The organism is Gimesia chilikensis, from assembly GCF_007744075.1.
Lineage (GTDB): Bacteria > Planctomycetota > Planctomycetia > Planctomycetales > Planctomycetaceae > Gimesia > Gimesia chilikensis_A.
On the sequence record NZ_CP036266.1, the window covers coordinates 1,647,056 to 1,762,398 of the forward strand.

At 53.9% G+C, this 115,343-nt stretch carries 81 protein-coding genes and 2 tRNA genes (2 of these 83 running past the window's edge); 49 read left to right on the forward strand and 34 right to left on the reverse strand.

Annotated elements, in window-relative coordinates:
* Positions 1 to 247: the 5' portion of an ArsR/SmtB family transcription factor gene (locus tag HG66A1_RS06365; RefSeq protein WP_145037667.1), read on the reverse strand. The gene continues 149 nt to the left of window position 1, outside the view; the window shows 247 of its 396 coding nt (coding positions 1–247); its start codon is at positions 245 to 247; its stop codon lies off the left edge, out of view.
* 438 nt (positions 248 to 685) lie between these two features.
* Between HG66A1_RS06365 and HG66A1_RS06370 the strand changes: the two genes are divergently transcribed.
* Positions 686 to 1,456: an SDR family NAD(P)-dependent oxidoreductase gene (locus HG66A1_RS06370; protein WP_197997002.1), complete on the forward strand. Its 771-nt coding sequence runs from the start codon at positions 686 to 688 to the stop codon at positions 1,454 to 1,456.
* Positions 1,457 to 1,463: 7 nt separating this feature from the next.
* Here the strand turns inward: HG66A1_RS06370 and HG66A1_RS06375 are convergent, their stop codons facing one another.
* On the reverse strand, positions 1,464 to 4,427 hold the full coding sequence (locus HG66A1_RS06375) for a PVC-type heme-binding CxxCH protein (RefSeq protein ID WP_145181360.1): 2,964 nt from the start codon (positions 4,425 to 4,427) through the stop codon (positions 1,464 to 1,466).
* A gap of 56 nt (positions 4,428 to 4,483) precedes the next feature.
* On the reverse strand, positions 4,484 to 5,413 hold the full coding sequence (locus HG66A1_RS06380) for an alpha/beta hydrolase (RefSeq protein ID WP_145181361.1): 930 nt from the start codon (positions 5,411 to 5,413) through the stop codon (positions 4,484 to 4,486).
* Positions 5,414 to 5,534: 121 nt separating this feature from the next.
* On the opposite strand from HG66A1_RS06380, the gene HG66A1_RS06385 reads away from it, so the two are divergent.
* Complete coding sequence (locus HG66A1_RS06385; protein WP_232106766.1) at positions 5,535 to 6,332, forward strand: sialate O-acetylesterase; 798 nt, start codon at positions 5,535 to 5,537, stop codon at positions 6,330 to 6,332.
* A gap of 77 nt (positions 6,333 to 6,409) precedes the next feature.
* Here the strand turns inward: HG66A1_RS06385 and HG66A1_RS06390 are convergent, their stop codons facing one another.
* Together HG66A1_RS06390 and HG66A1_RS06395 are read right to left on the reverse strand one after the other, a co-directional pair.
* The gene (locus tag HG66A1_RS06390; protein WP_145181362.1) at positions 6,410 to 7,885 is read right to left on the reverse strand and encodes a DUF1501 domain-containing protein; all 1,476 of its coding nucleotides are present in this window, start codon (positions 7,883 to 7,885) and stop codon (positions 6,410 to 6,412) included.
* Between the two features lie 87 nt (positions 7,886 to 7,972).
* On the reverse strand, positions 7,973 to 11,182 hold the full coding sequence (locus HG66A1_RS06395) for a DUF1553 domain-containing protein (protein WP_145181363.1): 3,210 nt from the start codon (positions 11,180 to 11,182) through the stop codon (positions 7,973 to 7,975).
* 664 nt (positions 11,183 to 11,846) lie between these two features.
* Here HG66A1_RS06395 and HG66A1_RS06400 point away from each other — a divergent pair.
* Complete coding sequence (locus tag HG66A1_RS06400; RefSeq protein ID WP_145181364.1) at positions 11,847 to 13,238, forward strand: RtcB family protein; 1,392 nt, start codon at positions 11,847 to 11,849, stop codon at positions 13,236 to 13,238.
* Positions 13,239 to 13,307: 69 nt separating this feature from the next.
* On the opposite strand, the gene HG66A1_RS06405 is transcribed toward HG66A1_RS06400, so the two are convergent.
* Positions 13,308 to 15,749 (reverse strand): glycoside hydrolase family 10 protein, encoded by a 2,442-nt coding sequence (locus HG66A1_RS06405; protein ID WP_145181365.1) that lies wholly within the window; start codon positions 15,747 to 15,749, stop codon positions 13,308 to 13,310.
* Between the two features lie 245 nt (positions 15,750 to 15,994).
* Here HG66A1_RS06405 and HG66A1_RS06410 point away from each other — a divergent pair, with 245 nt between their 5' ends.
* Positions 15,995 to 17,536: an aspartate:alanine exchanger family transporter gene (locus HG66A1_RS06410; RefSeq protein WP_197997003.1), complete on the forward strand. Its 1,542-nt coding sequence runs from the start codon at positions 15,995 to 15,997 to the stop codon at positions 17,534 to 17,536.
* A 90-nt stretch (positions 17,537 to 17,626) separates the two neighbouring features.
* Here HG66A1_RS06410 and HG66A1_RS06415 read toward each other — a convergent pair whose 3' ends face one another.
* The 3 genes from HG66A1_RS06415 to HG66A1_RS06425 are packed head-to-tail and all read right to left on the reverse strand — an operon-like array spanning position 17,627 to position 21,537.
* Positions 17,627 to 18,628: a sialidase family protein gene (locus HG66A1_RS06415; RefSeq protein WP_145181367.1), complete on the reverse strand. Its 1,002-nt coding sequence runs from the start codon at positions 18,626 to 18,628 to the stop codon at positions 17,627 to 17,629.
* Positions 18,629 to 18,658: 30 nt separating this feature from the next.
* Positions 18,659 to 20,341, reverse strand: coding sequence for a M14 family zinc carboxypeptidase (locus tag HG66A1_RS06420; RefSeq protein WP_145181368.1), 1,683 nt, complete (start codon positions 20,339 to 20,341; stop codon positions 18,659 to 18,661).
* A 35-nt stretch (positions 20,342 to 20,376) separates the two neighbouring features.
* A complete protein-coding gene (locus tag HG66A1_RS06425) occupies positions 20,377 to 21,537 on the reverse strand; it encodes a GntR family transcriptional regulator (protein WP_145181369.1) in 1,161 nt (386 codons plus the stop codon).
* A 190-nt stretch (positions 21,538 to 21,727) separates the two neighbouring features.
* Between HG66A1_RS06425 and HG66A1_RS06430 the strand changes: the two genes are divergently transcribed.
* The 4 genes from HG66A1_RS06430 (at position 21,728) to HG66A1_RS06445 (ending at position 27,063) form a co-directional block, all read left to right on the forward strand.
* The gene (locus HG66A1_RS06430; RefSeq protein WP_145181370.1) at positions 21,728 to 23,200 is read left to right on the forward strand and encodes a hypothetical protein; all 1,473 of its coding nucleotides are present in this window, start codon (positions 21,728 to 21,730) and stop codon (positions 23,198 to 23,200) included.
* Between the two features lie 189 nt (positions 23,201 to 23,389).
* Entirely contained in the window at positions 23,390 to 24,403 is a 1,014-nt protein-coding gene (locus HG66A1_RS06435) for a Gfo/Idh/MocA family protein (protein WP_145181371.1), read from the forward strand.
* 28 nt (positions 24,404 to 24,431) lie between these two features.
* The gene (locus HG66A1_RS06440; protein WP_145181372.1) at positions 24,432 to 25,235 is read left to right on the forward strand and encodes an SDR family NAD(P)-dependent oxidoreductase; all 804 of its coding nucleotides are present in this window, start codon (positions 24,432 to 24,434) and stop codon (positions 25,233 to 25,235) included.
* A gap of 112 nt (positions 25,236 to 25,347) precedes the next feature.
* Positions 25,348 to 27,063 (forward strand): Na/Pi cotransporter family protein, encoded by a 1,716-nt coding sequence (locus HG66A1_RS06445; RefSeq protein WP_145181373.1) that lies wholly within the window; start codon positions 25,348 to 25,350, stop codon positions 27,061 to 27,063.
* A 17-nt stretch (positions 27,064 to 27,080) separates the two neighbouring features.
* Here the strand turns inward: HG66A1_RS06445 and HG66A1_RS06450 are convergent, their stop codons facing one another.
* From HG66A1_RS06450 to HG66A1_RS06465, 4 genes are all read right to left on the reverse strand, one after another.
* Complete coding sequence (locus HG66A1_RS06450; RefSeq protein WP_145181374.1) at positions 27,081 to 27,545, reverse strand: Ig-like domain-containing protein; 465 nt, start codon at positions 27,543 to 27,545, stop codon at positions 27,081 to 27,083.
* 97 nt (positions 27,546 to 27,642) lie between these two features.
* Entirely contained in the window at positions 27,643 to 28,668 is a 1,026-nt protein-coding gene (locus HG66A1_RS06455) for a DUF1559 domain-containing protein (protein ID WP_145181375.1), read from the reverse strand.
* 57 nt (positions 28,669 to 28,725) lie between these two features.
* Complete coding sequence (locus HG66A1_RS06460) at positions 28,726 to 30,354, reverse strand: FecR domain-containing protein (RefSeq protein ID WP_145181376.1); 1,629 nt, start codon at positions 30,352 to 30,354, stop codon at positions 28,726 to 28,728.
* On the reverse strand, positions 30,354 to 30,884 hold the full coding sequence (locus HG66A1_RS06465) for a sigma-70 family RNA polymerase sigma factor (RefSeq protein WP_145181377.1): 531 nt from the start codon (positions 30,882 to 30,884) through the stop codon (positions 30,354 to 30,356). The genes HG66A1_RS06460 and HG66A1_RS06465 overlap by 1 nt, the downstream gene beginning before the upstream one ends.
* Positions 30,885 to 31,098: 214 nt before the next feature.
* On the opposite strand from HG66A1_RS06465, the gene HG66A1_RS06470 reads away from it, so the two are divergent.
* Positions 31,099 to 31,536 carry a GNAT family N-acetyltransferase gene (locus tag HG66A1_RS06470; RefSeq protein ID WP_145181378.1) on the forward strand — a complete coding sequence of 146 codons (438 nt, stop codon included), beginning with the start codon at positions 31,099 to 31,101 and terminating at the stop codon, positions 31,534 to 31,536.
* 9 nt (positions 31,537 to 31,545) lie between these two features.
* On the opposite strand, the gene HG66A1_RS06475 is transcribed toward HG66A1_RS06470, so the two are convergent.
* Positions 31,546 to 32,967, reverse strand: coding sequence for a DUF1501 domain-containing protein (locus HG66A1_RS06475; protein ID WP_145181379.1), 1,422 nt, complete (start codon positions 32,965 to 32,967; stop codon positions 31,546 to 31,548).
* A gap of 7 nt (positions 32,968 to 32,974) precedes the next feature.
* On the reverse strand, positions 32,975 to 35,788 hold the full coding sequence (locus HG66A1_RS06480; protein WP_197997004.1) for a PSD1 and planctomycete cytochrome C domain-containing protein: 2,814 nt from the start codon (positions 35,786 to 35,788) through the stop codon (positions 32,975 to 32,977).
* 269 nt (positions 35,789 to 36,057) lie between these two features.
* On the opposite strand from HG66A1_RS06480, the gene HG66A1_RS06485 reads away from it, so the two are divergent.
* The 3 genes from HG66A1_RS06485 (at position 36,058) to HG66A1_RS06495 (ending at position 42,662) form a co-directional block, all read left to right on the forward strand.
* The gene (locus tag HG66A1_RS06485) at positions 36,058 to 36,909 is read left to right on the forward strand and encodes a DUF1080 domain-containing protein (protein WP_197993845.1); all 852 of its coding nucleotides are present in this window, start codon (positions 36,058 to 36,060) and stop codon (positions 36,907 to 36,909) included.
* Between the two features lie 110 nt (positions 36,910 to 37,019).
* On the forward strand, positions 37,020 to 40,535 hold the full coding sequence (locus HG66A1_RS06490) for a PVC-type heme-binding CxxCH protein (protein ID WP_145181381.1): 3,516 nt from the start codon (positions 37,020 to 37,022) through the stop codon (positions 40,533 to 40,535).
* A gap of 57 nt (positions 40,536 to 40,592) precedes the next feature.
* Positions 40,593 to 42,662, forward strand: a complete 2,070-nt coding sequence (locus HG66A1_RS06495) for a CehA/McbA family metallohydrolase (protein WP_145181382.1) — start codon at positions 40,593 to 40,595, stop codon at positions 42,660 to 42,662.
* On the opposite strand, the gene HG66A1_RS06500 is transcribed toward HG66A1_RS06495, so the two are convergent.
* Positions 42,659 to 43,744: a sialidase family protein gene (locus HG66A1_RS06500; protein WP_197997005.1), complete on the reverse strand. Its 1,086-nt coding sequence runs from the start codon at positions 43,742 to 43,744 to the stop codon at positions 42,659 to 42,661. The genes HG66A1_RS06495 and HG66A1_RS06500 overlap by 4 nt on opposite strands.
* Before the next feature lie 272 nt (positions 43,745 to 44,016).
* Between HG66A1_RS06500 and HG66A1_RS06505 the strand changes: the two genes are divergently transcribed.
* The 3 genes from HG66A1_RS06505 to HG66A1_RS06515 all read left to right on the forward strand — a co-directional run bounded on the left by HG66A1_RS06505 (position 44,017) and on the right by HG66A1_RS06515 (position 46,110).
* A tRNA-Ile gene (locus HG66A1_RS06505) sits at positions 44,017 to 44,090 on the forward strand.
* A gap of 91 nt (positions 44,091 to 44,181) precedes the next feature.
* Complete coding sequence (locus HG66A1_RS32620) at positions 44,182 to 44,385, forward strand: YqaE/Pmp3 family membrane protein (RefSeq protein WP_145181383.1); 204 nt, start codon at positions 44,182 to 44,184, stop codon at positions 44,383 to 44,385.
* A 498-nt stretch (positions 44,386 to 44,883) separates the two neighbouring features.
* Positions 44,884 to 46,110 carry a GNAT family N-acetyltransferase gene (locus tag HG66A1_RS06515; RefSeq protein ID WP_145181384.1) on the forward strand — a complete coding sequence of 409 codons (1,227 nt, stop codon included), beginning with the start codon at positions 44,884 to 44,886 and terminating at the stop codon, positions 46,108 to 46,110.
* Positions 46,111 to 46,140: 30 nt separating this feature from the next.
* Here HG66A1_RS06515 and msrA read toward each other — a convergent pair whose 3' ends face one another.
* Together msrA and HG66A1_RS06525 are read right to left on the reverse strand one after the other, a co-directional pair.
* Positions 46,141 to 46,872 carry a peptide-methionine (S)-S-oxide reductase MsrA gene (msrA, locus tag HG66A1_RS06520; RefSeq protein ID WP_145181385.1) on the reverse strand — a complete coding sequence of 244 codons (732 nt, stop codon included), beginning with the start codon at positions 46,870 to 46,872 and terminating at the stop codon, positions 46,141 to 46,143.
* A gap of 111 nt (positions 46,873 to 46,983) precedes the next feature.
* The gene (locus tag HG66A1_RS06525; RefSeq protein ID WP_197997006.1) at positions 46,984 to 48,189 is read right to left on the reverse strand and encodes an acyltransferase family protein; all 1,206 of its coding nucleotides are present in this window, start codon (positions 48,187 to 48,189) and stop codon (positions 46,984 to 46,986) included.
* Positions 48,190 to 48,640: 451 nt separating this feature from the next.
* Here HG66A1_RS06525 and HG66A1_RS06530 point away from each other — a divergent pair, with 451 nt between their 5' ends.
* Together HG66A1_RS06530 and HG66A1_RS06535 are read left to right on the forward strand one after the other, a co-directional pair.
* Positions 48,641 to 49,663 carry a ferrochelatase gene (locus tag HG66A1_RS06530; RefSeq protein WP_145181387.1) on the forward strand — a complete coding sequence of 341 codons (1,023 nt, stop codon included), beginning with the start codon at positions 48,641 to 48,643 and terminating at the stop codon, positions 49,661 to 49,663.
* A gap of 256 nt (positions 49,664 to 49,919) precedes the next feature.
* Positions 49,920 to 50,849: a DUF1559 domain-containing protein gene (locus HG66A1_RS06535; RefSeq protein ID WP_145181388.1), complete on the forward strand. Its 930-nt coding sequence runs from the start codon at positions 49,920 to 49,922 to the stop codon at positions 50,847 to 50,849.
* Between the two features lie 119 nt (positions 50,850 to 50,968).
* Here HG66A1_RS06535 and HG66A1_RS06540 read toward each other — a convergent pair whose 3' ends face one another.
* The 4 genes from HG66A1_RS06540 to HG66A1_RS06555 all read right to left on the reverse strand — a co-directional run bounded on the left by HG66A1_RS06540 (position 50,969) and on the right by HG66A1_RS06555 (position 56,266).
* Positions 50,969 to 51,166, reverse strand: coding sequence for a cold-shock protein (locus HG66A1_RS06540; RefSeq protein ID WP_145181389.1), 198 nt, complete (start codon positions 51,164 to 51,166; stop codon positions 50,969 to 50,971).
* Positions 51,167 to 51,510: 344 nt separating this feature from the next.
* Positions 51,511 to 52,857 carry a DEAD/DEAH box helicase gene (locus tag HG66A1_RS06545; protein ID WP_145181390.1) on the reverse strand — a complete coding sequence of 449 codons (1,347 nt, stop codon included), beginning with the start codon at positions 52,855 to 52,857 and terminating at the stop codon, positions 51,511 to 51,513.
* A 674-nt stretch (positions 52,858 to 53,531) separates the two neighbouring features.
* Positions 53,532 to 54,380, reverse strand: a complete 849-nt coding sequence (locus tag HG66A1_RS06550; RefSeq protein WP_145181391.1) for a sterol desaturase family protein — start codon at positions 54,378 to 54,380, stop codon at positions 53,532 to 53,534.
* Positions 54,381 to 54,499: 119 nt separating this feature from the next.
* A complete protein-coding gene (locus HG66A1_RS06555) occupies positions 54,500 to 56,266 on the reverse strand; it encodes a flagellar basal body P-ring protein FlgI (RefSeq protein ID WP_145181392.1) in 1,767 nt (588 codons plus the stop codon).
* Positions 56,267 to 56,709: 443 nt separating this feature from the next.
* On the opposite strand from HG66A1_RS06555, the gene HG66A1_RS06560 reads away from it, so the two are divergent.
* Entirely contained in the window at positions 56,710 to 57,846 is a 1,137-nt protein-coding gene (locus HG66A1_RS06560) for an ArnT family glycosyltransferase (protein WP_197997007.1), read from the forward strand.
* Between the two features lie 32 nt (positions 57,847 to 57,878).
* Entirely contained in the window at positions 57,879 to 61,202 is a 3,324-nt protein-coding gene (locus HG66A1_RS06565; RefSeq protein WP_145181394.1) for a hypothetical protein, read from the forward strand.
* 11 nt (positions 61,203 to 61,213) lie between these two features.
* Here the strand turns inward: HG66A1_RS06565 and HG66A1_RS31865 are convergent, their stop codons facing one another.
* The gene (locus tag HG66A1_RS31865; RefSeq protein ID WP_197993850.1) at positions 61,214 to 61,390 is read right to left on the reverse strand and encodes a hypothetical protein; all 177 of its coding nucleotides are present in this window, start codon (positions 61,388 to 61,390) and stop codon (positions 61,214 to 61,216) included.
* Between the two features lie 78 nt (positions 61,391 to 61,468).
* Positions 61,469 to 62,023 carry a TadE/TadG family type IV pilus assembly protein gene (locus tag HG66A1_RS06570; protein WP_145181395.1) on the reverse strand — a complete coding sequence of 185 codons (555 nt, stop codon included), beginning with the start codon at positions 62,021 to 62,023 and terminating at the stop codon, positions 61,469 to 61,471.
* A gap of 283 nt (positions 62,024 to 62,306) precedes the next feature.
* Here HG66A1_RS06570 and HG66A1_RS06575 point away from each other — a divergent pair, with 283 nt between their 5' ends.
* Both HG66A1_RS06575 and HG66A1_RS06580 read left to right on the forward strand, forming a co-directional pair.
* Positions 62,307 to 62,864, forward strand: coding sequence for a TadE/TadG family type IV pilus assembly protein (locus HG66A1_RS06575; protein WP_145181396.1), 558 nt, complete (start codon positions 62,307 to 62,309; stop codon positions 62,862 to 62,864).
* Positions 62,865 to 62,923: 59 nt separating this feature from the next.
* Positions 62,924 to 64,111 (forward strand): TadE/TadG family type IV pilus assembly protein, encoded by a 1,188-nt coding sequence (locus HG66A1_RS06580; RefSeq protein ID WP_145181397.1) that lies wholly within the window; start codon positions 62,924 to 62,926, stop codon positions 64,109 to 64,111.
* Positions 64,112 to 64,469: 358 nt separating this feature from the next.
* Here HG66A1_RS06580 and HG66A1_RS06585 read toward each other — a convergent pair whose 3' ends face one another.
* A complete protein-coding gene (locus HG66A1_RS06585; RefSeq protein ID WP_145181398.1) occupies positions 64,470 to 65,951 on the reverse strand; it encodes an arylsulfatase in 1,482 nt (493 codons plus the stop codon).
* Positions 65,952 to 66,262: 311 nt separating this feature from the next.
* On the opposite strand from HG66A1_RS06585, the gene HG66A1_RS06590 reads away from it, so the two are divergent.
* Complete coding sequence (locus HG66A1_RS06590; RefSeq protein ID WP_145037754.1) at positions 66,263 to 67,039, forward strand: zinc-dependent peptidase; 777 nt, start codon at positions 66,263 to 66,265, stop codon at positions 67,037 to 67,039.
* A 514-nt stretch (positions 67,040 to 67,553) separates the two neighbouring features.
* Positions 67,554 to 68,423, forward strand: coding sequence for a tetratricopeptide repeat protein (locus tag HG66A1_RS06595; protein ID WP_197997008.1), 870 nt, complete (start codon positions 67,554 to 67,556; stop codon positions 68,421 to 68,423).
* Positions 68,424 to 68,555: 132 nt separating this feature from the next.
* Here the strand turns inward: HG66A1_RS06595 and HG66A1_RS06600 are convergent, their stop codons facing one another.
* Positions 68,556 to 69,002, reverse strand: a complete 447-nt coding sequence (locus tag HG66A1_RS06600; RefSeq protein ID WP_145181400.1) for a hypothetical protein — start codon at positions 69,000 to 69,002, stop codon at positions 68,556 to 68,558.
* Positions 69,003 to 69,520: 518 nt separating this feature from the next.
* Between HG66A1_RS06600 and HG66A1_RS06605 the strand changes: the two genes are divergently transcribed.
* The 3 genes from HG66A1_RS06605 (at position 69,521) to HG66A1_RS06615 (ending at position 85,088) form a co-directional block, all read left to right on the forward strand.
* The gene (locus HG66A1_RS06605) at positions 69,521 to 82,663 is read left to right on the forward strand and encodes a right-handed parallel beta-helix repeat-containing protein (protein ID WP_145181401.1); all 13,143 of its coding nucleotides are present in this window, start codon (positions 69,521 to 69,523) and stop codon (positions 82,661 to 82,663) included.
* Between the two features lie 218 nt (positions 82,664 to 82,881).
* Positions 82,882 to 83,646 (forward strand): class I SAM-dependent methyltransferase, encoded by a 765-nt coding sequence (locus HG66A1_RS06610; protein ID WP_145181402.1) that lies wholly within the window; start codon positions 82,882 to 82,884, stop codon positions 83,644 to 83,646.
* Positions 83,647 to 84,584: 938 nt separating this feature from the next.
* Complete coding sequence (locus HG66A1_RS06615; protein ID WP_145181403.1) at positions 84,585 to 85,088, forward strand: Flp family type IVb pilin; 504 nt, start codon at positions 84,585 to 84,587, stop codon at positions 85,086 to 85,088.
* A gap of 122 nt (positions 85,089 to 85,210) precedes the next feature.
* Here HG66A1_RS06615 and HG66A1_RS06620 read toward each other — a convergent pair whose 3' ends face one another.
* Both HG66A1_RS06620 and HG66A1_RS06625 read right to left on the reverse strand, forming a co-directional pair.
* The gene (locus HG66A1_RS06620; protein ID WP_145181404.1) at positions 85,211 to 85,858 is read right to left on the reverse strand and encodes a DUF1801 domain-containing protein; all 648 of its coding nucleotides are present in this window, start codon (positions 85,856 to 85,858) and stop codon (positions 85,211 to 85,213) included.
* 228 nt (positions 85,859 to 86,086) lie between these two features.
* A tRNA-Ala gene (locus tag HG66A1_RS06625) sits at positions 86,087 to 86,159 on the reverse strand.
* Between the two features lie 279 nt (positions 86,160 to 86,438).
* Here HG66A1_RS06625 and HG66A1_RS06630 point away from each other — a divergent pair.
* Positions 86,439 to 87,017, forward strand: a complete 579-nt coding sequence (locus HG66A1_RS06630; protein ID WP_145181405.1) for a DinB family protein — start codon at positions 86,439 to 86,441, stop codon at positions 87,015 to 87,017.
* Here the strand turns inward: HG66A1_RS06630 and lexA are convergent.
* The 3 genes from lexA to HG66A1_RS06645 all read right to left on the reverse strand — a co-directional run bounded on the left by lexA (position 87,014) and on the right by HG66A1_RS06645 (position 92,775).
* Complete coding sequence (lexA, locus tag HG66A1_RS06635; protein ID WP_145181406.1) at positions 87,014 to 87,619, reverse strand: transcriptional repressor LexA; 606 nt, start codon at positions 87,617 to 87,619, stop codon at positions 87,014 to 87,016. The genes HG66A1_RS06630 and lexA overlap by 4 nt on opposite strands.
* A gap of 360 nt (positions 87,620 to 87,979) precedes the next feature.
* The gene (locus HG66A1_RS06640; RefSeq protein ID WP_145181407.1) at positions 87,980 to 91,507 is read right to left on the reverse strand and encodes an acyl-[ACP]--phospholipid O-acyltransferase; all 3,528 of its coding nucleotides are present in this window, start codon (positions 91,505 to 91,507) and stop codon (positions 87,980 to 87,982) included.
* Positions 91,508 to 91,797: 290 nt separating this feature from the next.
* Entirely contained in the window at positions 91,798 to 92,775 is a 978-nt protein-coding gene (locus HG66A1_RS06645) for a vWA domain-containing protein (RefSeq protein ID WP_145181408.1), read from the reverse strand.
* A gap of 418 nt (positions 92,776 to 93,193) precedes the next feature.
* Here HG66A1_RS06645 and HG66A1_RS06650 point away from each other — a divergent pair, with 418 nt between their 5' ends.
* From HG66A1_RS06650 to HG66A1_RS06680, 7 genes are all read left to right on the forward strand, one after another.
* Entirely contained in the window at positions 93,194 to 93,595 is a 402-nt protein-coding gene (locus tag HG66A1_RS06650; protein ID WP_145037791.1) for a thiol-disulfide oxidoreductase DCC family protein, read from the forward strand.
* Between the two features lie 35 nt (positions 93,596 to 93,630).
* Positions 93,631 to 95,016 (forward strand): sulfatase, encoded by a 1,386-nt coding sequence (locus tag HG66A1_RS06655; protein WP_145181409.1) that lies wholly within the window; start codon positions 93,631 to 93,633, stop codon positions 95,014 to 95,016.
* Positions 95,017 to 95,110: 94 nt separating this feature from the next.
* Positions 95,111 to 95,392 (forward strand): hypothetical protein, encoded by a 282-nt coding sequence (locus HG66A1_RS06660; RefSeq protein ID WP_145181410.1) that lies wholly within the window; start codon positions 95,111 to 95,113, stop codon positions 95,390 to 95,392.
* Positions 95,370 to 97,103, forward strand: coding sequence for a PQQ-binding-like beta-propeller repeat protein (locus HG66A1_RS06665; protein WP_145181411.1), 1,734 nt, complete (start codon positions 95,370 to 95,372; stop codon positions 97,101 to 97,103). The genes HG66A1_RS06660 and HG66A1_RS06665 overlap by 23 nt, the downstream gene beginning before the upstream one ends.
* A 232-nt stretch (positions 97,104 to 97,335) precedes the next feature.
* Complete coding sequence (locus tag HG66A1_RS06670; RefSeq protein WP_145181412.1) at positions 97,336 to 99,072, forward strand: DUF1549 domain-containing protein; 1,737 nt, start codon at positions 97,336 to 97,338, stop codon at positions 99,070 to 99,072.
* A gap of 50 nt (positions 99,073 to 99,122) precedes the next feature.
* Positions 99,123 to 100,397 (forward strand): DUF1501 domain-containing protein, encoded by a 1,275-nt coding sequence (locus HG66A1_RS06675; RefSeq protein ID WP_145181413.1) that lies wholly within the window; start codon positions 99,123 to 99,125, stop codon positions 100,395 to 100,397.
* The gene (locus HG66A1_RS06680; RefSeq protein ID WP_145181414.1) at positions 100,394 to 102,046 is read left to right on the forward strand and encodes a hypothetical protein; all 1,653 of its coding nucleotides are present in this window, start codon (positions 100,394 to 100,396) and stop codon (positions 102,044 to 102,046) included. Before HG66A1_RS06675 ends, HG66A1_RS06680 begins: the two co-directional genes overlap by 4 nt.
* A 2-nt stretch (positions 102,047 to 102,048) precedes the next feature.
* Here the strand turns inward: HG66A1_RS06680 and HG66A1_RS06685 are convergent, their stop codons facing one another.
* On the reverse strand, positions 102,049 to 102,519 hold the full coding sequence (locus HG66A1_RS06685) for an SRPBCC family protein (protein ID WP_145181415.1): 471 nt from the start codon (positions 102,517 to 102,519) through the stop codon (positions 102,049 to 102,051).
* 73 nt (positions 102,520 to 102,592) lie between these two features.
* The gene (locus HG66A1_RS06690; RefSeq protein ID WP_197997009.1) at positions 102,593 to 103,357 is read right to left on the reverse strand and encodes a hypothetical protein; all 765 of its coding nucleotides are present in this window, start codon (positions 103,355 to 103,357) and stop codon (positions 102,593 to 102,595) included.
* 360 nt (positions 103,358 to 103,717) lie between these two features.
* Here HG66A1_RS06690 and HG66A1_RS06695 point away from each other — a divergent pair, with 360 nt between their 5' ends.
* The 15 genes from HG66A1_RS06695 to HG66A1_RS06765 all read left to right on the forward strand — a co-directional run bounded on the left by HG66A1_RS06695 (position 103,718) and on the right by HG66A1_RS06765 (position 115,218).
* The gene (locus tag HG66A1_RS06695) at positions 103,718 to 104,560 is read left to right on the forward strand and encodes an MlaE family ABC transporter permease (RefSeq protein ID WP_145037813.1); all 843 of its coding nucleotides are present in this window, start codon (positions 103,718 to 103,720) and stop codon (positions 104,558 to 104,560) included.
* A gap of 38 nt (positions 104,561 to 104,598) precedes the next feature.
* The gene (locus HG66A1_RS06700) at positions 104,599 to 105,414 is read left to right on the forward strand and encodes an ABC transporter ATP-binding protein (protein WP_145181416.1); all 816 of its coding nucleotides are present in this window, start codon (positions 104,599 to 104,601) and stop codon (positions 105,412 to 105,414) included.
* Between the two features lie 80 nt (positions 105,415 to 105,494).
* On the forward strand, positions 105,495 to 106,643 hold the full coding sequence (locus HG66A1_RS06705; RefSeq protein ID WP_145181417.1) for an MlaD family protein: 1,149 nt from the start codon (positions 105,495 to 105,497) through the stop codon (positions 106,641 to 106,643).
* A gap of 280 nt (positions 106,644 to 106,923) precedes the next feature.
* Entirely contained in the window at positions 106,924 to 108,294 is a 1,371-nt protein-coding gene (locus HG66A1_RS06710) for an alkaline phosphatase PhoX (protein ID WP_145181418.1), read from the forward strand.
* 237 nt (positions 108,295 to 108,531) lie between these two features.
* Positions 108,532 to 109,392 carry a GntR family transcriptional regulator gene (locus tag HG66A1_RS06715; protein WP_145181419.1) on the forward strand — a complete coding sequence of 287 codons (861 nt, stop codon included), beginning with the start codon at positions 108,532 to 108,534 and terminating at the stop codon, positions 109,390 to 109,392.
* Between the two features lie 119 nt (positions 109,393 to 109,511).
* A complete protein-coding gene (locus HG66A1_RS06720; RefSeq protein WP_145181420.1) occupies positions 109,512 to 110,783 on the forward strand; it encodes an RNA polymerase sigma factor in 1,272 nt (423 codons plus the stop codon).
* A gap of 227 nt (positions 110,784 to 111,010) precedes the next feature.
* The gene (locus HG66A1_RS06725) at positions 111,011 to 111,493 is read left to right on the forward strand and encodes a VOC family protein (RefSeq protein ID WP_145193716.1); all 483 of its coding nucleotides are present in this window, start codon (positions 111,011 to 111,013) and stop codon (positions 111,491 to 111,493) included.
* Positions 111,494 to 111,544: 51 nt separating this feature from the next.
* Positions 111,545 to 112,027, forward strand: coding sequence for a VOC family protein (locus tag HG66A1_RS06730; protein ID WP_145181421.1), 483 nt, complete (start codon positions 111,545 to 111,547; stop codon positions 112,025 to 112,027).
* A 63-nt stretch (positions 112,028 to 112,090) separates the two neighbouring features.
* Positions 112,091 to 112,477, forward strand: a complete 387-nt coding sequence (locus tag HG66A1_RS06735; RefSeq protein WP_145181422.1) for a YciI family protein — start codon at positions 112,091 to 112,093, stop codon at positions 112,475 to 112,477.
* Positions 112,478 to 112,543: 66 nt separating this feature from the next.
* Positions 112,544 to 113,023 carry a DUF1579 domain-containing protein gene (locus HG66A1_RS06740; protein WP_145181423.1) on the forward strand — a complete coding sequence of 160 codons (480 nt, stop codon included), beginning with the start codon at positions 112,544 to 112,546 and terminating at the stop codon, positions 113,021 to 113,023.
* A gap of 17 nt (positions 113,024 to 113,040) precedes the next feature.
* The gene (locus tag HG66A1_RS06745; protein WP_145181424.1) at positions 113,041 to 113,400 is read left to right on the forward strand and encodes a YciI family protein; all 360 of its coding nucleotides are present in this window, start codon (positions 113,041 to 113,043) and stop codon (positions 113,398 to 113,400) included.
* Between the two features lie 55 nt (positions 113,401 to 113,455).
* On the forward strand, positions 113,456 to 113,815 hold the full coding sequence (locus HG66A1_RS06750) for a YciI family protein (RefSeq protein WP_145181425.1): 360 nt from the start codon (positions 113,456 to 113,458) through the stop codon (positions 113,813 to 113,815).
* 53 nt (positions 113,816 to 113,868) lie between these two features.
* Complete coding sequence (locus HG66A1_RS06755) at positions 113,869 to 114,303, forward strand: YciI family protein (RefSeq protein ID WP_145037834.1); 435 nt, start codon at positions 113,869 to 113,871, stop codon at positions 114,301 to 114,303.
* 31 nt (positions 114,304 to 114,334) lie between these two features.
* The gene (locus tag HG66A1_RS06760; RefSeq protein ID WP_145181426.1) at positions 114,335 to 114,742 is read left to right on the forward strand and encodes a VOC family protein; all 408 of its coding nucleotides are present in this window, start codon (positions 114,335 to 114,337) and stop codon (positions 114,740 to 114,742) included.
* A 68-nt stretch (positions 114,743 to 114,810) separates the two neighbouring features.
* Positions 114,811 to 115,218, forward strand: a complete 408-nt coding sequence (locus HG66A1_RS06765; protein WP_145181427.1) for a DoxX family protein — start codon at positions 114,811 to 114,813, stop codon at positions 115,216 to 115,218.
* A 40-nt stretch (positions 115,219 to 115,258) separates the two neighbouring features.
* Here the strand turns inward: HG66A1_RS06765 and HG66A1_RS06770 are convergent, their stop codons facing one another.
* Positions 115,259 to 115,343, reverse strand: partial view of a transglutaminase-like domain-containing protein gene (locus HG66A1_RS06770; RefSeq protein ID WP_145181428.1) — the 3' portion only. It continues 1,079 nt past the right edge of the window; only the last 85 of its 1,164 coding nucleotides appear in the window; its start codon lies off the right edge, out of view; it ends in the stop codon at positions 115,259 to 115,261.

The following is a 115,343-nucleotide window of genomic DNA, read 5'->3' on the forward strand; positions in this document are numbered from 1 at the left end:
CAATTAAGCCTGCGTCGCGAAGGAGTGCGAGGTGGTGGCTCACAGCCGGCTGGCTCTGATTCAGCCTTTCACACAAGGCAGTTACGAATAATTCTTCTTCCTGGGCCAGATAAAGCATAATCCGCAGTCGCGTTTCATCGGACAGCAGTTTGAAAACTTTAACGAGGTTTTTCTCCAGATGATCTGGCAGCGTCGGAAAACGCTGGGTCGTTCCTTCCTGGGGCGGATCCACAAGATTTGTGGCCATATCACTAGTTTCCTTTTTTAAATTCATGCAATAGAGCTCGTTTAAAACCGGTCACTTTATATACGTGACCAGCCTGTGGGGCAAATTTGTTCGTTCCACTCACGTCAGCGTGGGGAAGTTAAATCATGAAAAACAAGCAGCCAACCGCTGGCCATACCAATTGTTCAAAACATTGTGGCCCTTAATCGCCTGTATTACATGGCGCGCAGATCTCAGCTGAAATATTCAACTACTACTTGTAACGTTGCCAGACAGGCGAAAGATGTGACGTAGGAGAGTCGCTTCATTTCAGAAATTGAAGACCGCTCCCTTATTTCGTTGGCAATTATGGTAGTGCTCTGCCCAATCGTCAACTAGTATTTATCCAGTTTATCTAATTATTCGCGAAATAAGACTTGTTTTATGTGAATAAGTCTCTTGTCAGTAAGGGGTTATGTGGTGTCTGTCTCTGCGTTCTGCGATTTGACCGGTAAGAAAGCAATGGTGACCGGGTCCTCTTCCGGCATCGGAAAAGCGATTGCGCTGGAGCTGGCTGAGGCGGGGGCGGACGTGCTGATCCATTATCGGAATTCGTCCCTGGCAGCAGAAGCGGTGGTGGAAGAGATCCGGAGTCGCGGACGGGAATCGGAGATGCTCTCCCTCGACCTGGCTCATCAGGAAAAGTATGACGATTTTATAAATCGCGCTTTTCAGAAATGGGGGACATTGGACATTTGGGTGAATAACGCGGGCGTCGATCTGCTGACGGGAGACCAGGCCAAACTGGGGTATGATGCGAAACTCGAAAAACTATTCGATATCGATGTGCGGGGAACCGTTCTGCTGTCGCGTGAAGTGGGACGTCGCATGAGCGAACAGGGTCATGGCTGTATACTGAATATCGGCTGGGACCAGTCGGATCGGGGAATGGAAGGGGCCAGTGGTGAGCTGTTCGCGACCAGCAAGAATGCGATCATGGGTTTCAGTCGTTCGCTGGCGGTCTCGCTGGCACCGAAGGTTCGCGTGAACTGTATTGCGCCCGGCTGGATTCTGACGGCCTGGGGGGAATCGGCGAGTGAAGTCTGGCAGGAGCGGGTCAAACAGGAAACCCCGATGGACTGCTGGGGAACTCCCCAGGACATCGCCAACATGGCGCGGTTTCTCTGCAGTCGGGAAGCGGCTTATATCACCGGACAGGTCATCAATGTGAATGGGGGCGCCGTTCGCTAAGCTGCGATTACTCGGAACCGGGTTTCGACTTCGAATTCGATTCCGGCAGCAGGTAGGCAATTAGATCACGAAATTCCTGGAGCGTCATCTGGTCCACCAGGCCGTTAGGCATGATCGAGGTTTTGGAAGGGACCATTTCTTCGATCTCGTCGATTTTGAACGAACGGATTTTCCCGTTGGAGTCGTAAATCGAACGTTCTTTGTTGTTGTGTTTATGATAAATGCCCGAGGCGGTCTGACCGTCGATGGTGACGATCGTCAGTGGGAGAAAGCCCGGGTCAATATCTTTACTGGGATTGATGATCGCTTCGACCAGACGTTCCCGGTTCAAAGCGATACGACCGTTGGTGCGAATCAGACCGGGACCCACCTGTTGTCCGCGACCGTCGATCTGATGACAACGGAAGCAGCCGGGGCCCTGGGGATGAAAGAAGAGACGCTGACCGGCGCGGGGGTCTGCGGGACCGGCGAGGGTCTGCAGCCACGCGGAGAGTTCGTCCCGGTTCGGTTTTGTTTCTGCAGGACTTTGATTCAGAACCCGCTGCACGAGAGCGGCGGCCGCGTAGTTCTCTGCAGCCAGCTGTTTTAGCGTTGTCTGTTGTGATGGGTTGAGTGAAGCACCACGCAGGGTTCGCAGGGCTTCGTTGGCGACGGTCGGGTTAGTGTCAGCAGCCAGCTTGAGCAGAGGTTTGACATTCTCAGGTTGAGTGGCAGAGAGGCCGATGATGGCTTCCGCGCGGAGGTTGGCATCGGCTTTTGAATTATTGGCGAGCTGCAGCAGTTGCTGACGGGCGGTTTTCGTTTTGAGATCACGAAGACTGCGGATGGCTTCGGTACGGACTCCCGCATCAGTGGATTGTGTCAGCGAGGTCAGTTTGGCTTCACTCAAAGCGGGATGTTTCGCGGGCAGGAAGAGTAGAATCTGTTTTAACACTTCAGGCGACGTTTCGGGAAGATCCAGCAGGCGGGCGGCCAGTTGCTGTGCCTGTGATTTAGTGACCCACCAGTCGCCTGTCGTGCCCCGCGTCCAGTCTTTCATCACGCCATCGAGCTGCGCGATGGAAGCCAGGTAGGCTTTGAGCAGGTCGGGGGTCGTAGCCTGACTGGCGAGGTCGGCGACCAGTGTTTCGCGGAACTGTTTAAGCTGATCGCGTCCGATCCATTCGACGGCGACGAATCGCACATCGGGATTGTGATCTTTGAGAGCCTGTTTGAGCAGGTTGTCATCGGCTGGGGTGTTGCTCTCTTTGAGCAGAAAAATCGCTGCCAGGCGGACGGCGGAATCGTCGTTCTGGGAGAACAACTCAGCGAGCTCTATGTTGGTCAGTGTCTGTCGTAGCCCTTCACGGGCGGCCTGCTGCATGAACGGATCACTATTCTGCAGATGCTCGAAAAGCAGGGGCAGGCTCTGTTTGTTTGAGATGCGTCTGAGGGCTGCAGCCTGGACGAGGGGGGACTGATCTTCCCGGGCGACCTGTGCGAAGTCGACCTGGTCGGCGGGAAGAATCGCGACGGCCTGTTCGCGGATGCCGGGTTCTTTGTCTTTAAGCAGGACGGCGATGTGTGCAGGCGTCAATTTGTTGACGCTGACCAAGGCATTCAAGGCGACGGCTCGAACGCGCGGATCCGTGTTGCCGAGGGATGCCTGGAGCTGGTCGATGCCAGGCTTCTTCTGCGCGAGTAGATTACGAGCCGCGTTCTGACGCTGTTGCCAGTCGGGGGAAGTCAGTTGATTGTCGCGGGGAGACAGTTCCGGTTTCACGGCACTGATTTTCCAGACGCGGCCTTTGCCATGCAGGGGGTAAGAGCGGTCGGCCCAGTCGCCGACATACAGGCAGCCGTCGGGGCCAACAGCGATGCCCGCGGGACGGAAGTATTCTTCGCCGGCGATGACTGGTTGCGTGGAGGTTTTGAACGAGGCACCATCGGGGGTGAGGTGGTAGCGGTCGATGCGGTGTTCGCCCCAGCTGGCCACCAGCAGGTCGCCGCGATAGTCGGCGGGGAGCTGGTCGGATTCGTAGGAAATGACCCCCGTAGGAGACTCGCCGGTAGAAGAGGTCATGGGCAGGGTGCCCGGGGTTTCGGCGTTGACGGCGATAAAGGGTTCGAGTGTGCGACGCCGGTAGCCATAGTCACCTCCCTGAACGATGGTCAGCAGGCGACAGGGGGGACGATTACCGGGATCATTATCGCCAACAAACATGCGGCCGTAGACATCGAAGCAGAGGTGGAAAGGATTCCAGAAGCCGGTGGCAATCCGTTCGAGGCGGCTGCCATCAGTGCGACAGCGGAAGACTCCTCCTTCTCCGCGCAGAGCGGGAATACGGACACTGCCTTTGCCGACGAGTGTTGCATCGTCTCCATAATTCTGGCCGAGGGTGAAATAGATATTGCCGAAGTCGCCCACGAGTTCGGCGTCGGCTCCTTCGTTTTCTCCCATGCCAAAATAGATGTTGTTAAAGAAGTCGAATGCAAAGCCTGAGAAGCCGTTGTGTGGATAGGTGGCGGTGGTTTCCAGTTGAACCAGATTCTGGCGTAGGTCCGCTGTGCCGTCGTCGTCTTTGTCTCGCAGTCGGAAAATGGAACTGCGGGTGGCGACGTAGATCCAGCCATCCGGATGGGCGGCGACGTTCATGGTTTCTGTCGAGCCTTCGTAGAATGTCTGAATCAGGTCGGCGCGACCATCGCCCGTGGTGTCCTCCAGTAATCGAATCCGGTCGGTTTTGGGACCCTCGTAATTCTCGGGGCGAAAGTGAGTGTGACTTTCGACGACAAAGACGCGTCCCCGCTGGTCAACGGTGAGGCCGGTGACAGTGACGATGTCCGGTTCGGCAGCGAAAAGTTCAATCTTGATCCGCGGATCGAGCGAGCGCGGCGGTTCGATCTCCGCTGTTGCCAGGGAAGAGAGGCAGCAGACAGCGGAGAACGATAGAACGGAAGCCAACAGTCGGGCTGGGGAAAGACCGGTCATGTCGTCAGCTCCTGGTTGGGATTGAGGGAGGGTTTTTCAGGATGTCGTCAGCGGACTTATTTCTGAGGAGGCAGGTAGCCCAGCGAGGTCAGAAACGCGTCCAGTTTTACGATGGTGTCTTCGTAGTTCTTTTTGTTACGACTCAGGTTGAAGAAACCGTGCGGTTGATCCGGGTAAGCGATGAGCTCACAGCGGTTACCTTTCTGCTTCATCTGATCAGTAAAGCGTTCGACGTTTTCGAAAAGTACTGTTGTATCGCCGGTGCCGTGGAAAATAATCGTAGGTGGGGTGCCCTTCCGCACGAAATGGATGGGAGAGATTTCCTTGCAACGTTCTCCGAGCTGTTGCGGTCCCCCTTTCCAGCCGGTTTCGGTGGTGTCAACGACCGGGTTGAACAGAGCCATCGCATTGGGGACGGAAGAGATCTTTTTATTTTCGTTCGGTTCATCGAAACCGGTCACAGTGCCCGTGCAGGCGGCGACGTGTCCACCGGCCGAACCACCTCCGGCAACGATGCGATTGGGATCAATTCCCAGTTCTGCAGCGTGTTCGCGAATCCAGCGGACAGCTGATTTTCCATCGGCGACGCATTCGAAGGGGGTGGTGTCGTGCTTGGATTTGATGCGGTATTCGGCCGCGCAGGCGACCATGCCACGTGAAGCGAGGTAACGACAGTGAGGTTCAAATTGACTGGGATTGCCACTCCGCCAGCCTCCTCCGAAGAAGAAGACAACCGCAGGTCGGGAGTCGCTGGGTTTCCAGTCAGCGGGTTTGAAAATATTCAGATGCAGATCGCCCTGGTCGGTTTTTTTATAGACTTTGAATTCCGCATCCTTGAGCGGTTTCCAGCCGGTCTTGGGGGAGTTGGCTTTCTTTTTCTGTTTCTGTTCTGCTGCCCGGAGGGGAGAAGAGGACTCGAAGCCCGCGAATTGCGTTGCGGCTGCGAGGGTACAAGCGATGAGCGCGATTGTGAAACGGAAATTCATGCTGCAGAGATTCCTTCTGTAAAACTTGAAACCGGTTGCTTGATATCACATTGGATGACCTTCTATAGTAAATGAAAGTATGATCGAATTGTCTTTTCTTTTCAGGCTGGAATCCCAAAAAATGAAAATTAAACTGCTGTTGAGTGTGGCCCTGTTCATGGGGCTGTTTACGGTTCTGAGTACAACCCGGGCGGAAGAGAACGCGTCCCAGTTACCTCCCAAAGAAAAATTTGAAATCTATCTGCTGATCGGACAGTCAAACATGGCTGGGCGGGGGAAAGTCGATCCCGCGACTAATAAGGCGCATCCCCGGGTGTTGAAACTCGACAAGCAGGGAAAATGGGTGCCGGCCACCGATCCGTTGCACTTCGATAAACCCAAGATTGCCGGCGTGGGTCCCGGTTCCGGATTTGGTCCCGTGATTGCGGAAGCAAAGCCGGGCGTGACGATTGGCCTGATTCCCGCAGCCGTGGGGGGAACGCCCCTCAGTCGCTGGGTCAAAGGGGGCGATTTGTATGAGCGTGCCGTCAAGCTGGCGAAAGAGAATCAGAAGTATGGCGAGATCAAAGGTGCGATCTGGCACCAGGGGGAAGGGGATTCTTCCAATCCCAAGTTGTATAACTCATACCAGAATCGACTCTCGGGCATGATCGCGGATTTGCGCAAAGATCTGAACGAACCGGACATGCCGTTCGTTATGGGAGAACTGGGGGAGTTTTTCACACGCCCCGGTGCCGAGACCGTCAACAAGTCGCTGCATGGAATTGCAGAGACGGTGCCTGCTACCGCGGTGGCCTCTTCAAAAGGTCTGCCTGCGAAAAGCGATCAGGTGCACTTCAATGCGGAAGCAGAGCGAGAGTTCGGCAAGCGTTATGCGGCACAGATGCTGAAACTGCAGCAGCAGGCTGCTGAGAAGTAAGCGATTCTGTAAAGCTGTGAATACGAAAAGAGGCAGTCTTTGTTGACTGCCTCTTTTTTGGTATGTAGCACTGGAGATCAGGCGAGGATGTCTTTGACCGGGTGGTGTTCTTCGACGCCGGTGAGCCGCTGATCGAGACCCTGGAATTTGTAGGTCAGTTTGCGATGATCGATGCCCAGACACTGCAGGATCGTCGCGTTGAAATCATGGATGTGGACCGGCTTGTCGACGATGTTGTAACTGAAATCGTCGGTCGACCCGTAGACCTGTCCTTTTTTGATGCCGCCACCGGCCATCCAGACGGAGAAACAGCGGGGGTGGTGGTCACGTCCGTAGTTTTCACGACTGAGTTTCCCCTGGCAGTAGACCGTACGGCCGAATTCACCGCCCCAGATGACGAGGGTGTCATCGAGCATGCCACGCTGTTTGAGGTCTTTGACAAGAGCGGCTGCCGGCTGGTCGATGTCCTTACATTGTTTGGGCAGGTCACCCGCGATATTCGCGTGCTGGTCCCAGCCACGGTGGAAGATCTGCGAGAAGCGGACCCCCCGTTCGGCCATGCGACGGGCGAGCAGGCAGTGATAGGCGAATGTGCCCGGTTTATGTACCTCGGGGCCATACATGTCGAGCGTGGCTTTGGTTTCCTTGGTGATGTCGGTCAGTTCGGGAACCGACGTCTGCATGCGGAAAGCCATCTCGTATTGTGAGATGCGGGTCTGGATTTCCGGGTCGCCGATACTTTCGTATTCGTTCTGATTCACCTGCGAGAGGGTGTCCAGCATGCGGCGGCGCAATTTGGCGGAGACGCCTGGCGGGTTGGAAAGGAACAGCACCGGATCGCCCTGCGAACGCAGTGAGACACCCGAGTATTTACTCGGCAGGAATCCGCTGCCCCAGAGACGGTTGTAAAGCGCCTGAGCCTGTTGCCGACCTGACCAGGTGGAGGTAAGAACAACGAAGGCGGGCAGGTTTTCGTTCATCGAACCCAGACCGTAGCTCAGCCAGGAGCCGAGGCTGGCGCGACCGGGCAACTGGTTGCCGGTGCAGATGTAGGTAATTGCCGGGTCGTGGTTGATGGCTTCCGTCCAGAGCGAGCGGACGATGGAAATATCTTTGACGATGCCTGCGGTGTGAGGCAGCAGTTCACTGACCCAGGCACCATCGCCACCGTTGTCGTGTTTCGTGAATTTGAATTTCGACGGAGCCAGCGGAAAGCGGGACTGCCCCGAGGTCATCGTCGTCAGTCGCTGTCCCTGCCGGACGGACTCGGGGAGGTCTTTATCGAAAAGTTTGTCGAGTTCCGGTTTGTAGTCGAGCGTGTCGATCTGTGAAGGGGAACCCGCCATGAACAGATAGATGGCCCGCTTCGCTTTGGGAGCGAAGTGAGGGATGTCGGGGAGTCCGCCGATTGTCTGTGATTCGGGATTCGCTGCCTGCAAGGGCTGTCGATTGGCCTCGAGGGAGGCCAGGGCGGCGGTTCCCAGCCCGAGGCCACCCGCTTTGAAAAAATGACGTCGCGTGATCTGTGAGAGATGTTCCTGCATGGGATTCATGACGATACCTGTTTATTTCTGTTGAGTTCTAAGCCGCAACTGATGCTGTCCGGCGTGGATGCTGTGGAATGATGAATAACAACGTCTTCAATTTTTATTGAGCACTTCATCCAGGTTGAGGATGAGGTTACCCACCATGGTCCAGGCGGCCAGTTCCTGCGGATTCAGTTTCTCGTCAGGTTTGGACTCGCCAACAGCAATCAGTTCTTTGGCAGCTTCAGGAGCTTTCTGGTATTCAGCCAGCATGTCATCAAAAGTCTGTTTAATCAGGGTCAGGTTTTCCTTTGAGATCGGATGCCCGGTGGCCATTGTGTAAGCAAACTTGATCCGCTCTTCGGGAGAGGGACCGCCTTCTTTCATCATGCGTTCGCCGAACGCACGGGCGGCTTCCATGTACTGCGGATCGTTCAACAGCAGCAGGGCCTGCAGTGGCGTATTGGTCCGTTCGCGACGCATGGTACAGGCTTCCCGGCTGGGGGCATCGAAGGTCGACATTTCCGGCGGTGGTGAGGTCCGTTTCCAGAAGGTATACAGTCCGCGGCGGAAGACTTTCTCAGGGCCCGTATCCTGTTTGAACCGCACGGTATTCGAGCCGGAATAACCGACGGCGTACCAGAGTCCATCTGGTTGAGGCGGTTTCACGCTGGGGCCACCTACTTTGGGAACGAGCAGACCACTGACGGCGAGTGCCTGGTCACGCAACATTTCCGCATCCAGGCGGAAGCGGGGGCCACGGGCCAGCAGACGGTTCTCGGGATCCTGCTGATACAGTTCCGGAGTCACGCTGGAGTTCTGTCGATAAGTGGCAGACATCACAAGCTGTTTCATCAGCCGTTTGACATCCCACTGGTGTTCCTGGAAATCAATGGAGAGCCAGTCCAGCAGTTCGGGATGACTGGGGACGGCTCCCTGGTTACCGAAGTCTTCACTGGTTTCGACGATACCGGTGCCGAACAACTGTTGCCAGAACCGGTTGACGGCAACGCGGGATGTCAGCGGATGACTGGGATCGACGAGCCATTTCGCCAGACCCAGCCGGTTGACGGGCCATTCGGCTGCCATGGCAGGGAACTGTGCCGGAGTTTTCCGATCAACTTTATCCCCTTTCTGATCGTATTGTCCCCGCTTGAGATCAAAGGCCTCTTTGATGGTTTTGCGTTCGCGGAAGACCAGCGTCGTGGGGAGCGAGGCGATCAGTTTTTCTTCCTGTGCTTTGACTTTGACCTTCTCGGCCAGCAGTTTGCGATATTCGGAATCGAACTGATTCAGATAATACTGTCTCAGCAGTTCAGTCTGTTGGGGAGTACGTTTATCGGCAGCCAGTTTCAGGACCGGTTCAATCTGATGATCGAAGTAGACCTGATTGACTTCGGTTTCTGAGAGTTCGTGATCGTAGATACGGAACTCGTCAACGAAGCCGTTCGTCAGGTGCTGCTTGGTTGGTGAATGACCCAGCAGAATCGTAGCCGAGTTCAGAGGAGTCGTATTTTTAAAGGAGTCGGAGGAGATGGTCAGCTCGGACTCTTTGCCGTCGACATAGATGGTCACGCCATGGGCTTTGGCGGAACCATCGTAGGTCACACAGACATGATGCCACTGATTAGGCGTGATTTCATTATTCTTGGTCTGCACCTGAACGGCATAGCCGGGCCAGCGATCAATCAGACGCACACTGAGGGTCTGGTTAGTGATCTGTAGATCGTAGCCTCGTTCGCGCGAATTAGGATTAATGCTGGAAACGATCGGTCCCGAAGTTTTACCGTTGGTTTTGACCCAGATGGCATAACTGAAAGGGGTAGCTTTGGCAAACTGTCCGGTTTTTCCCAGGTCGAGATAGCTGCCGGGGGCGAACTGGAATCCGTTATTGAATTTACCGGCGACCCATTTTGGAGCCCCTTTGACAGACGCTTTGTTTTTTGCGTTCGTTTTATCAGCAGCGGCGTCGCCTTCTTTCTCGTCGAGCGAGTAAGCAGCCAGCAGACCGCCAGGTTGCGGAATGGAGAGATCGGGATTGCTGCCCGTCTTCTGAATCTGCTGCTTCCACTGGAGCCAGGACTGAAATGCGGGTTCGTTAACCTTGGTACGGTCGGCACCCCGTTTTTCAATGGAAGCAATCTGGTCTTTATAAGCCTGGAGTTGCTTGGACTGGGCATCATCGGGGACACGGACGGAAGGGGGGGAGTCTTTGATGTTCCCGTCCATCGCGGGGCCATCAAGGTTATTGAAGAACGCGAACAGCTGATAGAATTCGGTTTTCGTAAAGGGATCGAACTTGTGATCGTGACAGACGGCACAGCCGAGGGTGAGCCCCATGAAGGCCTGGCCTGTCGTTTCCACCCGGTCGATGACGTTGCGGACATAGACTTCTTCGGCGATCGAACCCCCTTCGTTGGTGGTCACGTGACAGCGGTTGAAGCCAGTGGCGATCTGCTGATCGAGTGATGCATTCGGGAGCAGGTCACCGGCCAACTGTTCGATCACAAACTGATCGTAGTGTTTGTTGGTATTGAAGGCATTAATGACCCAGTCGCGGTAAGGCCACATCTCGCGGTAGTTATCGAGGTGCAGTCCGTGAGTGTCGCCGTAACGGGCGATGTCCAGCCAGTAGCGGGCCATGTGCTCGCCGTACCGGGGAGACTGCAGCAGTCGATCCACGACTTTTTCATACGCATTGGGACTTTTGTCATTTACAAACGATTCCACTTCCTGCGGCGTGGGAGGCAGTCCGGTGAGGTCCAGAGTGACTCGTCGAATGAGAGTACGACGATCAGCCTCGGCAGTGGGTTTGAGATCTTCTTCATCGAGCCGCGCCAGGATAAACTGATCGACGGGACTCTTCACCCAGCCCGGTTGTGAGACGGAAGGCAGTGGTGCTTTCTGAGGTTTTACGAAGGCCCAGTGATCCTGCCAGGGAGCACCCTGTTCGATCCAGAGTTTGAGTTGTTCAATTTCTTCCGGCTTCAGTTTCTTCCCGCTGTCGGCCGGCGGCATGAGGAGGTCGCCGTCGTCGGTTGTAATGCGGGCGATGAGTTCGCTTTCCTTCAGGTTGCCGGGCACAATGGCTTTGTGACCGCCCAGGTCGGCAAAGGCGCCATCACGGGTATCAAAACGCAGGTCGGCAGCGCGTTTCTTGGCATCCGGTCCGTGACACTGGAAACAGTTTTCCGAAAGGATGGAACGTATTCTGGCTGGGGAGACTTTTGTAGTCTTTTCAGCGCTTACCTGGGTGAGTGAAGTACACAGGAAAGTGAGAACGAGAGCAGGGACGATGCGCTTGCTCGAACACAGAAGAAGCATGACATTCACCTTCTGGATAGTAATTTTCAAGTGGATGATCGGCCGCGGAGACGGGGCTGTTCAAACTTAACTTGTCAATGAATCTCTGGTGATGCCTGTCCGACCGACAATCCATATCAGTTTGCAACGGCGGTAGCTGAACCCCATGGTTCAGCAGGCGGGATGGCAGATGTTCCGGGAACGGGGGAGCAATGCTTGTGTTCCCGAATTCAGGTTCAATTATTTATTCTAATCGTCGTTCCGGGCCTTTGCAAGACGCGGATCGGGATAAAGTGACGTATCTCGTTACAGCGTCGACAGTTCCGTGTGCGTAGTCTAACAGGCGTTTCTGCCTGAGCTTACAGGATGTTTGTGTTTCGTTTGCTGTCAGGAATCGGTTATCAACTTCGCCTGTAGCAACGTGCCGGTTCGATCACCCGTTGTGAGTTTTACGCGTGTGCCCGATTGAGTGTTGGCAGAGATGGGACGTTTTTAGGTAGATGCAGAGAAAGAATGATGAAACGCGTCATGCGCGGAGTAACTTTTCGGTTTTTCCCCAGGCGAAGACGGAAACCGGGAACCTTCTTACTACTCCGGTGTCCAGTGAGAACAAATTGGAATAGAATGATCTGTGACCCGAGCGGAAATCGGGTCTGAATGTTTTTTATGTATGAGGAGAAGAGAGATGAACTCTCGACAGTTACTGAAACTGGGTGTTCCACAGTATTGTCTGAAGACGGCCATGACGGCGATTCAGCAGGCCGTCGCGAATGATAATATTCGCGGTAAGGAAGTCAAAGCGCGCATGCAGCAGGTCATCGCTGCGCCTGACAACTATCTGGAAGATGAGGCATTCGGAGCCCTGGCTGCAGAACTGGTTGAAGATAACTCGGAAGAAGTTGTTGAGCCAATCGATTACCAGATCTGGGGTAAGGAGGGCATCGATGAAGGTGCGTTCTCCCAGATGGAACTGGCGTGCCATGTTCCATCGGCTTACGGTGCTGCGCTGATGCCGGATGCACACATCGGTTATGGTCTGCCTATCGGCGGCGTACTGGCACTGGAAAACGCAGTGATTCCATATGCAGTCGGTGTGGATATTGCCTGCCGTATGAAGCTGTCGGTTCTGGATACGGCCGTTGATGCACTGGATGACAAACGTCATCAGTTCATCGATGCGCTGAATCGAGGCACCGTATTTGGCGTGGGTACGGCTCACGAGAAGAAGCAGCATCATGCGGTGATGGATCAGGACTGGACGGTGACGAAAGTGACACGTCAGAACAAAGACAAGGCATGGAAACAGCTGGGATCTTCTGGTTCGGGCAACCACTTTGTTGAGTTCGGTGTCCTGACGATTTCGGAAGATGATGCAGAGCTGGGACTGACTGCAGGTGAATACGTGGCATTGTTGAGTCATAGCGGTAGCCGGGGAACCGGTGCGTCGGTATGCAGCACGTATTCAGCGATTGCGCAGTCGCAACTGCGAAAGCGGCATCAGCACCTGGGACGACTGGCATGGCTGGACATGGATTCGGAAGCCGGCCAGGAATACTGGGCAGCAATGAATCTGATGGGCGACTACGCTGCAGCTAACCATGCTGTGATCCATAAGAACGTGGCGGCTTTGCTGGGAAGCAAGGTGATCTCCGGCGTGGAGAACCACCACAACTTCGCCTGGAAGGAAGAGCACGGCGGCCGGGAGGTCTACGTGCACCGTAAGGGGGCAACTCCAGCGGCAGCAGGCGAGATGGGTGTGATTCCCGGTTCGATGGCCGATCCGGCGTTCGTGGTTCGTGGAAAAGGAAATCCAGCGAGCCTGAACTCGGCATCGCATGGTGCAGGACGCTGCATGTCTCGTAACAAAGCGAAGGATAAGTACCGCTGGAAGGCGGTGAAAAATGATCTGGAGAAGCGAGGCATCACCGTGATCTCAGCGGGAGCTGACGAAGTTCCCGGTGTTTACAAAAACATTAATGAGGTTATGGCCGAGCAGCAGGACCTGGTGGAAATCGTAGCACGCTTCAACCCAAAAGTGGTGAAGATGTGCGGCGACGGAAGCCGGGCCGAAGATTGACTCGCTGTAAAGCAGGAACACAGGCAGGTTGGGGATTTTCCTGGCCTGCCTGTTTTTGTTTGTTCAGAGTTAACGCTTTTTTTGTGCGCGATGCGGAGGAGTCGCCTTCACTTTCCCGGCACTTCGTTTGAAATCGGGGACGACGCTGGAGAGTGTCTGCGGATTGAGGCTGAAGACGGTAAACCCGCCGGTATTTAGTTGTCGGGTTACATCAACCTGTCCCAGAACACGATCGCTGCTGAGAGTTGCCTCTGTTGAGAGTGCACCGATGCCCGGGTAGATGGGAATGCTGCCAGCCAGGAGTTTCTGCTGTTCTTCAATCCAGAGGCGGAACTGTTCGTCACTGGCGGTGTAGTCCATGGGGCAGATGAAGTCGAGATAACCGCGTCTGGCCCAGAGAGGCCAGTCCTGGGCCACCCATTCACGGCAGTCCGGATATTCGCGGAAGACGGCGGCGGAAAGTTTGACGCCGGGGCGGATCTTACGTGCTTTGCGTGATACGGTTTCAACGAGCCGGGTGATCTGGTCGGCACGCCAGTCGCGGTACTGGCTTTTGAGCTTCCCCTTGTAACAGTCGGTAGGCCAGTTGCTGACTTTGATGCCGGTGTCGGCCTCGAATTTCTGACGGCTATAGTCGCTGTAATCGTGGCGATCATTGGGGTAGCGGATGTAATCGAAGTGAATGCCATCCACGGGATACTTTTTAACCACTTCGAGCATGCTGTCGACTTCGAGCTGGAAGTTTTCGGGATGAGCCGGATTGAGCCAGTCGCTGGCTTCGCCGGTCACACTGACCTGGGTCCGACCCGCGTCACGTAACTGTCTGACGAACGACGGCGGTGCGGTCGAGAGATTGTGATTCACTTTCCAGACATGGAGCTCGAGACCATGTTTATGCGCCGCCTTGAGGCACTGTTCGATCTGGTCGCCCTGAGTTTTAAACGTTTCACTGCGGGGAAGAACATCACTGGGGTAGTGGGCCAGACCGCCCCAGAGCATGTTGACGATGAGCATGTTGAAGCCAGCATCGGCAAGCTCTTTACAGGTCCGGTCCCAGTCGCCCGGGTAGGGGCCGGTAGGACTGTGATCCCAGAAGGCACGGGCTTCGCGTGGTGGACTGGCGCGGGTCAGCAGGTAGATTTTGACCCGCTCTTCACGACAGCGCCGGGCAAACGCGATGGCCTGGAACGCTTCTTTTTTCTGCAACAGCTGCTTCGCGCGCACGAGTAATGCGGACGTACGATCCAGATCGCGGGCCGCCAGTACTTTGCTCTGCTGCGGAGTAACCGTCGACACAATGCTGCGGCGGAGTTCATCAAACGAGTGAAAGGGCCCCACCTGTTCCGCCTGCTGAATCGTGCCGGCGGCGATCGCATCCCAGAGTCGGGGCTGGAAGTGGGCCATGAGCGCAGTCAGCAGGGCCTGTTTATTGACAGGGTCGTCTCCCAGAATCAGGTGGCTGAAATAGGCACCCCGCTCGCTGACGATCAGGGCCGGCTTGCCCGTTGGTTTACCTGTGTCATCGTACCACTCGCCTACGATTCGGGCGTTGTGTCCGGTTGGGGTGGCAGTCACCAGGTTCCATGAAGCCTGTTTGACCTCCGCAGGGAGACCCAGGATACCGGCGTCCTGCAGGTGGATCGAGGCCAGCCCACCCGGACTGTCCGGTTTGAAATAGCTGCCTTTTTTGATGCCCAGATTCTTTTCCAGGGCGGTCGGAATGTTGAAGTTCAGATAAACCTTACCGCCCCGTTCCATGAACTGATTCAGTACCCCACAGGCCTGGGATGAAATACGGGGATTAAACGGCAGAATTGCGATGGAACGTGAGCCGAGCGTGTTCAGCGAGAGTTCGCTTTCACTGATGCGGTCACAACCGATCCCGGAGGTCTCGAGAAACGTTTCGATACGGTCGGCGGCAGCGAAGGTGTCCTTCTCTTTCTGTTTCTGGCTGAGGTCGGGGACGACAATCGTCACGTCGCCGGTGATGGCTTTCAGGTTACGGAATTGGAAGTGCGTGTCGGGTTCGCTGTCGGATTCCCGCCAGACGACCAGTCGAACGGTTTCGATTTTATCCCAGCCGCGCGGATTGTCTTCGCCGCGAAAATCACCTTTAGGGAAACGGAGTGTCTGCCAGTCAGCCCCCTTGATACGGGCAGAGGTCGAATACCAGCCGGGGCCACTTTTGAAATAAATGCTGACCTGATGGTTGCTGTCGGGCGAAGCGGGTTTGACGTCAATCGTAAACAGCCCGGGGGCGGTCAGGCTCTGGTTGAGTTGTTTGTCGATCCCGGCCCGGGGAATGTCGCGGTTGGATTGAAAGGGGGCCGAGAGGAGCAGGACATTCTGGCTACCTGATTTCTGCATCGCCAGGGGGAGCGTTCCCTTGAGTTCGGTCCACGCCTGTCGGGCCGCGGACGACGTTGTATAATTGAAGTCGTCCAGCACAGTTTCTGTGCCTGTGGTGAAGCTGAGAGCAAGAGACAGGATGTAAGGCAGCTGATAGATCATAGCAAATCAATAGATGGGTATAAGTGAGTGATCGAGAACGCAAAATTCTGTTTAAGTTGTATCGGGTTCGGGAAATGCTGACAAGATTTCCTCTGGAAACGAGGGAGATCCTGGTATTTATCAGTGATATTTAATGAATACGTAGAACTGGGATCGTCTGTTGACTATAGTGCGGGCATTCAATTAGCGCTCCGGAGGCCAGGGAAAGGTGCAGAGCCATCGAAGAGATTGTCGTTTTATTTGCTGTGATCGGTTGCGGTCTGATACTGGGAAAAATTGCGGTCCGTGGAATTTCGCTGGGAAGTTCGGGAGTGATCTTTGCTGGTCTGCTGGCAGGGCACTGGGGTTACCAGGTTGCGCCCGAGGCGGGGCTGGCGGGGGTTGTGCTGTTCATCTACTGTCTGGGTATCGGCGCAGGGCCCAGTTTTCTGCAGATGTTTCTGAATCGTGGCAAAGCGCTGGCGCTGCTGGCCGGAGTCATGATGAGTGCGGCTCTGCTGGCCGTCTTGCTCATGGGGCGGCTCTTTAAGTTGAGTCCCGATCTGGCGAGCGGCCTGTTTGCGGGGGCCCTGACGAGTACGCCGGCGCTCGCAGCGGCGACAGAGAAGCTGCCCGCTGGTTCGGATGTCGCGGTTGGATTCGGAATCGCCTACCCCTTTGGCGTGATCGGGGTGATTCTCTTCATTCAGATTCTGCCCCGCTGGTTTCCCGGCGGAATTGAACACGCCCTGAACGAATCGACTGCGGCTCGCGGCGACATCATTCGCGAAGTGGTCGAAGTCCAGAACAGAAATCTGGTGGGGAAGCGACTGCGGGATGTGACCATTCTGGCGAAATCGAACTGCCAGGTCTCACGCTTGATCGTGGAGGGGCAGCCGCGACCGATTCCGAAAGAGTTTCAACTGGAACTGGGACAACTCTTGCTGGTCATCGGCCGAACAGGGCAGATTGAGACTGTGATTGAAGCGTTGGGAACCCGTTGTCCCGACGCGCAATACGTACTCGATGTAGAGCGGCAGCGTCGTAATATTGTGATTACATCTAAAGAAGTCGTGGGACGCACGCTCAAGGATCTGCATTTTCGGTCCCGCTTTGGTGTGACCATTGCCCGTATTACCCGTCAGAATATCGAGTTCGTTCCCGGTTCAGAGCAGACACTGCATTACGGAGATATACTGCGTGCGGTGGGTGAGCCAGAGGACCTGGAACGTTTTGCGACGGCCGTTGGTCACCGGGCTCGCACCGCGGATGAAACGGATCTGATCATCCTGGCGGGAGGGCTGATTCTGGGAATGATCCTGGGGCGGCTGAGTCTGTCGCTGGGAGGTCAGTCGTTTTCCCTGGGAATGGCGGGAGGACCGTTGCTGGTCGGGCTGCTGCTGGGGCACTTCGGCCAGTTTGGTGGTCTCTCAGTACGTATGCCGCGCGCAGGCCGGTTGTTGCTGGGTGAACTCGGACTGACTGTCTTTCTGGCGCAGGCAGGTTGTCAGGCGGGGGGTAATTTTGTGGAAGTGGTTCGGGCGAACGGGTTGACGATGTGCCTGGCTGCAGCGGTGGTGGTTGTGGTGCCACTCTTGTCCGGGTTTCTCGCGGCGCGGTACTGGCTACGTCTGAATCTGCTGGAGACAGCCGGGGGCCTGTGTGGCGCGATGACATCCACGCCCGGTCTGGGAGCGGTCACCTCTGCCATTGATTCGAGTGTGCCGGCGACGAGTTATGCAACCGTCTATCCGGTGGCCCTGGTGCTCGTAACACTGCTGGCACCGATTTTGATTGCGTTGTTGTAGTATTGCTCGGTGAGTGCAAATAAAAACGGGAGCAGTGAATCTGGTTCATGCTCCCGTTTCGTTTGCAGGCCACAGTCATTTTAACATCAACTATTTATAACTGACTTTGGCAAAATAGATGGATGTTTTGCCTTCGTGGCTGGAATAGTAGCTCACGTTCAGCAGGCCATCATGCAGGACCATGTTCGCGTAGCTGGTGTCACCGCCACTGGGGAGCGCGAGCAGTTCGGTGAGCTTGCCGTTTTCCACGTCGAGCTGGCAAATTGATGTCCGCACTTTGGGGGAGTAGAGACGTACGGTGGCCAGGAAGCGACCATCGGGCAACTGGAACAGTTCCGGTCCGCCGATCTTGATTCCCAGGTCCTTCCATTCCCATTTCGTGTAGGGGGGCTTTGAAATACCGAGCAGGCCGGTGGCACCTTTACCGTCCCGTCTGAGCAGGCAGTAGCAGGTGTTGTCTTTGGTGAAGACCAGGGAGCTTTCGTTGGAGTATCCCTCGTCAATCAGCTTGTCGACAACGGTTTCAAAATTCTTGCCATCACTGCTTTTGTAGAGGCGAGTGAAGCGAGGACCTTCTTTACCGGTGTGATAACCGATACTGTAGACATCTCCATCGTGCCACTTATTGCCCCAGAGCCAGAGGTTGGGATCGCCGATGGTATGAGCTTTGGACCAGTGCTTGCCGTCATCGGAGAACCAGGACATCGACTGATGCCGATAGGGAGCAGGCTGGTGCAGGGCCCCGGCACCGCTGAGCATGAGCTGCCCCTCGGGAGTGACGCTGATTTTCGCATCGCGGAGGTCAGCAGTCTCGGAGGTAACGCGGGCGACCGGCGTCCAGTCCTTACCATCTTCGGATTCGAGGACCTGCAGGGCACCGTCGGGGGAGACATGTGCTTTCCCCGTGCGGAACACGCAGTACCATTTGTCTTTGAAGCGGGTCAGTCCGGTGAAGGCGTTGTGTGGGTCTTTGTCCCAGATTTTCTGGACACTTTCCAGCTTCAGTTGAACCGGTTTGTCGTTGGCCTGTAGTGGCGCTGCCAGACAGAGCAGGACCAGGCAGGCGACGCAGAGGAGCGAGGCGTTTTTCATGAGGTCTTCCTTTGGGTTGTGAAGGTCGATTTATTTTTCCGATTGAATGCGGTCCAGGACCGGGGCAGGAGGCTTCCAGCCATAGGTTCTGGTTTCCCGCGGGTGATACAGGCAGGTGACAAGGTACAGTTCAGTTTTACTGGATTTTTCCGGAGGCACATTGATCTGCACATGCGTGAAACCGGCCCCGGGCCAGGAGACATAGCCATCTGTTTCGCTTTTTTCCAGCAGGTGTCCGTTGAGTCTGATGTCGACGAGTTCCGGGCGTTGATAAGGGAGGCGGAGTTGAAACGAAATGCCCTGCTGAATGGGCGGTTCTTCCGGTTCTGGCGCACGTCCTTTGCTGACGGCGATTTTGATTTCCGGTCCCGCGTTGATGATTGACTTGAGTGAGCTCTGGTCGATCCCGGGTACATCCTTGATGTTGTCGAGGAGTTCGGTGATGTCGGCAGAGAGTAGCTCTGCTGCTTTCTGGGAGGTGGCGACGAAATAGGTTTCCCGGCCGGCGGTCTGCGGATAGAGAACGGCCTGGGAGAAGCGGGGCTGTTGTTTCCAGAGTTCGACTCGGCTCTGGCGACGGGCCTGGGCGGTGGGACCCCAGGCACTGACGAAGTGGCCGATATAACTGTTGACGCGATTGACAGGGTAGCCAGGGTGGTAATCTTCGTCCCAGCGCTGGTTGCCGATCTGCATCAGGCCTTGCAGCCGCGCCAGGCCGCTTTGTTCCCAGCCGACTTCAAATGCCATCAGCATGGTGTGATAGTGGGCATAGCCGTAATGCGCGGTGTAGAACTGGGGACGTCCCAGCCAGAGTCGATTGGATATAGCCGTCAGGGAAGTGCCCCAGAAGAGACGCTGGGCGTCCGCTTCGAAGCGATCGTAACCGTAACCTGCAGCTTCGCCCGCCTGGTTGATGGCTTCGGTGATCCGCCAGTCCCAGGGGCGGAGCGACATATTCGAATAAGCAGAGCCGGTGACTTCAAACATCGTCTGACCGCGGTAGCGCTCTCGGGAACCCAGTTGTTCGGGGCTGTATTCCTGCAGGCCGGTCCCGTGCACATCGACATGGACATCAGGCTTGAACTGATCGACGACGGACAGGATCGCCATCACTTCCGGCGATTTTTCCGGCAGCTTGAACTGCAGGGTTTTGAGATCCCAGTTAGCGGTGCCACCCCCGGTGTAGGGGTCGATTTTCTGGGAATTGCCAAAGCGATCCGTTTCGAAGTAAGCGTACGGGTTGATGATGGGGATGATCAGCAGCAGTTGATTCTGTCTGGTGCGCACGGCTTCTGGATCATCGCTGAGCATCCATTCCACGAAGTGCATCACTGCAGTGGTGCCGCTGCGTTCGGGGCCGCCATGCAGGGCGGTCACCAGGCAGATCTGTTTCTGTTTCAGGTCGGTTTTGGAGTCGGTAATTTTCAGCATGGGGAGCGGAATGCCTTCGAGTGTCACGCCGATCCGATCGACCTGAACCAGGTCGGGATGAGTTTCCTCCCAGTATTTCAGCGTTTCCGTGTATTCCTTGAGTGTCAGGCGATGCAGCTTCTCCTGCCAGGGTTGCGGGAGCCCGGCGAGTTTCTGCTCCAGTGTGGGGGCTTCCTGGGCTTTCAGTTGAGGGGGTTGCCAGGTAAGCAAGCAGAGCAGACAGAGTGCGAACCACAGGGGAGTGGTCACTGGAATACGCGGGGAGAACAGTCTGGCAGGCATGGTTGAGGCCTCGTCGGGGCGAAGTTGGGGAATCGTTATTGAGCTGGGGGTGGTCCCAGTGTCTGTCCGGCGCTGGTGTTAATGGGCATGGGAAAGACTTCCGCAGAATCGATGGGAAGTTCTCCCTGTTTCATCTGGGTCAGTAATTCAGCTGCTTTTCTGCCGATGGCAACTTCATCGACGGTGATCGAAGAGAGTCGGCTCTGGATTGCGCCGTGACGGACCGTGCCACCGAATCCGAGCAGGGAGACATCTTCCGGAACGCGTTTTCCGAGTTTGCCGAGCAGCAGATAAATCAGCTCGGCCAGTGAATCGAAGGTGGCGAAGATCGCCGTGGGCGGATCGGGACGCTGAAACATGGTTTCCAGGGTGTTGAGCAGATCCGGTTCATAGTCAATCGGATGGAGCTGCGAACTGGGTCCGTGAAAGATGAACGGTTCCGGACAAGAATCGGGGCTGGCAGCCAGGGCTTCGCGGAGTCCGGTTTCGTATTCAATCGAAGCCGTGGCGCGGTGGGGGGAAAACAGGGCGATCGAACGGTGTCCCTGTTCCAGCAGTGTCTGTCCTGCCAGCAGGCCGACTTTACGGAAGGGGATGGAAAGCAGGGGGGCCTGAATGCCTTCGACATCCCGGTGACAGAAGACAACGGGAATGCCATGCTGTTGCAGTTGTCGCACCTGGTACGCGGGAGTCGGCGGAACGGTCGCGGGGACCAGTGCCACACCGGCGACGTGTTTGTCGATGAGTTGCAGGATCGTATTGCCCTGCATGTCGACTTTGTTTTCCGTGCAGCAGACGAGCACCTGATTCTGGGTGAGGGCGGCTGCCTGTTCGAAACTCCGCTGCAATGACGGATAAAAGCCGGTACGAACTTCAGGGAGTACGAAAGCGAAAATATCGAGCTGCTGTTTAATGGGGATCGGCGGTTTCGTACTGACGAACGAACCTTTGCCGTGAATGCGGTTGATCCAGCCCTGTTCTTCGAGCAGTTGCATCGCATTGCGGACGGTGGTCCGTGCCAACTGGTGCGTTTCACAGAGCTGGTGTTCCGAGGGCAGGGCGGCTCCGGGCTTGAGTTCGCCCTGCGTAATCTGCTCCATGAGCTGTTCCACCAACTGCAGGTATTTCGGGCGCTGCTTGCCGGGGAGCGAGGTCGCAGGGCTGGTCTGTTGTGAATCCGGGGCACGTGCTGTCATGGCCGCGAGAATTTCTCAGATCAGGGTTGAAAAAAGCAGAGTTTGACGTTACTTGTATTTAAATATGATACAAGTTGTTTGTGTGGTGTCAACAATGCATTCGCTCAGAATGTCAATAATCTGAATTGGTGCCAGACAGAAATGCTTTTCTAAAGATACAAGATGTCTTTTCAGGAGACGGGAGATTCACATGAGACCACTGCTGCTGTTCATGCTGTTTATTGTGGGAAGTCTGAATGTTGTCGGCCTGCAGGCAGGCGAGCCAAAGCCGCTCCAGATCGGGGATCACCGCGAGCTGTTTGTGGATGATTACCTGATCGGCAAAATGAAAAACGTGAGTCTGCGGCTGCATCAGCCTGTTGATGAAGGCGTCGTTCTGAAATTCGATAAGCCATGGGAAGGACTGTTTTGCGGATACTGCACGATCATTAAAGATGGCGACCTGTATCGCGCTTACTATCGGGGACGTCCCCAGGCGGGAGCGGACGGCGACACCGGAGAAGTCTACTGCTATGCGGAATCGAAGGATGGGATTCACTGGACCAAGCCCGAACTTTCTCTGTTCGAAAAGCAGGGTTTCAAAAAGAACAATATCATCCTGGCCGACGCGGCTCCGATGACGCATAACCTCAGCCCGTTCCTGGATACACGCCCGGGAGTTCCTGAGTCGGAACGCTACAAGGCGCTGGGCGGAACGATGAAAAGCGGCCTGGTCGCGTTCACTTCGCCAGATGGGATTCACTGGAAACAGCATCCTGCGGGGACCGTGATCTCCAAAGAGATGGTGCCGTTTCCTTATATGTTTGATTCTCAGAATGTCGCATTCTGGTCCCCGGTTGAGAAAAAATACATCAGCTACTTCCGGGTCTTCAAAGATAAACTCCGTCGGATTGCCCGGACTGAGAGTGACGATTTCATTCACTGGTCCGAACCGGTGCTGATGGAATACACGCATCGGGGTGACAAATCACCGATCGAACATCTCTATACCAACCAGACACATCCCTACTTCCGGGCACCTCATATTTATCTGGCTGTCGCGGCCCGCTTCATGCCCGGGCGGCAGGTACTGACCGATGAGCAGGCAGAAAAAATTGGCGTACATCCCCGCTACTTCAAAGATACATCCGATGCGATTCTGATGACCACCCGCGGCGGTAACATGTATGATCGCACTTTTCTGAGTGGATTCATCACCGGGGGCATCGGCGCGCAGAACTGGGTGTCGCGGACGAACTATCCTGCATTGAACGTGGTTCAGACCGGACCGGCAGAGATGTCGGTGTATGTGAATCAGGATTATGCGCAGCCAACCGCCCATTTGCGTCGCTATTCGCTGCGTCTGGATGGTTTTGCTTCCGTACGGGCCGACTATGCCGGCGGGGAATTAGTGACGAAGCCGCTAATCTTTGATGGTTCTGAACTGTCGATTAACTTTTCGACATCTGCAGCGGGGGGCATCAAAGTCGAGATCCAGGATGAAAACGGTAAGCCAATTCCCGGTTTCACTCTCGCTGATGCACGTGAGCAGATCGGAAACGAGATCAATCGGATCGTCACCTGGAAAGGGGGCTCCGATGTCTCTGCACTCAGTGGCAAACCGGTACGCCTGAAGTTTGTGATGAAAGATGCCGATCTGTATTCACTGCAGTTCGTGAAATAATGTAACTTCACTTGCGATTCGCTCAGGAAGGTCGACCGGGTTCTCTCGTCGACTTTCCTGATTTTTCACTTGAGATTCATTGCCCGGTTCGCTGACTGTCTTATGATACAGGTAGAGCTGCCCCCAATCGAATTCTGAGTTTCTGCGAAATGCGCTTGCTCCCACCCTCTGGTTCCTGAGAAGTAAATCATGAAAGAGCGTAGACGATTACTGGTAGTCGGAGTCGGTTCAATTGGAGAACGGCATCTGCGCTGTTTCCAGGCGACGGACCGTGTCGATATCTCGATTTGTGAACTGAACGCCGACCTGCGTCAGCAGGTCGCCGAGCGATATTCTGTGAAAACTCAGTATGCGGATCTGGACTCGGCACTGGCGGAGCCACATGACTTTGCGGTCATCGCGACTCCAGCACACCTGCATATTCAAATGGCGCAACGGGTCGTTGAAGCGGGTTTGGACGTGTTCATCGAAAAGCCCCTGAGCACGTCGGTGGACGGTGTGGCCGATCTGCAGAAACTGCTGAAAGAGAAACAGAAAAAAGCGGGAATCGCGTATGTCTATCGCGCTCATCCCGCGCTGGCCGCGATGAAGGCGGATCTGGATACGGGCCGCTATGGCAAACCGGTAGAACTGGTTGTCGTTTCCGGTCAGAACTTTCCCACCTATCGGCCCGCGTATCGCGACATCTATTACAAGTCGCGCGCGACCGGCGGAGGGGCGGTGCAGGATGCGTTAACGCATTCGATGAATGCCGGCGAGTACCTGGTGGGGCCGGTGAAAGCCCTGGTGGCGGACTACGCACATCAGGTGCTGGAAGGTGTGGACGTGGAAGACACCGTACACGTAATTACCCGCCAGGGAAGTGTGCTGGGCAACTTCAGTCTGAATCAGCATCAACCGGCCAATGAATCGAGTATTACTGTGATCTGCGAACGGGGCATGCTCCGATTTGAGTATCAGAAAAGCTGGTACCGCCACGTCACTGAGCCGGAGGGGGAGTGGGTCGTCGGTTACCAGGAAACGCTGGAACGGGACACACTCTTTTCGCGACAGGCGAGTGCCTTTCTCGATTATCTCGATGATTTCTGTCCGCCGCTCTGTTCGCTGGAAGAAGGACTGCAGACGCTTGCGGTCAATCTTTCGATTCTGGAATCTGTCGAACAGCGTGCCTGGGTCGAACCGGCGCACTACCTTACCCATTGAGTTTTTCTACCTGAAAACAGGATTCGTTATGCAACCAAGTGATGAACCCACGATACAGCAGCTGTTTGATCTTACCGGCAAGACGATTTTAATCTCCGGTGCGAGTGGTTACCTCGGAGGTGCGATGTCGCGGGGACTGGCCGAAGCCGGGGCACGGCTGGTGGTCAGCAGCCGCAGCCAGGAACGGGCTGAGCAGACGGCTTCGGAACTACCCGATCCTAACGGCGTGGGGCATCTGGGGGTCGCGCTGGATCATATGGAAGCCGATTCGATTGAAGAGGGGTTTGCAGCAGCTCTGGAAGCAGCCGGCGAGATCGATGTGCTGGTGAATAACGGCAATGATCCAGTGGGAGAAGACTGGCGAAATGTCACCGCAGATGCGTTTAACCGTCACCTGCAGAATGCGACCGGCTATTTTCTGCTGGCCCGCAAACTGCGTGATCACCTCGTCGCGCGCGAGGCCCGGGGGAGCGTGATCATGATCGGTTCGATGTATGGCGTGGTCGGCTCTTATCCTGAAGCGTACGAGGGGATCTGTGCAGCCAGTCCCGTGGCTTATCACACGATGAAGGGAGGACTGATCCATCAGACGCGGCATCTGTCGGTCTACTGGGCCAAAGATGGCGTGCGGGTCAACTGTCTGAGTCCGGGACCGTTTCCTTCCGAGAAAGCACCTGCGGGGCTGGCAGAGCGCTTGAGCGAGCACAGTCCGATGGGCCGCATGGGATCACCGGCCGAACTGAAGGGAGCAGTTGTCTTCCTGGCGAGCGAGGCGAGCAGTTATATCACAGGCCAGAACCTGCTGGTCGATGGTGGCTGGACCGCCTGGTAGACGGAAAACAGCCTCGATCTGATCGTGTTTTGTGATAGAATAACTGATTCAAATGAACTGGAATCAGCTGAGTCTGAATAACGCGCTTTGATTGGGCACCGCCGGACGATCTATGGGATTAGAGATTCTCAACGCACTTGGAGGCCTGGGGCTGTTCCTGCTGGGGATGGTCATCCTGACCAACGGCCTGAAGGAACTGGCGGGGGATACCATCCGCCGGTTGATCGCGAAATTCACAAAGAACATGCCCAGCGGAATCGCTACCGGAGCGATCGTCACGGCTGTGCTGCAATCCTCAAGTGCTACTACGGTGACCGCGGTGGGTTTCGCAAGTGCGGGGCTGCTTTCTTTATCACAGTCGCTGGGGATCATCTTTGGTGCCAACCTGGGTACAACGATGACGGGCTGGATCGTGGCGGTCTTTGGTTTCAAATTGAAGCTGGGACAGATCGCTTTTCCCCTGATTCTGGTCGGCACTCTGATGTACATGTTTGCCCGCAAGCGGGTGGGGATGATCGGTTTCGCGTTGGCTGGCTTTGGTCTGATCTTTGTCGGCATTGATAACATGCAGGCCGGGATGTCGGGACTGACAGATACGGTTACGCCGAAATCGTTTCCCACAGATGACTGGCTGGGGCGTATCCTGTTGATTTTGATCGGCATGGGAGTCTCCATGGTCACGCAGTCGTCCAGCGCGGGAATGGCGATGGCAATTACCGCCGTGCATACCGGTACGATTTCGCTGACGCAGGGAGTCGCGATGGTGGTCGGTTTTGATATGGGGACGACCGTCACCGCGGTGATCGCCACACTGGGAGGTTCCGTGACGGCGCGACGAACCGCATTTGCGCATGTTCTCTTTAATACAACGACCGCCTGTGTGGCTTATTTTCTGGTACCACTCTACATGTGGGTCTGGCAATCTTATGTGAACCAGGGGGATCGTTTTTCCCCGGAAATCGGACTGGCCCTGTTTCACAGCCTGTTTAATCTGCTGGGGATCCTGATGCTGGCTCCGTTATCCAGCCAGGTGATTCGCGTTCTCTGCTGGCTGGTGCCTGATGCGGTGAACGACCAGGTGGAGCGTTTGGAGGAGTCATTCATCCAGACGCCTAACGTGGCGATTGAAGCGTCGCGCTCGACATTGACCGAAGTCTTTCAGGATGTACTGCACCTGTTTCACGGGTTGTTTACAAATAAGGCAGACCGGGCTGATATTTCCTCGATGATGGAACAGACACATGAGACCTTGACGATTACGGAAGATTACCTGAGGCGGGTCAACGTGTCGAAATCGGATCCGCAGACCTTGCGTTGTTACCAGGAAGTCGTGCTGGCACTGGACCACATCAGACGCCTGACAAGGCGCTTCAAGGAAATCGAGCGGTTGGATGCGGCTGCTGATGTGGAAGATCTGCAAAAGGTCGTAACACGGTTGACGAAACTGTTAGATGACACAGAAATCGCCTTCGAGGATCGTAGCGAACTGATGGACGAGCAGCCGCTGGAAGACTGTGCGCGCGAACTGGATCAGGACCAGGAATCGGTCCGACGCCGGTTTACCGAGGCCGCGTCCCGATCGGGGGATGATTTTGAATATGTACTCAATCAGTTGGACGCTTATCGCTGGCTGTATCGCATCAGTTACCATCTCTGGCGAACGGTGCATCACCTGCAGAGTGCGCGGATCATCAATGGTCAATCGGATGTAGAACCTGCAGAAATTAATAATACGAAAGCCGTAGATTCCCGATCTGATGATGAGGGGCAAGGAAGCGAAGATAAAAAAACGTCCCTGCAAATCGACAGCAGGGACGAAGTGGAATGATGGCTTAGTGACCGGAATCATTCCTTATCGAGATGAAATGTGAATTTATTTTCCTGCCCGGGAGTGACACTGGCGGTCAGTCCTGATTTGGCTGGATCCGCATATCTCTCGGGAATCAATGAGACTTCCTGGATGACCACATTGGCCTCATCCAGATTGGCCCCCTCCGGTGGACCTTCGGTTCTGGAGCAGACCACAGTGACCTTGTGTTCGCCAGCGATGGCACCGTCTCCGTCTGTGAAAGTGCGCAGCTGGAATTCGCCATTTTCATCAGTGCGACCTACTGCGGCCTGTGGTTCGCCCCCCGTGGATTGAAAAACAACGGTTGCTTCGGGCAGTGGTTTACCATCGAAGGTGACGATGCCGGACGCGGGAAAGGTGTCGGGACGCTGTTCGGTCCATTTGTCTTCACTGGACCCAGAGCAGGACATCATCAAAACGGGCATGGAAAGTAACAGGAGCGGCATAGCAGAGTAACGCATTGAGTATTTATCCTTCAGACCTGAATTGATTCGAAGCAGGAGGGGAGAAACCGGAGCAGGTTCCTCCCCTGTTAACAGTTCGACAAAAGTAGAGTTATTAGAATTCCCCTACCGTTTCTCCTCCGTTCTTGGAGCCCAGTGCGCCCCAGATGCCATAGGGGCTTTTACCTGAAGTGACCTGCGATGCAGCTATATTACCGGTGTCGATGTTCTCGCTGATAAAGCGGACCGCGCCATCTCCCATCAATAAGTGCACGCCCCCTACATGTCTGCTGGAGGGAGGTAAGATTCCCGATGTTGTCTGTCCATTACAGACCGGCGAATTGGGAGGCAGGATGGTGTTAAAGTTGATGTAGCCTGCACGTCCATCAGTCCAGCGTGTTCCCAGGGAGCGGTTCCGGTCCAGCAGTCCAGTGGTAAAAGCACCATTCACAAAACTGGCCCGGCACGCAGATGGGTTTGTGGTGTTGCTGGTGGAGTTGGTGCCGAACGTGTTGGCCGGTGTCAGGGAGCCCGCTCCGGGGGGACGCACACATTCTGAGACCATAGCTGTGTTGCTGGTGCCGTCGATGATATCCCGCATGCGAACACTGGTCCGGAAACCAAATACGCCCCGCAGAGCACCGGATGAGTTCGTTTCGAGATTGCTGTACTGGTCGCCTACTGAGAACAGGTAATTATGTTGACCCAATGTGGTGATGTCACCAGTGTCGACGTCGGACGGGCACATGATAATAGCCAGTTTGGTTTTGTAAGCTGAAAACCCTGTGTTCCAGACATAGGACGTCGATCCCAGGTTACCTGTGATCTGTTCGTAGAGTGGGGCTTGGTCCAGGTAGGGAAGTAAAGGGACGTAAGTGCTGAAGCGGGAGTCCGGCCCACAGGTCGTGCAGGTGCTTTGATAGGGACCGATTCGGCTGGCGGGAAACATACCGTGGGTGGAATGGTAATTGTGTAGCGCCAATCCCATCTGCTTGAGATTATTTTTGCAGGTGCTGCGTCGAGCAGCCTCACGTGCCTGCTGGACTGCGGGCAGGAGCAGTGCGATTAAAATAGCAATAATGGCGATGACGACCAGCAGCTCAATGAGCGTAAAGCCGCGTTGGGATTTTGATGGTTTCATTTGATTCCTGCTTCGATAAAAAAAATAAAAAGGCCAGGCGAGAACCGTTCTCGACCGTTATGGATCTGCGATCAACGCTGGTTGTGCCTGCGAATTTGAGAAGCGGTCGGGGATGCCTCGAATAAACCGTACGTCGGCAATCTCGCCTCCCCAGTGCCGGGAGATGTCGGAAAGCGTGGAGCCTCCCACCGCCAGAACTCCCCCCGGTGAGAGAGGCAGAATGTCTTTAATATTGGTAAATGTCTGCTGCAAATCGGGGGTTGAAGAAAATTCAGGGGTGCGGGTATACGTCACAATGCTGTCGTTCGGAGCTGCGGTGTTGGCATCGTAGGTGAAGACAATCCGGTACCAGCGATCTTGATCCCAGCGAATATTCTGATTGGTTTGCCAGGAATGATATTGGTTCGCCGCATCCAGAAAACCGAAGCCCAGTCTGCCTGAGTTGCTGTCGGAGTACAGGTTCAATTGAGAGGTGCTGTGCAGTCGGGTATTACGATAATGAAACAGTGTGTCGGAGTCCCCCTGGCGATCACGGCTGGGGTTGCGTGCCCAGAGCGTGATTGTGAATCGCTTGAGATCGAATAGTTCTGCTTCGGTGGTATTCAGCGTCCGAAACAGTTTATGTAACTGTGATCGAAACGGTCCGGCTGCAGTTGAAGAATTATGTGGCGCCGGTTTGCTTGTAAAGGGAGAATGTCCTGTTTCAGCCATGACATTCAGATCCAGTTGGTGATCTCCCGAGTCGCGTGCCGTGACGGATGATTCTGGTTCGTTGAGTTTCCAGTGGGCAACGATCCGGGGTTCGTTTCTGGCCAGGTTCTGTACGAAGATTTCGGGTGAAGCTTCAATTCGGGTGATCGTTTTCGATTCAGGTTGTACCCGAACAGCTGTGTTTTCGGTCAGATCCTGCGTCTCTGTGATTTCACGAGCTGTGTCAAGCAGATTAAACCGGACAAGTCCCTGGATAACATGCACCTCGGTTTCATGGGACGGATTGACGACCAGGCCGAAACGTGTTCCCAGGTCAATGACGCGCGAAGTGGGAGTTTCGATGGTGAGGCCTCGGGCAGCGGGAGGTACATGTGCAAACAGATGGCCCTGGTTTAAACGGAACTGATCAGAGCCGATTGCATTCAGCCGAGCAGGTCCTTTGAGAACGATCCGGGCGCCGGAAACCGTTTCCAGTTCGACAAGACCTTGCTCCAGGTGGAGCTGATCTCCGGTGCGCAGGCGTTGATTTTGTAGCCAGTTTCGCTTGCCTGTCGCCCAGTGTGCCTCCTGGAGCCGGATGATTTGTGCCTGATAGGCCGGAGGGTTCTGGCGATTCGCTTGGGAATAAACCAGGTAGCCAACTCCCAGCAGGCAAAATGCGAAAAGCGTGGCTGAGCTGAGCAGGAGTGCCCATCTCCGGTTTCCCTGTTTTTCCGGGAGGTAGTCGGGGATCGTGCGCAATTCTCCAGAGGGGAGCGGATCGTAAGTTGTCGATCGCCCCAGCGGACCAGGATCGACAATGCCTTCCCATTCCAGATTGGCACACATGCCCGCATACTGCACGAATAAGTCGCGGGCAGCGTCGTGGCTGAGCACCATTTTTTCCAGCCTTGCGGCCTGTCGCGGATTGAGTGAACCGTACTGGTATTCCCAGCAGAGGTGCATCAATTCTTCCTGTTCCTGGGGAGACAGCATCAGAACAGATCTCCTGAATTCAGGCGACGCTGAATGCAGCTCAAAAGCAGCTCATGCGCGCGACGCATAATTTTATAAATTGCATTAGGAGTGCGTTTCAGCTCCCGGGCCACCGAGATGGGGCTGGCATCGGGTTCGTAGATTTTCTCCAGCACTTCCCGCTGTCGATCGGTCAATAGTTCAAAGCAGACTGATAACGCTGCCTGCTGCTGATCCAGTTCATCAATGGAGACCATGGCACTTTCCGCGACCCGGTTATAGAATTCATCAGAGAAAATATGTCGTTCCAGATTTTGACGCCGACGATAATTCAGGACTTCATATCGAACAATCTGACAACTCCAGGCCCAGAAATTGGACCCGGTTTCAAACGTATCAAACCTGGCCCAGAGTACGGTGCACGTATTCTGATAGATCTCTTCGGCATCAGTTCGATTATCTACCAGCGATCTGATGAACCGGTAGATTCTCTGGCTGTGCCGGGAGAACAGCATGATGAATTCAGTTGTGCGGTCGGTTACTACCGCCATGGAAAGTACCTCTCACTGGAACGCGACGAGAGAAGTTTTGGGGAACCCCTAGTGAATACAGCGTGAGGGGGCCAAAATTAGCCGCGGAAAATTGATTTTTTTGTGGTTTTCTGTCAATTTGATCATCAACGGTACATTGATCTCGGGCATTTTTAATAATCGTGTTATCTATCTTCAGGATTCATAGTGACTTACGAACAGCTGAGACAGAGACATGCAATTTAGAGAAATATCCTGGCAGTCCGACGAATATCAACAGGCTTGCGAACTCAGAAATACAATTTTACGTCGCCCTCTCGGAATGAATCTGTTACAGGAAGATCTCTCCGGTGAAACGGAATACTTGCATTTCGGAATGTTTGAATCGGATCGGCTGGTCGCTTGTGTGCTCGCGGTGCCTCTCGGTTCGGGGCGGGCGAAGCTGAGGCAGATGGCGGTGTCGGGTGAGTGTCAGGGGCAGGGGATTGGTCGGCGTTTGATTCAGTCGGTAGAAGATTGTCTGGTACAGCAAGGGTTCCAGGTTGTGGAGCTCGATGCCCGGCGGGAGGCGGTTGGCTTTTATGAGAAACTGGGCTACGTCTCGCAGGGGGATGAGTTCATCTCAGTGACGATTCCGCATCAACGCATGACGAAAGTGATTGCTGCTGACTGATGCGATCGCTCAGCCGAGCAGCTCTTTAATCACAGCGCCCCCGGTCTGGCTGAGGACTTTAAACCGGCCTTCGTGGAAGTAGGTCAGCTGGTTGTCGTCGAGTCCCATGATGTGTTCGAGCGTGACATGCAGATTGCGAATCGGGTTGACGACTTCGACAGCATGGTCGCCGATTTCGTCCGTGGCACCGATGCGATGACCGGCTTTGACACCACCTCCCGCCATCCACATCGCCATGCCTTTCGCGTTATGATCCCGACCCGCGGCCTGTCTACCACTGCGGATGCCGTTGTCGGGCGAGCGACCGAATTCTCCGGTCCAGACGACGAGCGTTTCATCCAACAGACCGCGTGCTTTGAGGTCTTTCAGCAGGGCCGCAATCGGCTGATCGACGGCCTGCATGCGGGCTTTGTGAGAACGTTCCAGGAAATCATGTGAATCCCAGCCGGCGGCGTAGATCTGCACGAAACGCACTCCCGATTCGACGAGTTTCCGCGCCAACAGGCAGCGGCGACCGAAGCTGTCGGTTTCTTTCTGTCCCAGACCGTACATGTCCTGAGTCTGCTGGGTTTCTGATTCGAGGTTGATGATATCCGGAACCTGGGTCTGCATTCGGAACGCAAGTTCGTACGATTCCATGCGGGCTGCGAGCACCTCTTCGTGTGGATGCCGTTGCTGGTCCTGCTGATTCAGTTTCGCCAGCAAATCGAGATTTTTACGCTGGGTCTCACGGGTGACGTTTGGAGGCGGATTCAGGTCGAGAATTGGTGAGCCCGTCGAACGGAGTGCGGTTCCCTGGAAGTAAGCGGGCAGAAACCCGTTGGACCAGTTAGCAGCGCCCCCCTGCGGGTAGGCCACTTCGGGGAGGACGATGAACGCGGGCAGGTTTTGATTTTCGGTGCCCAGGCCATAGGTCATCCAGGAGCCGATCGCGGGATCACCGCCGAATCGATTGCCGGTATTCATGTGGTAACAGGCGGTCGGGTGGTTGATCGATTCCGCCTGCAGACCGTGATAGACGCAGAGGTCGTCGGCGACTTCTGAGAGGTGCGAAAAATGTTCGCTGAGTGAAATCCCTGATTCGCCCGCCTGACGATGCTGAAACGGACTTTTAATGTAATAGCGTTTGCCGCTGGCCATCGCGGAGACCTGTTTGTCTTCGCGGACGAATTCCTTGAGGTGCAGCTTTTCCAGGGCCGGCTTGGGATCGAAGGTATCGATGTGGCTGGGGCCTCCTTCCATGAACAGAAAGATGCAGGCTTTGGCGCGCGGTTTCAGATGCGGATCGCGGGGAGCGAGCGGCGGTCCGTCGATCAGGTTCTGCTGCTTCGGCTCTGTTTTCTGTTCGGCCTGCAGCAGCGCATTGAAAGCGACGGTGCCCAGGCTGGCGCCCATGCCATAGAGAAAATCGCGTCGTTGTAATCGGTGCATATTTGTGTTACCGCAGATAAATGAATTCGTTGGAGTTCATCAGGACCAGACAGAGTTCGGCCAGGGCCCGGGTTTCGGCATCGACGTCCCAGGGCTTGAGATCCTGAATGTAGTTTTCAGTCAGATCCAGTTTTTCGGTCCAGGTAAAAGACTCGCCTGTCAATTCTTCGATCATCGACCGCTTGACCTCCCGCGGAAGCGGAATTGGTTTCGGTGGATGGGCGGCGTGGTAGTCCTGCATTTCTTTGACATGCTTCAACGCCAGTTGCAGTTCCTCTGGAGTCGGTGTGCGGAGCGTCACCTGCTGGAAGGCCTGCGAAACGGCCTCAGGTAGTGGCTGGTTTTTCTGACTGATTTCATGCGCCAGAGCAATAGCACGATCATGGGTGAACTGTCCATTAAACAGAGCGAAGACCTGGGGAGTGACAGTGGTTTCGTCACGACGCTCACAGGAGATTTCACTTCCGGGCCGATTGAAAACGTCGAGCATTGGATCGGACAGAGTTCGGTAGCGGAAGGCGTACAGAGTCCGGCGATTGCGCTGTTTCGGTTCAGGCATTGGTTGATACGCGGGAGCGACCGAACCCATGATGTGCCGGGGCTGGAGCGCGACTTCCCAGTTGATTTCCGGGAAGACACCGGGACCACCCATTTCCGGATTCAACTCGCCCGTGATTGTGAGCAATGAGTCTCGGATCTGTTCGGCAGTCAGGCGACGTGTTGGAAAGTGCGAGAGCCATTGGTTGCTGGAATCAAGACGCGCGACCAGCTCTGCATCCGCAGGTCGGCTGCTCTGCTGATAAGTATTGGAAGTCATGATCAGGTGATGCAGCTGTTTGATCGACCAGCCGTGATCCATGAACCAGGTCGCCAGCCAGTCCAGCAATTCGGGATGAGAGGGCTTAGCGCCCTTTTGGCCGAAGTTGTTGGGGGTGGCGACCAGACCGGTGCCGAAATGCATCTGCCAGATGCGGTTGACGATGACACGGGCAGTGAGTGTGTTGTTCGAACTGGCAATCCAGCGGGCCAGTGCGAGTCGTCGTCCATCGGCTGTATTGGGAATGGTATTCCAGGCGTTGGGGCTCTGACGGTCATTGGAACCCGCCATAGCGCTGAGTACGCCGGGAGTGACTTTATCCGTAGGAGCGGTGATGGCACCACCGGCGAGAATGAAGATCTCTTCGACATCGCCTTTTCGCTGTTTGGGGCCGGGGATCAGGTTGACCGCTTTGGTGGAGCGGAAGTTGTTCGACGGACCGTTATAGACGCTGAAGCAGTATGGTTCGTAGCGTTTGAGCTCCCGCTCGAAGTAGTCGATGCGTTTGTTGTTGATTTTGAGCAAGCTTTTTTCGAGTTCGGACAGACCAAACCAGCGAAGGGGCGGGCGTTTGTCTGCGGCAACCTGCTTCAGGTTTTTAAAGCCGTTCTCTTTCAGCCAGGCTGCGATCGCGGCGTCGGTCTTTTGCTTGAACTGTTCCTGCTGTGCTTTTGTTTCGGCCAGCAGTTTTTCCGTGCGAACCTTCATATGGTCGAAGCCGGAGATGTTTTCAAATGGCTGATAGGCGACTTTGCGGTCGGCGAACTGCACGGGGGCAAAGACGGCCTGAATGCGATAGTAGTCGCGGGTGGGGACAGGATCGAATTTGTGATCGTGGCATTTGGCACAGCGGAAACTGTGTGCCAGGAAGCTTACGCCAACACTTTGTGTAATGTCATCCAGAAACAGCTGGCGGGTGACCGCGGCGACGCTCATGCCGGTATGTTCCCAGGGACCGCTCCGCAGAAAACCGGTGGCGATCAGCATTTCAGGATCGGTGGGATCGAGTTCATCGCCGGCGAGCTGTTCGACGATAAAGCGATTGTAAGGCTTGTCGGCATTGAAGCTGCGTACCAGATAATCGCGGTAACGCCAGGCATTGGGACGTTCGTAGTCGTTGGCAAAACCGCTGGTGTCGGCGTAGCGGACGATGTCGATCCACATCTGGGTCATCTGTTCGCCGTAGTGCCGACTGTTTAATAAGCGTTGAATGGTCTGGGACCAGGCAGTGGAGGACTGCTGTTGTTCTAAAGAGCGAATCTCATCCAGTGCAGGAGGGAGTCCGGTCAGATCGTAGCTGGCCCGTCGGAGCAGCGTTTTGCGGTCAGCGGGGGGAGAGGAAGTTAACTTCTTTTCCTGGAGCTTACGCTGAATAAAGGCGTCAATCGGATGCCGCTGGGAAGCAGGTGTTTTCGTCAGGGCCTGCCAGGGGACATCCGGTCGTTGGATTGGTTGATAGGCCCAGACATCTTCCGGTTCGTATGTGCGATTCGTCCAGGTGGGAGACTGACCGCCGGAAGTGGACATGACGATTTCCCGGGCAGAACTGGCATCACTCGAACTCGGGGCAGGCAGGCTTTTGTCAGTCCAGATGGCACCGTCTGCGATCCATTGTCTGATGACATCGATTTCCGCGTCACTCAGGCGGTTTCGTTCCTGTGGCGGCATCTGGATGCTGTCATCTTTCCAGGTGACAGCGTTCCAGAAGGGACTCTGTTCCGGTTTGCCGATGATCACCGCGGCCTCCCCCGATTCGCCCCCTTTGATCAGCGCCGCGCGGCTAAGCATGTTGTATTCCCCCTTGATGTCGTCGGGGGTCGCTCCGTGACAGCCCAGACATTTTTGTTCGAGCAGAGGGCGGACTTTGCGGAGGAAGAATGTTTCCTGCGGCGTGAGCTGTGTTTCTTCCGCGTTTGCAGATTTGTTCGACAGGAAGCTGCAGAGCAGACCACAGCCCAGGCAGAACAAAAGCTTCAAGGTATCATGAAGTGTGAGCGCACGCATGAAACAGTCTCTTTCAGGTTCGGATGATTTCCAGGGAACAGAAAGCACAGACATTGATGCCTACAGGTTACTTGCTCAGCAGAGAGAAATCAATTTCTGTTGATCTATGACTTTGCCCGGCGCCGACAAAGTTACACCGTCTTTCTCTAAACAAAGTTACGAATTTGGGTGGGAAGGCGCACAGGCATGCGATAGGATAGCAGGAGAGAATCATCCCGGCAGTGCGTGAAGCCTGCTGTGTCCCGCCCAACAACAGGAAAAGGAAAAACATGAATATCCGGCTCAATAAGTCGTTATTAATTTTGAGTGCATGCACTGCTTTGAGTCTGTTCGCTCAGGGAAGTCTGCCTGCACAGAACAAAGTCAAGAAGCAGGTGAAAGAACAGTTGGAAGTAAAACCTGGTTCGGTTACCGATGGTGCCATTGTCGAGATTCCACCCGAAGACAAACTGCATCCGGGGTACACTTCTCTGTTCAATGGAAAAAATCTGAGCGGCTGGAAAGTGCCGGAAGGGGATAACGGGCACTGGAAAGTTGAAGATGGTGTCATCGACTATGACGCACAGAGTGAATCCAAGGGAGATAAGAATCTCTGGACCGAGAAAGAATATGGCGATTTCATTTTAAGTATGGAATGGCGGATCAAAGAGACGACCGGTCTGTATAAGGTTCCGATCGTGCTGTCAGATGGATCGGAACTGAAAGACGCAGACGGCAAAGTCATCACCGTTGAACTGCCAAATGCTGATTCCGGCATCTATCTGCGGGGAACTCCCAAGGCTCAGGTAAATATCTGGTGCTGGCCGATCGGATCGGGAGAAGTTTACTCGTACCGCCGCAATCAGTCGGTCGCTCCGGAAGTCCGGGCCGGTGTGACTCCCAAAGTGAACGCCGATAATCCTGTAGGAGAATGGAACAAGTTCATCATTATCATGGTCAAGGATCGTCTGACCGTAATCCTGAATAACAAAATGGTGCTGGAAAATGCCCAGCTGCCCGACGTGCCCGAAAAGGGACCGATCGCGCTGCAGCATCATGGCGGGAAACTGAAAGATGGCACTTTCAGCCCGGCCAGCAGTCTGATGCAGTTCCGTAATATTTACATCAAGGAACTTGATTAGCTACAGATTGATTCTGCTTTATGTATCATTTAGGATTGAACCCGTCGGCTGTCTCGTTTGATGAGACAGCAGGCGGGTATTTTCATTGATCCAGCGCAGGTGATACAACAATGATGCAGACGTTCCGCACTTCCTGGCTGTGCCTGTTGGGTGCTTTCAGTCTCTGGCTGCCTTGTAATCTTATAGCCCAGGAACAGAAAGATCCCTTCCGCGAATTCATTCGCCCCACCGACCCTTTGACGCCTCAGGCAGAGCTGAAGAGTTTCAGCGTCCCATCCGGATTCGAAGTGCAACTGGTCGCCTCGGAACCGGAGATTCAGAAACCGCTGAATATGGCGTTTGATATCCGCGGCCGATTGTGGGTAACCGATTCTTCAGAGTATCCGTATCCGGTCAAGGATGGGAAAACGGGTAAGGATACGATCAAAGTTCTGGAAGACACCAATGGTGACGGTCGCTACGACAAGGTGACCACGTTCGCGGAAGGGCTGAATATTCCCATTGGTCTGTACCCTTACAAAAATGGCGTGATTGCATTCAGCATTCCGGATATTTCGTTTTATGAAGACACTGATGGCGACGGCAAAGCAGATCGGGTGACAAAGCTGTTTGGGCCGATGGGCTTTGAGCGGGATACGCACGGCATGAACAATTCCTTCCGCCGGGGTTTTGACGGCTGGCTCTATGCGAATCACGGATTTAACAACCAGACCCGCGTCAGTGGTAGCGATGGACACACGATTGAAATGCAGTCTGGTAATACCTATCGGATGCGGCTGAACGGTTCCCGCATTGAACATTTCACGCACGGGCAGGTAAACCCCTTCGGCTCCACATTTGATGAGATGGGGAACCTGTTTACCGCGGACTGTCACTCTAAACCCATCTATCAAATTCTACGGGGCGGTTACTACCCTAGCTTCGGGAAGCCGCATGATGGACTCGGTTTTGTCAAACCAATGATGGAGCACCTGCATGGTTCCACCGCAATCGCGGGGCTGGCTGTCATTTCCGGAGATCAGTTTCCCGCGGAATATCAAGGCAACTTTCTGAGCGGTAATGTGATGACCAGCCGGTTGAACCGAAATACTCCCGTGTATCACGGCTCGACCATCATCGCACAGGAAGAACCCGATTTTCTGTCGACTTCCGACCCCTGGTTTCGACCAGTGGATGTTCAACTTGGTCCAGATGGTGCCATCTATGTCGCTGATTTCTATAACAAGATCATCGGGCATTACGAAGTACCCTTGGATCATCCGGGACGCGATCGTCACCGGGGACGGATCTGGCGGATCGTTACCACCGGCAAGGAGCACCTGCTCAAAGATTATACGAAGTTGAGTATTCCCGAACTGATCGCAGATCTGGGGTCTACCAATCTAACGACACGGATGCTGATTACCGATTATCTGACCGATCAGTTCGGCGGCGAAGTGATCGCGCCGCTGCAACAGGCTGTCGTGGATGCCAGACAACCGACGATTGTAGTGCATGCGATGTGGGTTCTGTTCCGCCGCGGTGCTCTGGCTGATGATCTGCTGCAACTGAGGCTGCAGAGCAAGGACGAACTGGTACGCATTCATGCCGCAAAGATGCTGGCCGAGAAGCAGTCGTGGAAAGAACAGCAGCGCCTGCTGGCAGTGAATGCGCTGCAGGATGAGAATGCCTTCGTCCAGCGCGCGGCTGCGGAAGGGCTGGGCTTGCACCCGAACCTGAATAACCTGTCGCCACTGTTTGCACTCAAAGCCCGGGTGCCGGCGGATGATAATCATCTGGAATATGTGGTGCGCCGCGCGCTGATGTTGCAGATCCGCGAACCGTCCCTGCTGGAGAAGCTGGACTGGGAAGCACTGAATCCCTCGCAGAGGAAAACATTGTCAGAACTCTCGCTGGCGGTTCCCACCGAACAGGCGGCCTTGTATCTGATTCGTTATCTGCAGGATGAACCGGCGGCAGCAGACGATCTGCCGGCTTATTTTCGTCACATTGTCCGCTATCTGCCGGCCGAGAAACTGTCGGCACTGATTCAACTGGCACGGACAAAACTGGCTGGTCAGCCTGATCTGCAGGTGGAAATTATTAAAGCAGTACTGCAGGGATATCAGCAGAAAGGGCTGGCGTTCGATCAGTCGCTTCAGGAATGGGGAGCCGCGCTGGCAGCCCAACTGGTGGAATCTGTCAAAGATCAGCCGCTGCAATGGATGAATTTACCTGTGTCAGAGAAATACTCCGAAAATCCCTGGAAGACTCAGCAGCGTAATTCTGCAGATGGTGTCAAAGCAGCTTCTTTTTTCAGCAGTCTGCCCGCAGGAGAACGTACTACCGGCCGACTGGTTTCTACGGACTTCAAGATTCCTGACCAACTCGAGTTTTATATTGCCGGACATGCTGGTTTCCCAAAGCAACCTCATAACCGTTTGAATTTTGTGCAACTCCGTCGATCTGCTGATGGGATTGTGCTCAAGAGGGCATTAGCACCGCGCAATGATCTGGCACAAAAAGTGAACTGGGATTTGAAAGATGTGTCAGGAGAACAGGGTTTTCTGGAAATCATCGATGGGGACACAGGGAGAGCCTATGCCTGGCTGGCGGTGGGACGATTTGAGCCTGCTGTGGTCTCCGTACCTCACGAAGGTCTGCAACAGCAGGTACAACGACTGTCGGCAGCAGCTCTGCTGGTCAAGGCGTTTCAATTGCACGACGAGCGTGAGAACCTGGCGGCCTGGCTCTCACGTGAGCGTCTGGATCCCCAACTGAAGGATGAACTGGCTCAGGCCCTGATCAAACTGGATGGGACAGAAGCGTTTCAGCCCCTGTTCCCACTTCCGGTCGAATCGGTTCCGTCAACGGATTCGTTTCAGAACAGCGTGATTCGAGCCGTGATTCAAAAAAATGAAACGCAGCTGGAACCTTTGTTGCAACAGGCGTTCAAGACCTATCCAGGGCGACTGCAAACCCGACTGGCCGAAGCGCTCTGTCAACAGGCCGGGGGGAGTGAGCTGTTACTCACCCTTGCGGAAAAAGGGATCGCTGCGCCGCGACTGTTGAGCAGCCCCAATATCCGGAATCAGATCGAACAGTCTGGCAGTCCTGAACTCAAACAGCGGCTGCAGAAGCTGATCAACGGATTGCCTCCCCGAGGCAAAGAGACGCAGCAGCAGATCGCTAAACATTTTCAGTCGCACGGCAGTTATAAACTATCGCTGGAGAACGGGAAGGCGGTCTTTGAGAAGAACTGTGCGGTCTGTCATCAGCTGAACGGTAAAGGAGCCCTGGTGGGGCCGCAACTGGATGGGATCGGCAACCGGGGTCTGGAACGACTGCTGGAAGACGTGCTCGATCCGAATCGTGCGGTGGATCTTAATTTCCGCACGAGCACCGTAATCACGGATGCGGGGCGAGTCTTTACAGGCCTCAAGCGACGGGAAGAGGGAGCGGTGATCGTGTTCGTGGATAACCAGGGGAAAGAATTTCAGATCGCGAAAGATGAGATCGAGGAACAGAAACAGTCGCCCCTGTCACTGATGCCGGCCAATTTGCTGGAGATCCTCACCCCACAGCAATTGCATGACCTGCTGGGCTACCTGCTACAGAGCACAAAGAAAGCAACCGCCCATCGATAATGTTCTTCCGGTTGCTCCACATACAACTTCATTCTCTTTTTCAAAGCGTTTTCAACGATGAACTGGAAAATCCTGACTCTGTGCTGCTGGCTGGCGGGCACCGGCCTGGTCTCGGCCAATGATGCGATAGTGATTTCTTCGAAGCTGGTGCATTTGCGGCACTCGGGAGAACGGGAATGGGCGACCTTCCCGGAAGGGACACCCAAGACGGAACTGTCGGTCCCATTCAAGGCGGAAGCAGTTCAGGGGAAATCCACTCTGCAGTTGCGACAGCAGGACGTAAAGCAGGGCTGGAATGTCGAACTGAACGGCGTCGTGCTGGGCAAGCTGACGCGGGATGAGAACGATCAACAGCTCCTGCTGCCGGTGCCCGAGGGGCTCGTGAAAGCAGGAGAAAACCGGTTACGAATTTTTCAGTCGGGGAAACTGACTCCGGATGATATTCGTGTGGGCGAGATCGTGCTGTTTCCTGAAGATCGATCCAGGGTGCTGGCAGGGGCGACAGTCTCTGTGAGTGTGGTTGAGGGGGCTGATAACAAAACGGTGCCCTGTCGGCTGACGATTGTTGACCCAGCGGGAACGCTGGTGGCGACATCGGCTGAGTCGAATGCGGAACAGGCGGTGCGGACTGGCGTGATTTATACCAGTACGGGGAAGGCCCAGTTCCAGCTGCCGGCGGGCACGTATACGATCTATGCCGGTCGCGGATTTGAATATGGTGTGGCGGAGCAGCAAATCAGACTCAAGGCGGGGGAAACAAAACAGGTCAACCTCAAGATCGACCGCGAAGTCGATACGAGCGGCTATGTCAGCTGTGATACGCACATCCATACGTTTACCCATTCCGGGCATGGCGACTGTTCGATGGAAGAGCGGATGATTACGCTGGCGGGAGAGCAGATTGAGTTTCCCATCGCCACTGATCATAACAAGCAGATCAACTACGATCCGCTGGCCCGCAAGCTGCACGTCCGGAAATATTTTACGCCGGTCATTGGCAATGAAGTGACGACCAAGCTGGGGCACTTCAATGTCTTCTCCGTACAGGAAGAGGGACCAATCCCTGATTATAAGCTGATGAGCTGGGAGGCGATTTTCAAGAGTATCTATGGTACGCCGAACGTGAAGGCAGTGATCCTGAACCACTCCCGCGACATTCATTCCAATTACCGTCCCTTCGGCCCGCAGAACCATATTGGTCTGACGGGGGAAAGTCTGAAGAACTGGCAACTGCGGGCGAATGCGATGGAGATCATCAATTCGGGAGCAACTCAGACCGATGTGCTGCAGCTGTATCGCGACTGGTTCGGCGAACTGAACCGGGGGGTGATGTTGACGCCCGTGGGGTGCAGCGATTCGCACGATGTGAGCCGGTATATTGTGGGGCAGTCGCGGACTTACATTCAGTCGGACGATCAGGATCCAGGGAAAATTGATCCCCCCCGGACCATTCAGAATTTCGTGGATGGGAAAGTGCTGTTGTCCTATGGGCTGTTTACGCGAATCAAGGTCAATGGCCGCTATGGACCCGGGGAACTGGTGCCGCCATCCCGGGGCCTGGAAGTTTCGCTGACGGTTTCCGGTCCAGCGTGGGTAAGTGCGGAGCGGATCGACCTGTATGCGAACGGCGAGTTAATCCGCAGCGAAGAGATTACTTCAGAACCAGCGGGAGGTGTGAAGTGGCAGGGGACCTGGAATCTGGAGCCGCGTTCCCAGGACTGTCACCTGGTGGCGATTGCGACGGGCCCGGGGGTGTCTGCCCCTTACTGGCCGATGGCGCAGCCTTATCAGCCGGAATCGCCGGAGTTTAAGTCACAGGTTGTTGGGTCAACCGGGGCGGTCTGGATTGACGCAGATGGCGATGGTCAGCGTACGCCGGCGGTAGTATATGCCGAGCGACTGGTGAAACAGCAGGGTGAGAATTTGCCTGAGTTACTGAAGAGCCTGGCAAAATATGATCGGGCGGTGACTCTGCAGGCTGCGAGTTTGTTGCGGCAGCGTGGTGTTTCTCCCTTTGATCCAGAGTTGACCGCGGCACTCAGACAGGCGGCGGAACCGGTGCAGCTGGGCTTTGCCCTGTATGGTGCTGCCTGGCGGAAGAGTCAGATCGCGCTTCAAAGCAACTAGTGTTTGTCTGACTTAAGAGCCGACAGGGGCGTGCGCACGAAGAAGACGCCGGGACCATCCGGCTGTTTGGGATCGAGGTCATAAAACAGTGTGCCTAGCGTCTGGTCGTCGATCTGCACGGTACGAGGCCAGCCCCGACCTTTGATGGGGCGCCCCGGATTATAAATGATGACTGAGTTCACGGTGTCCCAGGATTTTCCCTCGTCATGCGAGAGCGTGAGTTCATAGGCCCATTCGTCATCGCGGCCGACGCCGTACAGAATGGAAGTAAGCACGACGTCATCCGATTTCAGAACATTCAGGTCGTAGCCCGCAACGCCGAAATAGGGGAGGTTATGCAGGGCCTGCCAGCTTTGTCCCTGATCGGTCGAGCGGAGGCCGTAAACCATCTGGCCCGGCTTGCCCACCGGTACGGGGGCTTCGCTTTGTGGAGCACCACTGATGAGGGTACCTGTCGCGGTTCTGATCAGGGAGACCATGCCGTGGTTTCGTCCGTCGCCAAAGGGAGTGACGGAATTGGAGGTCCGGTCGTAGATCACGGTTCGATCATAGAAGGGGCAGACCCAGTGGTTGCTGTCGAGTTCGAGGATCGGATGCCGCAGACAGGTATAGTTGGTGTAGTCTTCGAGGGGGATTTCGGTGACGGGGGACCAGGTGACGCCATGATCGCGTGAGGTGCAGAATTGAGGCACCCGCCAGCGGCGTTTCCCATCGATGCGATAGCAGGACCAGTGCAGAACGATTTCGCCACTGCGGAGAGTGGTCAGAGAACCGGGATAGATGGAGCAGTCTTTAATGACGGGGATCGATCGACTCGTAGACCAGGTCACCCCGCCATCGGTCGAGCGGGAGAGGAGCAGTTCTTTTCCCCCGCCGCCATCTTCGTTATAGACGGCAAGCAGATCCCCGTTCGCAGCCCGGCAGAGGGCAGGGTGGACGTGTCCTCCTTTGACCGTACCGACGCGGACCGGAGCAGACGGAGTCGCTTTTTCAGCCCGGGTGGTGGTGAGACCGAGGGACAGCAGAAGCAGGCCTGGCAGCAGATAGAGACTCAAAACAGGGATCAAAGAGCGTTGAACCATTCGAATCGGGCCTCCCGGAAGTGGCTGAGGAAATCTCAAAAAAGTCGATTGTGCTACGATCCTGTTTACCCGCTCTGGTGTCAGAGATCAACAGAGAGGCTCATTTGACCGAAAGTGAGACAGGATCGTGTGTTTCGCAGCCTGTTGCTTTGACACTCATCAGAGTCTCCAGTAAGCTATCAGCCACCCGGTTCACAGGTCTGCATTGGCCGATTTCAGGTTTGATGTTCCTGCTGAACTGCACGATCCAATCGAAGTCAGAAACCAAATTCGGGGCCGTAGCTCAATCGGTTAGAGCAGCAAACTCATAATTTGTTGGTTACAGGTTCGAGTCCTGTCGGCCCTATTTTTCTCACTTTCTGGTGGGAAGGTTGTGTCTCTAAAATTTCGTGAATCAGGAGCCTGTCCATTGGGCACTCGTGAGACTGGAGAGTGAGATGTATTTTCTGGCAGTTGTGATTCCACCCCTCGCCGTGCTGCTGGCGGGTAAGCCTTTCCAGTTTATCTTGAACGTCATTCTGACTCTGCTGTTCTGGCTGCCGGGAATGATTCATGCCATCATGGTGGTCAATGAATATAAAGCAGACCAGCGAAATCGACTGCTGGTCGAGGCGATGTCGGCAGATAAGAAGAAAGAGTGAGGCTGGTAACGACTCGCCTTCATTTCTTGAACTGCGCACCAATGGTGACGATCTGGGGTGAGTCGACTGTGTTCTTAGTGGCTTGCTTTCAGCGAACAGCAGATGAATCCTCCACATCTGATGGCTGTTGCAGCATTCTCCATGCAGTGTTTTACCGCATATTTCATGCACGTCAGGAAGCGTACATTCCATCTGTGCTAACTTGATCAGAATGTCTGTAAAGTGTCGCATGACCTGTTCATTCACAAAACTGTTATAACCCGACTCCCTATTTCGACACCTCTTTGGTTTCTGGTTGATTGAGCTTATTTTCTTTTCGTTAAACACTGTACGTGGGCTAAGTTCATAGCGTGTGTGGAGACTGTTTGCTGCTCGGAATGGTGGACGGTTTCTGCAGATTAAACTGAGGTATTTACCGCACTTAACTGCGATCAGGGAAGTGGGCTGAATTGCCTGTGCAGAGAAAAAGCGGAGAGAAATTGCTAGGGCCGAAAATTCATGTCGGATGTGATCGAGCTGAATGAGATTGATGCATTACTTGACTATCACCAGGACTGGACGCGTCTGTTATCAGTCACGCCGGGTGGTTCCTTTTATCGTTCGCTGGAATGGCTGCGCGACTACTGGACCCATTTTGCCGAAGATCAGAAATTACGCGTGCTCGTGATTCGGGACGACGGAGAAGTAACAGGCATTGTGCCGTTGTGTATCCGCCGGATCAAATCCAAATTCGGAACCTGTCGCATCGTGACATATCCTTTTGATGACTGGGGTAGCATTTACGGTCCTTCTACCGCCTGTCCTGAGCAGACACTGACCACAGCTTTAAAATACCTGCTTGAGTCGCGGCGCGACTGGGACATGATTGATCTGCGTTGTGTGGACAGTGACAGTTTCGATCGGGGAGCGACGGAACGGGCACTGGCAACCAATGGTCTGGTATTTGAAAAATTCCTCTGGAACCAGACGATGTTCATTGATCTGAATCAGAGTTGGGATGACTACCTCAAGTCACGACCCAAGAAGGCACGACAGACGTATCTGCGTGCCGAGCGTAAGGTGCCCGAGGATGGAGAAATCGAATTTTTCCGTTATCGTCCGGGGGGAGAAGCCCGGGGGGAGGCAGATCCGCGCTGGGACTTGTACGAACAGTGCGAACAGATCGCGCTTAAGAGCTGGCAGGGTTCCTCTACCAGCGGAACGACGATTACCCATGAAAAGGTCTCACAGTTCTTTCGCGATTCGTATGCGAGTGCGATCCGGGCGGGGGCTGCCGATTTGAATCTGATCTATCTCTCCGGTAAACCTGCTGCGTTCTGTTATAATTATCATCTCAACGGGTATCTTGATGGAATTCGGATGGGTTACGATTCCGAACTTTCCAGCAACGGCCTGGGGCGTCTGCTGATCGGACGCCTGTTGCATGACAGCATGGACCGCGGTGACCAGGTGATGGATATGGGTTACGGGGCAGTCGGTGCCAAGAAGTACTGGTACACCTCGATGGACAATGTCTATCGCTACGTATACTACTCGCCCACTTCGCCGATTGCGAATGTTCTCAAACTGAGTCATCAGGTGGCCGGCTGGTTTCGTGACCGGTTCTCCAGTGGAGAAGCTCCGGATCCCGAATTCCAGGACAATCCGTCCTTGCCCACTCCGGGCAAGCGGGAAGCGCTGGCGGGAACCACCTCTGATCGTGTGAAGAGTGGATCAAAGGGCTGAGACGTCAAGTTGTCTCATTGTCAGAGTAGATTATTCTGACTTCTCTTTGGTGTTCTCTGCGGACTTCAGTTTCTCACCGAACTTGCTGCGGAACTTTTCCAGTTTGGGACGGATCACGAACTGGCAGTACTGCTGGTTCGGATTCAGTTTGAAATAGTCCTGATGGTAGTCTTCCGCGGGATAGAATTTCTGGAACTCGGTGATTTCAGTGACGATGGGACTTTTGAATTGTCCTGATTCATCGAGTTGTTTCTTATAAGCTGTCGCTTCTTCTTTCTGCTTCTCATTGTGATAGAAGACAGCGGAGCGATACTGTGTTCCCACGTCTGCTCCCTGGCGGTTAAGCGTGGTCGGGTCATGAGTTTCCCAGAAGACTTTCAGGATGTCAGTGAAGGGGATCACTTCAGGATCAAAGGTGACCTGAATGACCTCTGCGTGACCGGTGGTGCCGGTACAGACGGCTTTGTAAGTCGGGTTGGGGACCGCGCCTCCCGAATAGCCGGAGACGGCAGACTTGACCCCTTTGAGTTCACGGAAAACCGCCTCCGTACACCAGAAACAGCCTGAGCCGAGGGTGACGACTTCCAGACCGTCATCTGCTTCGTGGGCAACCATTTTCACTTCCGATTGGGGCTGTTCTTCGGCGATCGCGACGGGGCGGTCTTCTTTGGAGATGGAATTTTCACAGGCGGTGAGCAGTGTGAAGAGGGTAGCGATCGATAAGACAACGAGTGCCAGCTGAGGCAGTTGTGAAAACGTCATTGGAGTAAAATCCCTTTACGAAAGTGCCTGAATGAAAGCAGTCTGTCATATTCTAAGCGACTGAAATCATTTTAGGCAATCCGACCGGGCAGGGACAGGGTGAAACCTGTTTCAGGAGCGGGCAGTCTTTTTTCCATTAAACAGAAACCGCAGGACCGGGATCCTTAAAATCAGAAAATGGTGCAGAGAGAGTGTGACCGCAAACGTGGCGATTTCCACTGCCAGAAATTTGTAACCGATGGCAATCGTGGAACTAAGCAACAGATACCCAAAGATCACCACGCAGATATGGTGGAACAGGTAGATCGAATAGGAAGCATCTGAGAGATAGCGGAAAACACGCGAGTCCCGGTTCATGAACCGGTAAAACAGAACATAACAGATATGACTGGCGAGGGCACAAATGACGCCGAAGGAATAGATGCGGAGCAGGCTTTCTGTATTAAAACCATGGGCATTCTCTTCCAGGTAATGCACGAGAACCGCCAGAGGCAGCATGCCCCACTCCCAGCGGGCGATACGATGGAATTCGTCCTGGAGTGTTTTGTCCTTGAATAACCAGAGTCCCAGCAGGAAGTAGGGGAGGAAGGTGATGAAGTCTTCCAGATTCAACAGCCCACAGCAGAGGGAGCCGTGAAAGATATTCGGAGCGATTTTGGCAGCAACATTCCACACGAGATCGGCGCAGGGGATCAGCAGCAGGAAATAACAGTTTTTACGAATACCAGCGACCAGCGGACGCATCTGCGTCCATTTCGGCAGATAGCCGGCGAGCAGAAACAGGCTGATCCCAACGGCGAAGAACTGGAGGAGCGTCAGCAGGAACCAGAGGTGTGAGACCCACTGTCCACTCAGCCAGAGTTGTGGCAGAACCCGGGCCAGGAAGTGCCCCAACGACATCGGCTCGTGGTGCAGTACGGTCGTGCGGAAATAAAGCTCCAGCGTATTGACGATCAACGCTGTGCTTAACAGGGGGACGACAATGCGAACGAGCCGGACCTGGGTAAAGACTTTAATCCCGTATTTCTGCAGGCTCATCATCGAGAAAAAGCCGGCAATGATGAAGAACGTTGGCATCCGGAATACGTGTATGACCGAATCGAGCAGCGAAAAGAAGATCGAGTTATGGGAATCTGAGACGATCCAGTGATCTGTGGCAGAGTAAATCAATGCCCCATGCAGGACGACTCCCAGCATCATCAGGATGGATCGCATGGAGTCCATATAGTAAAAACGGGGTGCTGAGGACCGCGACGAATCAGATGCCGTGCATACTTCGACCGGTTCCACCGCGCTGAGAACAGAGGGTGAGTTCATCCAGGAGTACCTGTTATGGTTTTGAACAGTTTGTGATACGCGGCGGGTATGCTTATATATATCCATCGAAGTTGATGTAGAGCGAGTAATTTTCTGTGGCAGCAGGGAAATACTCAGGCTGCTACCCACAGTTGATCTACTATCCGGCAGAATCGAAATATTGGGCAGACCGCTCCTGAGTGATGTGCGATTTTGTTGCCAAAAAGCAACAGGGAATTCAGCTGGATGAAAATCGGGAAGCGGCATGCTGGGGACAGCGGAATGAACTGGAGAGAGGGACAAAACAGGGAGAGTCGAGACAATTCTTGTGGGAACGGGAGTAGTCATCTGATGCAGGCTGACTACAACGGAGAGAAGTTGCTATGATGAGATTGATAGCAGGAAAGACAGGCCATCGGTTCAGCAGCGACCGATGAGTGATTAGCCAACCAGACCAGTAGAGACATCCTGAATGAATAACGAATATGACGCGATTCTGGTAGTTTCCTTCGGGGGGCCGGAAGGGCCTGACGATGTGATTCCCTTTCTGGAAAATGTGCTCAGGGGCAAGAATGTCCCCCGGGAGCGGATGCTGGAGGTCGCGGAGCATTACCAGCAATTCGGTGGCGTGAGTCCGATCAACGGACAGAATCGTGCCCTGATCGCGGCACTCGAAGAGGAACTGGCTGCGAACGGGCCTAAACTCCCCATCTACTGGGGAAACCGGAACTGGCATCCGCTGCTGACGGATACGCTGGAACAGATGAAACAGGATGGCATTCAGCGGGCTCTGGGCTTCTTCACCTCGGCATTCAGCTCGTATTCGGGCTGTCGGCAGTACCGGGAAGATATCCAGCGGGCTCAGGAAGCGGTTGGGGATGGGGCTCCCGAAGTCGATAAGCTGCGGATGTTCTTTAATCATCCCGGATTTATCGAGGCCACCGTTGATCGCGCCCGGGAAGCACTGGCCGAGATCCCGGAAGAACGCCGGGAACAGGCGACAATACTGTTTTCTGCACACAGTATCCCTCTCGCGATGGCTGCGGGCTGTCGCTATGAAACCCAGCTGAAAGACGCTGCTCAGCTGGTGAGTGAACGATTGGGAACGCACCCCTGGCACCTGGTATACCAGAGCCGCAGTGGTCCGCCACATCAACCCTGGCTGGAACCCGATATCTGTGATTTCATCACCGAGCTGGGGCAGCAGGGAGAGGTTCAGGATGTCGTTATTATTCCGATCGGCTTTGTTTCCGACCACATGGAAGTGCTGTTCGATCTGGACACAGAGGCGAAACAGGTCGGCAGTGAAGTCGGCATCCATGTCGCCCGGGCAAAAACAGTGGGAGTCCATCCCCGCTTTATCACCATGATTCGCGAATTGATCGAGGAACGCATCAGCGGTACAGATGAGCGACCCGCTTTGGGACCATTGGGGCCGAACCATGATGTCTGTCCGGTGGACTGTTGTCTCAGGGTGACCGAAATCAAACGTTGATCTCAGCTTGAAGCGAATGAGACAGTTGGTTTTCTCTGAATGTGTACAGAAGAATTCTGAATTCCTGCAGCATCCATGCTGGACTGAGCTTGTCAAAGCCTCATTCGTGAGAAATACTTAGCAATTGTTAGTTACGAGTTGGAGCGCCCACCCTGCCGAGGTCTATTCCAGACATCCTGCCAGGCAGACTCACTTACCGATTTATCAATCCAGTTGTTATTGAACTGTCTTGTCCTACCGAGTTACAGGAGTTTGAATGTCTACGTCTCCCAAGCGAGGATTTACCCTCATTGAGTTGTTGGTTGTAATCGCTATTATTGCGATTCTCATCGCACTGTTGTTGCCCGCTGTGCAACAGGCACGTGAAGCGGCCCGCCGGTCGACCTGTAAGAATAATCTGAAGCAGATCGGTATCGCACTGCACAACTATCACGATACGCATCGCCTGTTTCCTTACGGTCATATGGAAGTCAGGACCGGAAACTACAATTCATCTGCTCCTTACGGCACTTATCACTGGCGTGATACCTGGGCACATCAGATTCTGCCCTTTGTAGACCAGGCCCCGTTATACAATAAGTACTCCGCTAATACGGCAAGCCACGTGCATCTGGTGACGGACCCGGAAATTTATAAAGCCGTGGTTCCAGTCTACCTGTGCCCCTCGGATCCTTCCACTCCGGGAAATGCCGATTCTTTGGGGCGTTCGCAGGGTAGTTATATCGGTTGCGCAGGCAATGAGGCGACGACAACAGGGGCCAACCTGAATGGAGTATTCTCTGATAACTCGAATACTAAGATTCGTGACCTGAAGGATGGCTCTTCGAATACGATTATGGTTTCGGAGATCATCATTCGCGGAAACACTGCTTCGACAACCTACTGGGGTTGCCCGGGATGTTACGGTATCGGTGGTGCTCACGGTGAGATGACTTTCACAACCCGCGAGACCCCCAATACACCGGTTGCCGACCAGAACTATGCCTGTAAGTCAACCACATTCCCACATTCGCCTTGCGTCGTGAATACCGGGACCAAGTATAACTTTGCCCGCAGCTATCATGTGGGGGGCGTGCATGCTCTGCTGGCCGATGGGGCCGTGCGGTTCATCTCTTCCAACATTGACCGTGGGACCTTCCAGAACCTCGGGAACAAAAAAGATGGTCAGGTTTTGGGCGAGTTTTAAGCTCCTTTGCTCTGAGTATTCACTGACAATCGTGACACAAAAAAACAGCACCGCCGGCGAAATGCCTGCGGTGCTGTTTGTCATTTGAATGAGGCTTTCGTCTCAGTCTTCAGACTGTTTTAGAGTACACGCACGTTTTCAGCGCGTGGTCCCTTGGGGCCCTGTCCAATATTGAACGAGACCTTTTGACCTTCTGAGAGCTCATCATAGTTGGTGTCTGACAGTGAAGAGCTGTGAAAGAAAACATCTTTCCCTGTGCCGTCTTCAATGAAGCCAAAGCCTTTGTCTGTGAGTCGTTTGATGGTTCCTTCTGACATGATATTCATCCAGTACTTTTAAAAAATGTTACAATCCGGGAGAGGTGAAACATTCGCGTCCCCAGACTGCAAGAGTGTTCGAGTTGATTCAGGCTGTCGTCGTCTAATTAACGGGCCTGGAGTTATTCTGAATCATTCAGGAATTCAGATTCGTTATCCGGTAGGAGAACCGGAGAACTTAACGGACCACTTTGCTTCAATTGATTCCGGCGTACCCGTTTGGCTTCTGCTTTCGCTTTTTTCTCTGCTTCTCGTTGACGCTTGGCATAAGTGTTCCTGTTTTTAGCGATAATGTATCTCCTTGAAATTGAAAATGAAACGCTGCACCTGCAAGAGGCAAGTGACTAACTTGATTGACTGGCACGCGGCTTGAGGCGACGCCATTTTGTGCGTTTAGGTTCCTGTTGTAGTTTACTCGCGGCTGTCTTCGCAGCTTTCTTGCGTCGAAAGCGGTTTCGCGAAGTCGTTTCTGTTCCTTCCACAGTGTGTCTGTTTTTCCCATTGCTCCGCTGTCGGGGCGTAGAGTCTGGCAGGGCATCAGCTTTATTCTTCTGAGCACGAGGAGCCCGGTGTTCTTTGGAGACGGGAACTTTGTGGCCGATCAGTTTTTCGATGGCCCGCAGTTCGCCTCGTTCGTTATCGCTGCAGAAGGAGATGGCGATTCCCTCTGCCCCTGCGCGTCCAGTTCGGCCGATGCGATGCACGTAAGCTTCCGGTTCAACCGGTAGATCGAAGTTGATCACGTGAGTGATGCCTTCGATATCGATTCCCCGGGCCGCGACATCGGTAGCGACGAGCACCTGGATTTTGCGGCTGCGGAAAGCTTCGAGTGCCTGCTGGCGGGCCGACTGTGATTTATTCCCATGGATGGCAGATGAGCGGATGCCGATCTGCGCGAGACGTTTTGACAGCATGTTGGCAGTACGCTTGGTTCGCATGAAGACCAGGGCACGATCCACGGCGGAGTCGGCCAGAATATTCTGCAGCAGAGACTGCTTTCCGTTCCGTTCCACGTAGATCAGTTGTTGCTGGATTTTTTTGACACTGGTCTTTTGAGGAGTGACATTCACACTGACTGGATTTTTCAGCAGGCGTTGAGCCAACTCCTTAATTTTGGGAGCCAGGGTGGCTGAGAAGAACAGTGACTGACGTTTTTCCGGCAGTTGACTGATAATCTTCTTCAGGTCCGGCAGAAAGCCCATGTCGAGCATGCGATCGGCTTCGTCCAGGACGAAAAGTTCCAGCTGGTCCAGATGGATTTCTCCCTGGTTCATTAAGTCCAGCAGACGTCCTGGCGTAGCGACTACGATGTGAGCGCCACGACTCAGACCTTTGACCTGGTTTTTCTGGCTGACACCACCATAAATCAGCAGGTGCCGCAGCTTGAGGTGTCTGCCGTATGCGGCAAAACTGTCACCGATCTGAATGGCCAGCTCCCGGGTGGGGGCCAGTACCAGAGCCTGTGGACGATAGGGCCTGGCTTTGCGATTCTCTTTTCCCAGATGATTGAGTATGGGTAAGGCCAGAGCGGCTGTTTTTCCCGTTCCTGTCTGCGCACATCCCAGAATATCGTGTCCTTCGAGTGCGGAGGGAATGGTTTGCGCCTGGATAGGCGTCGGGGTTTCATAATTTTCTTCGACCAGTGCTCGTTGGACTGGGGCGATCAATTCAATCTCTTTGAATGTTTTCAATGGTTTTCCTTAGGGAAATGTTGCAGGCCCGTCGGTGTGTTGTGCAAGTGAATCTGTGGTTGGCAGTATTCAATCAAGGGCAGGGCCTGTTTTAGTCTAATGTTAGACCGAATGTATTTTAAAGGGGCTGCAGGTGATGTTCCGTGGGAGGAGATCAGCTGAACCGGTCGGCGACAGTGCAAATCGACGGGACTTGCTGGAGAGCGGAGGAAAATACCTGGCTCTTCCAGTTTCGCTCAGGTTAGGCGGGTTGGGACCAGCGGTACCAAAAGCAAACGTCGCTTCTGTGGGAACTCCGGACAAACAAGAAAATCACGGAATTCAATGCGTCCACAACGACGCGGCAGCTTTCGACAGCGGTCAACACAACCGAGGTTGGCAGCAGGAGTGTGCGACGGGTAAGCTCGCACAGTAGAGAGGGTTACAAGAGGTTCCAGCTCTGTATTAAGACCCTCACAGGTCAGAAAACGAATCTATTTCTGTAGATCGTTACTCGCTTTGTTCTGACCAGGGTGACATGGTTGTTCCCTCAGTTCATTCGAGAGAAGCACCTTGAAGTCACGCAGAAGTATACCCTGTCTGGATCTCTTTGCCTAGAGGGATTCTTGAGAATCCCAGAATCAAGTAAAACTAAATATGTGGGGAAACAGGCAAGTTGACACCGACTTTAGCGATCAGTCAATCATTTCTGCCTGTTGATCCTGTTCACCGGGCAGAACCGGCGGCCTGCTGAAGGGAGTCTTCCACATGCCAAGCAGGGTCTGCCACTGGGGCTGATCAAAGTGGGGTAAACCGAAGTCGATGGTCGTCAGGTCCAGGCGCATGCGGTAGGTACGGGCCAGTCGATCCCAGAGGGAGAAGATGGTGGAATAATTCGAGTTTGTTTCCTGCGGCAGCCGCGAGTGGTGAATTTTATGCATGTCTGGAGAGACAAACAGCCAGCGGTAGAAACGATCTACCCGTCCCAGCGAAATGTTCGCATGGTGCAGTTGCGTTGAGAGGAAAACCAGAATGCCATATAGAACGAGTTGCCAGGACTGCAGGCCCAGCAGTGGAATCAACATCAGACGCAGGAGAGTGGAAATTCCCAGTTCACCCCAGTGGAAGCGGGTGGCGGTGGAGACGTCCATGTCAGGATCGCTGTGGTGCATGCGATGAAACCGCCAGAGAACCGGGATGCGGTGATTCATCCAGTGCCAGCAGAACATCCAGGCATCCAGGAGCAGAATCGCGCACAAAGTCTGCCAGAAGGGAGAGAGTGGCAACTGGTGGAGCAGCCCCCATTGATGCTGCAGCGTCCAGGCCGAGGTTGCCTCTACGGTCGAGCCAAACAGCAGTCCGAGCAGCAGAGAATTCAATACTGCCAGGGAAAGGTTGTAAAAGGCGTGACGGTAACGGTTCTCTCCGCGGAATGGTTTGAAGGCAGCCCAGCTTTCCCAGCTCCAGAGCAATGCCAGTAACACAACCGGGGTGCTGAAATAGAAGAGTGAGAGTAGTTCGGACGCTGAGAGGTCGGCAAGCATGAGGGCTGAGGTTCATTTCTGAATGACGGCCGGATCTGAACCGGGGCGTGCAGACCAGCCCCGCTGGTGGTCTGCTCCCTCTATTTTCTCAGTACGAACCAGTAGAGACAAGGGACTTCTTATTGCTCGTGATAGTTCGCCTGGATTTTTGCCTGTTGCTGAAGTGTTCTCACCAGGGATACCTGTTGCTGACGTGGTAACTGTAACTGTTGACAGAGTGCCAGTAGATCATCCAGACGAGTGGCGCTGCCTCGGGAGTTCGGAGAAATTTCCAGCATCAGGTCCGGAAACTGAAGCCGTGCCGGTTGCAGGAAGACGGTGCCGCGTGTCTCGATACGGGCTGTTGCTGTATCAATGATGACTTCCGGCCGCTGGTCAGAACTGTTGGGGGACTGCTGGGGAATCTCGACATTTAACAACTGTGTTGCCAGCTGCTGAGCATAGTTGGGATTCGCATCGGGCAGTGAGATCATGACGAGTCCCGAGGACTGCAGCATGGCTTTTGAGGTATTGACCATATTGGCTGCCAGGAAGCGATTGATCTGTTGCACAACCAGCCGACCGGTCTGGGGATCATACAGCGAGGCATTCAGGAAGAATTTCAGATGCGGAATGCCCTGGCCGGTGACCAGTCGAGGAGTGATGGCTGAACGGATCTGGGCTCCATTTTCGATTAATCCCTGAGCCTGGTTACGGCTGCGATCGGTACGGACAGGACCGACAATCAGCGCGTCGACCTTTTTCTGATTTGAACCCTCTACGGCGACCGCTGTCGGCAGCAGGTAGCCGCCGGTTAAATTGACTTCCGGCTGGTTCGCGTTGACATAACATTCCACCTGTTGTCCCGGCTGGACACCCTGGCTGGGGATGTAAACCGTGATGGAGACATTGGCGATATTGCCAGCCTGCAGGGGGGATTTAATATCCTGCAGGTTAATCTTCATCGCAGCAATCGATGATTTTAAAGCCCGGATGGCTTCGGGGGGAATGTTCTGATCGCCGGTCCCATTCAATCCGACCACCAGTCCAGCGCCTGTGAGTTTAATGATTTCTGCAGGTTGGAATTCTCCCATCTGGGCCAGTTTGATTACTGGTGTGGCGGCGCTGGTTTCGGGCGGGGGAAGTTCAGCCGGCAGGTCCAGGGCAACCAGGTTTTGACTTAAGACGGTTGAGGAGAACAGCAGATTTGCATGCTGGGGGACGACCTGAATTTTCTGATGGAGTCTGCCGCTCTGGAGTGGTTTTCCCTGGGTTTTCAGAGTGACGCCACGATAGCTGGCAATGATCTGTGTGGGAGTGTCTTTTTGAATGAGTACCGCGGAATCCATTGGTGGCGTCTGTTGCCCCGGTTGGGCAAAGTCAGCAGAGACGGCATTTGTGGTGGCAGGGCCGGTCATCGCGACCTGCTGGACAGTCCTGATATTGGCCTGGGGCGGCTTCCGGGAATTGCTGTTCTGGACGACCTGCTGGACCAGATCGGCGTCGAGCTTCAAGAGTTCTTCAAGTAGCCGGGTGCGCTGTTCTCGTGTGGTCTGGGTCAGCATCAGAATATTCAGTCCGGGGAAGATTTCCTGATTCGACTCCGAGGCTCCGGGGAGTTGGTCCTCGGTCGGCGCTGCTTTTGCCTGAGCTGTTGCGAGAGGCGCAGGTGGGGCGGCAGCCTGTTTGTCGTTGTCGATGTCGGGGAGTTCGCCGGCTGGAAAATCGAGATTCAGGTCAGGGAAGGGCGCTGATTCGGAGAGCGTTGCTTCCAGTTCCAATTCACTGGCGACCTGTTCCGCAGAGTCATCAGAACCCAGGAAACCCTGAATGGTCTGTGAAAGGAAAAACATACCGACTGCGAACAGTGCGATGCCTGAGAGTACGGAGAATTTTAAATAGCGCATAGTTTCCCTCAGCCGAGGTTAGACAGGCTTAGTGATAGGAGTGGAATATGTGCAAAACTGCAAGATTTGAGAGAGAGGAGCGGGGACCTTAAGAGAAAACCAGATCTGAGTCAAGATGGGAAGTATGGATGAGAGGAATTCCATTTTACGGGTTCCTTTCATTACGGAATCTGTACAGTGCCCGGCTCTGAAATATGTGATTTCACTAATGGGAAAATGAGATGAATCGCCCCCGCGATGACAGGGCAGCTATATTGGAATTGACCCTGATAGACGTGTAATCGTACTATTCCCACATTTCACAAGTGGCAGGGAACAAGATGCCGGAATCAAAACGGCCTAAGTATATATTGATATTGATTTTACTGATATCCGCTCTGATAAGGTGCGGACTGGCGGTTTACGTTCAGCGCCAATTAGATCAACAACCTGAACGAACATACGTGATCGAAGGGGATGCAGACGGTTACTGGAGACTGGCGCAAACGATCGTGCATGGTGAGGAGTATTCGATTTATACCCCTCCGCGACGTGTACTGCGGATGCCCGGGTTTCCGCTGGTTCTGGCCGGTGCGATGTCTGTCGCAGGCGAAGATCATTTTCGCGTGCGGCTGTTCCTGGCGCTGACCGGTGTGGCTGCCTGTTATCTCGTTTATTTACTGGGAAAAGAACTCACCAATGAAACAACAGGACTCATCGCCGCCGGGCTGACAGCAGTCTCTCCGGTCATGGCCGGGTTCAGTGTTTTGTTTTTAAGCGAAACGGTGTTCGCGGTTACGATGCTGTTTTCGCTGTGGGTACTGGTCAAATTAGGAAACGTGAAATGGGGAGACCATGATCGTTTGCAGGGCTGTCTCTGGTCTGTGCTGGCGGGAGTTTCCCTGGCAGCGGCTTTTTATGTCCGACCAGGCTGGCTGTTAACTCTGCCGATCATCGTCGCCCTGATGATCTGGAGAGCAAAAGGGCAACGGGTCCGTGCGCTGGAACGGGCTGCCGTATTGATACTGGGCTTTACTGTGATGCTGGTGCCCTGGGTGTACCGTAACTATCAGGTCACGGGACACTTTGTCCTGACATCACTCTGGTCGGGACCCAGTCTGTACGACGGTTTAAATCCTCAGGCGACCGGCGACAGTGATATGACTTTTTTCGATCGAGATCGAGTGATGCTGAAAATGAGTGAGTACGAAATGAATCGCTACTACACACAACAGGCGGTGGAATATGCGCGCCAGCATCCCGGTCATGTGATTCAACTGATGGGAGCCAAGTTGCTGCGTTACTGGAAGCCGTGGCCCAACGCACCGCAGTTTCGTTCGTGGTGGATGATGGCTGCCGTCTCAGTGGTCTTTCTGCCGGTGTTACTGCTGGCTGGCTACGGTATCTGGATATCACGCCAGCAGGGGCTGCTGTTACTGATTACGCTAGGGCCGATTTTATATTTTTCACTGATTCACATGGTGTTTGTCAGTTCGCTGCGATATCGGCTGCCTGCAGAATACAGTCTGTATATCCTGTCTGCCATCGGGGTGACTGCCCTGGTGGGAGGCAGATTAAACAAGGAGAAAATCAAATCATGATCCGTGAGGATCTGATCCGGTTTTGAAGTGTCATGGTTGTTCGTAAAACCTTTCAATGGTGTCTGCTGATCCTGATCTCGCTGGTAATTACCGGCGGGAGCTACGGGTACTATCTGTGGATGCGCAGTGACGACATGATCAAAGCCGGGATCCTCGAGAAAATCGAGAACCACGTGCCGGGGCTGATGATTGATATCGACCGGGCTCAGTTTGATTTTCGTCGACGAGTGCGAATTGAAGGTTGCCGGATACAGACGGTCAATCATCAGGATACGATCATTGATCTGCCTGAAGTGGTCGTGACGCTGAACCAGGAAAAAATGGCCAGGCATCAACTGATAGACGTGCAAAAGATTGTGCTCAATCGTCCACAACTGGTACTGGTACGCATGGCGGACGGGACCTGGAACTGGGAAGGCCTGCCGGAACCGATAAAGAGTGACAACCCGCTGCCCGAGTTGATCATTGAGCGGGGGAGCCTGTCACTCAAGTTTGAGCACGGTCCAGAGAATGTTCCCACAGTCATCACGCTGCAGAATCTGGACTTGCGTCTGATTCCTTCCGGCGCGAGTCGCTATGAAATCGAGGGCCATACTTCGATTCCCCAGGCGGGGAAACTGGAGATTGCCGGTTACTGGGATCTGGATTCGAAACTGGGTTCGGTCTCCGGAAAGTGGAGTCAGCTGGAATTTGGTCCAGACCTGGTAAGGTTGGCGACCGGGATTTCTCCGGAGTTGGAATCAAGACTGAAGAAAGCCTTTCCGTCTCTGCAGCTGCAGCCCAATCAGTCGACGGGGATGTACGATCTGGGAATCAGCGCGCAGATGGATATCCAGTTCAGCCTGTCCCGTTTGCGCAGAGAAGAGGCGCCGCAGTTTCAGGTACTCACGCATTTGCGCGAGGGCAAATTCAAGCATCCGCTGCTCCCGTTTCCTTTACGTAATATTGTGGGTAAAGTCCTGATTGATAACGAGAGGCTGCAGGTTCAGAATTTACAGGCCCACAACGGAGAAACCAGCTTTGCCCTCGGGGGAGACTATTACTTCCGCAAGCGATTTTCGCAGAAGGGGGCTCCTTTAAATCAGAGTATGTTCTCTTTTCAGACACGTCAGCTTCCCCTGGACGAACGTCTGCGAAGCCGCCTGACGGGAGGGCTGGCCCGAACCTACGACACCCTGCGTCCCAGCGGGAATGTTAACCTGGATGTCGATCTGAGTTATCCGGGAAACGGGAAATGGCGCATACAGAACCTGAAGGTTACCGTCCATGATGGTGCGATCGTCCCGGTGCATTTTCCGTATCGAGTCGACCACATCAAGGGAGAGATGAGGCAGTTGGAGCCGGATATACTCAATCTGGATTTCAGTGGTATGGCCGGGGATCGTTCCGTAACAGCCAAGGGATTTGTGCAGCATCCCGGCCCGGCATCAAAAATGGATATTGATGTGATATCTTATGGTGTCCCCATTGATGCCTCGCTGCAGGCAGCCTGTCCTGATGGAATCAAGACAGTCTTAGATGAACTCGAACTACAGGGGAAACTCAATGCCCATGTCAAGCTGACGCGGGCGCCGGCTCTGAATCAGCCGATTCAGGTGGATCTGCGGGCCAAAATGGAAGAGGGCGGCGCGCTCCAGTATCGGATCTTTCCCTATCGCGTGACCGATTTGAAAGGCGAGGTTTCTTATTCCAGTAATACCGGTCGAGTTTACTTTTCGCAGTTACAGGGGAGGCACGGCAATGCACAACTCTCTGCACAGGGAACTTACGACCGTTTTGACAGTGATGGGAAGCTGAAGCTGAAGGTCGCTGCACAGAATGCAACCTGTGATTCCAATCTGCGACTGGCACTGCCCGATTCACTGCAGAAGCTGTGGGGGGATCTGTCTCCGACCGGTAAGCTGAATTTGACGACCGATATATCCTGGCAACGGGGACTGCCGGCGCAGATCAGCATTCCCCAGGCAAAATGGTGGAATGGGAGTCTGAATCTCAAAGACTTCCCCTATCCGATCGACAACCTCAATGCGCAATGGAGTTACGAAGTCGATCCTGGGACCGGCAATAGTGTTGTGGTTATGAAGTCGATCTCCGGAAAACATGATGAGACCAGGATTGGGATCGGCGATGCATTCGCCGAGATTACGCCGCAGGGGGACTGGCGTTTTAAGATGGAGAATATGAACATCGATGATATCTCCGCAGATCGGTCTTTTCAGTCTGCTTTGCCGGAAGCGATGGGGTCTGCACTGAATACTCTCAATATCCAACGACCAATTTCGGCGAGTGGGTGGATCGAGTTTCGTGGTTCGCAGCAGCAGGGGACTGCGGTGACCGCTGCCTGGGGGATGGATACTTACCTGGCTGAGAACAGTGTGACAGCAGGCGTCGATATCACGAAAGTTTATGGCAAGGTTCATTCGAAGGGGACCTGGGACGGAACTCATTTGCAACTGACCGGTGACCTGGATCTCGATTCGGCTTTCATCCTGGGCTATCATCTGACCGAGATCAAAGGGCCGTTCGAAATTAACGATACCCAGCTGACTGTCGGCTCACGGCAGATCCGCCGCGAGCAGATGCAGTCGGTCAGTCTGCCTCAGATCAATGCCAAGCAACCGATTACCGCCAAGGCGATTCGCGGGGTGATTACCTGCATGGGGGATATTGAGCTGACTACAGTGCCGACTTACAACATGCAGATCGAACTGCATCGGGGACTGCTGGAAGAGTACGCGGCCCGTTATATGCCGGGGCAATCCCAGTTGCGGGGCGTCATGAATGGCTGGATCCAGCTCTGGGGACGCGGTTCTAATAAATCCGATCTGAAAGGGCAGGGACAATTACAGATCAGTCCGGCGGCCATTTATGAGCTGCCGCCGATTGCCCAGATCTTCAAAGTGGTGCGTCTGGCACAACCCGACAAGACGGCCTTTGATTCCGCGTTTTGTGACTTCACCGTTTCGAACCAGACGTTTCATCTGAAGTACATCGAGTTGAAAGGGAATGCGATCAGCCTGTACGGCCAGGCGGGAGAAGCCCATTTCGATGGTCGACTGAAAGTTGATCTGTTTTCCCAGCTGACCCGCAGGCAGCTGCCTCTACCGGCGATTACCCAGCTGATCGGGCATGCAACCAGTGGCTGGATCCGGGTGGAACTGCGGGGCACGACATCGAATCCGATTGTGGATATCAAGTCGAACCCGCTGCTCGATGGCTCCCTGAAGACATTTCTGAATAACGTCATGCGAGGCGGGCCGACGAATAATAATAACGCGACGAATCGCTGGCCCCGTGGGTCTCAGGGCGGTGTGGGTTCGATCCGGCAAAATTTCCCCTTGCCGTTCGCTCAATAGATTCGTTTTGACTACCTGCGGTCCGAGCGATTCCAGCGTTTTTTCGCTTCCTCTTCGAGCTCTTCTGCTTTCTGCCTGGAACGTTTCTTCCAGTTTTTCAGAATAAGAGTTAGCACAATCATCACTGCGAGATATGCTCCCAGGATTTTGAGCAGCCAGATGAGTAATCCGGTGGCGATCTCATTCATGTTGGGGAAGACTCGCGAATTTGGCTGTCGAACTCGTCCAGCAGAAACAGTGAGAGAGTGTACAAGACGTTTTGTCTGTTACTCTAAACTGGTCATCGCGCTGATTTCAAGCTGTTTTCCGGATAAGGAAAAGCCAAAAGAAGACAAGAGGTCCGGGAGTGGGAATTTACCATTCGTATTGGTTAAATTGACACAAACCGTAACCTTGATCTGATCGGCATTAGGAGCTGGTCCGACAGGAGAGCAGGGGATGTCTGAATTGCCAATTGTCTGTGTGAGAGCGGCACTTCCATCCTCTATGGAGACCAGTACATCCCCCTGATTGGAAGCAGCCGGCTGCGATCCGACAGCCAATGTTAATGAATTGAGGGCGACATAGTCCTGAATCAGATTTCCGACAGCCGTGGTTGTTGAACCGACCTGGGCAGCCTTTCGAGCACCCTCAATCGTGGCTGTAGTGATGGTTTGCTGTAACATGGCATAAAAGCCGAACTCAAGAATTGCCAGAGAGAGGATCAGGATGATCGGAAATGCGAGGATGAACTCCAGCAGCACCGAGCCCCGGCGGCTTTTAGAGTAATGTAGCCGGTAAGCTCGATCTGTTTTCCGGGTTGAGATCTCACTGTGATTCATCTGACGTACTTTGTATTGGGCAAAGTGTTAACGAATGGAGACATTCGCTTGGCGCTTGCTAAGTATGGTTATCAATGTTCATGTCAGTTATCGTTGGACTGACATTTGTTTTTGTTTAAAACAACTCAAATTCTGCAAGCTCCGCTGTTTCTCTGGTGAATCCAGGGAGATGTGCAATCACTAAGTACAAGGGAACGCAAATTGCTTGCCAAACTAATAATGCAACGTCAAGTTTGCTGACAGATCTTACTGATGTAAAATGAACTGATATTGGTGTCGCACTGTGTATAAGAACAGTAAACATACAAGGGTCCGCGAGAAGCAACGTTCCGGTGCTGTCGTGCTGGAACTGATACTGACCGCTCCTGCGTTTCTGATCATCATGCTGTCAATCGTGCAGATCTCATTGATTTACACAGCGATTGAGCAAACTGCGTTTGCCAGTCGGTATGCAGCGAAAATTGCTTCTGAAACGGCTTCAGGTTCGCTGGCTGCGTTAAATACAGGACCGAATGGCCCCCTGAAGACAGGCGTTGACAATATCCTCTACACCGGAGGACTTCCTGATGGGAGTTGCCGGGTGATTCTGGAGTATAACGTAGATACAGAGGAGGGGATTGAACTCACCGTTGCTGACCCAACACCAGCGGCGGCAAATTGTGATTGTGACCCACCCGCGACAGCTTTGCCTGCAGTCGCAGGTACATCGTTGGATCAATCGGTAAGAACAACCGTTTGTGTGCGACTAGGCAACAACATTCCCGACTTCCTGTCCAGTCTGGGTTTCTCTACTCAGAATTATATAGTTGAAGAATCTACGACCTACATGCATGAGTTATGATTGTGGTCCACTCGACACTGGCAGCATAACAGCATTCCCAAAATACTGATTGAGTTCCGATGCAGAGTATTCACACTAGTCAGAAGACCCAGAAAAACAGACGGGGGATCGCCGTACTCTGGCTGATTCTCTGGGGGTCCATGTTTCTGACGTTCTTCTGTGTAACACTGGAGTTTGCTTCATTATGGCAGGCTCAAGTTGAGCTGAATAATACAATGGACTCTGCTGCCCTGGCCGCTGCCCGACAATGGGGGGCGAGTGGAAGTGATGCAACTCTGCTTGCAAGAAATGTCGGGGTGGCTTACGTCGATGCTAATCCTGTTCTGGGAGCGACGGTTCCTTTTTCCACCAATTATGGACCGGGAAATCCTCCGAATCAGAATGCAACTACCAGCGGCAACCTCGTCTTTGGCGCACTGGATTCAACTGTGTCGCCAATAACCTTCAATTCAAATGGCCAGGGGGGATGTGCTGCTGGTGATGTGACTATCACGATCACAAAACCTTCTGCAGGGGCTAATGTGACGCCAGATGAAATCGAAGTCATATTCAATGACGGAGGCGCCAATCTGGAAATTCAGTCGATTGCCTTCACCTTACCCACCTCCGGCGTCAATAATGTAACGCAACGTCCCTATTTTAATTCGGGACAGAATCCTGCGGTCTCTCAGACGGTTGGTGATTATCAGGGATTAGACCCGGCCCCTTCCAGTGGTGGTATGAATCCAGACTGGGACTGCCCGAACGGAAATGGTGATATCTGTTTTGCATTTGAAGACCTGGTGGCAGGGCAAGCTGGAAGGTATCAGACGGTCAGGCTGAATTTTGCCCCAGGCTCATTTACATCTACAGGTGTGCCAGCTACGACAGATTACTTTCACTTTGGTGTTTCAACCAACAATCTGAATCCACCCGCGTTTTCAGGTAGTAATGATGGTGATGCCTGGGGAGCAGATGGTGTCATCGCGACCATCACTTTTTATAATTCCGTTTCCATGACCACATCCACCGCGTCATCCGTCTTCGTCAATACCGGTGGAGATGATGGCATCTCCCAGGCTTTTTTCACCGGAGCTGGTGGAGGTCTACCAGCAGTGATTGCTCAGGCAACGATGCCCGTACAGGGATTCTGCAGTTCGCTGTTTGGAGTTTCTTTTTTCAACGTGTCCGCTTCAGCGACCGCCTACTATGACTGTGGGACTGGCCGCTCAGCCCTGGTACACGTTACGAATTATGTCTTTCCCTGATCGATAGATTAAAATCGCATGGCAGTGGGGATGTTCGGAAGTCCTTGAAAACTGTGGGGTTTGATATGCCAGTCAATTCTTGGCTGGGGGCTGTTCGCTGGGTTTCTTCCGGTTCTTCAACCTGATCGATGGTAAAGCACATCATCGCTTCCTTTCCAACTGGGATCTGGTGGACGACTTTCCCTGTCTGAATTCTTTCCTGTCTGCAACAACTACGTTCTGATTGTGAGTCTGCTGGAAGGAATCTGGAATAATCTCAGATGGCATTTTCAATGCTGAGCGAAGAATGATGCAGGCATAAAAAAAGCAGACTGCATGCACAGTCTGCTTATATTTATTTCTGTTGCTTGCGGTGATATTAGAACCGCTGCTTACCATCGCCGGGGGCTGGTTGCTTCTTGGCTGGTTTGCCACTCGGTTTCCAAAGTGGATCAGAGCTGTGGGCGGAGTCCATCATGGCTTCCAGCTTCTTGACGAGATCTGGATGTTTCGCTGCCAGATCAGTGCCTTCGCCCAGGTCTTCTTCGAGGTTGAACAGTTGGGTTTTGCCTTTGAAAATGGGCATGCGAACGGCTTTCCATTCGCCCCAGCGGACTGCCTGCTTCCCACCCCGTTCATAGAATTCCCAGTACAGGAAATCGTGCTCTTTCTGCTCGTCAGGTTTGCCTTCCAGGGTGGGGGCGATGCTTACACTGTCCAGCCCCTCAGGGCAGGGGACGTCGGCCAGGTCGGCCGCGGTGGCCATCAGGTCGCCGAAGTAGCCGATGTGGTCTGAAACGCTGCCTGCGGGCGTCGTACCGGGCCAGTAAGCGATGAAGGGCACCCGAACTCCCCCCTCATACAGATCGCGTTTCATGCCGCGGAGTGGCCCGTTGGCGTCGAAGAATTCCGGGTCATTGCCCCCCTCGCGGTGGTGACCGTTATCAGAGGTGAAGATAACCAGCGTATTCTGATCGATATTCAATGCCTTCAGTCGATCCAGGATCTGACCCACACCCGTGTCCATGCGGGTGATCATGGCTGCCTGACCTTTATTCTGTTTGGTCCAGTCTTTCTCCTTATAGATGCCATAGTCGGGGACTTCCTGACCATCGCCGACTTTTCTGCCTGCTTCGTTGTTGGCATGGGGAATTGTAAGTGCGACGTAGAGAAAGAAAGGATTTTGTGCGCTGCGGTCGATGAACCCCAGAGCTTCCTCCATGATCAGGTCGTGGGAATAGTCCACTTTTTTCGTGGCCACGCCGCCCAGTCGGTCTTTGCCGGTCGGGCCTTTGGAAATGGTGCTCGGATCAACGACGTTTCGCAGGGCGACTTTCTTGTCATTCTTCCAGAGGAACTCAGGATAGTAGTTGTGGGCGTTGTGCTGGTTCAGGTAGCCATAGAAATAGTCAAAGCCCTGCTTGTTGGGAACTCCCGCTGTGCCTTCCTCACCGATGCCCCATTTCCCCGTCAGTGCCGTCGTGTAACCTGCTTTTTTCAGCAGTTCGGCGACTGTGAAGTCCTTGTCCTTCAGTGACTGGTTTTCCTTGACCCAGGTATTGCCGCGCACACGGGTGTGTCCCATGTGCCGACCGGTCATCAGAACACAACGCGAAGGGGCACACACGGTACTGCCGGCATACATTTGGGTGAACTTCATCCCGTCAGCTGCCATCTGGTCGATGCGGGGCGTCTGGATCTTCTTCTGTCCGTAGCAGCCCAGATCGCCGTAGCCCAGATCGTCGGCCATAATGAAGATGATGTTTGGCTTTTCAGGGGCGGCCGCGAAAGAACGGACCGGCGCGGAACTCAGAAAGCAGATTGCAGCAGTGATGAGTAACAGGCGAGCGAGTGTTTGCATAACTGGTTTCAATTCATGTTGAAGGTCTTAAATGATTGCGGGCAGCGATAACTTCTGCACTGACAATTCTGCCACGTTTGGCGTACGTATTCAATATTGAGGCCGGGAACCGGGAATTCCGGGCACTGAACAGAGGCTGTTTCGGCTTTTTTGTGATTTTTTCCAATCTCTGCGGTGTTTACTCGAATCAGGTCCTCTCGGAAATCGATAAAAGTCACAGGAACAACAGGGGCTGAGTACTATAATGCTCATAGATGTGCCTGTGGTCGAACAGCAGTGGTATTGAAATCAGCGAGTGAGGAACTGGAAATATGTTACTGACGTGGTGGCGTAATCGTCGACGTCGCAAGATTCTGGCCTCACCGATGCCTGAGCACTGGAAAACCTTTCTGGATCAGCATGTGTCGCAGTTGTCTCGACTTTCCCCTGAACAGCGAGAGCTGCACTATCAGCGTGTGCAGATTTTTATTCAGGAGAAGTACTGGGAGGGTTGCAACGGCTTCGAGATTACTGAAGAAGTTCAGTTACTGATTGCAGGCCAGGCCTGTCTGTTGACGGTTGGTTTTGCCAGCGACTGTTTTGATCGACTGGCGACAGTGCTGGTGTACCCCGATACCTATGTCGCGAAAGAGACACTGGTGAACTCAATTGGTGTCATGACGGAAGGCACTTCTTTCCGGCTGGGAGAGGCCTGGAATCAGGGGCCGATTGTTCTGTCCTGGGCGAATGTACTTGAAGGAGCTGAGATCCCTGATGACGGCGAAAACGTCGTCTTTCATGAATTCGCCCACTACTATGACGCCATCGATCGTGAAATGAATGGCACCCCTCCCTTAAACAGTGAAGAAGCCTACCAGCACTGGGGCGAGGTGATGACGCGGGAATATGACGACCTGGTGGATCAACTCAGGCACGGACATTCCCGCTTCATAAATCCCTACGCGGCCACCAATCCGGCCGAGTTTTTTGCGGTCTGCTCCGAACACTTCTTTGAGCAACCCCTTCAGATGCAAGAGTACTCACCAGAATTATATGAAACGATGAAACTTTTCTATCGACAGGATCCCGCAGCCGCTGACCGGGGCTGAAATTCCGCTGGGAATTGTTGTGTTGTGTCTGGTGTACCACATTGTCGCTTTGAGGCCCAATGCCTGTATAAGCCGCTCTCAACCGGCAAAATCTGCCGATGAGAAGGGCATTGTTAAGATATAGGCTTTGATCCAGATAGGAATTCAAGAAGAGTCTAGGGATTCTTTGAGTTCTTTCATCTTGCTGTAACTGTTAGTCGATACTTGAGAGTAAGTCCTTCTCTTGAGTTGAAAATTCTGTTCAGTAGAGAGGGCATCGAATGGATTCACCTTCGAGCAACTTTCAGGTCAAAATAACCTTTGACGTTTTTTTGTTTCTGCCCAGGGATGGTCTGAGTGTTTCTCACAATGGATCGTGAAAAATCACAATAGAATTTTGTGAGGTAATGGAATGCGAAACTCAACAACGTGGTCTCTGGTCATCCTTTCAGGAATGGCCACTCTCTTCTCAGCAGGATGTTCCCATACCGGTAAAATGGCGGGAATGAATCTTCCTCTGGAAGAATCACCACAAATGATAATGGCAAGAACGGCCGAGGAAAAAGGCCAGTTTGTCAAAGCAGAACAGACATATCGTGTCATGTTGCAGCGGAATCCTAAGAATGTAACCGCTTTGCACCGCATGGGCATTGTCAGCTCCAAAATGGGTAAGCACGACATGGCAACCCGTCATCTGATGGAAGCTGTAAAGATCCAGCCGGATAATTCCAAGCTGTTGACCGATCTGGGTTACGCCCTGTATCTGCAGAACGATCTGCCCGCTGCAGAAATCGCACTGGAAGAAGCGATCAAGCGTGATGGCAGTTCCAAGCGGTCATTCAATAACCTGAGCCTGGTTCTGGGGCATCAGGGACGGATGGATGAAGCCTACCAGGTTGCACGGACTGTTCTGAGTGCAGAAGAAGCCCATGCAAATGTTGGCTATATCTGCCTGCAGCGGGGAATGCTGGAAGATGCTTCGCGGCACTACAGCCAGGCTCTGGAAATCAATCCCGAGCTGGACTCTGTTAAGGAAGCGATTGTGCAGATCGCAGAGCTGCAGAAAAAGCAGATGGAGCAGGCCGAACCACAACCTGAAGTCATGGTGGCTGAGACAGCACCTGCAGCTGAAACTGTGGAAGCTGTCGTAACTGAAAACGCAGCAGCTCCCGAATCTGAGTTCCGGGTGATTACGGATTCCGACGCCGATGTCATCAATCCTGAGATGATCCCGGCCAGCGAAACTCCAGTTGCCCAGATTTCTGCTGTGCAGGAACTGCCGATTCAGGGGTTTGAGCCTCCGCTCAATATCAGCAATGATGATTACATTCCCTCGGACGACGGGGCTTTCTTCGAAACCGTCGAAAGTGCCGAGTCGGTAACAAACGTACGCAGTGCTGAGTAATTTATCAGCCCGACATCAAGTTAAAATAAAAAAGCAGAGGTCTTAAGGCCTCTGCTTTTTTTCGTATCATCAACCTGATTTGTAGAGTGAGTCCGTGGTAGAGCCTCCCTCTGCATCTGATAAGGGATTCTCTCAGGGGGCCCGTTGTGGCGTTGTGGTGATCTTGAACTGAGTCTGGCTTGCTTGGGACTCCTGTGGATCCAGTTTCTGGAACAACAGCTTGCGATCGAGTTCAGCACGCTCTTTTTTCTCCCCGGTTCGCTGCACGTAGGTTGGGGTTAACTGGAAGTGCTTCGGTGAAAACGCCTCATAATCGAAGTACAGTACGGCGTTAATCTCTGACCCTCGCATGTCCATGATCATGGTTGCCGGGTTTGATTCCTGGTCCAGGTAATAGCGTCCCTTTCGCCGTGGTCCACGGTTAATACTGTAGACCGTTCCATCCTTCTCAAAAATCATGTTGGGACCGCCGGAGCTGTGCCAGCGCCCGACCAGAAACTCTTCATCTGATTGCTGGCAGGCAGATAACAGGCTGATGGCTGCCAGTAAGATCCATGGTTTGAGTTGGTTGGTGTGCATCGATTTCCTCAACACTTTGTATTGTCGTGTTTCTATAACGTTATTTTTGTGCCTGTACTGAGTACCGTTGGGCATTTTCATTTTTCAGGTCGCTCTTATTCTGTGCAGGTTGATTATGACAAGTAAAGAAGGGGGAATGCAATAAATAAGTAAAAAGGGTCAAAAGTGTCATGTGGATAGGATTAAATCCCTCAAAGTGGACAAATAGGTCTGTGTTGTTAAATGTGTACGTTCAGGTAAATTTATTAAAATTGGAATTATAGGGGTTATTTTTGTGGAAATTTCCTGTTGGTTACGATACTGATGGTTAGGAATATTAAGATGGAACGTCTGCGCAAAATTTGAATAACAGGCGCAATTATGTGACTACAGGGTCAACGTGATTTGCATTATGGGGCATTTGACTGCCTCAAATGAAAGTAATGTCTGCCCTTTGGTTCACTGTCCGCAGGCTACGAAGATACAAACGCACCCAACGATAAGCTGAAAAAAAACTTAATCACTCAGGAGTTTCCAGGATGCTGCTTACCAATTGGCTTACCACTTTGACCTCACGCATCAAAAAACGCCCCACTTTCCGCTCGCGTGACCGCCGTGCAATTCGACGTCGCTGGCAGACCGCCACTCAAAATCAGATTACCACGGCTGAAGTGCTGGAAGACCGCACACTGCTGACCACATTTTTTGTGGATGATGACTATACTGGGATGTCCTTCAACGATCCGATCACCGATATCGATCCTGTAACAGCAGGCGATCAGGCAGGTAATTTCGGAATCGACGTATTCGCGACTATTCAAGGTGCGGTGAACGCTGCAGCCGCAGGCGATACCATCTATGTGTCCGCCGGAACTTATTCCGAAGATGTGATTGTGAATACCTCCGTGTTTATTCAGGGAGCCAATTCCGGGATTGCTGCGGGAGTTGACCCTGGTGTTCGCGGCCTGGAAAGTGAACTGACCGGCGGGTTTCGTCTCTTTGCGAACGATGTCGTGATTGACGGATTCAAGATCATCGATGGAACCGGTCCGGCCGGCATTGGCAGTAAATCTGCCGTCTTCATGGCTTCCGGCACCACGGGGCATACGATCGAGAACAGTATTCTGGAAGGCCCGGGAACGGGAGTCGAAAGTCGTGGTGTGCTCACCACATTTAATGGTAATAACGACAACATCACGATCCAGAACAACGAAATTTATAATTGGCGAGCTGGTATTCATAACCAGGGCAACTCGAATGTAGACATTTTCGGCAACAACATCCACGATGTGGTCGCAGGCGTCGCCAATGACTACGTTACTGATGTCAGTATCGAAGGCAACGCCTTCAGCAACTCATTGGAAGGTATCGGTGTCTTCAATAACACTTCCAATGGCATACCCGATGTAGCCGCTCATAACAACTTTTTTGACTCCTCAACGCTCACCAACCCTATCGCTCATTACGGTGGAGATACTGTCGACGCTTCCGGCAACTGGTGGGGCAGCATGGACGAAACAACAATCGCCAATTCCATGAAGAGCGACGGCGTTGATGGCGACGCTTCGAAGGTCGACTTCACTTCATTCTTGAATAACGGCACGGATACGGATGGCCTTACTGCTGGTTTTCAGGGTGATTTCTCCACACTCAATGTCACTACGTTAGGTGCACAAACAGGTTCCGCCGGACGCATCCAGGAAGCCATCGATAGCGTGAATTCCGGAGGAATGGTTAATATTCTGGCCGGGACTTTCAATGAAAATGTAAATGTCGACAAATCAGTCACCTTGGATGGTGCTGGCATTGGAAGTACTTTGGTGGGTGGTTCAGGCAACATCTTCACCGTAACTGCAGACAATGTTCTGTTCCAGGATATGACGCTGCAGGATGCGGCCCAGGGGATTCGTGTCGATTCTGTTGTAGACAATTTGCAGATCGATAACCTCAGTTTCGAAGGTATCTTATCTGGTGCCTATGGTATTGAGATCCATAATAGTGCTGTATTAACGAATCTGAGTGTCGTTAACAGTTTCTTCTCAGGTACCGGTGGCACTGGAATTAGGATGGCGTCGACTGCTGTCGCTGATGGAATTCATGTCAATAATACTGAGTTTGATGGGTTGAAGAATGCCATCAATGAGGCGAGCAATAATACTGTGGCTGGCGGCCATCTGCGCGATCTGCAGGTCACCAATTCGACTTTCCAGAATATAAGTGATGTCAGCATCTATGCAGAAGACTTGCGCGATTCGAACATCAGCGGCAATGAATTTTTTGGAAACCCGGCGGGCAATGGTGAACGTGACATTGTTTTAAATAACAAGTATTCCGCAAATGGCATGGCTTTCGGAAATATCCAGATCACTAATAACTCATTCTCAAATTCTGACAGACCGGCAATTCAGCTCGATAGTCGCGCAGAAGCGCTCGTCGGCGGAGTGACGATCAGCGGTAACTCATTTGACAGTGATATCTCTACGTTGACCTATTCCTGGACGCGAATCGACGTCAACCTGAACTCGAGTTACACCCATGCCCCGGTTGCCATTACTGACAACAGCATCACCTTCACAGGGAACTCCAGTGCTGGATCAACGGGAACCTCTGCCATTTCACTTTCCGGGGGTTCAGATGCAATCACGATCAGCGGAAACACTCTGACAGACAACACAACGCTGGGCGGGTATTCGACAACGGGTATCGCTATTATTACAGACAATTCTTTTTCGGGTGCCATTTCTTCCACAGCTGTAATCGATATTTCCAACAATTTTATTGACGGATTTGACACAGCGGTTTTGGTTTACGATTCCCTGGCTGCAGACTTCGGTGGTCTGACCGCTGGTGCCCAGATTAACTTCAATAACAACTCCGTGACAGGCAGCACGGCAAACATCGCCAGCGGCGCAGGAGCTGCTGTCAACGCATCGAATAACTGGTGGGGATCAAATGTCGAAGCGACGGTCGCATCATTGATCGCCGGAAATGTTGACTTCACTTCTTACCTGGACAACGGCACGGATACCGACGCTGGAACCGCTGGTTTTCAGGGCGATTTCAATGTCGTGAATGTAACTGCTTTGGGAGAACAGACCGGGCCTTTGAGTCGGATTCAGGAAGCGATTGAGGCTTTAAATCCCGGCGGAACGATTAATATTGCCAGTGGAACCTATGCAGGTAACGTTGATGCCACAGCAACGGGAATTGATAAAAGCGTGAAGCTGGTCCCCGGCAGCAGTCCGGGGCAGGTGGTGATTGCTGGTGATCTGAAACTGGACGGCAACGACATTGTTGATGTCGAAGTCAATGGAACCATTGCCGGGACAGAATACGACCAGTTTATCGTCAACGGAGATTTGGCACTGGGCGGCGCGACGTTGAACCTGATTGATGGGTTTGATCCCGCTGATGGTGATCGGTTTACTTTAATTCAGAATAATGGAATCAACCCGGTTTCTGGAACTTTCTTTGACTATCCTGAAGGTCATGAATTCACGAATTTCCTGGGCAGCGGATTGAATGCCTACCTGACTTATGTCGGCGGCGACGGCAACGATGTTGTGATTCTTATGGAAGATTCCACTCCCGAAGTCACTCTCCCTGTAAATGGCACGACTGATAATTACTCATTGGAGATTGACGGGACCAATGTCGTGATCAGAGATGTCGCTACAGGGGACCTTATCTCTTCGATACCACTGGATTCGCTGGAAGGCACACTGATTATCAATGGCGAAGCTGGTGTGGACGATAAACTGACGATCGATATGACCGGCATCGATGAAACGACTGATCTCCAGGTAATCTTTAATGGAGGGACTGGTGGGCATGATACTTTAGAACTAGTCAATGGTAACTTGAATTCCATTGAGTTTCGCTATGTGGATCCCAGTACCGGAAGCATCAGGCTGAATGGCTCAGGCTCAGATTTCATTTCCTATACGGGTCTGGAGCCGGTTACATCTACTGTTAATGCCACCAACGTGACGCTGACTTATACCGGTGGCGCTGAGATCATCGATATCTCCGATCTGGGCGGCGGGCAGACGCGAGTTGATTCTTCCCTCGGAGAAATGACTGACTTTATCAACCCGACGGGAACACTGACCATCAATGCGGGCACTGGTGCAGATACCATTAATATCAACTCGCTCGCTGCCGGCTACAGCGCCAACATTATCATCAACGGCGATGGTGCCGCTGACGAGATTAATGTAGATGCTTCGATTTCACTGGCTGCCGGTAAGACGATCCAGTTTAATGCGGAAGTTGTCGAGTTGACGGGTGACGTGACTGCAGATGCGATTACAGGAACGGCGACGACTGTGAATATCACAGGTTCTGCCGGTGGCGCCGAGATTCAGGACGCCATTGATCTGGCTGCCTCAGGCGCGACCATAAATGTCGCCGCCGGAACTTATGCCGAAGATGTGATCGTGGATCGATCCGTGATTCTTCAGGGAGCAAATGCCGGGATTGCAGGTAATGGTGTTCGCGGGGCGGAGAGTCTGATTGATCCCAGTTCACCCTTTGGAATTGAGGTCCGTGCCGATGACGTCACGATTGACGGGTTTGAAATCACGGGACTCAATCGGGATGGTATCAACGTGCGCCCGACAAATTCCGGACCGGGGGTGTCTACACGCGGAAACATCGTGATCCAAAACAATTACATCCATGAAACATTCGTCCCTGGTAACCAGATTAACGGGATTGTGTTTGGGGAAAAAGTTGGCGGCGGACCTGATTCAACTGATGCGGCGACGATCAGCTTTGTCACTATCGCGGACAACTTGATCGATGTGACCGATGATAACACCGCCCGCGGCATAGTGATGACCGGGCAATTCGCGAGCATCCACTACGACAATTTCGACATTACGGGCAATGTCATCCAGGCAAAAAACAACGGGCTCTTTTTTGCAGAAAACCCTGCCATCTACACTGCCGCAGGGATTGAAATCCTGGATAACACTTTCGAATCACCCGGTAGTACGGGGATTAACGCCGGAAACCTCGATTCCACTTCGAAAGTCAACGGGAACACATTCATCAATAATGCCAGTGGGGCGGCCCTCAATTTCGCTGAACCGGGTGGTGAGGTGTTGAACAACATTTTTGAAAACAACACCAACGTGGGATTGTACTTTTTTGATGATACCTACTTCCCGCAGTCCTCGGAAAATCCCACGGTTACCGGCAACACCTTCACCAATAATGGTCGTCAGGTGGGGGGAGAAGCGCCTGCCGTGGATCTGGATGCCATCCAGAACAACAACAGCTTGGATGGTAATGTGAAGGTTTCCAGTAACAATAATCTCTACGGGCACATTCAAGACGCCATTGACGACGCGCTGCCTGGTGATGTAGTGACTGTGGTGCTCAATGTGACCTACACCGAAAATGTGGACGTCAACCAAGCCGTCACATTAATGGGAGAAGCAACGGTGGACGGCAGTGTCACGGCATCCGTAGCCGGAGCAACCATCGCCCCCGGTTTCAGTCCCGGCACCTTTACCAGCACTGATTTGATTCTGACTGCCGGCTCCTCATTGAATGTGGAAATCGACGGACTCTCCGGGGCCGGGGTGACGGGCGGACATGATCAGTACGTGACAACCGGCAATGTGAATCTGGGTGGTGCCACACTGGACACCACGGGCAGCGACATCGTCGGCGCTACGTTGGGCGATACGTTCGAAATCATCGATGTGGGCGGTACTCTCACGGGCACCTTTGCTGGTCTTGACAACGGGGATTCTGTGCTGGTCAACGGTCAGACCTTCCGCATCTTTTACAACGGTGGTGACGGGAACGATGTGGTCCTCACCTTCCTGCCTCCTGTTCCCATAACCTATGTGGACACCGCTTTCACCGGTGTGAACGGCACCTTCATCACCGACGCGGATCCCAATCAGGGAGGTGATCAAAATGCGGTGATTGGAGTCAATGCGTTCAACACAATCCAGGGGGGGATTGACGGAGTAGTTGCGGCGGGAACCGTCATCGTTAATGCCGGTACGTATGTGGAAAATATCACGCTATCCAAGCAGGTTGATCTGCTGGGAGTTCAGGCCGGAGTCGACGCGCGTGGTCGTGGCGGCACATTGGACGACTCGCTCTCGTCGATCATCGCCCCGGCTAGTGGTACAGGATTGGATTTACAGAGCGGTTCCGCTGGCAGTACGATTGATGGGTTCACTTTTTCCGGCGGAACGACAGGAATTGTCTCCACAACCGGACTGATCGATGACCTGCAGATTTTGAACAACCAGTTCGTCGGCTTTACCGGTTCCGGGGTCTTTTTGAATAACTCCGGTGACGATATCACCGTGCACCAAAACGTGATCGACGGCACGAGCCAGGCTGGTGGTGGCGGTATCTTCCACCTTGATCAGGATACGTTCGATGGTTTCCACTTTACCTCCAACTGGGTACTCAATGGTGACACAGGGTTTTTCGTCGACGGGACACGGAACGTCAGCAGTAGTGCCAACCGCGACCCGCTGTTTGAAGACAACCTGTTCGATGGGAACGGTGCCGGTGCGAACTTCGGACGCTTCGGTGTCGAAAATGCCGTCGTCCAGAACAACGTCTTCAGCAATAATGCGTTCGATGGTCTGCAGGGCGGCATTCAGAATTCATTGATCACCAGCAACACATTCGATACCAATGCCCGCGCCGGCCTGCGGCTGACCGGATTTGGCGGTACAGGTGACTCAACCCGCGGCGCGCAAGGCAATATCGTCGAAGAAAATATATTCCTCAACAACGGTGCGGGAATGTCTGGTGCCGGGTATGGGGATGTGCGTCTGGACGACCAGTATGACGGCACAATTTCGACGAACGCATTTTTCAACAACAGCTTCGGCAGTACAGTTGCCGTGTTTAATAATGAGACGTCCGGCGAAGTTGTTGACTTCAGCGGCAACTGGTGGGCCACGAATGACGATGACGCTGTAGTTCTCAAACTGGATGGTGCTGGGGCTGGGGCAGTCGACTTCACTTCATTCTTGGATGACGGCACAGACCAAAACGTGGGGCTGGCAGGTTTTCAGGGTGATTTCTCCACACTCAATGTCACGTCACTGGGTAGTCAAACAGGTCTTGCGGGGCGTATTCAGGAAGCGATTGCCAATGTCACAGCTGGTGGAACCGTCAACATTCTCTCGGGAACCTATGCCGGAAATGTAGACGCAACCGGGACTGGGATTAACAAGAATGTTACGTTGGCACCAGGTAACAGCCCAGGTCAGGTCGTTATTAACGGAGACTTGATCTTAAACGGTGATGATTTTCTTGATATCGAAATCAACGGTACAACAGCTGGTTCCGGTTATGACCAGTTTATCGTCAACGGAGCTGTTGTATTGAACAGTGCGGCTCTGAATCTGACCAATACTTATACTCCAGTCGATGGTGATAAGTTCACATTGATCGATAATGATGCTGCCGACGGAATCACAGGAGCTTTCGTTGGATACCCTGAAGGTCATGAGTTCACAAATTTCCTGGGTAGCGGGTTGAATGCCTATCTCACCTACGTGGGAGGGGACGGCAACGATGTTGTGATCCATATGGTCGACTCCACGCCGGAAATCACAGTACCCGACAATGACATGGCAGACCAGTATACGCTGAGAATTGTGGGTGGGAATTTTGTTCTGAGCGAAACCGTTTCGGGTACGATCATCTCGACATTTCCCGTAGCTGCCATAAACGGTCCTCTGGTGATTCTCGGCGAAAATGATGAAGACGATACCCTGACCATTGATCTGGACACTATCGATCATACTACGGACATTCAGATCGAGTTCCGAGGCGGAACCGGCGGAAATGACTCGCTGATTCTGGAACGTACGGGAGCTATCAACTCGGTAGAACACGTTTTCACCAGCGCCAGTGACGGCAGTATTTTCCTGGATGGGGAAGCAGCAGCGACGATTACCTACACTGGTCTGGAACCGATCATTGACACGATCACCGCCACCAATCGTATCTTCAGTTACACCGGTGCCGCCGAAACCATCACACTCGCTGATGATGGTGATGCAGGCGACGGAGAATCTCAGATCAATTCGACCCTGGGCGAATCGGTGAACTTCGTGCATCCCACCGGAACGCTGACGATCAACACCGAAGTCGCAGGTGGCTCGGGTGCGGATACCGTGATTGTCAACGCCGTCGACTCCACTTTCACTGCAAACCTGACAGTGAATGCCGGAAATGATGATACGCTTACCATTGCCGGACCTACAAATATCGGTTCCGGTAATGCCGACCTGAATGCAGGTCAGGTTAACGTCAATGGCACATTTACGACCAGTGGAACAGTTGACGTCGATGCCAATGATCAGATCACCTTTGCTGCCGCGGGTATCATCGACGCAACTGCGAATACCATCGATCTAACCGCCGGTAACAATATCCAGTTGGGACAGATCACGACCTCCGGGGATGTGACCGTCACCGCTACCGCTGGTGCAATCAGCGATGCGAATGCCGGTAATAATAACATTACCGCGAACCAGGCGACTCTGACTGCAGGAACTGGTGCTGGTGTGGGGGATGCGCTCGAAACGGCCCTTGGTTTTCTGGAAGGGAATATCAGCGGCGGTCTGGAACTGGCTGAGCTTAATGGGATTACCATTGGGAATACCGGTGGTATCAACGGGCTCACAGTCAGCGGCAATACCACGATTACAGCTGGGGCTGGCCTCGTCGTGAATGAAAACCTCGCTGTCACCGGCGGGGCACTGCAACTGTCTAATGCGTCAGGCAACTTTGACGTCGGTTTCGGAGCTGTCATTTCCAATGATGGAAGTAATCTGATTCAGATTGACTCCGCTGGTCTGATCGTCATGACCGATACTGGCACCCAAATCACCAGCAGTGGTGACGGTACGATTGACCTCGATGCAGCCGTTCATGTTCTGCTCACGAATGTGAATACAAGTGGGGAAGTCCAGGTTACAGCAGCCGGCGGTCAGATTTTTGATAATATCGCTGCTGAGGCGGCAGTCATTACCGCGGACAGAGTCGCTCTGCGGGCCGCGACCGGCATCGGTGATGTGGGAACAGGGGACATTGATCTGGCGATCAATACGATGGCAGCCGATACGACTGCCGGTGATATCTACCTGCAGGAACCCTCTGCAGCTACAGTGGGGACGGTCGATGGACTGAATGGTATTACCGCTGCCGGCAACATTTCTCTGTCGATTGGCGGCACACTCAATATCAACCAGAAGATCGAAGCTACCGGTGCAGCGTCTATTATTCAGGCAAACGTCCAAGGGGATATCAACGTCAATAGCACCGTGCAGACCAACGGTGGTGGGATCAACCTTTACGCTGACGATAATCTGGCACTGGGAGCGACTTCTCTGGTGGATACCACCACGGCTGAATTAGTGAGACTCTTCGCTGATTTCAACAATGACAGCAGTGGTGGGTTCACGCAGGATGAAGGTAGCCTGGTCAATGCACGCGGCGGTGATCTTGTTGCACGGGCTTATGGAGACGTCGAGATTGCCGATCTGCAGAGTGCAGGCGGTCGAGTCGTGGTGATTAGTGTTGGAGGCGGTGTTGTGGATAATACCACCAGCCCGAGTGAAGCACCATTGATTACCGCAAGTGAAGTTGCATTCCAGGCCGCGGGTAGTGTTGGCGGTGCGGGAGATGCGGATATCGACACCGCAGTAGGCACTCTGTCTGCCAGTGTTACCTCGGGCGACGTTGTGATCAGCAACACAGGGGCTTTGATCATCGGCGATGTGATTCCCTTGTCAGGCGTATTGGCCACGAATGGTTCAGTAACCGTTTCCGCCTCCAGCCCACTGACCGTTGCCAGCAATGTTTCAGCTTCGGGTACCGTCACGCTGACCTCTACTGATACTGCAGGCCCCGGTGATGATCTGACGATCAACGCTGGTGTGACCGTTCAGTCAACGGGCGCTGATGTGGTTCTGAACTCTGGTGATGACTTCCTGCTGTCACTGACAGGCGAAGTGATTGCCGCGACCACGATCACAATCAATATCGACCCGATTACTGATGGTGCCGGAGCTACCGTTGATCTGCTGGGCAATGTCAACGCGACGCAGACCACCATTAACGGTGGAGACGACAGCGATATCTTTAATATCCTGCCGACCGTTGATTCACCGATCACCGTGAATGGCGGTGATCCGACTCTGCCTGGTCCCGGTGATGTGCTCAACCTCGATTTCAGTGGCCTGGCCGCTGCCCCGGCTTTGACATTAGGTGGAGACCCGGGTTCAGGACAGTTCAGCTTCCTGGCTCCCGATACCGAACAGGCTGTGAACTACACCAGCATTGAAGACGTCAACACCAACGGCAGTGGTGCCTACCACCTGGTGCTGGACATGTTCTTCTCCGGCTTCGAAGACGCTTCCGACGACACGATCGACGTTGGTCTGGATGCTGGCGGCACGAACCTGCTGATTGATATCAATGGCAGCAACTTCTTTACCGGTAACGATGCGGATATTCTGTCCTTCACCGTACTGGGGTCGGCTGACGACGATACGTTGAATATCAACGAAACCGCAGGCGGTCTGCCGATGTTTACAACAGCCGCACCAGGCGGTATCCCCAGTTCCAACGGGGCACACCTGAACCTGGCTGCGGAAACATTCCTGGAAGACGAGTTCAATCCCAACACCTACGATGTGAACGACATCACGATTCACTACGACGGTAAGAACGGAACCGACGCGATCAACGTGAACTTCATCACCGATCACAATGCCGGTTACTTCTCGGATGTAGAGGATGGCCTGGGCAGCGGCAATATCGTGTCGGCCACCACTGTCGGCACTGACATTGACCTGGGGCTCTCCTTCGGCAACGTCGAAGGGGTCGGGTTCTCGGGTGCAGCGAACGGCGGCCTGCGGGTCGACGCTTCTTCGACTCCTGCAACCACCGGCCTGAACATCAACGATGCCGGTGGTGCCGGTGACGGTGTCTCCCAGATCACCGGGAACGGTGGTTTCACCGCTCTGGTGTTCGAAGGCTTCAACGACCTGCAGGTCGTTTCGGGAACCGGTGCGGAACTGATTGACCTGATCGCCCTGGACTCGGCAACGACACTGACCAGCATCGAACTGGATGCCGACGACGTGTTCGCTGCTGACGACGTATCCAACGATACCATCCGTGTCCGCAGCACACCCGCGGGTGTCACCAGCGTCAGCCTGCTGGGCGGCCTGGGCGACGATCTGTTCCAGATCTTTGATGCCGGAAGCACAGTGGACAACATCTTCGCGGCCCTGGATGTGGATGGTGAAGGCGGAAACGACACGCTGAATATCGTCGATAGCGGTGACGTCACCGGTGACACGTTCGAAGTTACTTCGACAACCATCGACGGAATCTCCAGCTCTGCCGGTACTGATGTGACTTATGCCAACATCGACGATCTGAACATCACCGGCACCGACGGCGACGACACGATCAACGTCAACCTGGGACTGCAGGAAGATCTGAACACCGTCACGATCAACGGTGCGGGCGGTGATGACGACTTCAACCTGCAGAACAGCACCCCGGTCGGCGTGAATACACTCCTCAACGGGCAGGCCGGCAACGATGAATTCATCTTCGACAGCAACTATGTTCTGCGGGGCTTCATCAACGGGGGTGGGGACGTCGATACCATCGACTACACCACGTACTCGAACGCCGTGCACGTGCAGCTGGCCGGCCTGGGCAGCCTGGACGGATTCCAGGGCTACGAGCTCAACGGCAGTATCCTGGGCACCGGTGGTGGTGGAACCGGCTTTGACAACATCAACGACCTGGTCGGCTCAGCCAACAGCGACACGCTGGAAGGCCCGAACCTGAATAACTACTGGGGCGTGACTTCGACCGATGAAGGTTTCATTATCGCCGAACGGAACAACCTGACTATCGGCCGACCGACGATCGCCGGCGATGCGATTGCGACTCCACCGGAAGAGCGTCTGGACTTCACCGACTTCCAGAACCTGATCGGGGGGACCCAGGACGACCGCTTCGACCTCAGTGACGGCGCCGGTCTGACCGGTACCCTCGACGGGGACACCGGTAACGACAGCCTGGACTATCGGGACTACACCACGGGTGTGACCGTCGACCTGTTCGCCGGCACTGCCACCAACATCGGCGGCGGTCTGGTAGCCGGCACCGGTGGTGGCGATGACGACAACAGCATCGAAAACGTCTTCGGCGGTGATGGCAACGACAATATCACCGGCGACAACGATCACAACATCCTGGGTGACGGTCTGGGGAGCGACAACCTGGACGGCGGCGGTTACGGCGTCGGCAGCGGTAACGGCGGCAATGACGTCTTCCTGATGGAACCGGGGGCCGGCGGCAGTGCCGACGTGATCACCGACATCCACGGCAATGACACGGTCGACTTCCGCTTCGCCAGTGCAGGCATTGTCTTCGATGTGGATATCATCAACACCCCGCAGGACGTCTTCGGGGGGAACACGGTCGAGCTGCGTCAGCTGCAGCCCGAACAGCCGGACACGAACCCCAGCTTCATGGAAAACGTGGTCGGCAGTGAGTTCGATGACTACATCTTCATCGATCCGCTCTCGCAGGACGGCAACTTCCCGATCGACGGACCACCGGTCCTGCGTTCGGCCGACGGACGGGGGGGATATGACATCCTGGACTTCGACGCCAAGGGACAGGCCGTGATCGACACCGGTTACTCCCTGACGGCCGACGGTGTGGGCACGGTGCAGTACCTCAACTTCGAAGAAGTGACCCCGTTTGAAGACAACCCGGCCACAATCGTCGACAACGGCGACCTGGGCTTCTCGCTGAGCGGGGACTGGCCTTACCATCCGGCGGGCACCGCAGCGATCACCACGGGCGTTGGCTATGAAGACGACATTCACACCGTGCAGTCGCAGCTGGTGGATCCGGCACACTACGGTGATGCCGCCGCCTTCTGGGAATTCTACGGTCTGACCCCGGGCGTCTACCGGGTCTCGGTCACCTGGCCGGCTTCGGAGAATCCATTTGTGATTCCGCAGATGGCCAGCGATGCACCGTTTACCGTCTTCGACGGATCCCGCAACGACATTGCCACCACGGCGGTTGACCTGGGGACCTTCGATCTGAATCAGCAGATCGCTCCCGACGACTTCCAGGCCGACGGTGCTCTCTGGGAAGACCTGGGAACGTTCACCATTAACAGCCGGACGCTGACCGTGATGCTGACCAACCTGGCCAACGGCCTGATCACTGCCGATGCAGTCCGCATCGAGCGGGTCTCCGCTGGTCCGGAAGTTCAGCTGACCGACGTGACCGACGCTCCGGCCCCGCCGAGCATCCTGGTCGACGGTCATCCGGGCGGCATCGACTTCGGGACCACCGAACTGTTGACCGACCTGACGCGGACCTTCGAGATCACCAACAGCGGTTCCGCTGCTCTGGACATCAGCAACATTGTGATTCCTGCCGGATTCACGACCACGCTGACCGCACAGAGTGTGGCCGCCGGCGATACGATCAGCTTCGAGATCACGATGGACTCCAACTCCTTCGGCGACCGTTCGGGCCTGTTCTCGTTCGACACCAACGACGTGGNTGCAGACGAACTCGACGACTTCTTCAGCGGCATCGCCGGCGGAGACAACCCGCTGCTGGACTAATTAAACCAGTCCAGTTACAAACAGTCCCGACAGGCCCCCGGAAACCCAAGGTTTCCGGGGGCTATTTTTGTTGGTTTAGCGAGTTATTTGTGATGAACGTTTCCAAGTGAACCTGTGCTGCCGGGATGTTGTCGAACAGTTCAGAGGCCGGCATTGAAAATGAGGAGCGGTTGTCGGCCTGCTGTTTCAGATTCAACATCAACCAGGAGACCAATTAAATGACAGAAGCATCTCATCAGCGTTTGACGATTGATCAGTTCACCAGACAGGCGGTACCGTTTACGAAACTTCCGGGCCACTCGACTTCACTGGAACTACTGGCTGAACTGTCTCAATTGAAAGGCACAGATGAGGTACTGGATGTCGCCTGTGGTCCGGGAATTGTCGCCTGTTATTTTGCGGAAAACGCTCAGCGTGTGACTGGTGTGGACCTGACGCCGGAAATGCTGAGACAGGCAAGACGGAGGCAGGAAGAGCAGGGGTTGAAGAATCTGGAGTGGGTAGAAGGGAGCGGTGAGAGGCTTCCGTTTCCAGATCACAGTTTTTCTCTGGTCGTCAGTCGTTATGCATTTCATCATTTTGAGCGACCTGAGACTGTATTAGCCGAGATGTGTCGGGTTTGCCAGCCGGGGGGAATCGTATTGGTGGCGGATGTCTGTCTGCCAGCAGAACAGGTGGCAGCTTACGATGCACTGGAAAAACTGCGTGACCCCTCGCACGTGCATGTATTGAGTCGGGACGAAATATGTACGCTGTTTGAGGGGCAAAAACTTCAGCAGATTCAATTCGGCGAATACAAGGTAGAGTTGACCGTCGAAGAACAGCTGGCGGCTTCGTTTCCCGTTCCAGGTGGAGCAGTGGAATTCCGCAGACTGCTGGAAAATGACGTGACTGAAAACAGGTTTGGCGTCTCCGCACATCAGAAGGCTGGGGCACTGTGCTATGCCGTGCCGATCGTGGCGGCTGCAGGGAGAAAGCCTTAGCTGTTGCATAGAGAACTGTCTAAACCAGCCAGAGAGCCCTTGGAAGATGACTTCTGAGGGCTCTTTTTTTGCGCCGACACCTTTCTTGTCTCTGCTGTCCGGAATCAGCAGGTTGCTGCAGACACTTTCCCGTTGAGGAGAGTGCTAAGTCCGGGTCTGTCGCATGATCAAATCGTATTCAGCGGACTGATCCGCATAATCGATACGACAGGAATTCTTATCAAAAGTGTTAAAACCGTTGTAAAGCAATCTGAACAAAATCGGAATATGCCTGGGACGATCGTGCGCGGTGATCGCAAAAGGTGGGGTTGTGCTGATTTTATAAGTTATTCTGGTTAAATGGCTTATGCTGCTTGTGTCGGTTTTGTCTTTTGTCGGGTTCGTAGTAATGGCACACATCTTGCGAATTGTATCAATCAATCCGAATGATCCGACTTTACAGAATGGTTCGGATATAGCGGTTATGAGAATTACAAATGAAATGGCTTCAGCGGTCCTGAAGGGGGCAGCGAAGTCGAGTGCATAAAGAGAGTGTGCGGCGACCTGAGAGACCGTTGCGCAAATCGGTGACCTGAGAGACCACCGATGACTGATTGACTGAAGCGGAGAGAACTTCTGGTGAGTTTGCCCTGATTTTTTACGGTGAGTGAGGTAATGAGTTCCGCCTCGTTCGCCAGAAAAGGAAAGCCTGAGAAACTTTCCTCTCCCGCTTTAGCCAATCGGCGTTTTGCTTACATGAATCAATGCCAGTTACAGGGAAGTGTCCCTGAGGAAATAAGAAGCCGGGTTGTGGCCATGAATGGCTGACCCGCTTGAAGCCTGTGAATGATCAGTGAGAACTGTGACAGCCAGGCGAGATGATTGTCAGAAGATATCAAACCATTACTCATCACTCACTGCGATCGAAACGCGGAACATCAAAATAAAAGGAGCTTCAAATGAGTCGTTGTATTAAACAGTTCTGGAATGATGAAGGCGGTTTCGTGCTGTCTGCCGAACTGGTCATAATTCTGACCGTGGCAGTACTGGCGATGATCGTCGGTCTTACCTATGTGCAGTCAGCAGTCATTACCGAATTTAATGACATTGGAAATGCACTGTCTTCATTGAATCAGACTTATGCTTATTCCGGATTTCAGTCGTGGAGCTATTTCGGTAAGTACAAAGCTTTTTATGCCGGGTCTGCTTACGGCACTTCTCCTCGCGGTGCAGCGATGCTGGGTTATAATGGCGCAGCCTGCAACTATGGAAATCAGACTTACGGAGGCAGCTATTCCCAGGATATTCCACTGCAGCAGGAAACTGTCGAACAGCCTTGTGAAATCTGCAGGCCCGATGAAGTGATTGAAGAGCCTGCCGTCGATTGTCCACACTGTCAGCCTGGAGAACCGATGCTGGCTCCGGAACCAGAGCCGAAAGTCGTTGCTCCACCCAAGAATTAACTTAGAGGTGTGCAACACTGATCAAGATCAATTGGAACGTGTGAATGTCAGCCAGCAGAAGTCATTTTCTGCTGGCTGTTTTATTATGCAGCCTGGAAACTCCATCATCAGGCAGATTAATTTCAGCGCAGGGATTTATGTGATCCATCACAGCGTGGGAGTTTCCGCGAGAGTCCGCAGGTGCAGTCATGCAGTCCTTTTCCCTCGAGGATCTGTGGTGTCAGTTTTTCAATCCGAGAGACGCGTGTCTGGGATTGTTTGGGTGCAGAAAAGTGGATGAGGTAGGCTCGTTGTCTGCCGGGCGTGAGGGCCGCGAATGCTTTTTTCAAGGCCGGGTTGTTTTTGAATTGATCCTGCAGTTCGTGAGGAAGCTCCAGTTCCGCTTCCTGTTGCAGATCTAACTTGCGGCCTGCTTTTTCCAGCTCGATGGCTTCCAGGATGTAGCGTTGCACAATCGGTTCGAGATCATTGATTTCCTGCAGCGTTGTGAACCGGATCAGCCGCGCAGCCCGCGAGTTCTTGCCGGGTCTGGCGAGAACCTGATCAGGATCTTTCAACAGGGCACCCTTGAAGAAACTGAGTGAGCAGAAATCTTTGAAGCATCCCAGGATGACGACGTTTTTGTTCTGAAATGTGTAACAGGGGCTGCGCCATTTCAGTTCTTCAGTCAGCGGTGACTTGAGCAGGATTTTTCTGAGCTCTGTGGCTTCCGTTTGCCAGTGCTGTAACTCAGCTAGATAGTCGTCGACTGCGGGGTTCCTGATGGGCATGGAGAAACGCTTTGAAAAAGGTGTAAGGTCGTGTCAGCAGAAGAGAAGCTTGTGACTTCTCCGGAGATTGAGAAGTTCTGCAGCTGCATTGTAACTCTTAGGGTGAGAGAGGCGATACCGGATTTTTGATGAGTTGAGGCGGGCAGGGCATTGTGAGGGGACATAAAAAAAACCTTGCCCGTAATGGACAAGGTTTTTAGATGTTGGCTACGCGAAGTAGCATCTGAGTGGAGGATACCGGGCTCGAACCGGTGACCTTTTGGCTGCCAGCCAAACGCTCTCCCAACTGAGCTAATCCCCCGAATTGCGGTAAGTTCTACCTGCGAGATAGGATAAGGATAGAAAATAGTTTCGGCAATTCAAGTGCTGGGAAACAATCTAAATGAAAAAAACGCCTAAAAAGCTGGTAGAAGTTTTTGCAGATCCCCTTTGATGAATGTGTGTTAGGAAAAAAACAGCCCCGAAACAGGTTTTCCGAACCTGTGGGCGGTGTTTCGGCTCCACTCAAGTAATGACAGGGATGGTATCGGCGGGGTTCAGGTGGTTCTCTGCCTCTATTTAATTTCAGGGGGAGTATTTCATGGCTGTGGGACTGATTTCACGTTTGCACGCACATCGCCGCTGGGTTAATCAGAGGTTGCTGGAATCTGCTCAACGACTGTCTGAGGAACAGAGACGTCAGGAATTTTCCATCGGCCAGGGCTCGATCTGGAAAACACTGATGCATTTGTATGCAGCCGAATATGTCTGGCTGGAAGCACTACTGGGAGATGTGGCGCCTGTGTTACCGGGTGACCTGCCGGGAGCGTTGCCTGGAAATCAACAGGGAGAAGGGGGGATTCAGTCGCTAGAGGAGCTTAGAGAAAAATGGGGGGAACTGGAGCAGCGCTGGATTGCGTATCTGCAGGGGTTGAGTGAAGCCGATCTGGATCAATTCGTTCGTAAACAGAGTACAAGCTCCGGTAAGGGGCAAGTGCATCAGACCAGACGGGCGGATGTGCTGATGCATGTCTGTCTGCATGCGCAATACACGACCGCGCAGCTGATCAACATGCTGCGACAGGCAGGCGCGGAAAGTCTGCCCGACAGCATGCTGATCACGTTAGCACGCCAGGAAATGGCTCAGGAAAACGAGGCATTCCCGGGGGAAGTCGATTAAACGAACTTCCGGATGACCCCTTTGACAACACCCAGAATCTGGACATTGTTGGAATAGATGGGGGCCATGCTTGAGTTGGCAGGTTCGAGCCGCACGCGATCTGCTTCCTGATAGAAGCGTTTCAGCGTTGCTTCCTCCTGATCAACGAGGGCAACCACGATTTCACCCTGCTGGCAGGTGTCCTGTTTTTTGACGATCACGTAGTCGCCATCCTGAATCTGGGCTTCGATCATGGAAGTCCCTTTGACTTTGAGGCAGAAGTTATCGCCCGATTCAAACAGGGAGCTGAAATCGACTTGTGAATCGCCCATGGTTGAGCCAATCGGGGCTCCCGCCTGCAGCGATCCTGCGAGGTGGATGTTGGCCGGCTTCTGGGCATTGTCACAGAGTTGGATCGAACGTGAGATATGCGACTTACGTTTGATCAGCCCTTTGCGTTCGAGTGCCTTGAGGTGTCCCATGACGCCGTTGGGAGAGCGAATATCGAATGCATCGCCGATCTCACGGACTGTTGGACCATAACCACGGTTAATAATCTTATCTTTTAGAAACTGGTAAATAGCCTGTTGGCGTTCTGTCAGCTTGACTTTCTGGTCAATCATGCCTGCTTTTCCTCACATCTTTGATTACGTAACGGGTGACTTTAAGGGGAATTTCTCCACAAGCTGGCCCGCTCTATACACTAATGGACTCTTATGACCCTTATTCCTAACAGGATAATTTACATATAAAGGAAAAAAAGAGTCAAATTTCAGAGATCAGTGTCAATTGATGTGTGATGGTAAGGCTTTACAAAGAAAAGGCTTACAAGAGAGATGTTTGCAGGAAGTCGTTTCAGGTAGACAGTCGGGAAATGATTATTAAAAAAAGTGAAAGTTGCTTCTCGCTGTTCACCGGCTGATTTCCGGTCGCACGTTATAAGCGTGCGAATTCGGGATCTCAGCGGTGATTTTGCAAAAGACTTAGCTCGCGACTTCGACAGGAAAGGCCTCGCAGGCGAGCAGTTTGATGCGTGCCAGATCGAGTTTCCCGGTTCCCAGGAGCGGAATAGCGTCGACTTCCAGGAAACTGTCGCTGGAGGGCAGCCAGAGATTGGGAATGCCTGACTGTGCCAGCTCTTTGAGGATTTCATCGACCGATTTGTTCAAATGTTTATGCAGGACGATGAGCCGTTCCCCTTTGCGTGCATCGGGAACTGCGGTGACTGCGACTTCGACCTCGGCTTCTTCCGCATCAGGATCGCTGACGATGCCGGTGATGATTTCTTCGATTCTGAGATGTGGCACCATCTCTCCCCCAATTTTGGAGAAGCGGGTCTGCCGACCGGTGATGGCGATGAAACCATCTTCATCGATCGTGGCGATGTCCCCCGTGTTATACCAGCCATCAATGATGACCTCTGCGGTTTTCTCGGGATTGTTGAGATACCCTTTCATGACGTTGGGCCCCTTGATGAAGAGAAGTCCCTCTTCACCATCCGGAAGATCTTCCATGGTTTCCGGGTTGACCGTTTTGGCCATGACGCAGGGGATGGGGCGACCAACGGTTCCCGGTTTGGCAGAGACTTCATCCGGATCCAACTGGCGGCTGGGGGGGACATTCACTGCTGCGACGGGGGAGAGTTCGGTGGTACCGTAGCCTTCAGTGGGGAAGATACCGAATTTTTCTTCGAATTCCCGGGCGAGACTCTGGGGCAGTTTTTCGGCACCCGTGATGACGACATCCATCGAGGCAAACTGCTCTTTGGTGCAGCGTTTGAGGTAGTGCCTGAGGAAGGTCGGTGTGGTGGCGAAGAGGGTTGCCTTGTATTTTTCGATCATTTTGCCGACGGTGCGGGCATCGGTCGGATTGAAGTGATAACAGGAACGCATTTTTCGGACGAAAGGCATCCAGAGCGAAATCGTGTAGCCGAACGAATGGAAGAAGGGGAGGATTCCCAGGATGCAATCCTTTTGCGAGAGCTGAAGCAGATCGTCAGCAGAGTTGATATTCGAGATAATGTTGTGGTGGGAGAGCATCACCCCTTTGGGAAGCCCGGTCGAACCGGAAGTGAAAATTACGGTGCTGAGATCATCCGATTTGACGCGATGCAGTCCGGTGATACGTTCGATGATCCAGGCGGGGACGACGAATGCCTGGAACATGCTGACGAGTTTATCCCAGAGTGTGACCTTGGTTTTGAGGTCATCCAGGAGGACCACGTTGGCGTCCATTTCGATGGGACGTTTTTCCAGGAACTTCTGGCTGGTGAGCACGGTTTTGATACCGGCTTCCTGAATACAGTAATTAATGTCGCTGTCTGAGAGAGTGTAATTGAGATTGATGGGTACCCGACCTGAGATCGCGAGACTGGCGTTGACGGCACAACCGCCGACTGAGGGCGGCAGCAGGACGCCGACCATCTTTTCATCTGGTTTAAGGACAAACTTGTTGAGCAGTCGCCGCAGGACGAGTGCGCCGGTGAGCAGCATGCCTCCAGTGCGTTCGTCACCCATGGAGTCTGAGACTTTGAGCTGGAATCGCTGGCTTTTACATTTTCTCAAAAACAGTCGTGGTGGAATCATTTGGTACGTCTTTCGAAAATTGGCGGCATCAACTCCCAGGTTCTGTACGACTCGCTGGACGTGCTTTTCGTTTTCCGGATGGAGAACGGGTTTTCCAAATCGAATTGAAACCGGGTAGGGCCACCGCCTGGGTTTTTTCCAGAAAAACTTTCCGCCATGAAAACTGAAGATGCTTCCCCACAACTCATCGATATAGACAGGGATGACGGGAGCACCAGTGCCTTTAATGATTTTCATCAGGCCGGATTGAAACGGTTGCAGATATCCCGAACGGGTTAACTTTCCTTCCGCGAAGATACAGACTAATTCGCCATTTTCAATGGCATTTCTCGCGGATTTGATTGATTTCATAAGTGCTTTGGGGCCGTCTTCCACGTTGATGGGGATCGTGTTATACAGCCGGGAGAGCCAGGCGACCCAGGGCGCTTCGACGTAGGTGGAGTAAGCGATCATTCTGACGGGACGTGTGGAGGTCAGAATCAGAAAGATGCCATCCAGCCAGGAGACGTGGTTGGCAACCAGCAGGGCGCCCCCTTTCTTGGGGAGATTCTTAAGACCCTTTACCCGCAGCTTGTAAATCGTGCAGCTGACGAGCCAGACCATAAAGCGGATGGTGGCGTTGGGTAGCAGTTTGAAGATGTAAATCCCGACTGGTATTGTGAGCAGGCCCAGGACCATGAAAATCTGACTGGCCGACAGTTCGAGGTGCTTCTGCATGACCCAGAAGGCAAACGAAGCGACGAGAATGAAGGCGAATGCAAGGAAGTTCGCGGCTGCCAGGACACTGCCACGCGTTTCTACGTCACTGCGGTGCTGGAGGAATGTTTCCAGCGGAATGTCGAACAGTCCCGAACTGACGCCGAGCAGGAAGAGCCAGAGCAGCGACAGGGAGTAGTGCAGGCTGGTGGCGTTTTCGGCTCCCGGTCCCACGCTGTTACCAGTGAAGAACAGCATCAGAGAGGTCAAAACGATGCCCGCAGCACCCAGGGGGACGATGCCCAGCTCGATGCGTCCGGAAGACCAGATCCCGGCGAGGATACTTCCCAAAGCGACACCAAATACGAGGATGCCCAGCAGGGGACCGATGTCTTTCTGTGTCAGCTGCAGTTCATTGATGCCGTAGGTATCGACGTTCATTTGTGCCAGTGAAGCCAGCATCCAGAAGAAGGCGACCCCCAGTGCGGTGCGGAGTAGAGGCGTACTGCTGCGGAGTAACTGCATCTGGTGCCAGGTTTCTTTGGCTGGATTGTAGGGGAATTCGCGTGTAGGAGCTGCCGCGGGCAGCTTGCGGATCTTCAGGCTGACCAGAGTTCCCAGGGCAGCGACACCAATCAGTGCGAAGGCGGCGATCTGAATATCGGAGAAGGTACCGGGATTTTCCAGACTGGGTTGCGTGATGTAGTACAGATAATTACCGGCGATAAAGCCGAGGGCAGAAGAGACGACGGTAATCAGTCCCATCAGACCGTTGCCGCGGGAGAGTCGGTTATCGCGGAGCATTTCAGGGATACTGCCGAACTTGGCCGGACCGAACAGCGCGCTCTGGCAGCCCATCAGTGCCACGATCGAAAAGAGCAGATAAATATTCCCAATCTGAATCGCCCAGATCCCGAGAATCATGATGAGGATTTCGGCTACCTTACAGGCGATGATCACCGTCCGTTTACTGAAGCGGTCGGCGAGATAACCGGCGACGCTGGCCAGCAGCAGGTAAGGGAGCGTGAAACAGGCCAGTCCCAGGGAGAGGGCTTCCGCATCTCCGATGGCCGGTTTTCCGATGGGGATAATGAACCAGCGGAACATGTTGTCGTTCATGGCTCCCAGAAACTGGGTGGCCAGTAACGCCAGGAAGGAAGGGGAATTTAATGTTCCTTTGCGTCCACCATGAGCGCGAGCACTGTTTTCTGCCGTGACAGTTGAATTCATTCTTGTTTGAGATCCAGGTTGTGGTACGCCGCTGTCAATTAATTCGTATGCATCAGACAGAGCCTGATGGTTCAGCTTGAGAAAGCTTACTGTAAGTAATGCAGCTTAATTACTGACATCAAACAATGGCGGAGAAAGGTTGAAAAACCCACGCAGAAAAATGCGCGAATTCAAGCAAAAGGGAATAATATTCCAAAAGGCATTATTCTGTAAAGACTTAGTGAACGGAGAGCGTTCAACGGGTTGGAAAGGGGCAATTCACTGTATACATGTTGCCCGGTTGAGGCGACTCAGGGAATGAAGGTATAAGCGCCTGAGTTGTTTTCAGCGAGTTCGCGTAACAGTTTCTCGCCTTCCCGATTACCGAAGCAGATTCCGTTGACGGTCACGCGTTTGTTCAAGCCAGCGTTGTCGACCACCGTGTTGAAGGTCTTGACGTCAGCGATGTTGAACTGGCCATCGGTGAGGAAGTAGATCGTGTCCGGCTGGAGTCTGAGGGCGAGCAGCAGGGCTTCGAGTGGTTCTGTTCTGCCGACACCCGGCACGCGTGCGATCCAGTTAAGATAGCGAGACTTGGCCTGCTTCGTAGCGGGCTGAAGCCGGTTGGCAGGCATGGGGATAGCTACATCGCTGAAGAAGATGACAAAGAATTCCTGCTGTTCGTCCATGGAGAGTATTGCCCGGGCAAGTTCCAGCTTCACACGTCCCAAGCGGGTTTTGCCCTCACTTTCATGGGGAAAGTTCATGCTTTTGGATGAGTCGACCACATAGACGATCTTCTTGCTCTTGGGATTGATGCCGAAGAAATTGCCGTTTCCCGTTCCATTCCCCGAACCGGATGTGGCTCCGCCGATGGCATCTGAGGTCAAGAGTGCACCGACGATGTCGGCGGCATGCTTCGTTGTAGGTGATTCTTCGAACTGCGTGCTTTGCGGCAGAGGACCATTATATCGGGAAGAGAGGGACTCCCGGTCGGGAGCGGCAGTCCTATCCGCCATCTGGGGGAGCGGTGAATTGACGGCCGCACTGGATGATTCTTCCTGTTTGTATGTGACCGGTGTGAGATCGATGACAGTGGGGTCCACTTCCTCCCGGGTAGGCGACCAGCGGGTCTCGATCGCAGTCTGGGGAGTCGAATTCAGCGAATCCACCTCTTCAGCCACCAGCAGCGAGAGCCCTCCGATGAGAATCAGGTGCGCCAGTGTGGAGACACCGAGGCCCTGATTCCAGCGTGATTGGGTACCAGATTGTGGCTGGCTCTGGTGCATGAAGGTCCCGAAACCTCAATTCTCTTGGTGTGGGGCTGGAAATTGTCGAAAAGCGTCAGCTGACTGCTGTTATTTTAGCGTAGGAACAGAGCGGACAACAGGAGGAATCTGAGAATGCCCCCTCTGGGATATTATCGAGCCTGTGACGCTGCGGGATTTAGCGACTTTCACTCAAAGAGGTAAAAAACGGCTGGAGATAAATGTCTGCAGCGTATAAGATTAAGTTGATCCGGGGGAGACAGGCAGCAGGGGCGTTGGAGGCAGGTGCAGGTCGGATGTTTCCTGGATTTCATCAGTAGACGAAGCCCGGTTCTGAGGGATCGACAAATTCTGGGTTCAGCCCGCGCAGCGCTGGAAATCTATAGTGCGACTGTGTTTCAGGCCGAGCAGGGCAGAATGTGAGCAGTGGAAGGCGGAGATGGAGAAGCCGGTTCTGTTTTTTGATGGTGTCTGCGGTCTGTGTAACCGGAGCGTGGATTTTGCAATGTCACGCGATCCGGAAGGGCGGCTGCTCTATTCACCTCTGCAGGGAGAAACAGCGACCGAACTGTTGAGTGAACAGGATCGTGAAAATATAGATACTGTGATTTTTCTCCCGGCTGACCGCAGTCGGGTTTATCGACGATCTGCGGCTGCGGTGCGTGTGTTATGGTTACTGGGGTTTCCCTGGAATGTCTGCGGATGGTTATTGTGGCTGATCCCTTTGCCACTAAGAAACGTGGGGTATCGCCTGGTTGCGAAAGCACGGTATCGTTTTTTCGGCAAACATGAAACCTGCCGGATGCCGACACCCGAAGAGCGAAGTCGATTTTTACCTTGAAACAAATCATTACTGAGATTGGTGAAACGAAAGCAATGCGAATCAAGCTGTCTGCTGTGCTGTTGGTTGTTCTGTTGATCCTGGGAACGGGTGCCGTCGAGTCACAGGCACAGGCCCCCGCGACGGGTAAGCCAAACTTCATTGTATTCATCGCCGATGATATGGCGTGGGACGATTGTGGTACCTACGGTCATGAGAAAATCCAGACGCCTCATCTGGATCAACTGGCGGCAGACGGTATGAAGTTTACGGAAGCATTACTGACGTGCAGCTCCTGCAGCCCCAGTCGTTCGAGCATCATCACCGGGCGTTATCCGCACAGCACCGGCGCACATCAACTGCATCTGCCATTGCCTGCCAGCCAGGTGACGTTTGTAGAAAAACTGAAAGACTCTGGCTATTACACGGCGGCTGCCGGGAAGTGGCATCTGGGCACGCCGACCGAAAGCAAGTTTGATCATGTGACGACCAAACTCAACCAGTGGGTCAACACACTTAAGCAGCGTCCCAAAGACAAACCGTTCTGCATGTGGTTTGCGACGACCGATCCTCATCGCCCTTATGAACGCAACATTATTCCCCGGCCGCATCTGAATGAAGATGTGATTGTGCCCCCTTATCTGCCTGACACACCTGAGGTCCGCAGTGACCTGGCTTTGTACTACGATGAAATCACGCGGCTGGATAGCGTGATGGGGCGAGTGCGTCAGGAACTGAAAGAGCAGGGAGTCGCCGATAATACGATGATTGTATTTCTCAGTGACAACGGAAGACCTTTTCCACGCTGTAAGACGACGGTTTATGACAGCGGAGTGAAAACTCCTTGGATTGTCGCCTGGCCGGCAAAGGTGAAAGCGGGTACGGTCTGCAAGTCACTGATCAGCTCGGTCGATCTGGCTCCGACACTGTTGGAACTGGCGGGGCTGGAAGTCGGTGAAACATTCCAGGGGAAGAGCTTCAAACCATTACTCGAGAATCCCAACGCGACGATTCGCACGCATATTTTTGCCGAACATAACTGGCACGATTTTGAAGATTTCGGGCGTGCCGTTCGCTCACGCCGCTATAAGTATATTCGGAACTTCTATCCCGATATTCCTGGTACGCCTCCCGCTGACGCGGTGCGGAGTCCGACCTACACGGTGATGCGCGAACTGCGCGATCAGAACAAGCTGACTGAAGATCAGCGCAACTGTTTCGTGGTCCCCCGACCGGAAGTCGAACTATACGATCTGGAGAAGGACCCGCATGAACTGAATAACCTGGCCGGAAAGCCGGAGTATCAAAAGGTGGAGCAGGAACTGCGGGCCGAGCTCGATCAATGGCAGGAAGCGACTTACGATCGTCTGCCACGCAATCGACGGCCGGATGAGTTTCACCGGGAAACCGGCGAACAACTGCCGGCGTTCCGCAAAAAATAAAGTGCGTTCGATCTCAAATATTTCTGAAACAGAATGCGATGATGCGGGGTAATACCACACACAGAGTCCCCTGTTCCCATACTGGAATCGCCCGATGAAGGCAGCAGTCAGCAGTTCGTCAGTCACTTCCGATGATGAGTTGTCCCGTCCCTCACTGCGTCAGCGGGTCGGGGCGGCGCTGATGTGTCTGATGGCATTCCTGCTGCTCTATTTTCTGATGTCCGGTCCGCTGGTCTGGCTGGAAGGGAAGATGAAATTCAGCCCCTTCTCGCGCACTGTTAAAATCTTGTATGCACCGCTGGCCCGGGTCGTGAAATCAGACTGGGAGCCTGCTTCAACTGTGGTGAAATCTTATGTCGGATTATTCAAAAAATGAGGACTCAGCAGAGCCGGAAAACGCTTCTGCTGAGAACAAGCCTGCTGACACTGAGACCGCGGTACCGGCCGAAACAACCCAACGCCCCGTGCGTCGTTTGCGCTGGAAGTGGGGGCTGGCGGTTCTGGTGATCGGCATTGTCGCGATGGTCATCCAGTGGTTTCGCCTGGCTCCGGATCGTACCTACCAGGTCTTCTCGGTCTACGAGGGAATTCGGAATCTGGTTGTCGGGCTGTTGATCTGGTGGCTGTTCGTTTCTGGCGTTGCCTGGAAGACGCGTTTCAAAGGTCTGCTCGGCGCGGTACTGGCATTCGTGCTCTTTTTTACCGTGGTTCGCGTGGAAAGTTTTGAAGGGGACATGGTACCCCGGTTTCAGTTCCGGTTTATGCCGACTGCAGAACAGCGGGCCGTTGAGTATTTCGAACAGGCTGACAACAGCGCCGACGAGAAGTCAGAGTCTGCTGAAACATTAGTTGCCCTCGAGGCAGACTGGCCCGGTTACCGGAACGCCTTGCGGGATGGGATTGCCCGTGATCAGCAGATCCGTACGGACTGGGAGTCTGAGCCACCGAAGTTACTCTGGAAGCATCCGGTGGGGGCTGGCTGGGGATCATTTTGTGTGGTTGAGGATCGTGTTTTCACGCAGGAGCAGCGCGGTGAGGACGAGCTGGTCGTCTGTTATGACGTATCTACCGGCAAGCAGATCTGGACCCAGAGTGAACCGGTTCGATTCTCTGAAACACTGGGAGGCGTCGGACCTCGGGCGACACCGGTGTTTGAAGAGGGGCGATTGTATACGATGGGAGGGACAGGCATCCTGAATTGTCTGGATGCAGCGACAGGCAAGCCTGTCTGGTCGCACGACCTGCTAAAAGAAGGGGATCTGAAAAACCTGACCTGGGGTATGGCCGGATCACCTTTGATTCACGATGATCTGGTGATCGTAAACCAGGGGGTGAGTCCTGCTGCAGCTGACAAAAAAAATCAGGCTATCATCGCCTTTGATAAATTGAGCGGCGAGAAAGTCTGGTCGAGCGGAACTCACAAGCCGAGTTACAGTTCTCCTCAGTATGCGATTTTGAACGGGACGCCTCAGGTTTTGATTTTCAATGCCAAGGGACTGGAGGGGTTCTCACTCGAAGATGGTCAATCGCTCTGGTTCTTTGAATGGGCCAATCATGCGGGCTGCAATGCCGCCCAGCCGATTCCTCTCGACGATGATTCGGTCTTCCTGGGAGCCGGCTACGGACTGGGATCGGCCCGAATTGAAATCGCTCCCGGCAAGTCCAGTGAGAAGACCGCGCAGGTTAAAGAAGAATGGAAGAGCCTCAGCCTGAAGCTCAAATTCAATTCCGCTGTTAAGCAGGAGGGCTATGTCTATGGTCTGGATGAAGGTGTATTAACCTGCCTGGATCTGGACACTGGGAAGCGTCAGTGGAAGCGGGGCCGCTATGGTTACGGGCAGTTGCTGCTCGTGGATGGGTACCTGATCATCCTGGCCGAAGATGGACGTGTCGAACTGGTGGAGGCCAATCCGGAGAAGTATGTCCAGCGGGGAAAATTCCAGGCGATTGAAGGACAGACCTGGAACAATCCTGCACTGGCGCGGGGGCGACTGTTTGTTCGAAACAGTGAAGAGGCGGCATGTTATGATCTTTCACCGCTGACAAAGCAGGGGGCAGCGGTCACTGCTGAGGCCTCTAATCGTTAAACTGCGTAAAATCCTGAGCTTGAGAGTCCTTTCTCCCTCTTGCCCGGACAGCGGTAAGATGTGCGGTTTGTACTTGACGGACTGAAGCCCTGCCTGCACAATAGACGATAAATAAACACCCACCTATGTGTTTAAGCTTCCTTACAACGTGCGGTTCTGAAGTTCCGTGCGTCCCGCCTCAGACAGAGACCCTGTCTGAAACAATTTGAAGAGGACGGAAGAAAGGAGACCCATGTTTCGACCAAACATGCGCGTTTACGTTTCGCTTCTGATCGTTTTCTCATGCTCAACCCTGGCTCCACACCCGGTATGTGCTAATTCGTCAACCAAAGCTGATGAGCCGCTTGTCGCCAGCAAACCGACATTACCCGTTGCGCGCCGAATCTCGTCTCTGATTGATGAACAGATTCAGAACGGCACCAAAGATTATGCGAAGCTCGCTTCCCCCGTCTGCAGTGATGCGGAATTTGTGCGCCGGGTCTATCTCGATCTGACAGGACGCATTCCCACGGTTACACAGACGCGTGCGTTTCTGGATGACAGCCAGCCGGACAAGCGGGCCGCCCTGGTAGATCAACTACTGGAAACACCTGAGTACGCGCGGCACATTTCGCAGCGACTGGATGTGATGCTGATGGAACGGCTGCGGAAGAAGTACATCAACGTGACCTTGTGGGAGGAGTACCTGCGGGATGCGGTCGCGGAGAACAAGCCCCTGGATCAACTGGTGCGGGAAATTCTGGCAGCCGATGGTTCCGGGAAGGGACAACAGGCGGAGGCACGGTTTTACCTGGCCCGCGATGGTGATGTGAATGAACTCACGCGCGACATCAGCCGTATTTTTCTCGGAGCTAATCTGACGTGTGCCCAGTGCCACGATCACCCGGATGTCGCCGAATGGAAACAGGATCATTATTACGGCATCTCAGCCTTCCTGGTCCGCAGTTTTGTTTTCACCGATAAAAAGAAAAAGCAGACCGTGTTTGCCGAGAAGGCAGAAGGTGAAGTCAAATTCGAGTCGGTCTTCGAAGTCCGCGATAAAACCTCCAAAGGTCCCGAGACGACGTTACCGGTTGTGTTTAATGGTCCTAAAGTTGCCGAGCCCGCTTTCAAAAAAGGGGAAGAGTATAATGTCAAACCGGCCAAAGATGTGCGGCCGATTCCCAAGTACAGCCGACGGGCTCAACTGGGGGATGCGTTGACCTCATCGCAGAATCGTCGTTTTGCTCGAACGATGGCCAATCGTCTGTGGGCAATGGTGATGGGGCGGGGGATCGTCCATCCGCTGGACGCCGATCATTCCGATAATCCGCCTTCGCATCCGGAGTTGCTGGAACTGTTGACGGATGAGTTCACTGCCAGCGGATATGATCTGAAGTGGTATCTGCGGGAACTGGTACTGAGCAAAACCTATCAGCGTTCAAGTAGCAATGAGCTGTTTGCGAGTAAGTCCGATCAGGAATTGTCAGACGCGCAGTTTGCCCATGCGATTTTGAAGCCGCTGACGCCGGAACAGTTTTCGCGGTCTGTGCTGGAAGCGACGGGACAGGCCGAAGTCTATCGGCAGAGCCTGAAGGATAAACTTTCGGAAGCAGCCTTGCGGAAGAATCTGGTTGGATACGAACGCCAGTTTGTGTCGCTGTTTGGTGGCCTGCCCGGTGAACCGGTGGAAGGTTTTGAAACAACGGCCGATCAGATTCTGTATCTGTCCAACAACGGATCGATTCAGGGTATCCTTTCGCCACGCAGTGGAAATACGGCAGATCGAGTTCTGAAGATCCCCGCGGATCAGCCGGAACAGATGGCCGAGGAACTGTATTTGAGTGTCCTGAATCGTCGTCCCGATGCGACTGAGACTCAGGAAGTCGCCGAACTGCTGGCTGGAAAAACCGGCACGGCGCGGAATGACATGGTGATCGATCTCGTCTGGGCATTGATGATGTCTTCAGAATTCCGGTTCAATCACTAACAGAGAAACAACGTTCGAACAAGAACATCAAAAGCAGGGGAGGAGAGACCATGCGATGTAATTATGCCTGTGGATCTCACGATTCGCTCAGCCGGCGATCCTTTTTAGGAGGCACGGCCGCCGGTGCCTTGAGCATGCTGGGTTTTCAGGGAATGACTCAGGCGACTGCAGCCAGACAGCTGGCTGCGCAACAGAAGCAGGTTGTCGTATTCTGGCTCTCGGGAGGCGTAAGCCAGTTGGAGACCTGGGATCCCAAACCAGGGGCCGAAACCGGCGGTCCATTCCTGTCGATTCCGACATCGGCACCGGGCGTGCATATCAGTGAGTTGCTGCCTTATACGGCGCAGCAGATGCATCATCTGGCCCTGGTGCGGGGGATCAATACTAAAGAGAACGACCACGGCAAAGGGGCCTACATCATGCAGACCGGGCGGAAGGAACAGCCTGGTTTCGCGTTTCCCTATCTGGGCTCAACCTTCTCGCACCACCTGGCACCGCCGAACAGTCCACTGCCGGGCTACATCTCGGTAGGAGCCGGAGGCTCATCGGCCGAATCGACCTTCCTGGGGCCGCGACATGCGCCCCTGGTACTTTCCGGCGGACGGGCTCCCAATAACCTGGGACGTCACGACGCATTGAGTGAAGAGCGTGACCTGCTGCGTCGTAAATTGCGGAGTCAGGTCAGTCAGCGTTTCGAACAGAAACGGAAGACCGCTCACACGGAAGTCTATAACGAGTCGTTCGATCAGGCGGCAGCGCTGATGTCACGCAGTGATATTTTTGATTTCAGCAAGTTCTCCGACAAAGACCTGGAGCGTTATGGCAAGCATGACTTTGGTCGTCACTGCCTGATGGCACGCCAGTTGGTCGAAAAAGGTGTGACGTTTGTGAAAGTCGGGCATACCAACTACGACACGCACTCGGAAAACTTCAATTTCCATATTGAGCAGCTGGGCGAATTTGATCGACCCTTTGCCACATTTATTTCAGACCTCTACGACCGGGGCCTGCTGGAGCACACGCTGATTATCTGCATGTGCGAGTTCGGCAGAACACCGCGAATCAACTCACGGATTGGCCGCGATCACTGGGGAACGGCCTGGTCGATTGCTCTGGGCGGTGCAGGCATTAAAGGGGGCGCGGTTTCCGGTAAGACAAATGAAACGGGAACCAAAGTCATCGACCGCGAAGTCAACGGCGGTCACCTGTTCCATACGTATTACCAGGCTGTGGGACTGGATTCGACGGAAGAGTTCTACCCCAACGGTCAACCGATTGCCAAGGCGGATCCCAAAACAGAACCGATCAAGGAGATTCTGGCGTGAGTGCCCGCAACGCGAAACGAATCTGGAACAGTTGCCTGCTGCTGGCGATGACCTCAGTGCCGCTGACGGTGGATGCCGCCGACAAGCAGCCGGAAAAGCCCGTTGCAGACACAGCGCCAATCATGGCTGTCAAACCGATTCCAGAGCAGGGACCGACCCCATTACCTGAGGCGCTGAAGTTCGCCAGACTCGATGCCCGTAAGTCCGCGGCGCAGACCGCAGCGCAGTTTCAGGTGGTTGAAGCGGTCTCAGATAAATATGGGGTCGTTGATCGAGAGATAAAGCAACTGCAGGAGCAGATCAAAACAACGGCAGCCCAGATCAAGGTGGATCAGGCAGCATTGACGCAGGTGAAACAGGCGGAAGCGAAGCAGCAACAGCTGAAAAACGCTGATCCCCTGGTCGCTCCTAAGCCGCTCGCCGACAGCACAGCGCTGGTTCAGCAGATTGCAGCCCGGGAAGCGCAGATCAAAACCTGGGATGCGTCTATGAAAGAAAAACAGAAGCAACTGGGGGAGCTCAAGAAAGAAGTTGCGGAAGCCAAGAAGCAGCACAGTCTGCTCCAGGCGAAAGAAAAAGAATTCCAGGAGATTGTGAAACTGTATGAGGGCAAGCAGCCGGCTGCTGATCCGAGTCTGTTTCGCGAGATGGCTGCTTACCAGAATTCACGCCCCCTTTATTCGTGCAAGATTGATGCGAGTGGAAACTACATTTTGGCAGGGGCACAGGGATCGGCCTTTCATCGCTGGGATCTGGTCAGTGCAGAAAATACGGAGCTGCTCGGTCATAACAGCTGGGTTAGACGGTTTGACGTGGATCGTTCCAGTCCCCTGCTGATTACGGGTGCCTACGAAGGCAAAGTTGCCTGGTGGAACCTGGAATCCAAGTCACCCAAGCCTCAGCACCTGGTGGATGCTCACAAGGGATTTGTCCGGGGCGTTTCCGTCAGTCCGGACGGAAAGCTGGTGGCGACGGCGGGCAATGATCGCCTGGTGAAGATCTGGTCGGTCGACACAGCGAAGCTGATCCGCACGCTGGAAGGCCACGAACATCAGGTTTACAACGTCAAATTTCATCCGAGTGGACGTTACCTGATTTCTGGAGACCTGCGCGGGAATGTGAAACAGTGGGATGTGGAAAGTGGCCAGTTGGTCCGGGACTTCGACGGAAGTGCGATCTACAAATACGACACTACTTTTCATGGTCATATCGGTGGCGTACGCGGGATGGATATCAGCCACGATGGAAAGTATTTTGCCATCAGCGGGATCGGCGAAGTTTCCAATGCGTTCGCAGGCATCGGTGTGCCCACCGTGATTCTGTTTGACTGGGAGACCGGCAAGCGGTTAGCGGTGATGACTCCCAGTGATAACTTCAAAGGAACCTGCTGGGGCGTGCGGTTTCATCCGGAGAACGATTTCATCGCCGCGGCCGGGGGGAATTCTTCCGGGATGATCTGGTTCTGGAAACTGGGAGAAGATAAGCCATTCGTTTCTCAGAAGGTCAAGAGTGTGCCTTACGATCTGGACTTTCATCCGGATGGTCTGCGGATGTGCGTGGCCTGTTACGACAAGACGGCACGGCTGTATAACATGGGGCCGAAAACCCCCGAGGAACTGGCCAGCGAGCAGAAGAAAAAGAAGAAGTAGCCCTACGCTTCCGGTGGAGGAGAGCGACGGACGGCTGCCTGTTCTGACAGCTGCTTCAGTAATTTCATCTGGTTTTTCAGGATCCGATTGGTCAGACCTTTGAAGAGTACACCGATGATGCGATAGAACAGCGACGCGAAGACGAGCTCGCAGGTGTAATCCAGATCGGTTTTGCGTCCCCGATCAGTCAGTTCATAGGTGACGTCGACGCGAAAGGCATTGCTCTGTAGCTGCACGCCGATCAGTTCGGGAGGATCGTATTCGGTGACGATGCCCGCATACTGCTGTGAGTGTCCGCCTTCCCGGATGGTTTGCACAAAGATCGTGCCCACGGGATCGTCATCGTTTTTACCTTCGGGATACTCGGTCGACTCGAGCCCTTCCATCCAGAGTTTCATCTTTTCATCGTCATTCAGAAAGTCGAAGACGATTTCGATGGGAGCGAGGATTTCCTCATGGTAGGTGATCTCCAAAGAAACTCACTCCTTAAAAAACGCAGGACTGAAGACAGCCCTGCGTAAGGTGATACCTGGTTGTAAGACGCGTTTATTCCTTCTTCTCGTGTTTTTTCGCAGCCTCTTTCTTCTCTGCGGGCTTTTTCTCGTCTGCTTTCTTTTCAGCCGGTTTCTTGTCTTCTTTTTTCGCGGCTTTCTTTTCTGCAGGCTTCGCTTCTTTTTTGGGTTCTGGTTTCTTGGGTTCCGGTTTTTTCTCAGCAGGTTTGGGAACTTCCGGCTTTTCGGCGGCTACTGGTTTTGGTGGTTCAGGAATGCCGATGACTTCCAGACCGGTGATCTGCTCCTGCAGCGCCAGTCCGGCGGGGCGGGTGACTTTGGTCTGCCAGACGTAGAGGCGTTTCAGTTTTTTCAGCGGACTGAGCTGAGAGATTCCAGCATCGGTGACGGCGGTGCCATACAGGTTCAGGTATTCGAGATTCGGAAGTGCCTGCAGGTGTTTCAGCCCGGCGTCGTCGACCTTGGTCTTTTCCAGGTGGAGGTGCGTCAGGTCTTTGAGGTTCTTCAGGTGTGCGAGACCGGCAGAGGTGACTTCGGTGCCCCGCAGGTTCAGGGAAGAGACTTTGGTGAGTCCTGCCAGCGTTTTGAGCGTGTCGTCGGTGACTTTCTGATCTGACAGGTGAAAGGCAACTTCGAGGCGGTCATCGTTTTGAGCCAGTTCCAGTACCGAGCCGCCAGCGGCACGCACTTTGGATTTTGCCTGCTCGACGGCAGGGTCTTTTTTCTGGTCTGCGGCGGAGAGGGCCGGAATCTGGGTGAGGGAAAGAGCAGTCAGCAGCGCGACAGAAAAAAATCTCATCTTACCTATCCTTACTTTTGTGGTTGGTCTTCGGATTGGGTGTCACAGGTGAAAACACGTTCTGCAGATTCGCGTTTCCGCTGGAAATCCAGGGCGGGGAACGTGCATTAAATCAATACGTGCATTGAAGATAGATAACAGTTTATCACTTCAGTTGATTTTGATCTATCTTATCAGGAAACGGTCGGTTTCGAAAAGACTCAACTTCCAAAATGTCAATTTCCGGCTGGAAAATCAGTTTGCAGTGGATTTCCAGCTGGTGGGGTAGAAATGGTCTCGATCCAAATCGGAAAATTGATTAACCTTCCGCCCTCAGTTTTGCTGCCTCTTGTCAACTAAAGTCTGAATTGGAAACAGTTAATGTCATCGGCTTCACCTTCGGTCCCGCGAGACACCATTATTCATGGCCTGGGACGCGGAGTGATCAATCTTGTCTGTCTGCTGGGCGACCTGTTCCTGTTTGCCTGGGAAATGCTGGGCTGGATCATCACCCGGCTGCCTCCCCGGAGTAATCTCTGGTCGTGCATGTATCACATCGGGATTCAGAGTATCCCCGTGATTCTGATTACGGGCGGCTTTATCGGCATGGTGCTCGCGGTGCAGTCTTACGATCAGTTCAAGCTGATGCATCTGGAGAACCAGATTGGCGCCGTGATTGCGATTTCGCTGGTTGAAGAACTCGGCCCCGTGCTGGCAGCCATCATGCTGGCCGGTCGTGTTGGAACTTCCATGTCTGCGGAACTGGGAACGATGCGGGTCACAGAACAGATCGACGCCTTACGTGCACTCGGGGCGGATCCGATTCACTATCTGGTAGTGCCCCGGTTCCTGGCCTGCTGCCTGCTGATTCCGCTGCTGACTATCATCGCAGATGCGATCGGCATTCTGGGGGGCTGGTTTTTCAGTACCCAGATCCTGGGAGTCGATTCTTTTTACTACTGGTATTATTCGAAGAATTTTGTGTTCGCCTATGATGTCATGGGCGGAATTTTCAAGAGCTTCTTTTTTGGTGCTGCTATTTCTTTGATCTCCTGTCACCGGGGCTTCCATTGCGGGGCTGGTGCGGAAGGGGTTGGTAAAGCGGCAACCGAAGCGTTTGTGTATTCCTTTATTGTGATCATGATTCTCGACTTCCTGCTGGGGGTTTCGATTGTCAACTTCTACCACTTCATGCAGACCGTGTATCCGGGTGTGCTCAGGTAGCCTGAAACGCGTGAACGGGAATCAGAGTACGTTTAGTTATGAATGAACGGAAATCAGATCCGGATTATGTTGTCGAACTGCGGAACGTCTCGCGGCGTTTCGGGGTGCATGACGTGTTGCGCGATATTACGTTCGGTGTCCGACGCGGTGAGACACTGGTCGTGATCGGCGAGAGTGGTTGCGGTAAAAGCGTGACCATGAAAATGATCATGAGCCTGCTGGAGCCCACGACCGGTGACGTGCTCTGGCACGGGCGTTCGATCAAAGATCGCAGCACGCGAGAACTGCACCGCGACCGACTGCGGATCGGCTACCTGTTTCAGGGCGCGGCTTTGTTCGACAGTCTTTCGGTCTATGAGAATGTCGCCTTTGGACTGAAGCAGAATACCAAGCTGAAGAAAGCGGAAATCGACCAGATTGTCGTCGAGCGGCTGCGGGAAGTCGGCCTGTCGGAAACCATCTGTCAGAAGAAGCCGGCCCAGTTATCCGGTGGGATGAAAAAGCGGGTCGGGCTGGCGCGGGCGCTGGCCATGACTCCGGAAGTCATGCTGTATGATGAGCCCACAACCGGACTGGATCCGGTCATGACTGACGTGATTAACGAGTTGATTCTGCAAACACGGGCCCGGCGGCCAGTGACGAGTATTGTGGTCACGCACGATATGAGTACGGTCAGGAAGGTCGCGGATCGGATCATCATGCTGTATCCACTGTCTCGACTGCAGCCCGATGAACCGCAGATCGTATTCGAAGGGACCGCGGAGGAAGCCTTTCAGTCATCCAATCCCCGCGTGCATCAGTTCGTCCACGGCGAAGCCGGGGATCGACTGCGGGAGATGGCAGAAGCGGGTTAACAAAGCTCAGCAGAACGTACAAAACAGGTTTTCATGAGTTACGAGTATGATCTCAAGGATGAGATCGGATTGAGGTTAAAATGACGGATCGCCAGATACAATTTCGAGTAGGACTGTTCGTGATTTCTGCACTGCTGACCGGTGCGGGGATGATCTTTCAGTTCGGTCAGTTGGAGAACCTCTGGAAGAAGAAATACACCATCGCGATGCGGTTCGAGTCAATTTCCGGCGTGCATCGCGGAACGCCCGTCGTGCGGCACGGCATCCGCATTGGTGAAGTCGATAAGATCATTACCAGCGACAGCAAGCCGGGTGTGGTGCTGCTGGTCAAGATCGATGAAACACAGCACCTGCGAAAAGATGCCAGCCCGCAGATCGTGACGAGCATCATGGGGGATTCGAAGATCGTGATCTCCCCCGGTGTCGATAAGAAGTTCCTGGAACCAGGCGAGCGGCTGATTGGCCAGTCTTCGACGGACCCGATGGAAGTTGTCTATCGCATGGAACAGCAGGTGAGCAAGACGTTGTCTGCCTTCACCGAAACCAGCCAGGAGTGGGGCAAGCTGGCAGGGAACATGAACCGACTGCTGGAAACCAAAGAGGGCAATATTGATGTCGTGGTCGAACGGGCGGCGACATCGCTGGAGGAATTCTCACAGGCGATGCGGCAGATGAACGCGATGATGAAGAATGTGAATATGCTCGTCGCCGATCCCCAGCAGCAGGAGAATCTGAAACGTTCGCTGGCTGCGATGCCGGCGATGATCGAGAGTACTCAGCGGACTATCTCGTCCGTCGAAGTCGCAGTCCAGAAAGCAGGACAGAACCTGGATAACCTGTCGCGGGTCACCGATCCGCTGGCCAAGCACAGCCAGTCGATGGTGGTTAAGCTTGACCGGAGCCTGTCACGTCTGGATGCCATGATGGCCGAGCTGAATTCATTTACGCGGGCCTTGAACCAGGGAGACGGATCGCTCAAGAAATTCATCTCCGATCCGGACCTGTATCGGAATATGAACCGGTCGGCCAGTTCGCTGACGGTGCTGTTGAACAACCTGGAACCGATCGCGCGGGACATCCGCATCTTCAGCGACCGGATTGCCCGCCACCCGGAAATTCTGGGAGTGAGCGGGGCGATGAAGGGGAGTTCGGGCATCAAGGAATCCGGCGAACAACCCTCGCGGGTCCGGCAGTCGGGGTATTCGTTCCCTGCTACGAAGCAGCCCTGATTCTGCTGAATTCCCGAAAGTGGCTGGCCAGTCATAGCGACTTTCCGGTGGTCTCGCCTCAGCGTTTTGAGCGTGCTTTAGACCGGGAATGTGAGCTTAACTGATCAAAGTGGCAGCGATGACAGCTCATGAGAAGTTATGATTTAGATAACTTAATGTGTTGTTCATCAAAACTTAATAATTCGCGTTAAAATCTGATGAATTCATCCGGTGGTCGAAGTGGATCGACATTTTCAGCCGGATATTCATCGATGTCCCGTGAATTATTTTCGAGGCAAAATTGTCGCAATCCTGCTCACGCCGCCGCTTCTTACAGGCAGCTATTACCGCTCCCGCAGCGGGAACTGTCTTCTCCCGTTTTCTCTCAACTGCCTCCGCCAAGGGGATCGTTAAGGATCACTCCGATCTCAAGCCGGTGGCGGATGAGACTACCGGTCTGCCCCTGTTACGGTTACAGGACGGATTTCGATATCGTTCATTTGGCTGGACCGGCGACGTCATGTCGGATGGTGTGGTCACTCCGGAAGGTCATGACGGGATGGGCGTGATTGCCCAGAACGGAGATATCGTCACCATCTGCCGGAATCACGAAATTAAAGGGTCGCGCACCTTTGGTCCTCCCGAGCTGACCTTCGACCCCAAAGCCGGTGGTGGCTGTGCGAATCTGCAGTTTAACGTCAAGACCGGTGAATGGCTGAAGAGCTGGACGAGCCTGGCGGGAACCGTCCAGAACTGTGCCGGCGGTCCGACACCGTGGGGCAGCTGGCTGTCATGTGAAGAGACCGTGATCGGTCCTCACGAAAGTTTCCGTGACGTGCAGTACGAACACGAGAAACATCACGGCTGGGTATTTGAAGTTCCCGCGGAAGGAACAGCGTCGTTGGAGCCTTTGCAGGCCCTGGGGCGGTTTGTGCATGAAGCACTGGCCATCGATCCCAAAAACGGAATCATCTATGAGACCGAAGACCGCGATACAGCGGGCTTCTATCGTTTCCTGCCCAACGAAAGGGAAGTCCTCTCCAAAGGGGGGACGCTGCAGATGCTGAAAATCAAGGGGCAGGATGATCTCCGCACCGGGGCACAGCGAGGCGTCCGCTATCAGGCTGAGTGGGTTGACATTGCAGATCCGATCCGCCGCAACACACCGGGCAAAAATGACGGTCTCGGCGTCTACTCTCAGGGCAAAGCCCAGGGGGCGACAACTTTCGGTCGTCTGGAAGGTTGCTGGTACGGCGACGGACTGGTCTACTTCAACTGCACGGACGGAGGCGAAGCCAAACTGGGACAGATCTGGGCCTTCTCTCCCGAAGAGCAGACATTGAGCCTCGTGTTCCAGTCGCCTTCGCATGACATTCTGGACAGTCCCGACAACCTGACTGTCAGTCCGCGTGGCGGTCTGGTGCTGTGTGAAGATGCCGACCTGAAACCGTTGCGGCTGCACACACTGAGCCGGAAAGGGCTGCTGCAGACCCTGGCGATCAATAATATTCATCTGCACAAGGGTGAGCATCCCCGACTGATCGGCGATTTTACCGGCGGCGAATGGGCGGGAGCCACTTTCAGTCCCGACGGCGAATGGCTGTTCGTGAATATTCAGGATCCGGGGGTAACCTTCGCGATCACCGGCCCCTGGCATGAACTGGGAGTCTGATACACGCAGGCAGCTGTTAGTCCCCAAATTTGTCTATCCCCTTGTACCGGTCGTGGCACAAGGGGATTTTTTTATGCTTACCAGCGGCATTTCGGGAATTGTCTCTCGGGTGACTTTGTTCTCTCTGCAGAGAGCAGTACACTGAAGTTGCAGCCAAATCGGACAGAAAGATAGTCTAATGCGGCTCAAGCTCCGAAAACGAAATCAGACCTGGAAACTGAACGCCCGTCCCAAGCAATGTCACTGAAAAATTACATCAAGAATGATCTCGAAGTTCGCTTGCGCAGCGGTCAGGAACTGCCGGCTCCGCTGACGCTGGAAGCGCTGTCGGATCATTACCAGGTCAGCTTTTCTCCGGTACGGCTGGCACTCGCGGAACTGGTTGACGCGGGGCTGTTGCAGAAGGGAGCCAACCGTCGTCTGGAGATCAACGAGGGAAAGATCAAACCGTTGAAAAAGGGACAGTCTGCTGCGCTGCCCAAACCCCCGACGGATATGTTCGAACTGATCACGAATGATTTCGTGAAACTGAGTCTGCAGGGCGAGCCGGTTGATATCCGGGAAGAAGCGACTGCGAAACAGTACAAGATCAGCCGATCCTCACTGCGGATTATCCTGAACCGCCTGGCGGGAGCCGGGATTCTGGATCATATTCCCCGCAGGGGCTGGCGGCTGAGACCGTTTCGTCAGGAAGACATGCAGGCGTTTCTGGAAGTGCGCGAACTGCTGGAGCTCAAGGCGCTCGAACTGGCGAAACCACGACTGATCAAAGAGGAACTGCAGCAGATCCTGGACGGAAATGTGATTCCGGAATCAAAAGATGCTGAAGCGTTGATCGATAATAGTCTGCACGCCTACATCATTGAGAAAGCGGGCAATCATTACATCCAGGACTTTTTTCAGCGGCAGGGGAAGTACTATGACATCCTGTTTGACTGGGAAGACCAGGACCGGGAGACGGCCATCGAAACGGTGCGGCAGCATCAGGCCATTCTGCAGGCACTGATTGCAGAGGACTGGAAGACCGCCCGCAAAGCGTTGTCGTATCACATCAAAGATAATCATCCGATTCTGAGTAAGATTGTGAAGCAGTCTTAATTCTGAACTCTTTTTGAGCGTTCGGCGGCGTCTCCGGTTGTATTGCCTGAGGGACTGACTATCCTTACAGTATGCTTTCAGAGTGAAACACGACGCGGGTCCTTTCAGGTCAGAGTCAGATGAGTGAGATTTCTTCCCAGTCAATTCGACAGCAGGTCGATGCGATCTATCAGCGCGAATCGCGGCGGGTGTTCGCGACACTGATCCGACTGCTGGGGGACTTTGATCTGGCAGAAGAAGCCATGCACGATGCCTTTACCGCGGCGGTGGTGCAATGGGAGGAGACGGGTATTCCCGATCAACCTCGGGCCTGGCTGGTTTCCACGGGGCGTTTCAAAGCCATCGACAGTCTTCGCCGTCGGGCTCGTTTCGATGAAGCACAACAGGAAGTCGTACAACGACTGGAAGGCGTTGCCGCACAGAATGCCGACCGCTCTGAGCAGGATGTGGAAGACGACCGACTGCGGCTGATCTTCACCTGCTGTCACCCGGCGATTGCCCCCCAGATGCAGGTGCCGCTGACACTCCGCGAGGTCTGTGGTCTGACGACGGAAGAGATTGCGAGTGCATTTCTGACATCTCCCTCCACGATGGCGCAGCGGATCGTCCGCGGTAAAGCGAAGATCCGGGACGCAAATATTCCGTATGTGATTCCGGAACGATCCGAGTTGCCCGAACGACTGGATGCTGTGCTGACGGTGGTCTACCTGGTGTTTAACGAAGGCTATGCAGCTTCCTCCGGGGATACACTGACCAGGCGGGATCTGTCAGAAGAGGCGATCCGGCTGGGCCGACTGCTCGCGGAACTGCTGGATGATACCGAGGTGATGGGTCTCCTGGCTCTGATGCTGCTGCACGAATCACGGCGGGAGTCCCGGACAACGGCAGAGGGAGATTTGATTCTGCTGGAAGATCAGGATCGAAGTCTCTGGGATCGGGAGAAAATACGTGAGGGAATCGCACTGGTCGAACGCGCAATCGCCTCGGGGGAGGTGGGGAGCTACACGATTCAGGCAGCGATCTCAGCCGTACACGCGGGAGCGCCGAGTGCTGCTGCGACAGACTGGACGCGGATTGTGGAATGGTACGATCTGTTGTTGCAGGCGACACCTTCCCCGATTGTCGAATTGAACCGGGCGGTCGCGGTCGCGATGCAACAGGGGCCTGATGCGGGAGTGGAACTGATCGACGCGATCCTGGCGCGGGGGGAACTGAGTGAATATCACCTGGTCTATGCGGCACGCGCCGATCTCTGTCGTCGGTCGGGACGGGATGCTGAAGCGCGGACCGCTTACGAACAGGCCCTGTCTTTAGTGAATCAGGCTTCGGAGCGGAGGTTCCTGGTAAAACGGCTGCAGGAACTGGACGAGAGCCGCATCGCTCCTGAATGATGGTTAGAGAATGCTTACTGTGGAACTGGTTGTAAAGTGCATTCAGGTAGTGGCTTAGGGCTGTGGATGTCTTGCGGGACAACGGTGTTTGACCCGTTTTTCAAAAAAATAACAGCTGGTTGTCGATTGGGGGGGACGGTCGTTCGACTACTTCATAAACGGGGGCTGGCAGACAGTCTGAGGCTCTCGTCCCTTATCGAAACGACCTTCAGTCACAGGAGAATATGATGAACAGTTCCAGCGTTAAACCAATTCCCGCAGGCATGCACAGTATCACTCCCCATCTGGCTTGTTCGAATGCAGCCGAGGCCATTGAGTTTTATAAAAAGGCTTTTGGCGCCGAGGAACTGATGCGGCTGCCCGGACCGGATGGCAAACTGGTCCATGCCTGTCTGAAGATCGGTGATTCCCAGATCATGCTGGCCGACGTACGCGAAGAATGTGGGATGAAAGGACCGGATGCGCTGGGAGGAACGCCGGTTTCCATTCATTTGCAGGTCGAGGATGTGGATGCGGTCTTCAATCAGGCAATTGAAGCCGGTGCGACTTTGATTATGCCGGTCATGGAGATGTTCTGGGGCGACCGCTACGGCCAGGTGGACGATCCCTTTGGTCATCGCTGGTCTGTGGCGACGCATGTGCGTGATCTGAGTTATGAAGAGATTCAGGCAGGCATGCTGGCGATGTTCGAACAGAATCAGAACGGCTGATACCAGGGCCGTTTTCCATCTCGTTGACAATCAAAAGAGAAGAGCAGCACGATGTCAGATATTCCGAAAATCTCCCCCTTCCTCTGGTTCGACAACAACGCAGAAGAGGCCATCGATTATTACACTTCGATTTTCAAGAACTCGAAACGCTTCGATGTGTCGCGTTACGGCGAAGGGGGACCGGGGCCCGCGGGGTCGGTGATGGTCGCTGCTTTTGAACTGGAAGGCCAGCGGTTTACCGCGTTGAACGGCGGTCCCCTGTTCAAGTTCAACGAAGCCGTTTCGTTCGTGGTGAACTGCGACAGTCAGGACGAGATCGACGAATACTGGGAAAAACTGTCAGCGGGAGGCGAACCGGGCCAGTGTGGCTGGCTCAAAGACCGGTTCGGCCTTTCCTGGCAGATCGTGCCGACAATCCTGCCCGAGTTGATGCAGACGGGAGATGCGGAGAAAACCGGTCGGGTGATGGCGGCATTGATGCAGATGACGAAGCTGGAGATCGATGGGTTGCAACGGGCCTTTGATGGGGCCTGATCGAGATTACTCAAATCGAGTCATTACGATTTACAATACAACCATTTTCAATGAGGGACGACCATGAGATTTGTCTGTCTGGGATATTACGATGAAGCATGGATGGAGGGAAAATCGGAAGCAGAACTTTCAGCTGCGATGGAAGAATGTTTTGCCTACGATGACGAACTCCGGCGGGGAGGCCATTTTCTCGGAGGGCAGGCGCTACAGCATGCCAGCCAGGCGGTGACACTGCGGACCGTGAACGGACAGGTGGATGTGACCGATGGCCCTTTTGCAGAGACTAAGGAACAGATCGGCGGATTGTTGTTTCTGGAAGCCCGGGATCTGAACCATGCGATCGCTCTGATTTCGCGACATCCGGGCATCGGCATGGGACCGTTTGAGATCCGTCCAGTGAATGAAGAGATCAGTGCGCTGATCAAGGAACGGGACGCGGCAATTCAGTAACAGGTAACCGTGCCTCGTAAAGCATTAGTGTCAAGGTTTTGATCGTTCAATCAGGGGAGAGGAAAGATGTTTGAGAAGCCACAGGCAGAACACGAATGGCTGAAGCAGTTGACTGGCAACTGGATTGCAGAGACCGAATGCCAGATGGGGCCGGGAGAGCCGACCTATAATTCGGTCGGTGATGTGAACTGCCGCTCTCTGGAGGGGATGTGGTTCCTGATTGAAGGGGGCGGAGGTGATGAGGAATCCGGTTCCTGGTCGACGCTGATGACGCTGGGATACGATATCAAACTCGGTCAGTATGTCGGTAGTTTTGCGGGGTCGATGATGTCTTGTCTCTGGTCCTACCAGGGAGGTCTGGATGCGACAGGACGTAAACTGACGCTGGACACAGTGGGGCCGAAGTGCGGAAGCGAAGGAACCACGTCTTATAAAGATGCGATCGAAGTGATTGATGAATCCAGGTGGATTCTGACCAGTGAAATGCTGACCGAAGAGGGAGAGTGGCTGCAGATCATGAAGTCGGAACATCGACGGAAAAACTAGTACGGGAGTGAGTGAAGATGAAATATCTGTTGCTGGTCTATGCGACTCCCGATGCCTGGGAGCCGGATGAACGTAAGGTGGCTTTGGGAGAGTCTGTCGACTTGTGTCATACGTTGCACAGCCGGAACCAGTACTGTTCCGCAGCGCCGCTGGAACCGGTCGAGACGGCCGTCAGTGTGCGGGTGCGTGAGGGAGAGGCACTGGTGACCGATGGTCCATTTGCGGAAACCACCGAACACCTGGGAGGCTACTTCCTGGTTGATGTGGATTCGATGGACGCGGCGGTCGAGATCGCCAAACAGATCCCCGGCGCCCGACGGGGAACTGTAGAGGTGCGTCCTCTCGTTGAGGTTCCCAACCTGCCTGCGGGAAAATAGTGTATTATCTGAAGCCGTTCAATCTGAGATCAACGGGGAGTGAAAAGGAATCGTTATGAAATACATGTTGCTGATTTACGGTACGGAAAGCTGCTGGACCGAAGCAGAACGGTCAGCCTGCATGCAGGAATCGATGGAGATCTGCCACGAATTGAACGAGCAGGGTAAATACCTGGCATCGTCGCCTTTGCATCCGGTGTCGACTGCGACCTGTGTGCGGGTACGCGAAGACCGGAAGATGGTAACTGACGGCCCGTTCGCCGAGACGGTAGAGCAACTGGGGGGGTACTATGTGATTGATGTCGACAATCTGGATGAGGCGATTGCGATCGCGGAGCGTTTGCCCCCGGCCAAGAAGGGGACGGTTGAGATTCGACCGATTTTTGAGCTGCCGGAAATTGAAGTGAAACGATAACAGAGTCTGAAATACAGAATACTCAAATAAGACATCAGCAGAGGAGTGGGACAATGAAAGTGATGGTGATGGTCAAAGCGTCAAAGAGTTCAGAAGCGGGCGAAATGCCCAGCGAGGAACTGCTGACCGCGATGGGTAATTTTAACGAAGAACTGGTGAAGGCCGGGATCATGTTGTCGGGGGATGGGCTGCGTCCCAGTTCGGCAGGAGTCCGGATCCGTTTTTCGGGTGCGGAACGAACGGTGATTGACGGGCCGTTTGCGGAGACGAAAGAACTGGTTGCGGGCTACTGGGTCTGGAAGGTGAAGTCGATGGAAGAAGCGATTGAGTGGGCGAAACGCTGTCCGAATCCGATGCCGGAAGAATCGGATCTGGAAATCCGCCCCTTCTTTGAGATGGAAGATTTTGGTGATGCGATGACGCCGGAACTGAAAGAGCAGGAACAGCGCATCGCGGAAGCAGCCGAGAAACTGGATCAGCAGGGTTAAAGAGACTCTGCTCAGATAGAATGAAGATATCATGTCAAAAAAAATCTATGTGAATCTGCCCGTCAGCGATCTGGCCAGATCGATCGCCTTTTATCAGGCCGTGGGCTACTCGATCAACGAAAAATGGACCGATGAGACAGCGGCTTGTGTCGTGATCAGTGAGGATATCCATGCTATGCTGTTGACGCATGCCCGTTTCAGTGATTTCACGCCGAATGAAATCTGTAATGCGAAGCAACAGACCGAAGTGCTGCTCGCGCTTGGCTGCGAGAGTCGGGACGAGGTGGATGAACTGGTGCGCAAGGCTGTTGCCGCGGGGGGGAATACTTATAATGAACCTCAGGACCATGGCTTTATGTACGGACATGGATACCAGGATCCGGATGGACATATCTGGGAAGTCTTTTATATGGATCCTGCAGCCGTTGAGTCGACTTGAATCGCGGCAGTGAGTACGCAGCAGTAAAGATCCTCCTGGCCCTTTCATTTTTCAGATGGGAAATCGACATGAATGAAGCAACTTCACCGCTGGTAAAAACACCTCGCGCTCTGGTCTGGATCGGTCGCCTGCTGGCGCTCCCGGTGGTGTTCCTGTTTGGAATGAGCACCGTGATGAAATTCAAAGGGGGGCCGGAAATGACTGACGGGATGGCCAAACTGGGGCTGCCGGAATCGATGATTTTACCGTTGGCGATTCTGGAACTGGTCTGCCTGGTGCTGTACCTGGTTCCCTGGACTGCGGTGCTGGGAGCGATTCTGTTGACCGGCTACCTGGGAGGTGCGATCTGCACACACTGGCGGGTGGGGGATCCGTTTGTGGTCCAGGCCGGTCTGGGGGTCGTGCTCTGGCTCAGCGTGTACTTGCGTGATCGTCGCCTCTGGCAGTTGATTCCGTTTCGTGGACTTGCGGGATAAGTGCCTCCCGCAAAACACGGACCACGTGGCATAAGCTGATTCAATCGGTGTTCAGGGTGGAGAGATCCTTGAACGGTTTTTTGAATGGCTTGTCGGCGGTGTAGCGGTGTGAGGTCATCCAGGAG

What these genes read in the sequence shown, in the direction of transcription:
- HG66A1_RS06695 (WP_145037813.1), top strand. Translation starts at nt 103,718, where the DNA reads ATGTCATCGGCTTCACCTTCGGTCCCGCGAGACACCATTATTCATGGC.
- HG66A1_RS06595 (WP_197997008.1), top strand. Translation starts at nt 67,554, where the DNA reads ATGATAATGGCAAGAACGGCCGAGGAAAAAGGCCAGTTTGTCAAAGCA.
- HG66A1_RS06425 (WP_145181369.1), bottom strand. Translation starts at nt 21,537, where the DNA reads ATGACAGCACGTGCCCCGGATTCACAACAGACCAGCCCTGCGACCTCG.
- HG66A1_RS31865 (WP_197993850.1), bottom strand. Translation starts at nt 61,390, where the DNA reads ATGAATGAGATCGCCACCGGATTACTCATCTGGCTGCTCAAAATCCTG.
- HG66A1_RS06550 (WP_145181391.1), bottom strand. Translation starts at nt 54,380, where the DNA reads ATGCTTGCCGACCTCTCAGCGTCCGAACTACTCTCACTCTTCTATTTC.
- HG66A1_RS06440 (WP_145181372.1), top strand. Translation starts at nt 24,432, where the DNA reads ATGCAACCAAGTGATGAACCCACGATACAGCAGCTGTTTGATCTTACC.
- HG66A1_RS06465 (WP_145181377.1), bottom strand. Translation starts at nt 30,884, where the DNA reads ATGGCGGTAGTAACCGACCGCACAACTGAATTCATCATGCTGTTCTCC.
- HG66A1_RS06760 (WP_145181426.1), top strand. Translation starts at nt 114,335, where the DNA reads ATGTCAAAAAAAATCTATGTGAATCTGCCCGTCAGCGATCTGGCCAGA.
- HG66A1_RS06585 (WP_145181398.1), bottom strand. Translation starts at nt 65,951, where the DNA reads ATGCAAACACTCGCTCGCCTGTTACTCATCACTGCTGCAATCTGCTTT.
- HG66A1_RS06380 (WP_145181361.1), bottom strand. Translation starts at nt 5,413, where the DNA reads ATGAATTTCCGTTTCACAATCGCGCTCATCGCTTGTACCCTCGCAGCC.
- HG66A1_RS06515 (WP_145181384.1), top strand. Translation starts at nt 44,884, where the DNA reads ATGTCGGATGTGATCGAGCTGAATGAGATTGATGCATTACTTGACTAT.
- HG66A1_RS06405 (WP_145181365.1), bottom strand. Translation starts at nt 15,749, where the DNA reads ATGATCTATCAGCTGCCTTACATCCTGTCTCTTGCTCTCAGCTTCACC.
- HG66A1_RS06665 (WP_145181411.1), top strand. Translation starts at nt 95,370, where the DNA reads ATGTCGGATTATTCAAAAAATGAGGACTCAGCAGAGCCGGAAAACGCT.
- HG66A1_RS06740 (WP_145181423.1), top strand. Translation starts at nt 112,544, where the DNA reads ATGTTTGAGAAGCCACAGGCAGAACACGAATGGCTGAAGCAGTTGACT.
- HG66A1_RS06535 (WP_145181388.1), top strand. Translation starts at nt 49,920, where the DNA reads ATGTCTACGTCTCCCAAGCGAGGATTTACCCTCATTGAGTTGTTGGTT.
- HG66A1_RS06705 (WP_145181417.1), top strand. Translation starts at nt 105,495, where the DNA reads ATGACGGATCGCCAGATACAATTTCGAGTAGGACTGTTCGTGATTTCT.
- HG66A1_RS06500 (WP_197997005.1), bottom strand. Translation starts at nt 43,744, where the DNA reads ATGGTTCAACGCTCTTTGATCCCTGTTTTGAGTCTCTATCTGCTGCCA.
- HG66A1_RS06385 (WP_232106766.1), top strand. Translation starts at nt 5,535, where the DNA reads ATGAAAATTAAACTGCTGTTGAGTGTGGCCCTGTTCATGGGGCTGTTT.
- HG66A1_RS06530 (WP_145181387.1), top strand. Translation starts at nt 48,641, where the DNA reads ATGAATAACGAATATGACGCGATTCTGGTAGTTTCCTTCGGGGGGCCG.
- lexA (WP_145181406.1), bottom strand. Translation starts at nt 87,619, where the DNA reads ATGATTGACCAGAAAGTCAAGCTGACAGAACGCCAACAGGCTATTTAC.
- HG66A1_RS06700 (WP_145181416.1), top strand. Translation starts at nt 104,599, where the DNA reads ATGAATGAACGGAAATCAGATCCGGATTATGTTGTCGAACTGCGGAAC.
- HG66A1_RS06765 (WP_145181427.1), top strand. Translation starts at nt 114,811, where the DNA reads ATGAATGAAGCAACTTCACCGCTGGTAAAAACACCTCGCGCTCTGGTC.
- HG66A1_RS06690 (WP_197997009.1), bottom strand. Translation starts at nt 103,357, where the DNA reads ATGAGATTTTTTTCTGTCGCGCTGCTGACTGCTCTTTCCCTCACCCAG.
- HG66A1_RS06525 (WP_197997006.1), bottom strand. Translation starts at nt 48,189, where the DNA reads ATGAACTCACCCTCTGTTCTCAGCGCGGTGGAACCGGTCGAAGTATGC.
- HG66A1_RS06445 (WP_145181373.1), top strand. Translation starts at nt 25,348, where the DNA reads ATGGGATTAGAGATTCTCAACGCACTTGGAGGCCTGGGGCTGTTCCTG.
- HG66A1_RS06750 (WP_145181425.1), top strand. Translation starts at nt 113,456, where the DNA reads ATGAAATACATGTTGCTGATTTACGGTACGGAAAGCTGCTGGACCGAA.
- HG66A1_RS06480 (WP_197997004.1), bottom strand. Translation starts at nt 35,788, where the DNA reads ATGCGTGCGCTCACACTTCATGATACCTTGAAGCTTTTGTTCTGCCTG.
- HG66A1_RS06435 (WP_145181371.1), top strand. Translation starts at nt 23,390, where the DNA reads ATGAAAGAGCGTAGACGATTACTGGTAGTCGGAGTCGGTTCAATTGGA.
- msrA (WP_145181385.1), bottom strand. Translation starts at nt 46,872, where the DNA reads ATGACGTTTTCACAACTGCCTCAGCTGGCACTCGTTGTCTTATCGATC.
- HG66A1_RS06640 (WP_145181407.1), bottom strand. Translation starts at nt 91,507, where the DNA reads ATGAATTCAACTGTCACGGCAGAAAACAGTGCTCGCGCTCATGGTGGA.
- HG66A1_RS06415 (WP_145181367.1), bottom strand. Translation starts at nt 18,628, where the DNA reads ATGAAAAACGCCTCGCTCCTCTGCGTCGCCTGCCTGGTCCTGCTCTGT.
- HG66A1_RS06390 (WP_145181362.1), bottom strand. Translation starts at nt 7,885, where the DNA reads ATGAATCCCATGCAGGAACATCTCTCACAGATCACGCGACGTCATTTT.
- HG66A1_RS06570 (WP_145181395.1), bottom strand. Translation starts at nt 62,023, where the DNA reads ATGAATCACAGTGAGATCTCAACCCGGAAAACAGATCGAGCTTACCGG.
- HG66A1_RS06375 (WP_145181360.1), bottom strand. Translation starts at nt 4,427, where the DNA reads ATGACCGGTCTTTCCCCAGCCCGACTGTTGGCTTCCGTTCTATCGTTC.
- HG66A1_RS06430 (WP_145181370.1), top strand. Translation starts at nt 21,728, where the DNA reads ATGAGACCACTGCTGCTGTTCATGCTGTTTATTGTGGGAAGTCTGAAT.
- HG66A1_RS06735 (WP_145181422.1), top strand. Translation starts at nt 112,091, where the DNA reads ATGAGATTTGTCTGTCTGGGATATTACGATGAAGCATGGATGGAGGGA.
- HG66A1_RS06455 (WP_145181375.1), bottom strand. Translation starts at nt 28,668, where the DNA reads ATGAAACCATCAAAATCCCAACGCGGCTTTACGCTCATTGAGCTGCTG.
- HG66A1_RS06460 (WP_145181376.1), bottom strand. Translation starts at nt 30,354, where the DNA reads ATGCTGTCTCCCCAGGAACAGGAAGAATTGATGCACCTCTGCTGGGAA.
- HG66A1_RS06450 (WP_145181374.1), bottom strand. Translation starts at nt 27,545, where the DNA reads ATGCGTTACTCTGCTATGCCGCTCCTGTTACTTTCCATGCCCGTTTTG.
- HG66A1_RS06645 (WP_145181408.1), bottom strand. Translation starts at nt 92,775, where the DNA reads ATGCACCAGAGCCAGCCACAATCTGGTACCCAATCACGCTGGAATCAG.
- HG66A1_RS06420 (WP_145181368.1), bottom strand. Translation starts at nt 20,341, where the DNA reads ATGCCTGCCAGACTGTTCTCCCCGCGTATTCCAGTGACCACTCCCCTG.
- HG66A1_RS06660 (WP_145181410.1), top strand. Translation starts at nt 95,111, where the DNA reads ATGAAGGCAGCAGTCAGCAGTTCGTCAGTCACTTCCGATGATGAGTTG.
- HG66A1_RS06490 (WP_145181381.1), top strand. Translation starts at nt 37,020, where the DNA reads ATGATGCAGACGTTCCGCACTTCCTGGCTGTGCCTGTTGGGTGCTTTC.
- HG66A1_RS06565 (WP_145181394.1), top strand. Translation starts at nt 57,879, where the DNA reads ATGGTTGTTCGTAAAACCTTTCAATGGTGTCTGCTGATCCTGATCTCG.
- HG66A1_RS06720 (WP_145181420.1), top strand. Translation starts at nt 109,512, where the DNA reads ATGAGTGAGATTTCTTCCCAGTCAATTCGACAGCAGGTCGATGCGATC.
- HG66A1_RS06755 (WP_145037834.1), top strand. Translation starts at nt 113,869, where the DNA reads ATGAAAGTGATGGTGATGGTCAAAGCGTCAAAGAGTTCAGAAGCGGGC.
- HG66A1_RS06470 (WP_145181378.1), top strand. Translation starts at nt 31,099, where the DNA reads ATGCAATTTAGAGAAATATCCTGGCAGTCCGACGAATATCAACAGGCT.
- HG66A1_RS06670 (WP_145181412.1), top strand. Translation starts at nt 97,336, where the DNA reads ATGTTTCGACCAAACATGCGCGTTTACGTTTCGCTTCTGATCGTTTTC.
- HG66A1_RS06555 (WP_145181392.1), bottom strand. Translation starts at nt 56,266, where the DNA reads ATGCGCTATTTAAAATTCTCCGTACTCTCAGGCATCGCACTGTTCGCA.
- HG66A1_RS06650 (WP_145037791.1), top strand. Translation starts at nt 93,194, where the DNA reads ATGGAGAAGCCGGTTCTGTTTTTTGATGGTGTCTGCGGTCTGTGTAAC.
- HG66A1_RS06630 (WP_145181405.1), top strand. Translation starts at nt 86,439, where the DNA reads ATGGCTGTGGGACTGATTTCACGTTTGCACGCACATCGCCGCTGGGTT.
- HG66A1_RS06600 (WP_145181400.1), bottom strand. Translation starts at nt 69,002, where the DNA reads ATGCACACCAACCAACTCAAACCATGGATCTTACTGGCAGCCATCAGC.
- HG66A1_RS06610 (WP_145181402.1), top strand. Translation starts at nt 82,882, where the DNA reads ATGACAGAAGCATCTCATCAGCGTTTGACGATTGATCAGTTCACCAGA.
- HG66A1_RS06400 (WP_145181364.1), top strand. Translation starts at nt 11,847, where the DNA reads ATGAACTCTCGACAGTTACTGAAACTGGGTGTTCCACAGTATTGTCTG.
- HG66A1_RS06475 (WP_145181379.1), bottom strand. Translation starts at nt 32,967, where the DNA reads ATGCACCGATTACAACGACGCGATTTTCTCTATGGCATGGGCGCCAGC.
- HG66A1_RS06495 (WP_145181382.1), top strand. Translation starts at nt 40,593, where the DNA reads ATGAACTGGAAAATCCTGACTCTGTGCTGCTGGCTGGCGGGCACCGGC.
- HG66A1_RS06580 (WP_145181397.1), top strand. Translation starts at nt 62,924, where the DNA reads ATGCAGAGTATTCACACTAGTCAGAAGACCCAGAAAAACAGACGGGGG.
- HG66A1_RS06620 (WP_145181404.1), bottom strand. Translation starts at nt 85,858, where the DNA reads ATGCCCATCAGGAACCCCGCAGTCGACGACTATCTAGCTGAGTTACAG.
- HG66A1_RS06540 (WP_145181389.1), bottom strand. Translation starts at nt 51,166, where the DNA reads ATGTCAGAAGGAACCATCAAACGACTCACAGACAAAGGCTTTGGCTTC.
- HG66A1_RS32620 (WP_145181383.1), top strand. Translation starts at nt 44,182, where the DNA reads ATGTATTTTCTGGCAGTTGTGATTCCACCCCTCGCCGTGCTGCTGGCG.
- HG66A1_RS06715 (WP_145181419.1), top strand. Translation starts at nt 108,532, where the DNA reads ATGTCACTGAAAAATTACATCAAGAATGATCTCGAAGTTCGCTTGCGC.
- HG66A1_RS06745 (WP_145181424.1), top strand. Translation starts at nt 113,041, where the DNA reads ATGAAATATCTGTTGCTGGTCTATGCGACTCCCGATGCCTGGGAGCCG.
- HG66A1_RS06615 (WP_145181403.1), top strand. Translation starts at nt 84,585, where the DNA reads ATGAGTCGTTGTATTAAACAGTTCTGGAATGATGAAGGCGGTTTCGTG.
- HG66A1_RS06590 (WP_145037754.1), top strand. Translation starts at nt 66,263, where the DNA reads ATGTTACTGACGTGGTGGCGTAATCGTCGACGTCGCAAGATTCTGGCC.
- HG66A1_RS06730 (WP_145181421.1), top strand. Translation starts at nt 111,545, where the DNA reads ATGTCAGATATTCCGAAAATCTCCCCCTTCCTCTGGTTCGACAACAAC.
- HG66A1_RS06675 (WP_145181413.1), top strand. Translation starts at nt 99,123, where the DNA reads ATGCGATGTAATTATGCCTGTGGATCTCACGATTCGCTCAGCCGGCGA.
- HG66A1_RS06485 (WP_197993845.1), top strand. Translation starts at nt 36,058, where the DNA reads ATGAATATCCGGCTCAATAAGTCGTTATTAATTTTGAGTGCATGCACT.
- HG66A1_RS06725 (WP_145193716.1), top strand. Translation starts at nt 111,011, where the DNA reads ATGAACAGTTCCAGCGTTAAACCAATTCCCGCAGGCATGCACAGTATC.
- HG66A1_RS06655 (WP_145181409.1), top strand. Translation starts at nt 93,631, where the DNA reads ATGCGAATCAAGCTGTCTGCTGTGCTGTTGGTTGTTCTGTTGATCCTG.
- HG66A1_RS06395 (WP_145181363.1), bottom strand. Translation starts at nt 11,182, where the DNA reads ATGCTTCTTCTGTGTTCGAGCAAGCGCATCGTCCCTGCTCTCGTTCTC.